Annotated in this window: 92 protein-coding genes, 3 tRNA genes, 2 pseudogenes and 1 riboswitch (2 of these 98 cut by a window edge); of the genes and pseudogenes, 44 read left to right on the top strand and 53 right to left on the bottom strand. The window is 63.9% G+C overall.

Annotated features, from left to right (window positions below; all coding sequences use genetic code 11):
• From J2Y68_RS16850 to J2Y68_RS16840, 3 genes are all read right to left on the bottom strand, one after another.
• On the bottom strand, nucleotides 1-733 hold the beginning of the coding sequence (locus J2Y68_RS16850; RefSeq protein ID WP_309994964.1) for an ABC transporter permease. The gene continues 869 nt to the left of window position 1, outside the view; only the first 733 of its 1602 coding nucleotides appear in the window; it begins with the start codon at nucleotides 731-733; the stop codon falls past the left edge of the window.
• A 4-nt stretch (nucleotides 734-737) separates the two neighbouring features.
• Complete coding sequence (locus J2Y68_RS16845; protein ID WP_211714146.1) at nucleotides 738-1787, bottom strand: iron ABC transporter substrate-binding protein; 1050 nt, start codon at nucleotides 1785-1787, stop codon at nucleotides 738-740.
• A gap of 179 nt (nucleotides 1788-1966) precedes the next feature.
• Nucleotides 1967-3115 (bottom strand): glycoside hydrolase family 76 protein, encoded by a 1149-nt coding sequence (locus tag J2Y68_RS16840; protein ID WP_309994961.1) that lies wholly within the window; start codon nucleotides 3113-3115, stop codon nucleotides 1967-1969.
• Between the two features lie 93 nt (nucleotides 3116-3208).
• On the opposite strand from J2Y68_RS16840, the gene J2Y68_RS16835 reads away from it, so the two are divergent.
• Complete coding sequence (locus J2Y68_RS16835; RefSeq protein ID WP_309994959.1) at nucleotides 3209-4000, top strand: SDR family NAD(P)-dependent oxidoreductase; 792 nt, start codon at nucleotides 3209-3211, stop codon at nucleotides 3998-4000.
• Nucleotides 3997-5292 carry an acyl-CoA dehydrogenase family protein gene (locus J2Y68_RS16830; RefSeq protein WP_309994956.1) on the top strand — a complete coding sequence of 432 codons (1296 nt, stop codon included), beginning with the start codon at nucleotides 3997-3999 and terminating at the stop codon, nucleotides 5290-5292. The genes J2Y68_RS16835 and J2Y68_RS16830 overlap by 4 nt, the downstream gene beginning before the upstream one ends.
• Before the next feature lie 3 nt (nucleotides 5293-5295).
• Here the strand turns inward: J2Y68_RS16830 and J2Y68_RS16825 are convergent, their stop codons facing one another.
• From J2Y68_RS16825 to J2Y68_RS16815, 3 genes are all read right to left on the bottom strand, one after another.
• Nucleotides 5296-6123 carry a DUF1684 domain-containing protein gene (locus tag J2Y68_RS16825; protein WP_309994954.1) on the bottom strand — a complete coding sequence of 276 codons (828 nt, stop codon included), beginning with the start codon at nucleotides 6121-6123 and terminating at the stop codon, nucleotides 5296-5298.
• 222 nt (nucleotides 6124-6345) lie between these two features.
• Nucleotides 6346-7686, bottom strand: a complete 1341-nt coding sequence (locus J2Y68_RS16820; protein ID WP_309994952.1) for an Ig-like domain-containing protein — start codon at nucleotides 7684-7686, stop codon at nucleotides 6346-6348.
• Nucleotides 7687-7745: 59 nt separating this feature from the next.
• A complete protein-coding gene (locus J2Y68_RS16815) occupies nucleotides 7746-8345 on the bottom strand; it encodes a hypothetical protein (RefSeq protein WP_309994950.1) in 600 nt (199 codons plus the stop codon).
• Between the two features lie 357 nt (nucleotides 8346-8702).
• On the opposite strand from J2Y68_RS16815, the gene J2Y68_RS16810 reads away from it, so the two are divergent.
• From J2Y68_RS16810 to J2Y68_RS16800, 3 genes are all read left to right on the top strand, one after another.
• Nucleotides 8703-10262: a sigma-70 family RNA polymerase sigma factor gene (locus J2Y68_RS16810; RefSeq protein WP_309994949.1), complete on the top strand. Its 1560-nt coding sequence runs from the start codon at nucleotides 8703-8705 to the stop codon at nucleotides 10260-10262.
• Between the two features lie 266 nt (nucleotides 10263-10528).
• Nucleotides 10529-13327: a phosphoenolpyruvate carboxylase gene (ppc, locus tag J2Y68_RS16805; RefSeq protein WP_309994947.1), complete on the top strand. Its 2799-nt coding sequence runs from the start codon at nucleotides 10529-10531 to the stop codon at nucleotides 13325-13327.
• A gap of 135 nt (nucleotides 13328-13462) precedes the next feature.
• Nucleotides 13463-13768: a hypothetical protein gene (locus J2Y68_RS16800; RefSeq protein ID WP_309994946.1), complete on the top strand. Its 306-nt coding sequence runs from the start codon at nucleotides 13463-13465 to the stop codon at nucleotides 13766-13768.
• A gap of 11 nt (nucleotides 13769-13779) precedes the next feature.
• Here J2Y68_RS16800 and J2Y68_RS16795 read toward each other — a convergent pair whose 3' ends face one another.
• Complete coding sequence (locus J2Y68_RS16795; protein WP_309994944.1) at nucleotides 13780-14412, bottom strand: DedA family protein; 633 nt, start codon at nucleotides 14410-14412, stop codon at nucleotides 13780-13782.
• 53 nt (nucleotides 14413-14465) lie between these two features.
• Between J2Y68_RS16795 and J2Y68_RS16790 the strand changes: the two genes are divergently transcribed.
• Nucleotides 14466-15017 carry an O-acetyl-ADP-ribose deacetylase gene (locus J2Y68_RS16790; RefSeq protein ID WP_309994942.1) on the top strand — a complete coding sequence of 184 codons (552 nt, stop codon included), beginning with the start codon at nucleotides 14466-14468 and terminating at the stop codon, nucleotides 15015-15017.
• Between the two features lie 98 nt (nucleotides 15018-15115).
• Here J2Y68_RS16790 and J2Y68_RS16785 read toward each other — a convergent pair.
• Nucleotides 15116-16306 (bottom strand): annotated as a pseudogene (locus tag J2Y68_RS16785) (amino acid permease); the annotation flags it as partial.
• Nucleotides 16307-16494: 188 nt separating this feature from the next.
• Between J2Y68_RS16785 and J2Y68_RS16780 the strand changes: the two are divergent.
• Nucleotides 16495-16974, top strand: coding sequence for an Lrp/AsnC family transcriptional regulator (locus J2Y68_RS16780; RefSeq protein WP_309994940.1), 480 nt, complete (start codon nucleotides 16495-16497; stop codon nucleotides 16972-16974).
• A 7-nt stretch (nucleotides 16975-16981) separates the two neighbouring features.
• Here J2Y68_RS16780 and J2Y68_RS16775 read toward each other — a convergent pair whose 3' ends face one another.
• Nucleotides 16982-17911 carry a pseudouridine synthase gene (locus J2Y68_RS16775; protein ID WP_309995060.1) on the bottom strand — a complete coding sequence of 310 codons (930 nt, stop codon included), beginning with the start codon at nucleotides 17909-17911 and terminating at the stop codon, nucleotides 16982-16984.
• Between the two features lie 141 nt (nucleotides 17912-18052).
• Between J2Y68_RS16775 and J2Y68_RS16770 the strand changes: the two genes are divergently transcribed.
• Complete coding sequence (locus tag J2Y68_RS16770; protein WP_309994939.1) at nucleotides 18053-18703, top strand: ArsR/SmtB family transcription factor; 651 nt, start codon at nucleotides 18053-18055, stop codon at nucleotides 18701-18703.
• Nucleotides 18696-19388 (top strand): SRPBCC family protein, encoded by a 693-nt coding sequence (locus tag J2Y68_RS16765; RefSeq protein WP_309994937.1) that lies wholly within the window; start codon nucleotides 18696-18698, stop codon nucleotides 19386-19388. Before J2Y68_RS16770 ends, J2Y68_RS16765 begins: the two co-directional genes overlap by 8 nt.
• Nucleotides 19389-19395: 7 nt before the next feature.
• Here J2Y68_RS16765 and J2Y68_RS16760 read toward each other — a convergent pair whose 3' ends face one another.
• Nucleotides 19396-19971: a TetR-like C-terminal domain-containing protein gene (locus tag J2Y68_RS16760; protein ID WP_309994935.1), complete on the bottom strand. Its 576-nt coding sequence runs from the start codon at nucleotides 19969-19971 to the stop codon at nucleotides 19396-19398.
• Between the two features lie 102 nt (nucleotides 19972-20073).
• Between J2Y68_RS16760 and J2Y68_RS16755 the strand changes: the two genes are divergently transcribed.
• Nucleotides 20074-20586 carry a DUF4188 domain-containing protein gene (locus J2Y68_RS16755; protein WP_309994933.1) on the top strand — a complete coding sequence of 171 codons (513 nt, stop codon included), beginning with the start codon at nucleotides 20074-20076 and terminating at the stop codon, nucleotides 20584-20586.
• On the opposite strand, the gene yczR is transcribed toward J2Y68_RS16755, so the two are convergent.
• Nucleotides 20583-22037: a MocR-like transcription factor YczR gene (gene yczR / locus J2Y68_RS16750; RefSeq protein WP_309994931.1), complete on the bottom strand. Its 1455-nt coding sequence runs from the start codon at nucleotides 22035-22037 to the stop codon at nucleotides 20583-20585. The genes J2Y68_RS16755 and yczR overlap by 4 nt on opposite strands.
• Nucleotides 22038-22098: 61 nt before the next feature.
• On the opposite strand from yczR, the gene yczE reads away from it, so the two are divergent.
• Nucleotides 22099-22743, top strand: coding sequence for a membrane protein YczE (gene yczE / locus J2Y68_RS16745; RefSeq protein ID WP_309994929.1), 645 nt, complete (start codon nucleotides 22099-22101; stop codon nucleotides 22741-22743).
• Here yczE and J2Y68_RS16740 read toward each other — a convergent pair.
• From J2Y68_RS16740 to J2Y68_RS16730, 3 genes are read right to left on the bottom strand one after another with little or no spacing between them, the layout of a single operon-like run.
• Nucleotides 22740-23999, bottom strand: a complete 1260-nt coding sequence (locus J2Y68_RS16740; RefSeq protein WP_309994926.1) for a glycoside hydrolase family 26 protein — start codon at nucleotides 23997-23999, stop codon at nucleotides 22740-22742. The two genes, yczE and J2Y68_RS16740, sit on opposite strands and share 4 nt — an antisense overlap.
• A 1-nt stretch (nucleotide 24000) precedes the next feature.
• Nucleotides 24001-24438, bottom strand: a complete 438-nt coding sequence (locus J2Y68_RS16735; protein ID WP_309994924.1) for an STAS domain-containing protein — start codon at nucleotides 24436-24438, stop codon at nucleotides 24001-24003.
• A gap of 52 nt (nucleotides 24439-24490) precedes the next feature.
• Nucleotides 24491-26386 carry a glycosyltransferase family 2 protein gene (locus J2Y68_RS16730; RefSeq protein WP_309994922.1) on the bottom strand — a complete coding sequence of 632 codons (1896 nt, stop codon included), beginning with the start codon at nucleotides 26384-26386 and terminating at the stop codon, nucleotides 24491-24493.
• A 334-nt stretch (nucleotides 26387-26720) separates the two neighbouring features.
• Between J2Y68_RS16730 and J2Y68_RS16725 the strand changes: the two genes are divergently transcribed.
• On the top strand, nucleotides 26721-27983 hold the full coding sequence (locus J2Y68_RS16725) for a ricin-type beta-trefoil lectin domain protein (RefSeq protein WP_309994920.1): 1263 nt from the start codon (nucleotides 26721-26723) through the stop codon (nucleotides 27981-27983).
• 205 nt (nucleotides 27984-28188) lie between these two features.
• On the opposite strand, the gene J2Y68_RS16720 is transcribed toward J2Y68_RS16725, so the two are convergent.
• The 10 genes from J2Y68_RS16720 to J2Y68_RS16675 all read right to left on the bottom strand — a co-directional run bounded on the left by J2Y68_RS16720 (nucleotide 28189) and on the right by J2Y68_RS16675 (nucleotide 47559).
• Nucleotides 28189-29019: a DNA-formamidopyrimidine glycosylase family protein gene (locus J2Y68_RS16720; RefSeq protein WP_309994918.1), complete on the bottom strand. Its 831-nt coding sequence runs from the start codon at nucleotides 29017-29019 to the stop codon at nucleotides 28189-28191.
• Entirely contained in the window at nucleotides 29012-33985 is a 4974-nt protein-coding gene (locus tag J2Y68_RS16715) for an Lhr family ATP-dependent helicase (RefSeq protein ID WP_309994917.1), read from the bottom strand. The genes J2Y68_RS16720 and J2Y68_RS16715 overlap by 8 nt, the downstream gene beginning before the upstream one ends.
• 56 nt (nucleotides 33986-34041) lie before the next feature.
• On the bottom strand, nucleotides 34042-34680 hold the full coding sequence (locus J2Y68_RS16710; protein WP_309994916.1) for a DUF4232 domain-containing protein: 639 nt from the start codon (nucleotides 34678-34680) through the stop codon (nucleotides 34042-34044).
• 105 nt (nucleotides 34681-34785) lie between these two features.
• Nucleotides 34786-35523, bottom strand: coding sequence for a YcnI family copper-binding membrane protein (locus J2Y68_RS16705; RefSeq protein WP_309994915.1), 738 nt, complete (start codon nucleotides 35521-35523; stop codon nucleotides 34786-34788).
• Nucleotides 35524-35620: 97 nt separating this feature from the next.
• Nucleotides 35621-36241, bottom strand: a complete 621-nt coding sequence (locus J2Y68_RS16700) for a hypothetical protein (RefSeq protein ID WP_309994914.1) — start codon at nucleotides 36239-36241, stop codon at nucleotides 35621-35623.
• A gap of 125 nt (nucleotides 36242-36366) precedes the next feature.
• Nucleotides 36367-36924 (bottom strand): SRPBCC family protein, encoded by a 558-nt coding sequence (locus J2Y68_RS16695; protein WP_309994913.1) that lies wholly within the window; start codon nucleotides 36922-36924, stop codon nucleotides 36367-36369.
• Between the two features lie 91 nt (nucleotides 36925-37015).
• Entirely contained in the window at nucleotides 37016-38998 is a 1983-nt protein-coding gene (locus J2Y68_RS16690; RefSeq protein ID WP_309994912.1) for a serine/threonine-protein kinase, read from the bottom strand.
• 11 nt (nucleotides 38999-39009) lie between these two features.
• A complete protein-coding gene (locus J2Y68_RS16685; protein ID WP_309994911.1) occupies nucleotides 39010-43299 on the bottom strand; it encodes an FtsK/SpoIIIE domain-containing protein in 4290 nt (1429 codons plus the stop codon).
• Between the two features lie 58 nt (nucleotides 43300-43357).
• A complete protein-coding gene (locus J2Y68_RS16680) occupies nucleotides 43358-44701 on the bottom strand; it encodes a hypothetical protein (protein WP_309994909.1) in 1344 nt (447 codons plus the stop codon).
• The gene (locus J2Y68_RS16675) at nucleotides 44698-47559 is read right to left on the bottom strand and encodes a hypothetical protein (RefSeq protein WP_309994908.1); all 2862 of its coding nucleotides are present in this window, start codon (nucleotides 47557-47559) and stop codon (nucleotides 44698-44700) included. The genes J2Y68_RS16680 and J2Y68_RS16675 overlap by 4 nt, the downstream gene beginning before the upstream one ends.
• A 237-nt stretch (nucleotides 47560-47796) precedes the next feature.
• Between J2Y68_RS16675 and J2Y68_RS16670 the strand changes: the two genes are divergently transcribed.
• The 9 genes and pseudogenes from J2Y68_RS16670 to J2Y68_RS16630 all read left to right on the top strand — a co-directional run.
• The gene (locus tag J2Y68_RS16670; protein ID WP_026547649.1) at nucleotides 47797-48078 is read left to right on the top strand and encodes a hypothetical protein; all 282 of its coding nucleotides are present in this window, start codon (nucleotides 47797-47799) and stop codon (nucleotides 48076-48078) included.
• Between the two features lie 162 nt (nucleotides 48079-48240).
• Entirely contained in the window at nucleotides 48241-53922 is a 5682-nt protein-coding gene (locus J2Y68_RS16665) for a DUF6531 domain-containing protein (RefSeq protein ID WP_309994907.1), read from the top strand.
• Nucleotides 53912-54697 carry a hypothetical protein gene (locus J2Y68_RS16660; RefSeq protein ID WP_309994906.1) on the top strand — a complete coding sequence of 262 codons (786 nt, stop codon included), beginning with the start codon at nucleotides 53912-53914 and terminating at the stop codon, nucleotides 54695-54697. Before J2Y68_RS16665 ends, J2Y68_RS16660 begins: the two co-directional genes overlap by 11 nt.
• Nucleotides 54698-54757: 60 nt before the next feature.
• Nucleotides 54758-55555 carry a hypothetical protein gene (locus tag J2Y68_RS16655; protein WP_309994905.1) on the top strand — a complete coding sequence of 266 codons (798 nt, stop codon included), beginning with the start codon at nucleotides 54758-54760 and terminating at the stop codon, nucleotides 55553-55555.
• Between the two features lie 144 nt (nucleotides 55556-55699).
• Nucleotides 55700-56293: an alpha/beta hydrolase gene (locus tag J2Y68_RS16650; RefSeq protein ID WP_309994904.1), complete on the top strand. Its 594-nt coding sequence runs from the start codon at nucleotides 55700-55702 to the stop codon at nucleotides 56291-56293.
• A 207-nt stretch (nucleotides 56294-56500) separates the two neighbouring features.
• Nucleotides 56501-56998 (top strand): hypothetical protein, encoded by a 498-nt coding sequence (locus tag J2Y68_RS16645; protein WP_309994903.1) that lies wholly within the window; start codon nucleotides 56501-56503, stop codon nucleotides 56996-56998.
• A gap of 72 nt (nucleotides 56999-57070) precedes the next feature.
• Nucleotides 57071-57217, top strand: coding sequence for a hypothetical protein (locus J2Y68_RS16640; protein WP_309994902.1), 147 nt, complete (start codon nucleotides 57071-57073; stop codon nucleotides 57215-57217).
• 128 nt (nucleotides 57218-57345) lie between these two features.
• Nucleotides 57346-57573: a site-specific integrase gene (locus tag J2Y68_RS16635; protein ID WP_309994901.1), complete on the top strand. Its 228-nt coding sequence runs from the start codon at nucleotides 57346-57348 to the stop codon at nucleotides 57571-57573.
• 26 nt (nucleotides 57574-57599) lie between these two features.
• Nucleotides 57600-57794 (top strand): annotated as a pseudogene (locus J2Y68_RS16630) (tyrosine-type recombinase/integrase); the annotation flags it as partial.
• 205 nt (nucleotides 57795-57999) lie between these two features.
• Here J2Y68_RS16630 and J2Y68_RS16625 read toward each other — a convergent pair.
• Nucleotides 58000-58089, bottom strand: a tRNA-Ser gene (locus J2Y68_RS16625).
• A 138-nt stretch (nucleotides 58090-58227) separates the two neighbouring features.
• On the opposite strand from J2Y68_RS16625, the gene J2Y68_RS16620 reads away from it, so the two are divergent.
• The 4 genes from J2Y68_RS16620 to J2Y68_RS16605 are packed head-to-tail and all read left to right on the top strand — an operon-like array spanning nucleotide 58228 to nucleotide 61875.
• Nucleotides 58228-59241, top strand: a complete 1014-nt coding sequence (locus J2Y68_RS16620; RefSeq protein WP_309994900.1) for a zinc-dependent alcohol dehydrogenase — start codon at nucleotides 58228-58230, stop codon at nucleotides 59239-59241.
• A 3-nt stretch (nucleotides 59242-59244) separates the two neighbouring features.
• On the top strand, nucleotides 59245-59643 hold the full coding sequence (locus J2Y68_RS16615) for a 6-pyruvoyl trahydropterin synthase family protein (protein ID WP_211711465.1): 399 nt from the start codon (nucleotides 59245-59247) through the stop codon (nucleotides 59641-59643).
• A complete protein-coding gene (locus J2Y68_RS16610; protein WP_309994899.1) occupies nucleotides 59644-60633 on the top strand; it encodes a glycosyltransferase family 4 protein in 990 nt (329 codons plus the stop codon). It begins immediately after the preceding gene.
• Nucleotides 60634-60660: 27 nt separating this feature from the next.
• Nucleotides 60661-61875 carry a DNA glycosylase AlkZ-like family protein gene (locus J2Y68_RS16605; protein WP_309994898.1) on the top strand — a complete coding sequence of 405 codons (1215 nt, stop codon included), beginning with the start codon at nucleotides 60661-60663 and terminating at the stop codon, nucleotides 61873-61875.
• Between the two features lie 18 nt (nucleotides 61876-61893).
• On the opposite strand, the gene J2Y68_RS16600 is transcribed toward J2Y68_RS16605, so the two are convergent.
• Together J2Y68_RS16600 and J2Y68_RS16595 are read right to left on the bottom strand one after the other, a co-directional pair.
• Nucleotides 61894-62274: a VOC family protein gene (locus J2Y68_RS16600; RefSeq protein ID WP_309994897.1), complete on the bottom strand. Its 381-nt coding sequence runs from the start codon at nucleotides 62272-62274 to the stop codon at nucleotides 61894-61896.
• 23 nt (nucleotides 62275-62297) lie between these two features.
• Nucleotides 62298-62831, bottom strand: a complete 534-nt coding sequence (locus J2Y68_RS16595) for a nucleoside deaminase (RefSeq protein WP_309994896.1) — start codon at nucleotides 62829-62831, stop codon at nucleotides 62298-62300.
• A 22-nt stretch (nucleotides 62832-62853) separates the two neighbouring features.
• Here J2Y68_RS16595 and upp point away from each other — a divergent pair, with 22 nt between their 5' ends.
• The 4 genes from upp to J2Y68_RS16575 are packed head-to-tail and all read left to right on the top strand — an operon-like array spanning nucleotide 62854 to nucleotide 66086.
• Nucleotides 62854-63489: a uracil phosphoribosyltransferase gene (gene upp, locus J2Y68_RS16590; protein ID WP_017198151.1), complete on the top strand. Its 636-nt coding sequence runs from the start codon at nucleotides 62854-62856 to the stop codon at nucleotides 63487-63489.
• Between the two features lie 60 nt (nucleotides 63490-63549).
• Nucleotides 63550-63927: a VOC family protein gene (locus J2Y68_RS16585; protein ID WP_309994895.1), complete on the top strand. Its 378-nt coding sequence runs from the start codon at nucleotides 63550-63552 to the stop codon at nucleotides 63925-63927.
• Nucleotides 63928-63972: 45 nt separating this feature from the next.
• Nucleotides 63973-64656 (top strand): HAD-IA family hydrolase, encoded by a 684-nt coding sequence (locus J2Y68_RS16580; protein ID WP_309994894.1) that lies wholly within the window; start codon nucleotides 63973-63975, stop codon nucleotides 64654-64656.
• Nucleotides 64657-64694: 38 nt separating this feature from the next.
• Entirely contained in the window at nucleotides 64695-66086 is a 1392-nt protein-coding gene (locus tag J2Y68_RS16575) for a pyridoxal phosphate-dependent decarboxylase family protein (RefSeq protein ID WP_309994893.1), read from the top strand.
• 139 nt (nucleotides 66087-66225) lie between these two features.
• Here the strand turns inward: J2Y68_RS16575 and J2Y68_RS16570 are convergent, their stop codons facing one another.
• The 5 genes from J2Y68_RS16570 to J2Y68_RS16550 form a co-directional block, all read right to left on the bottom strand.
• Entirely contained in the window at nucleotides 66226-66654 is a 429-nt protein-coding gene (locus tag J2Y68_RS16570) for a helix-turn-helix domain-containing protein (protein ID WP_309994892.1), read from the bottom strand.
• Between the two features lie 26 nt (nucleotides 66655-66680).
• Nucleotides 66681-67808, bottom strand: a complete 1128-nt coding sequence (locus tag J2Y68_RS16565) for a dolichyl-phosphate beta-glucosyltransferase (protein ID WP_309994891.1) — start codon at nucleotides 67806-67808, stop codon at nucleotides 66681-66683.
• Between the two features lie 213 nt (nucleotides 67809-68021).
• The gene (locus J2Y68_RS16560; RefSeq protein WP_309994890.1) at nucleotides 68022-68804 is read right to left on the bottom strand and encodes an aggregation-promoting factor C-terminal-like domain-containing protein; all 783 of its coding nucleotides are present in this window, start codon (nucleotides 68802-68804) and stop codon (nucleotides 68022-68024) included.
• 4 nt (nucleotides 68805-68808) lie between these two features.
• Nucleotides 68809-68967: riboswitch (cyclic di-AMP (ydaO/yuaA leader) on the bottom strand.
• Nucleotides 68968-69067: 100 nt separating this feature from the next.
• Nucleotides 69068-70600 carry a HAMP domain-containing sensor histidine kinase gene (locus J2Y68_RS16555; RefSeq protein WP_309994889.1) on the bottom strand — a complete coding sequence of 511 codons (1533 nt, stop codon included), beginning with the start codon at nucleotides 70598-70600 and terminating at the stop codon, nucleotides 69068-69070.
• Nucleotides 70601-70603: 3 nt separating this feature from the next.
• Entirely contained in the window at nucleotides 70604-71344 is a 741-nt protein-coding gene (locus J2Y68_RS16550; RefSeq protein ID WP_309994888.1) for a response regulator transcription factor, read from the bottom strand.
• A gap of 640 nt (nucleotides 71345-71984) precedes the next feature.
• Between J2Y68_RS16550 and J2Y68_RS16545 the strand changes: the two genes are divergently transcribed.
• Together J2Y68_RS16545 and J2Y68_RS16540 are read left to right on the top strand one after the other, a co-directional pair.
• Complete coding sequence (locus J2Y68_RS16545; RefSeq protein WP_309994887.1) at nucleotides 71985-72851, top strand: winged helix-turn-helix domain-containing protein; 867 nt, start codon at nucleotides 71985-71987, stop codon at nucleotides 72849-72851.
• A gap of 68 nt (nucleotides 72852-72919) precedes the next feature.
• Nucleotides 72920-73444: a SixA phosphatase family protein gene (locus tag J2Y68_RS16540; protein ID WP_309994886.1), complete on the top strand. Its 525-nt coding sequence runs from the start codon at nucleotides 72920-72922 to the stop codon at nucleotides 73442-73444.
• On the opposite strand, the gene J2Y68_RS16535 is transcribed toward J2Y68_RS16540, so the two are convergent.
• A complete protein-coding gene (locus J2Y68_RS16535) occupies nucleotides 73425-74348 on the bottom strand; it encodes a LysR family transcriptional regulator (protein ID WP_309994885.1) in 924 nt (307 codons plus the stop codon). The two genes, J2Y68_RS16540 and J2Y68_RS16535, sit on opposite strands and share 20 nt — an antisense overlap.
• Nucleotides 74349-74421: 73 nt before the next feature.
• Here J2Y68_RS16535 and J2Y68_RS16530 point away from each other — a divergent pair, with 73 nt between their 5' ends.
• Nucleotides 74422-75330, top strand: coding sequence for an EamA family transporter (locus tag J2Y68_RS16530; RefSeq protein WP_309994884.1), 909 nt, complete (start codon nucleotides 74422-74424; stop codon nucleotides 75328-75330).
• A 43-nt stretch (nucleotides 75331-75373) separates the two neighbouring features.
• Here J2Y68_RS16530 and J2Y68_RS16525 read toward each other — a convergent pair whose 3' ends face one another.
• Both J2Y68_RS16525 and J2Y68_RS16520 read right to left on the bottom strand, forming a co-directional pair.
• On the bottom strand, nucleotides 75374-76852 hold the full coding sequence (locus tag J2Y68_RS16525; RefSeq protein ID WP_309994883.1) for a gamma-aminobutyraldehyde dehydrogenase: 1479 nt from the start codon (nucleotides 76850-76852) through the stop codon (nucleotides 75374-75376).
• Between the two features lie 109 nt (nucleotides 76853-76961).
• The gene (locus tag J2Y68_RS16520; RefSeq protein WP_309994882.1) at nucleotides 76962-77639 is read right to left on the bottom strand and encodes a TetR/AcrR family transcriptional regulator; all 678 of its coding nucleotides are present in this window, start codon (nucleotides 77637-77639) and stop codon (nucleotides 76962-76964) included.
• A 176-nt stretch (nucleotides 77640-77815) separates the two neighbouring features.
• Between J2Y68_RS16520 and J2Y68_RS16515 the strand changes: the two genes are divergently transcribed.
• The 6 genes from J2Y68_RS16515 to J2Y68_RS16490 are packed head-to-tail and all read left to right on the top strand — an operon-like array spanning nucleotide 77816 to nucleotide 86152.
• Nucleotides 77816-79513, top strand: coding sequence for an amidohydrolase (locus tag J2Y68_RS16515; protein WP_309994881.1), 1698 nt, complete (start codon nucleotides 77816-77818; stop codon nucleotides 79511-79513).
• Nucleotides 79450-81195: an ABC transporter substrate-binding protein gene (locus J2Y68_RS16510; RefSeq protein ID WP_397335232.1), complete on the top strand. Its 1746-nt coding sequence runs from the start codon at nucleotides 79450-79452 to the stop codon at nucleotides 81193-81195. The genes J2Y68_RS16515 and J2Y68_RS16510 overlap by 64 nt, the downstream gene beginning before the upstream one ends.
• Nucleotide 81196: 1 nt before the next feature.
• Nucleotides 81197-82219, top strand: a complete 1023-nt coding sequence (locus J2Y68_RS16505) for an ABC transporter permease (protein WP_309994879.1) — start codon at nucleotides 81197-81199, stop codon at nucleotides 82217-82219.
• The gene (locus J2Y68_RS16500; protein ID WP_309994878.1) at nucleotides 82216-83073 is read left to right on the top strand and encodes an ABC transporter permease; all 858 of its coding nucleotides are present in this window, start codon (nucleotides 82216-82218) and stop codon (nucleotides 83071-83073) included. The genes J2Y68_RS16505 and J2Y68_RS16500 overlap by 4 nt, the downstream gene beginning before the upstream one ends.
• Entirely contained in the window at nucleotides 83070-84674 is a 1605-nt protein-coding gene (locus J2Y68_RS16495; RefSeq protein ID WP_309994877.1) for an ABC transporter ATP-binding protein, read from the top strand. The genes J2Y68_RS16500 and J2Y68_RS16495 overlap by 4 nt, the downstream gene beginning before the upstream one ends.
• A gap of 59 nt (nucleotides 84675-84733) precedes the next feature.
• Complete coding sequence (locus tag J2Y68_RS16490) at nucleotides 84734-86152, top strand: NAD(P)/FAD-dependent oxidoreductase (protein WP_309994876.1); 1419 nt, start codon at nucleotides 84734-84736, stop codon at nucleotides 86150-86152.
• 149 nt (nucleotides 86153-86301) lie between these two features.
• Here J2Y68_RS16490 and J2Y68_RS16485 read toward each other — a convergent pair whose 3' ends face one another.
• From J2Y68_RS16485 to J2Y68_RS16465, 5 genes are all read right to left on the bottom strand, one after another.
• The gene (locus J2Y68_RS16485) at nucleotides 86302-86946 is read right to left on the bottom strand and encodes a hypothetical protein (protein WP_309994875.1); all 645 of its coding nucleotides are present in this window, start codon (nucleotides 86944-86946) and stop codon (nucleotides 86302-86304) included.
• Nucleotides 86947-87087: 141 nt separating this feature from the next.
• Entirely contained in the window at nucleotides 87088-87729 is a 642-nt protein-coding gene (locus J2Y68_RS16480; protein WP_309994874.1) for a TetR/AcrR family transcriptional regulator, read from the bottom strand.
• Entirely contained in the window at nucleotides 87726-89762 is a 2037-nt protein-coding gene (locus tag J2Y68_RS16475) for a YhgE/Pip domain-containing protein (protein ID WP_309994873.1), read from the bottom strand. The genes J2Y68_RS16480 and J2Y68_RS16475 overlap by 4 nt, the downstream gene beginning before the upstream one ends.
• On the bottom strand, nucleotides 89759-90583 hold the full coding sequence (locus J2Y68_RS16470) for a P-loop NTPase family protein (protein WP_309994872.1): 825 nt from the start codon (nucleotides 90581-90583) through the stop codon (nucleotides 89759-89761). The genes J2Y68_RS16475 and J2Y68_RS16470 overlap by 4 nt, the downstream gene beginning before the upstream one ends.
• A gap of 70 nt (nucleotides 90584-90653) precedes the next feature.
• The gene (locus tag J2Y68_RS16465; protein WP_309994871.1) at nucleotides 90654-92111 is read right to left on the bottom strand and encodes a dihydrolipoyl dehydrogenase family protein; all 1458 of its coding nucleotides are present in this window, start codon (nucleotides 92109-92111) and stop codon (nucleotides 90654-90656) included.
• 217 nt (nucleotides 92112-92328) lie between these two features.
• On the opposite strand from J2Y68_RS16465, the gene J2Y68_RS16460 reads away from it, so the two are divergent.
• The gene (locus J2Y68_RS16460; RefSeq protein WP_309994870.1) at nucleotides 92329-93150 is read left to right on the top strand and encodes a sulfurtransferase; all 822 of its coding nucleotides are present in this window, start codon (nucleotides 92329-92331) and stop codon (nucleotides 93148-93150) included.
• A 78-nt stretch (nucleotides 93151-93228) separates the two neighbouring features.
• Here J2Y68_RS16460 and J2Y68_RS16455 read toward each other — a convergent pair whose 3' ends face one another.
• The 7 genes from J2Y68_RS16455 to J2Y68_RS16425 form a co-directional block, all read right to left on the bottom strand.
• Nucleotides 93229-93915, bottom strand: coding sequence for an N-acetylmannosamine-6-phosphate 2-epimerase (locus J2Y68_RS16455; protein WP_309994869.1), 687 nt, complete (start codon nucleotides 93913-93915; stop codon nucleotides 93229-93231).
• A gap of 11 nt (nucleotides 93916-93926) precedes the next feature.
• Nucleotides 93927-94892 carry an ROK family protein gene (locus tag J2Y68_RS16450; protein ID WP_309994868.1) on the bottom strand — a complete coding sequence of 322 codons (966 nt, stop codon included), beginning with the start codon at nucleotides 94890-94892 and terminating at the stop codon, nucleotides 93927-93929.
• Nucleotides 94893-94897: 5 nt separating this feature from the next.
• Nucleotides 94898-95815 (bottom strand): dihydrodipicolinate synthase family protein, encoded by a 918-nt coding sequence (locus J2Y68_RS16445; protein ID WP_309994867.1) that lies wholly within the window; start codon nucleotides 95813-95815, stop codon nucleotides 94898-94900.
• 37 nt (nucleotides 95816-95852) lie between these two features.
• Nucleotides 95853-96659, bottom strand: coding sequence for an ATP-binding cassette domain-containing protein (locus tag J2Y68_RS16440; protein WP_309994866.1), 807 nt, complete (start codon nucleotides 96657-96659; stop codon nucleotides 95853-95855).
• Nucleotides 96656-98767, bottom strand: a complete 2112-nt coding sequence (locus J2Y68_RS16435) for a dipeptide/oligopeptide/nickel ABC transporter permease/ATP-binding protein (RefSeq protein ID WP_309994865.1) — start codon at nucleotides 98765-98767, stop codon at nucleotides 96656-96658. The genes J2Y68_RS16440 and J2Y68_RS16435 overlap by 4 nt, the downstream gene beginning before the upstream one ends.
• 3 nt (nucleotides 98768-98770) lie before the next feature.
• Nucleotides 98771-99727 carry an ABC transporter permease gene (locus tag J2Y68_RS16430; RefSeq protein ID WP_283091460.1) on the bottom strand — a complete coding sequence of 319 codons (957 nt, stop codon included), beginning with the start codon at nucleotides 99725-99727 and terminating at the stop codon, nucleotides 98771-98773.
• A 103-nt stretch (nucleotides 99728-99830) separates the two neighbouring features.
• Nucleotides 99831-101453 carry an ABC transporter substrate-binding protein gene (locus J2Y68_RS16425; protein WP_397335228.1) on the bottom strand — a complete coding sequence of 541 codons (1623 nt, stop codon included), beginning with the start codon at nucleotides 101451-101453 and terminating at the stop codon, nucleotides 99831-99833.
• Between the two features lie 319 nt (nucleotides 101454-101772).
• On the opposite strand from J2Y68_RS16425, the gene J2Y68_RS16420 reads away from it, so the two are divergent.
• Complete coding sequence (locus J2Y68_RS16420; RefSeq protein WP_309994863.1) at nucleotides 101773-102501, top strand: FadR/GntR family transcriptional regulator; 729 nt, start codon at nucleotides 101773-101775, stop codon at nucleotides 102499-102501.
• 163 nt (nucleotides 102502-102664) lie between these two features.
• Here J2Y68_RS16420 and J2Y68_RS16415 read toward each other — a convergent pair.
• Nucleotides 102665-102738: transfer RNA gene (locus J2Y68_RS16415), tRNA-Arg, on the bottom strand.
• A 284-nt stretch (nucleotides 102739-103022) separates the two neighbouring features.
• Between J2Y68_RS16415 and J2Y68_RS16410 the strand changes: the two genes are divergently transcribed.
• Nucleotides 103023-104849, top strand: coding sequence for a phosphoenolpyruvate carboxykinase (GTP) (locus J2Y68_RS16410; RefSeq protein ID WP_309994862.1), 1827 nt, complete (start codon nucleotides 103023-103025; stop codon nucleotides 104847-104849).
• 119 nt (nucleotides 104850-104968) lie between these two features.
• Here the strand turns inward: J2Y68_RS16410 and J2Y68_RS16405 are convergent, their stop codons facing one another.
• The 3 genes from J2Y68_RS16405 to J2Y68_RS16395 are packed head-to-tail and all read right to left on the bottom strand — an operon-like array spanning nucleotide 104969 to nucleotide 107346.
• Nucleotides 104969-105439: an RrF2 family transcriptional regulator gene (locus J2Y68_RS16405; protein ID WP_309994861.1), complete on the bottom strand. Its 471-nt coding sequence runs from the start codon at nucleotides 105437-105439 to the stop codon at nucleotides 104969-104971.
• Between the two features lie 24 nt (nucleotides 105440-105463).
• Nucleotides 105464-105919, bottom strand: coding sequence for a hypothetical protein (locus J2Y68_RS16400; RefSeq protein WP_309994860.1), 456 nt, complete (start codon nucleotides 105917-105919; stop codon nucleotides 105464-105466).
• A gap of 8 nt (nucleotides 105920-105927) precedes the next feature.
• Nucleotides 105928-107346 (bottom strand): phosphomannomutase/phosphoglucomutase, encoded by a 1419-nt coding sequence (locus J2Y68_RS16395; protein WP_309994859.1) that lies wholly within the window; start codon nucleotides 107344-107346, stop codon nucleotides 105928-105930.
• 126 nt (nucleotides 107347-107472) lie between these two features.
• Here J2Y68_RS16395 and J2Y68_RS16390 point away from each other — a divergent pair, with 126 nt between their 5' ends.
• The gene (locus J2Y68_RS16390) at nucleotides 107473-109638 is read left to right on the top strand and encodes a RecQ family ATP-dependent DNA helicase (RefSeq protein ID WP_309994858.1); all 2166 of its coding nucleotides are present in this window, start codon (nucleotides 107473-107475) and stop codon (nucleotides 109636-109638) included.
• A 113-nt stretch (nucleotides 109639-109751) separates the two neighbouring features.
• Nucleotides 109752-111185, top strand: coding sequence for an MFS transporter (locus J2Y68_RS16385; protein WP_309994857.1), 1434 nt, complete (start codon nucleotides 109752-109754; stop codon nucleotides 111183-111185).
• A gap of 38 nt (nucleotides 111186-111223) precedes the next feature.
• Here J2Y68_RS16385 and J2Y68_RS16380 read toward each other — a convergent pair.
• Nucleotides 111224-111311, bottom strand: a tRNA-Ser gene (locus J2Y68_RS16380).
• A gap of 65 nt (nucleotides 111312-111376) precedes the next feature.
• Entirely contained in the window at nucleotides 111377-113608 is a 2232-nt protein-coding gene (locus J2Y68_RS16375) for a prolyl oligopeptidase family serine peptidase (RefSeq protein WP_309994856.1), read from the bottom strand.
• Between the two features lie 60 nt (nucleotides 113609-113668).
• Between J2Y68_RS16375 and J2Y68_RS16370 the strand changes: the two genes are divergently transcribed.
• On the top strand, nucleotides 113669-115343 hold the 5' portion of the coding sequence (locus tag J2Y68_RS16370) for an FAD/NAD(P)-binding protein (protein WP_309994855.1). It continues 290 nt past the right edge of the window; only the first 1675 of its 1965 coding nucleotides appear in the window; the start codon lies at nucleotides 113669-113671; the stop codon falls past the right edge of the window.

Genomic DNA, 115343 nt, shown 5'->3' with positions numbered 1-115343 from the left:
TGTTTCCCGCAGTGCCGTTGAACGTTGACTGGAACTGGACCATGATGGCGGTGGTAAACGTGTCAAAGCGGATCATGGCGAAGGCGCCGTATTCAGCCAGCAAATGCAAGGAAACCAGTAAAGCGCCGCCGGTCATTGCGATGCGCAGCTGCGGCAGCACCACCCGGAAAAAGACCGCCCACGAACCCAGCCCCAACGAGGCCGCGGACTGTTCAATGGCTGGATCCAAACGGCCCAAGGTGGCTGCTGAGGGGATGTAGACCAACGGGAAATAGGAGAGCGTGGCAATCAGGACACCCGACCCGAGGCCCGCCATCGACGGAACAGCGGACACCCAGGCATAGCTGTTCACGAAAGCCGGAATGGCCAGGGGCGCCGCCAACGCAACCGCCCACCAACGGTGCCCGCGCAGCTGGGTCCGTTCCACCAACCAGGCCCCACCCACGCCCAGGACCAAGCAGAGCGGCACCGTGAACACCGTGAGGAGGACGGTGTTCAGCAGCAGCTCGCCCACCCTGGGACGCACGATGAGGCTGACCGCCGTCTCCCATCCGGTGGTGGCCGTCATGTACACCACATAGCCCAGCGGAATCAGGGAAAACAGGGCTATGAGCACGGCCAACAGGGACACTGTTGAAACGCCGAAAGGCGGGCGGGGGCGCTTGCCCCTGCCCGCCGTCGTCGTGCTTCCCTGGGAACGTGGAACGTCGGGAGCCGATAGATCAGTGGTCACAGAACTAGAGGAGTCCTGCCTTGGTCATCAGGTCGGTGACCTTGGTGGAGTTCAGCTTGGCCGGGTCCACCGTCGGAGCCTGCAGTTCCTTGATGGGAACCAGCTTGGCGTTGGAATCAACCTGCGAGGCAATGGCGTATTCGAAGGACGTGCCATCCTTGAGGATTTCCTGGCCCTTTTTGCCGGTGATGAACTTCAGGAATGCCTGGGCGTCGGCGGCCTTCTTGGAGGACTTGAGGACGCCGCCGCCGGACACGGAAACGAACGCGCCCGGGTCCTGGTTCTTGAAGTAGTACGGCGTGACGTTCTTGGAGTTTTCGCCGGTCTTGGCCTGGTCGCCGTAGTAGTAGTAGTGGTAGATCAGCGCGGCATCCACTTCGCCGGCGTTGACGGCCTTCATGGCGGTGCTGTTGCCCTTGTAAGCCTTGAAGTTCTCCTTCATGCCCTTGAGCCATTCCTCAGTGGCGGCTTCGCCCTTGAGTTCCAGCAGGGCGGAGACGATCGCCTGGAAGTCGGCGCCGGAGGGCGACGCGGCCCACTTGCCCTTCCACTCAGGCTTGGCCAGGTCCAGCATGGACTTGGGCAGCTTGTCTTCGCTGATCTTGTTCTTGTCGTACACCAGCACGGTTGAACGGGCGGCGATGCCGGTCCACTTGCCCGTGGAGGGGCGGAATTCTGCGGGAACCTGGTCCAGGGTGGCCTTATCTACGTCGGCGAAGAGGCCCGCGTTCTCAACCTGCGCCATTGCAGGGGAGTTTTCAGTGAGGAACACGTCGGCCGGTGAGGCTGCGCCTTCCTGGACGATCTGGTTGGACATTTCGGTGTCGTCGCCCTGGCGGACGGTGACTTTGATGCCGGTTTCCTTGGTGAAAGCGTCGATCCATTCCTTGGTGAGGCTTTCGTGCTGGGCGTTGTAGACCGTGATCCCGTCGCCAGCAGCGGCTGGTTCGGAGGAGTTCGGAGCTGTGCTGGCGTTGGAGCCGCAGGCGCTGAGGCCAAGCGCGGCCGATGCGAGGAGCGCGATTCCCGCCAGGGCTTTCTTGGGAAAGTTCATGAGGGCTTCTTTCTGGGAACACGACACGGAGTCAATGGAGGTGGGTTTGGCCCGTGCTGGCGGGAAGGTTGGGGACCCGCTCTAAAAAGGGTAGGTTAGCCAACCCTTCTTAACACCATCCACACCGGCAAATGTGACAAGGGTCACCACAATTACGGAAGTATTGCGTGCCGTAATTGTCAGGGCAGTGTGGCTGCGGCCTCGAAAGCCATCCACGCCTGCAATTGCGTTGAAAGCTCGACGCCGGTACCTGGCGGATACGTTTCGCCCGCCGCCCGCAGGGGGTCGAAGGAGAACAGCAGGGAAGGGGAGTCGTTCCGGCGCTCGGCGCGGCCTGCCCAGAACGCCTCGGCCGTGTCCCGGACCAAGGATGCTGCGGCCCTCCTGGTAGGTTCCGGCAGCCGATCATCGCTGGCAGCCAACGCGAGGTACCGGAGCAGGATGCCGGTGAACAGGCCGCCGTCGCCGGTACCGTCGCCGCGGACCACGTTCGTGCCGGGGCGGGTCAATTCGCGGGCAACCGCTTCAACCAACCCGGCAGCCCGGCCAAGATTGCGCTCCCCACCGAGTTCCAGCAGTGCACCCAGGACCGGCCCCTGGTTGTAGGTGTAGACGGCATCATCGACGCGTAGTTGGCCGTTGCTGATCCTCACCCCGTCCAGGTAGACGCCGCGCTCGGGGTGGAGAAGCTTGCCATTGAGCCAGTCCACTAAGGACTGCGCTTTGGTGCGCTGGCCAGTCCGGGAGTAGTACAGGGCGACCGGTGCCGTGGCCGGGGTGTTCTTGAAATCCCGCTTGGTGCTCCAAAACGTTCCTCCGCCCATGTGGTCCGTGGATGCGGAATCGAACTGCAGGGTGAGTCTCCTGCGGATGTACGCGTTGCGGCGGCGGCCCGGATTCCTGGACTCCTCCGCTAGCTTTTCGAGCCGCAGTGTTGCAAGGGCAAGCCACGCCATGTCGTCGTAGTAATGGTTCTCGAAGCGCAGCAGATTCCTCAGCCGGATGGTGGTGACCAGCCGCGAAGCCAGCCTTCCCGCGCTCGGGCGGGAGTCGCCGTCGAACTTCACCTTGGTGGCCAGCTCGCGGCGACCGGCATCCACCAAGCAGTCGACATAGTGTGCCTGCCACCAGTAATGCCATGGTCCCAGGCGGCCCTTGAGGCCAGTGATGGGGAGGCTGACCGCAGCGATGTGGGTGCCGGGCAGGAAGAGCAGCCGACGGCCGAAACCGTGAGTGACCGATCGTGCCGCCTGATCTGCGCGCGCAGCCCATTCAGTTGCGTCCGTGGTGGACGCGGGAAGGCTGCCCGGGTGGTCGTGGGTTGGCATGCCACCAGCCTAGCGGGACGGCCCGAGGTGCGCTGGCTCACAATTCCAGTTAACATGCATTAACGGATTCAGGTTCTGCATCAAGGAGGATGGATGGACATCAAGGGCACGGTCGCGCTGGTCACCGGCGGGGCGTCAGGGTTGGGGGCCGCCACCGCGAAGCGCTTGTTCGACGCCGGAGCGTCCGTGGTGCTGGTGGACCTGCCACAGTCGGCCGGCGAGGACTACGCGGCGCAACTCAACTCGGGTGATACCGGAGCCCGGGCCGTCTTCGCTCCCGCTGACGTCACCAACGAAGCCCAGGTCCAAGCCGCCGTCGATGCTGCGGTGTCGTTGGGACCACTCCGCATCGTCGTCAACTGCGCGGGAATAGCCACGCCCGGGAAAGTCCTGGGCCGCGAGGGTGTGCTGCCCCTCGAGACCTTCAACAAAGTCATCCAGATCAACCTTGTCGGCACCTTCAATGTGATCCGGCTCGCCGCCGCAGCCATGGTGGAAACCGAACCAGTCACCACCGAACTGGGAGGCCCGGAACGCGGGGTCATCATCAACACCGCCTCCGTCGCCGCCTTCGAAGGACAGATCGGACAGCCAGCCTACGCAGCGTCCAAAGGCGCCGTAGCCGCCATGACCCTGCCCCTGGCCCGCGAGTTTGCCCGGTCGCTGATCCGGGTAGCGACCATTGCGCCCGGCATCTTCGAAACACCCATGATGGCTGGACTTCCCCAAGCCGCCCAGGAATCGCTTGGACAGCAGGTCCCGCATCCGTCCCGTCTGGGCCGCGCAGCAGAATACGCCAACCTGGCCGCCCACATCGTGGAGAACGCTATGCTCAACGGCGAAACCATCAGGCTGGACGGCGCCATCCGCATGGGACCCAAATGATGGGCGACTACAGCGGTCACGGCGCTGCCCCGTCCGCAGGAGCACGCCCTGCGACATCCACAGGCACCCTCCCACCCTCCATAGCGGGGCTGCCCACGGCGGACTTTTTCGACTTCGAATCGCTGTTGAGCGTCCAGGAACAGCGGAAACTCAACGAACTGCGGGCCTTCCTCGAGTCCGAAATAGCTCCCTATGCCGGGCAATGGTGGGAAAAAGCCGAATTTCCGGAACACATCCTGCCTAAACTCGCGGCATTGCGCCTCAGCGCCCCCGCGCAGCGCGGCTACACGCACCTCTTCGCCGGCCTGGTGATCGCAGAGATGACACGGGTTGACACCTCGATTGCGACCTTCTTCATGGTCCACCACGATCTGTTCGTCGAATCGCTGTACGACTTCGGCAGCGACGCGCAACAGGACCGCTACCTTGACGATGCGTCCAACCTCCGGACCACAGGCGCTTTCGCCCTCACCGAACCAGACCACGGCTCCGACGTCGCCGGCGGCATGCAGACAACCGCGCGGAAAGTTCAGCGTGCAGAGTCCGACGGCGGCAACTACTGGGTGATCAACGGCGCCAAGCGTTGGATCGGGAACGGGACGTTCTGCGATTACATGCTGCTGTGGGCCAAAGACGAAGCCGATGGCTCTGTGCTCGCCTTCATCGTGGACGCGACACTGCCCGGTATCACCCGCAGCCGCATAGAAAACAAGATTGCCCTGCGGACCGTTCAGAACGCAGACATCGTGCTCCGGGACGTCGAAGTGGCGGAGGCGGACCGCTTTGCCGGCATCAGCAGTTTCGCGGACACCAACCACTTGCTGCGCGGCTCCCGGATCATGGTCGCCTGGCAGGCAGTAGGCCAGCAGCTGGCGGCGTTCGACGTCGCCCGGCAGTACGCCGTCGAACGTCTCCAGTTCGGCAAACCCCTGGCCAAGTTCCAGCTGATCCAACAGCACCTGGTGGACATGCTCGGAAACGCGGTGGCCAGCATGGGCATGATGGTCCGCATAGCGCAGCTGCAGGAGGGCATCTCCACGGATGCGCACGGCGTTCGGCACGGAGGCGCAGACATGGCCCAAGTAGCACTCGCGAAAGCCTACTGCAGTGCCAGAATGCGCGAAACCGTGGCCCTGGGGCGATCCATCCTAGGTGGGAACGGCATCGTCACCGACTACCGGATGGCCAAGATCTTTGCTGACGCCGAAGCCATCTACACCTACGAGGGATCCTACGAAATCAACTCCCTCATCGTCGGCCGTGCTGTGACGGGCGTGTCTGCCATCGCCTGATGCTCAGTCCTGGGGAAGTTTTTCGCCTGCCTCCACGCGGACATCGATCGAATTGCCGCGGACGGGCATAGGGCACGTGCCATACGGTGAAAAAGCGCTGGGGTAGTTGATGGTGCGGTTGAAGTCGATAACAACCGACCCGTCCGGGCGCGGACGCGGAATGAAGACCTTCCGCCACTCATCCGTGGAATCCCCGTTGGTTTCATCATGGAAGGTCACGTTCAGGGCGCCCAGCTTCTCTTCCTCCGCATGGAGGCGAATCTCATGAGGTACGCCCGGCACCCGGAAGACCACCTCACCCACTGATCGGTGAACACCATCAACCAACGGGTTGGCAGTGCCGATGGGGACGTCTACGGGCTCCGGGTATGCCTCGAACCGGCCGTCAATGACCCAAGCCGGGTTGTAGTCGTAGGTAGGAACAGCCTTGAACTCAGTCAGCACCGGCGAGCTGTTGTCCCGGGTGCGGATCGCGTACTTGTCCGCTCGCATGGCAAGTTCCACCACGACCTGGCGGCCATCCTCCCCGCCGAACTGGACCCACATCAGTGATTCTTCATCCTGCAGCACCGCGCTGACCGTTCCGTCAACCGGTTCCCCGGATTCGACGAACGAGAGGCCGTCGGCCGCGCTCGCGGTAAGGAATGCTGTTGTGCCGTCTGTGGACCAAAGACCTGGCACCAGTTCCAGATCGGAAGGCTCTGGCTGCAGCCATTGGAATGACGTCAGTGTCAGCCAGCCATAGTCAGCGGCCAACGCCGCGTTTCGACCCGAACGAAACCGTTCCCAACGGGCGCGTTGGGCATCAGTGGCGGTGGTGGGCGAGCTCATTGTTCTCCTCGGCTGGATTCGCATCGGTTGCACTTCCCTCAACTATGCGCTGAGCGTCAGCATTCCCGGAATGAACCGCCTCTGGAACGGCTCGCGCTGGCCCCCAACCCATGCCAGCGCGAGCCGCGATCAAAGGACCACATCGGCGGGCAGCATCATGTGCCAGCCCACCGACGTCGTCTCGCCCCTAGGGGCGTTGCGTCCGTTCTCTGTGAACGTCGATTAGTTGGTCCGCCGCCCCTTCCATCGGGCACTGGCGAAGGCCAGCAAGGATCCCGCGGCCAGCAAGGCTGCGGCGAGGAAGACGAAGGCCGATCCCTGAGCGCCCGTGCTGGCCAACTGTTCCGAGCCGCCACTCTCGGCGGCCCTGGATGGCTGCTCCGTTGGCACTACGAGTACCGGGCTGGACGCGCTGGCCACGGGTTCCGTAGTCACCGGAGGTAACGGTGTAGCCGTCGTCGCCGTGGGCGTAGGCGTAGGCGTAGCAATGGTGGGTGTCGGGGTGGGTGTTGCGCTTGGCGTGGGTGTGGGTGTGGGTGTGGGGGTTGCGGTAGGCGTAGGTGTTGCCGTTGTGGGCGTGGGCGTGGGCGTGGGTACTGCGGTTCCGTCGCCGGTGCCACCTGCCTGGGTGCGCCGAAGCTGGGCGACCACCGGGCTTTCCGTCCCGGCAATTGTCACCGTGCCGGTGTTCTCGTAGACGTCCAAGGACGGGTCAGTTACCCGGGTCACGACGAAGAGCTCAACGTGCTCGTCCTCGGGAAGGCCCGTCCACGTTACGGTGACTTTCTCCGGGGTGCACTCGATGGTGGCCGGGTACTGATCGTCATCGTAGGGTTCCACGATGGAGCCATCGCTGCCCACCACTTGACCGACACGGGGCGTGACCCGGGAGCAGTCGATCTCCATTCCCGCTGCTGGGGTGTCGGTGACCAGAACATCACTGGAGTCGGCAGCCATGGCAGGCATGGTGAAAACCGACCTGAGTTCAGTCTGGGCAGGGTCGACCCAGCTCATGGATTTACCGGCAGTGGTAGGTGCTTCGGGGTCACAATTCGTCTGGCACGGTTCGACTGCTACAGGCACGCGGACGACGCTGGATCCTACGGTGAACGTCAGTTCCTTCGTTTCGCCAACCGTGGGTACTTGGGAGTACTGCGTGCTGAAAGAACACGTTCCGCCCACGTTGAGGGGATGGGTCTTCACGAAGTCGCTGAGCGTGAAGACCACCAAGCCTGCGTCATTTGCGACCGCCGTGGCCACGGTGTCCCCGTTTGCGTTATCCAGGTCAAAGGACGCCTTGCCAAACCATCGGAGCTGGGAGGGCAGTTGGACACTGAAGGTGTCCCCGGGCTGTGAGTGGTCCGGGACGGACCACTCACAGCTCAGATCCACCTGGTCCCATTGGCTGGACACGACTGATTCTGTTGTGAGGGTGATTTCCGCATCCGGCAGGGTTGCGGCATTGGCTGGCAACGCCGTCATACCCAGCCCGAGGACAGCCGTGGCGATGGCTATCAAGGCGGCCACCATCGACACGGTTCTTAGATGGATTTGATTGTTCATGTGCTGGATGGTCCTTAAATCCGTGGTGAAAATGTTCCGTCAGACAATGAGTGTTCGTGTCATGTGGTTCGTGACGCCTTCGGACCTGAGCCCGGCGTACCGTGCTTCTGGGACGTCCCGTACGGGGCAATTGGTGTGGATGCCGCGGTTGCTGCCAGTGCTGAGGACAGTGGAAAAACCTTCATGTGTGCAGGGCTGAGGGCGCCGTCTTCCAGGGCTGCAATCACCGTTTTGCATTCGACCAGCCTGGAGAGGTTGCTCTCGCTGAGTGGAAAAAGCACATGGATGGCCGAGTCCTGATACATGGCCACGGCCCCCGTTCCGTGCAGTTGCCCTTTGACGGCTTCTCCCAGCCTGGCCAGCACGGTCCAGCAATGTGTTCGGCTTTGGCTGGGCCTCGACACAGAAATTACTGCGACTGCGTGCTGCCCCGAGCTGTCGGCGCCGAAGGTTGAGACCTCATGCAATCGGCGCTGGAAGTGCGCATGTGTGGCCAGGCCGGTGTAGACATCAGTGCACGAGATGGCGGGGGCCAGTTCGGCGACCTCGGCCCATCCTTCCGCCAATGACTGAAGAGCGTCGACGTCGAGGGACTGTTCCGCGGCTTCAAAGAGGGCCCGGAAGTCGGTCATTGTCTCGCTGATGCTGACACCGTTCATGGCGCGAGCGGCACCCAACGATTTTGCTGCCGGCGGAGGGACAGTGGAGCTTGTGACCAGGTATCTGACAACTGATCGGACTTCGGGCAGGAACCAGTCTGCGTGGAAGCGCCAACCCGTCCGATAACTGGTCGTCTGCCATCTACGCAGCAAAAGGTGGCGCGAGAACGCGCATTCTGCGAATGATTTTGTCCGAAACGATGTCATATCCGAATAGTGCTGCGGAGCTGACTTTCATGACGAAGCGATAGCCGATTCTCTTTAGCTAAAGACCTTGGACAAATTGCGTCATGAGTTGGGGGCTGCCACCACTTCTTATATATGGGCACGATTTATGACGTTTTTGGGGGGCCGTAAGTGGGCGCCAGGACAAGCACGGACAATATTTCGCAGGAAGGGATCGAAAGTGACGGTCACCTGATCGAGTTGGTTCGCGGCGGGGACATGGCCGCGTTCGACGCGCTGTATGAGCGGCATATTTCCATTGCATCGACGGTTGCCAAACGCAACGTGGACAACCCGAGCGACGCCGAGGACGTGGTGGCGGAGGCATTCCAGTCGGTCCTGCAGAGCCTGGTGGCAGGGAAGGGGCCGGATAATTTCTTCCGGGCTTACCTGCTGTCCACTGTGACCAGGTTGTCCCATCAGCGGAATCGAAAGAGCGGAAAGGTCCTCCCCAGTGGAGACGATGCTGTTCTGGACCAGACGACGGGTGAAGCCGACTCCGCCATAAGTGCTTTCGAATCCCACACGGTATCCAAGGCCTTCCGCGCCCTGCCGGAACGCTGGCAGGCGGTGCTCTGGTATCTGGACGTGGAACGCATGAAACCGGCCGCTGTGGCGCCAATCCTTGGACTGTCTCCAAATGCCGTTTCCGCGCTCGCCCTTCGTGCGCGCGAGGGACTCAGGCGACACTACCTCCAGTTCCACATCGCCGAACAACCTGACAGCAGATGTGCCGAGTACGCCTCCAAATTGGGAAGTTATGTCCGGGGTGGACTGTCCGCTTCCGCCGAGAGGAAAGTCCGGGAGCATCTGCGTGGCTGTTCCAAATGCACGGCTGCCTTGGCGGAGCTGAAGGACGTGCAAGGCAGCATGAGGGCGATCCTCCTTCCCTTGGTGACAGGCGTGCCTTTGGCCATGTGGGCAGGCAAGGGGGCCGGATTGGGTGTACTGGGCGGCACCCTGCCTGTAAAAGCCACCCTTGCTGTTCCAGCACTGGCGCAGCCGGCGGTGATGGCCGTCATCGCAGCGGCCGGAGTCGGGCTGGTTTTGGGGGCCGTGGGAATCGTGGACCAGCTGACCCCGGATGCCTATATGGAGCAGCGGGCAGTGGAAGCCACTGGCGATCAAGACCAAGGTGGCGCGCCACCAGTTAGCCCTACGCCATCAGTCCCGAGTCCATCAGCCTCCGCAGTTCCATTGCCTGCTGATCCCGCCCCCGCTCCGGAGCTTGTTGTCCCGGAGCCCGAGCCAACCCAGGAACCTGTACCACCGGCCGTTCCTGCGCCGACGCCCGTTGTGAGTGCACCTCCGTCGCCATCGGCGGTTCCCACGCCGGCTTCGCCTGTCCAGGTCAGCGGGTCCGCGGAGCGGAGCCGGGATCGGGGTTCCAACGGCACTTCCCTGCACATAGATTTTGAGGCTTCCGGGTCCGGGGCCCTGGGTGAAGGGAAGGCTGTGTTTTCGGTAGGGCAGAACACGTGGATTGAGGAGGGCACCGTACGGGCACCCCAGGGATGGAAATGTGCCTTGGAGAGCAGGAGCGTCGTTAGTTGCACGGCAACATCAATGCGCCGCGACGCTCTCCACTTTGACGTCACCACTGTCTCCAAGCGGGATCGCGGCGACCGGATCCTGACGTACTCCCTTGAGGGGACGGGCATCGCCCCGAACCAGTTCTCGTACAACTACTGAGAGGGCTGCAACTGGTGGAAGTGACACTGGACGCCACGCCAGTACCGTTCCGGCCGTTACCCTCCGGGCACATGTGATGGCAAGCGATGAGTTGTCGGGCGCAAAAATGCTCCTCCGATAACACGCTGGAAGGTGACGCCGGATTGTGAGACGTATTCCTTTGCTGTTGTTCCATGCGGGTAAGATCCCGTAGGAAACACAAGTAATCCGGCTCACAGTATCCAGCGCAGTGTACGGGCCAAAACCAGATCCGAAGGTATGTATCCATGGTTCACACTGCCCATCACGACACCGACCTCGCCGCGGAATTGCGGGCCGATGTTCGCCGCGTCTCCACACTTCTGGGCGAGTCACTTGTCCGTCAGCACGGTCCGGAGCTGCTCGAATTGGTGGAACAGGTACGCCTGTTGACCAAGGAGTCCAAGGAAGCCGCCCGTGGTGGTGCCGATGCCACCGGTCCGTGGAGCGCGCACGATGTCGTTGCCCAGGTCCGCGAACTTCTCGCCTCCCTGCCACTGGATCAAGCGACAGACCTGGTCCGCGCCTTCGCGTTCTACTTCCACCTCAGCAACGCGGCAGAGCAGGTGCATCGCGTCCGTGGACTCCGTACCCGCAAGGAAAAGGACGGGTGGCTCGCCAAGGCGGTTTCAGAGATTGCCGGGCAAGCGGGGCCACAGGTTCTGCAGGATGTCATCAACGAACTGGACGTGAGGCCCATCTTCACGGCCCATCCCACTGAGGCTTCACGCCGTTCAGTGCTGGACAAGGTCCGCAAGCTTTCCGACGTCCTTGCCGAGCCGACGGCAGAGGGAACCTCCGCCCGACGTCGCCAGGACCGTCAGCTCGCTGAAATCATCGACCAGATGTGGCAGACAGACGAGCTTCGCCAGGTGCGTCCCACGCCGGTGGATGAGGCACGAAACGCCATTTACTACCTGAACAGCATCCTGACGGATGCCATGCCTGAGATGCTGACGGACCTTTCGGAGCTTTTGGCGGAGAATGGCGTCACGCTGCCTGCTGCTGCCGCGCCCTTGCGGTTTGGTTCCTGGATTGGCGGCGATCGTGACGGCAACCCGAACGTTACCGCAGCGGTCACCCGTGAAATTCTTCAACTGCAGAACCAGAACGCCGTCCGCATCAGCATTGCCTTGATCGACGAACTCATCTCTGTCCTGTCCAACTCCACGGCACTCTTCGGCGCAGACCAAGAGTTGCTGGACTCCATTGACGTTGACCTGAAGAACCTCCCGGGGCTGGACAAGCGCATCCTTGAGCTGAACGCACAGGAGCCGTACCGGCTGAAACTAACGTGTATCAAAGCCAAGCTCATCAACACCGGCCGTCGCATTTCCGCGTCTACACATCACGAGCCGGGCCGCGACTACGCCACCACGCCCGAGCTGCTGGCCGAGTTCGGCCTGCTGGAAAATTCGCTGCGCAACCATTCGGCGGCCCTGGTGGCAGATGGCGCTTTGGCGCGGGTCCGCCGGGCCCTCGCCGCCTTTGGCCTGCACCTGGCGACGCTGGATATCCGCGAGCACGCCGACTATCACCACGATGCTGTCGGCCAGCTTGTGGATCGTCTCGGCACGGGGAAACCATACGGCGACTTGAGCCGGCAGGGGCGCTTCGAGTTCCTGGGCGCCGAATTGGCTTCCCGCCGTCCGCTCTCGGGTCATCCCATCAAGCTTCAGGGCACTGCCGACGGAACCTATGACGTGTTCCGGAGTATCCGCCAGGCCCTGCATACGTATGGCCCGGACGTCGTGGAAACCTACATCATCTCCATGACCCGGGGCGCGGACGACGTTCTTGCTGCGGCCGTCCTGGCCCGTGAAGCTGGTTTGATCGACCTGTTCGGCGCAAAGCCGCGGGCCAAGATTGGCTTCGCTCCGCTGTTGGAAACAGTGGAGGAGCTCCGGGCTTCGGCTGAGATCGTGGACCAGTTGTTGTCCGATCCCTCCTACCGCGAACTGGTCCGTCTCCGGGGCGACATCCAGGAGATCATGCTGGGCTACTCGGATTCCAACAAGGAATCCGGCGTGATGACGAGCCAATGGGAAATCCACAAAACCCAGCGCAAGCTCCGCGATGTTGCGGCCAAGCATGGCGTCCGTGTCCGGCTGTTCCACGGCCGCGGCGGTTCTGTTGGTCGTGGCGGCGGACCCACCTACGACGCCATCATGGCCCAGCCCAACGGCGTGCTTGAAGGTGAAATCAAGTTCACCGAGCAGGGAGAGGTCATCTCGGACAAGTACTCCTTGCCTGAACTTGCCCGCGAAAACCTGGAGCTGTCCCTGGCCGCGGTGATGCAGGGTTCGGCCCTGCACCGGACTCCGCGCACCTCCGAAGACGAGCGCGAGCGCTACGCCAACGTCATGGAAACCATTTCCGACGCCGCGTTCGCCCGGTACCGCACATTGATCGATGACCCGGAGCTGCCGGCTTACTTCCTGGCCTCCACCCCGGTGGAGCAGCTGGGTTCGTTGAACATTGGATCCCGTCCCTCCAAGCGCCCGGATTCGGGCGCGGGCCTGGGCGGACTACGGGCCATCCCGTGGGTTTTCGGATGGACCCAGTCGCGTCAGATCGTCCCGGGTTGGTTCGGGGTCGGTTCAGGTCTTAAGGCTGCCAGGGAGGCCGGAAACACCGGGCAGCTCGTGGAGATGATGGACCGCTGGCACTTCTTCCGGTCCGTCATCTCCAATGTGGAAATGACGTTGGCGAAGACGGACATGGAGATCGCAGGCCACTACGTTTCGTCATTGGTCCCCGAAGAACTGCACCGCCTGTTCCATATGATCCGCGATGAGTATGAACTCACAGTTGCCGAGATCGAGCGGCTCACGGGCGAGACCGAGTTGCTGGATGCCCAGCCGACACTGAAGCGTTCGCTGGAAATCCGGGACCAGTACCTGGACCCCATCAGCTACCTCCAGGTGGAACTCCTGCGCCGGGTGCGTGAAGAGTCGTTGTCCGGAGCTGAGATTGACGAGCGGCTCCAGCGGGCCATGCTCATTACGGTCAATGGGGTGGCCGCCGGACTGCGCAACACCGGCTAGCAAACCGTCTCTCACCTCCTGCGGGTTTATGGGGATCCCTCTCTCAACCGGTGAGGGAGGGATCCTCCCAAGGGCGCGATAGGTGAGGGAGGATCGGGCTTCAGGGCCACACAGAACGGGCGCTAGGGTAGTTGGATGCCTTCGTTCCAGACCAAGCTGAAGATCACTGGCCTCAAGCCGGGCAACCCGCCGGAGTCAGTCATGGCCGCGGCTGTCGAGGCCCTGGAGACCAGGCACCACGTGGAGTCGAACCAGCTGGACATCGTGAGCGGCGTACCCCAGATCAGCTTGCGTTTCACTGTCGGCGACCGCGATTACGCTGGTGAGAACGACGAGGCCCGGACGTCGGCCGCCATGATGCGTGACGCCGTCGAACGCGTGGCGCTGACCGGTAGCCTTTACGTGTTGCGCCGTAACCGCGGCCGATGGTCGCCCATCTAGGGCCAGGGGCGCTACTCGGGCCTGGGCGCGTCGCCGTCGTATGGCTCATCTACCGGTGAACGGTTGCCGCGGCGCCTCGTGACGATCAGGCCAACCACCACTCCGATGACCAACCCAACGCCGACGCCGATCAAGGAGCTGGCCCAGAACGGCAGCTTGGTTGTGGAGCCGGTGAAGTAGCCCAGGCCCACCTGCCAGACGGCCCACAACATGGCGCCCATGGCGGCGCAAAGGCTGAAACCGCGGATTGAGACATTGGCGATGCCCGATGCGGCGGACGTGGCGAGCCTGCCACCGGGGATGAACCGTCCGCCGATGATGGCGCCGTACGTTGAAGAGCGGCCTGCCTTGGCGATGGCAGCATGGATTCCGCGATGGACGCGCCTGCCCCACGACCAGCGATCCAACACGTGGCTGATGCGCCGCTTGAACAGCATGAACACCGCCATGTCACCCAGCCAGGAAGCGAAGGCAGCAAGGAAGAGGATCAGCCAGAAGTTCGCGTGACCGTCCGCAGCGAGCGCTCCACCGGTGATGACGACCATCTCGGAGGGGATCGGCGGGAAGAAGGCATCGCCCACCACGATGGGTATGACCCACAGGTAGATCGCGGATCCCCACGTCTCCGGGGCGGTGATGTCCATGGCCACAAGGTACCGCACTTGCTGCCCACCCCGCTCTGGGCGAGACTGTCGCCATGCGCATCGACATCCTGCACGGCGACATCACCACCCGCCCCGTGGACGTAATCGTCAATGCTGCCAACTCGTCCCTGCTCGGTGGAGGGGGAGTGGACGGCGCCATTCATCGGGCAGCCGGCCCGGAACTCCTGGAAGCGTGCCGGGGGCTTAGGCGTTCGGAATTGCCCGGTGGGTTGCCTGTGGGAGCAGCTGTTGCAACAGCGGGTTTCCGCCTCCCGGCACGTTGGGTGGTCCACACTGTGGGGCCCAACCGGCATGCCGGGCAGACGGATCCGGCGCTGCTGGCATCGTGCTTTGGCAAAAGCCTGAAGGCGGCGACTGGACTTGGTGCCCGGTCGATTGCCTTCCCCGCGATCAGCGCCGGAATTTATGGTTGGGATGCCCGTCAGGTCGCGGAAGTGGCGTTCGACGCCGTGAGGTCCTTTTGGTCGTCACCGGGTGCCGGGTCAGGCAGCCCGCTGGAGTTGGTGGAGTTCGTGCTGTTCTCCGAAGATACGACGGCGGTCTTCCGGGCCGCGTTTGAAGCCTCGCCGGGTTCCGGGGCCTGACGTTTGCGTCGCTGCACCAGGAAGTACAGGACCGTCACGAGGGCCAAGGACGGCAGGCCAAAGACCAGGGTCATGTTGAATGCCTCTGTTCCCAAGGTGCTGACGGCGATTGCGAACATGAGGATCGCGCCCAGGATGGTTCCTGCCGGGTAGAAGCGTGTTTTGTAGGAGAGTGCTGTGCCAGTGCGTTTCATGCTCCTGCGGAAGAACCAGTGCGTCACAAAGATCATGAACCAGGTGAACATTGCGCCGAACATGGAGATTGCCATCATGAATGTGAAGGCAGTCTCGGGGAACATGGCGTAGACGACGGTGGCGATTGCGATACCAGCGGTTGAGAGGATCAGGGCATTCACTGGGGCGCCGTTGCGGCGCAGCTTGCCGAAAATGGCGGGTGCGTCGCCGCTGCGGGAGAGGCTGAAGATCATCCGGGTGGAGATGTACAGCTGGCTGTTCATGGCTGAGAGCGCAGCGATGATCACAACGAATGTGAGCAGGCTGTCGGCGAAAGGGATGCCAAGGTTCTGCATGACGGTCACGAAGGGGCTGCCGCCAGACAGGATTCGGCTGACAGGTGCGATGGCCAGGATCAGGGCCAGGGTGACGATGTAAAACAGCAGGAGACGGACGATGGTGGTGCGGAACGCCTTCTTCACGGCGGTGGCGGGGTCCTTGGCCTCACCGGCGGCGATGGCGATCATTTCGATGCTTAGGTAGCTGAAAATGGAGACGATCACGGCGAACCAGGTACCGGACAGGCCGTTGGGGAAGAATCCGCCTTCGGCCGAGTAGTTCTGGAAGCCGGTGCCGTCGGTTCGGGCTCCGAAGACGATGTATGCGCCGAGCACTATGAAGGCGATGATTGCAAAGACCTTGATGCTGGAGAACCAGTATTCCAAAGTGCCGAACACCTTCACGTTCATGGTGTTCACCCCGATGAGTGCCGCCGAGAAGAAGACCACCCACAGCAGTGACGGGACATCCGGGAACCAGAGCTTCATGTATTCGCCTACCGCTGTGACCTCGGTCCCCACAGCCAGCACGATGCAGGACCAGTACATGTACTTGACAAGGAATCCGGCCAGTGGGCTGACGTAATGCTCGGCGAAGGCGCCGAATGAACCCGACGTGGGGTGTGCCACTGTCATCTCGGACAGGCTGCCCATCAGGAGCAGGGCGATCAGCCCGCCTATGGCGTAACTGATGATCACGCTGGGACCCGCCAAACCTATGGCGAACTTGCTGCCTAAGAACAGCCCGGTGCCGATTGCGCCGCCCAGCGCAATCATTGTCATCTGGCGTGAAGTGAGCTGCTTTTTCAGCCCGCCTTCACGTTCCTGGATCTTGTCGAAACCGTCCATCACGACCTCCTCGTCGATTCTGCAAATCGATTCAAGATAGAATCCAGTCCAATGTCCTGCCAACGATTCTGAAGAATCACAAAAAGAACAGGTGGTGTTTCGTGTCCGATTCAGCTGTGAACCGAACACCAGCTGTGGTTCCGAATCCCGTTCGGCTGGATGGAACAGACCGCCTGATCCTCAGGGAACTGATGGCCGACGCCCGGATTCCCAACAATGTGCTGGCTTCCAAGGCCGGGATTGCGCCGTCAACCTGCCTTGGCCGGGTCCGGGCGCTCAAGGACGCCGGTGTTATCCGGGGTTTCCACGCCTCCGTTGATCTTGAGGCATTGGGTTTGCTGGTCTACGCGCTGATCTCCATCAGGGTGAACCCGCAGGCCCGCAACAAGATGCTGGCCATCGCGCAGCGGCTTAAGGCGCTGCCGAACGTGCAAAGTGTATTCCTGCTGGCTGGCGACCAGGACTTCCTGGTGCATGTGGCTTGCGGGACACCGACGGAATTGCGGGACTTCATTGCTGTCCACCTCGCATCGGATCCCGCCATCGCCAACACGCAAACCAACCTGGTGTTCGATCACCTGACGCCGGGGGAGTAGTGCCCCGTCAGTCGTGCGCTTCGCTGAGCTCCAACTGGCTCCGGTATTCCACGGACTTCCTGCTGATGGGGTCCACGAAGGTGATGCCGCGGGCCAGTAGCTGGAGGGGCTTGGCGTAGTTGTCCGGCGCTTTGTCCAGGAGGTCCGGGTAGAAGGCGTCGTTGACGATTCCTAGTCCGAGTGAGGCCATGTGCACGCGCAGTTGGTGGGTCTTTCCGGTGTGCGGTTCCAGCCGGTACAGCGCGCGTTGGTGGTTGCCGGCGTCGAACGTTCTTGTCTTTTCGATTCGCGTTTCGGCGTTTGGTTCGCCGTCGATGACTTCGGCGAGCAGGTAGCTGCGGGACTTGGTCATGCGGTTGCGGACTACTGCGGGGAAGTCGACGGCGGGAAAGCCGGGGGCAGGTGCCGCGGCGGACACGCACTCGTATTCCTTCTGGACCTGGCGCTTCTCGAAGAGCACCTGGTACTTGCCTCGCGTCTCCGGGTTGGTGGAGAGCAGCAGGAGGCCGGCGGTCATTCGGTCCAGGCGGTGCATGGGGATCAGGTCCGGGAGGTCAAGCAGGTTTCGGAGGCGGACCAGCGCGGACTCCTGGATGTAGGTGCCGCCCGGCGTGGTGGGGAGGAAGTGTGGTTTGTCGACCACGAGGATGTGCTCGTCCTGGTGGAGGATGTTGATTTCCACTGGGAGGCGGGTCTCCGGAGGGAGTGTGCGGTAGTACCAGATGAAGGTGTGGTCCTCGAGCCTGGTGTTGCGGTCCAGGGGGGTGCCGCCTTCGCCGACGATCTCGCCGGCGTCGAAGCGGTCCTCGATGCCCTGTGGGTCGATGTGTCCCCAGCGATGCATCATGTAGTCCATCGCAGTGCTCCAGGGGCCCTCGTCCGGGAGGCGGAGGCGGGTTGCGTTCACGCCGTCGCGCACGGGGAGGGGGGATTGCATCACGGGACAATTCTACCGGTGCTGCGTTGCGGGGCCCGCTCTGCGTGCCTGGGTGGCCCGAATGGGCGCAGAGCGGGCCTCACAACACCGAACAGAAAAAAGTTCTTGACAAGAAAAGTTGTCGGTGAACATACTTGAAGCATGTTGGACATCGAAGTGATCGAGGACCCGGCCGCGGCCGAAGCATCGCTGGACCCGATCCGCACTCGCATCCTCCAGGAGCTCGTTGAGCCCGCGTCCGCCACGCAGCTGGCCGGCAGGGTTGGACTGCCACGGCAGAAGGTGAACTACCACCTCAAAGCCCTCGAAAGGCATGGGTTGGTGGAGTTGGTGGAGGAGCGCCGCAAGGGCAACGTCACCGAACGGGTGTTGCGAGCCACCGCTGCCTCCTACGTCATCTCGCCCGCCGCACTGGCCTCCGTGGCGCCGGATCCACGGCGTTTCGCTGACCGGTTTTCGGCCTTCTGGCTGCTCTCGCTTGCCGCGCGCACAGTCCAGGAGATGGGCAAGCTCATCGCCGGGGCTGCCGTGGCCAGGAAGAAGCTGGCCAGCTTCGCTATCGACGGCGAGATCACCTTTCGCTCGGCCGCAGAACGCGCAGCGTTCGCAGAAGAGCTCGGGGTAGCGGTGACCCGGCTCGTGGATAAGTACCACGACGGCGGTGCTGCCGCAGTGGCGGGCGGGGCACGCAAGCACCGGCTCGTCGTCGTGCTCCACCCCGCACTCAAGACCCCCGCAACGGAACAATCAGCCTCCGGGCAAACAGCAGAAAAGGACCAAGGCAATGACTGACAACCGGAAATTCGAAATCGTGGCGGACGCCGAACTGCCGGGCACGCCGGAGCGGGTATGGAACGCCGTTACCGCAGACACCCCAGCCTGGATGTTTCCCACGGACCAGTGGCCGGCCGTGAAGACGGTGGAGGAGTACCCCAGCCACCTTGTTTCCCGGATGGATGGACCGGACGGCTGGTTCAACCAGTTGGAACACGTCCTTGAACCTCTCGAAGGCGGCCGCGCCAAGCTGCACTACGTCCATAGCGGCATCTTCGCGGACAACTGGGACGAACAGTATGACGGCGCCAGCAAGCACACTGAGTTCTACCTGCACACCCTGGGCCAGTACCTCCAGCACTTCGACGGCAGGCCCGTGGTGTTCACGGACATCCAGGGCCCGGCGACTTCCCAGGTTCCCGACGGCTTTGTGCAACTGAAGAAGGCACTCGGGATGGATGGCGTTGCTGCCGGTTCGCGTTTCGACGTGGACGTCGACGGCGTTGGCCGCTTGAGCGGCGAGGTGGACTTCGCCAACCAAAACTTCCTGGGCCTGCGGACCGCGGACACCATGTATCGCTTCTTCGGCCGAAATGCTTTTGGTGCTCCCGTCGGCATGACTGTGCACGACTTCAGCGGTTCCGGGGACTCCGAACTTACAGCCAAGACCTGGGGCGGATTCCTCGAAAAGGTCTACGCGTAAGGGCTGCTTAGGCGGCCCAGGCGCGCGCCACGGACGCGAGTGCGGTTTCGTAGATTCCGGGCCAGTCAGTGGCGGGGTCGTTCATCTGGGCCAGTTCCAGGCTGACCAGCCCATGGACCTGGCCCCAGATGGCCATCGCAACTACTGCGGGGTCTTCGGCGCGGAGCCTCCCCGCGGCCTGCGCCTCAGTGACCGCTTCCACCAGGGGGAGCATTGAATCCGAGGCGACGTCCGGCGTCGGCTTGCAATCCACATAGGCGGCCAGCGCACCACCGAACATGAGCCGGTAGAGGGCTGGGTGCTCAAGTGCCCAGGCGCGATAGGCCCTGCCGAGTCCCTGAAGACCGCCGTGGGCGGCTTCGCGTTGGGACTCGCCGAAGGTCCGGAAACCGTCGTCGACGGCGGCTGTCAGTAGTTGGGCTTTTCCGCCAAAGAGGGAGTAGATCGCGGTGGTTGAAGTGTCGGCTGCGGCGGCTACGTCCCGGAGGGTCACGCGGGCCGGACCTTCGCGGTCCACGAGTTCTGCGGTGACCGCCAGTAGCCGACGCCGGACCTGGAGATCATGAACAATGGGTCTTGCCATGCCTCCATGTTTCATAACATTGTTTCATAACGACGTTATGGAACTCGAAAAGTAATGAAACCAGGAATCTGACAGTGGGGTTCCTCAACCGAAGGAATTCACATGGCAAAGGAAATCTTCCCCGGCCGTTTCACCGCGGACATCGGGCGCGACACGGTCACTGTCTTCCTCATCGGGATGCGCGCCAACAGGTGGTGGAAGATGGGGCGTGTTGCCCAGGTGGCGTCGGCCATGACCACCATGCTTCGGCACTTGGCCACGAATCCAGAGGCCGGCCTGCTCAGTAGCGAGCAGTGGCTAGGGCGGACCACCATCCTGCTCACCTACTGGGAAAGCCCCGAACACCTGCGGCGTTTTGCCGCCGACAGGGAGTCGCCGCACCTGGCTCCCTGGCGGAAGTTCATGAAGGAAATGTCCGGCAACGGAGACGTGGGTGTGTGGCACGAGACCTACCAGGTTCCGGCGTCAGGCATTGAAGTGGTCTATAACGGCATGCCCCGGTTCGGCCTCGCAAAAGCCACGGCGCATGTACCCGTGGGTCCTGGCAGCAACACAGCCAAGCAGCGTATGGGCGCAGGGGTTGCCCGAACAGAAGCCGCCCGAATAGAAGGCTAGGCCACTGCCTCCGCCGCGGGACGTTCAGACTTGAGGGACCGTCGAAGGTGGGGCGAGGAGTCCAGCTTGTCCTGCGCTCCACGCAGGGCGAGGACTGCGAACTCCAACTGCTCAGGCGGCAAGGTGTAGGGGACGCGAAGGAAATGTTCAAAGGCTCCGCCCACGCCAAACCTGGGGCCGGCCGCCAATCGAAGCCCGAAGTCCGGCGCGAGGATGGTCAGCGCCGTGCTGCAGGGACTGGGCAGGCGGCACCATACGGTGAGTCCGCCCCGTGGCCGCTCCACTTCCCAGGCCGGCAGGTGTTCAGCCAGCAAGCCGAGGAGTGATTCCCGGTTGTGCCGCAGCTCCTCCAACCTGGCATCCAGGGGTTCGGCGAAGGATTGCACCAGCCGGGCTGCCGCCAGTTGCTCAACAACGGGACCGCCCAAATCCATGACGGTCCTCGTGGCCACAAAGCGGGAAATCAGGGCCTCATCGGCACGGATCCACCCTGTCCTGAGGCCCGCCCAATGGGATTTGCTCAGCGATCCTATGGACACCACGGCGGGACCGAAGGCCGACATCGGCGCGGTCCGGACGCCGTCGAGGTTTAATCCCCGGAGCGTTTCGTCCACCACCAGGACTGTGCCCGAGTCCCCGGCCGCGCGCACCAGGCGCCGACGTTGCAGATCGGACATGATGCGGCCTGTCGGATTGTGGAAATCCGGGACGAGGTAGGCCATCGCGGGTCGTTGCTGGTTCATGGTGGCCACCATGGCATCGATGTCCCAGGCTGGTGAGGCCCCCGCCGGCAAAGCGACGGGAAGGGGTTTGCAGCCCGCGGCCCGGATGGCGTCCAAGGCGTTGGGGTACGTGGGGTGCTCCACCAAAACCCGGTCCTGCTTGCCGGCCAGGGTGCGCAGCACAATGTTGAGGGCGTGTTGGGCGCCGGAAGTGACCAGGATCTGGCCCGGCCTGGTGGGTACTCCGTCTGCTGTGTACTTGTCCGCGATGGCTTCGCGGAGCGCCGGAACTCCTACGGCGTCGTAGCCAAAGCCGGGCAGGAGCGCGGGCAGTTCGGTCAGGGCGTCGGCGAAGGCACGATGCACTACTTCACCGGCAGCCGGCAGGGAGGCGTAGGCAAGATCGAGGAGGCCGTCGGGTACTGCCAGGCCGGGCGCACTCGCGGGGGCGGTGCGGTGGGGGATGCACGTCCGGCCCCGGCTTCCCTGGCCCGCGGTGAGGAACCCTTGCTCGCGGAGGTTCGCGTACGCGGCTGTGACGGTGGTCCGGCTCAGTCCAAGGGTCTGGGCCAGTGCCCGCTCGCTGGGCAGCGCGACGTCCAGTGGGATGCGCCCGTCCATCACCAGCAAACGCACGACGTCGGCCAGCTCGCGGTAGGCGGGCAGGGAGCCGGAGTTCCAGGAGCCGAGGAGCCGAACGAGGGCGGTGGGGTTCAGTGAGCCGGACATAAGACCAGTATTGCAAACTGGCTATGGAATACAAGGCCAGTTTTCCGTGACGATGGATTGCATGATGACCCGAAGAATCACTCAACTCCTGATCGGCCTCGCACTATATGGCATCTCCCTGGCCATTTTCATCCGGGCCGGCCTTGGCTTGGACCCTTGGGACGTTTTCCACCAAGGCGTGGCCACCAAGACCGGTTTCAGCATTGGCGTGGTGGTCATCGCAGTCAGCTTTATTGTTCTCCTCCTGTGGATCCCGCTGCGGCAGATGCCCGGGATAGGTACCGTTGCCAACGCCGTCTTGGTGGGCCTGTTCGCTGACCTGGGACTCTGGCTCATCCCGGCGGTCTCACACCTGGGCGGGCAGATCGCCATGCTGGCCGGAGCCGTGATCCTGAACGGCATCGCTTCTGCCTGCTACATCGGTGCACGTTTGGGGCCCGGCGCCCGTGACGGCCTGATGACCGGCCTGGTTCGTCGCACCGGCTGGTCGGTGCGCCTGGTCCGCACCGGCATCGAGGTTACTGTCCTGGCTGTGGGCCTCCTGCTGGGTGGCTCCGTGGGCGTGGGTACCGTTGTCTACGCCCTGGCCATCGGTCCGATCGTCCAAGTGTTGCTTCCCAGGTTCATGGTGCCCGAGCCCGTGCCCGCGCCGGGCTCGGATCCAGGCAGGGAAACAGCCACCACGGAAGCCGCTCCCGCCGCCTAGCGACACGCCTCCAAATCCTCCCCGTACCGCAACCAGTCCGGCAGGTCCTGGGTCAGCGCGTCACGGATGGCGGGCGATCCAGCGCTCCGCCAGTCGACGTCGTCGTTGATCTCAATCTCGTACTTCTTCCACTCGAACCAATTGATCATCTTCAACTGCGGATACTTTTGGTGCGTTTCGGCGGAAAAGACCTGGCGCCACCAAGCACGTTTGACGTCCAACTCGGAGGCCCCGCCGCGCGCAGGCGTGAAGATCGCGGCGGTCTCCGGGATGGCCACCGGCCGGTTGTGGTCCACGCCGTACACCTGGTAGAAATCCGGCACGGAACTGTCGTCGCCCGCCGTGCCGTTGTAGGTTCCGTTGAGCATGGCCAGGAACTTGCCCGGTTCAGCAATGTCGTTGTTTCCCCAAGGGCGCTGGTTGCCCCAGTGGTACAGCGACACTCCCACCCAGTCCACCGCGTCATCCCCCGGATAGTAGGGCGCATACGTGTCATCGGCCATGGTGAGGGTGCCGTCATGGTCAGTATCAAGCGCGGCGAAGTCCGGGGTGCCCGGACGGGCCGCGTACTGGCCACCGGTAAACGGATAGCCGCCCCCATAATTTGGCGCCCACATCATGGACGTGCCCGGCGCCTGGCTGTGCACGGCCGCCGCTACCTTACGGAAAACCTCCACATAGCGCGTCGGCTGCTGGCCCCAGGAATACCAGGAACCGTTCATCTCATGCGCAAAACGTACGACGACGGGCGTCCCCTGATCGTTGATGGCACGTAAGTCGGTGGCCAGCTTGGCGATCACCTCATCGCTCATGGTCGCCAAGCCGCCGTGCGGCTCCAGTGTCAGGAGCAGCACCCCGCCCGTCGCCCGGACCTGCGTGACGGCATTGGTGGTGTGCGCCCATGTTTCGTCGTCGTAGGGAATGTCGGAAAACTGCACCACGACTGCGGGGTCGTGCCCAAGATTGGCCTTGTGTTCGGCCAGGGTTTCGGTGTCCCAATCCAGGTTCACCCCGAGGAGCACGCCATCTTCAGGGATGATCGATGCCGCGTCGCCGGCCTTGCACAACGACAACGCCTGCACGATGGGAACCACCTCCTTGGAAGCGAAACCCAGCCCGGTAGCCGCCAGCGCTGTCACCAGCAGGGGAGCAACCAGGCTGGCTCGCCTCCGTTTGCGGTCCGGGTGCCCGGTGAAAGTGGGGGGAGTTGGCTTCTGCCGTGGCGGCCGCGGCACTACCGAGGTTGCGCGGGCCATGTCAGCCCCAACCCAAGCCACGACGCCGTCGGGCGAAGAGCGTGAGCCACCGGAATCCGGGCGCCTGGTGGCGTGCGCGCTCGAGTCTCTGGCCGCCGTCGACGGCTTCTTCGCGGGTGCCATAAATGCGGGCCACTTGCCCCAGATGGGCCTGGAGGCGGGTAGTTTCCAACGCTGCGGAGCTTCCGAAAAGGCGTAGGTCTCCACCGCGGGCGCGCAGGAGATGCAACACCTCAAGAAGGCCAACGACGCCGGAAGCGCCAACGCTTGTCACTGCCGCCACATCCAGCAGGACCAGGACGGGCCCGTCAGTAGCGGCCTTTGCAGACTCTTGACGAATGGCCAGGACGGTTGCTGCGTCCAAGGCGCCGGTGAGGGTCAGGTTGAAGGATGACAGGGACGTGGGCGTGGTGTTTGAAGCACGGGAAAGTGTGGACATGATGGTCGCTCCTGGCTGGGGGTTGGAACGGCGTTATGGGGGATGTGAGTGATCAGCGCCTGGCAGGCGGAGGGGTGAGCGTAGTTGCACCGAGGACGCTGGTGAGTTCATCGGGAGAAGGCATGGGATCCACCTGTTCCACTCCCGGGCCCCGGTACCTTGCGGCGCCGATGACCACGCTGAGCAAGGCAAGGTCCAAAGCCACCCAGGCGAGAGTGATGAGAGTCGGGTAAAGCGGTGCCTCGGCAGCGGTGACGCGGGCTATGCCGATGCCCGACGAGATAACCAGCACGGCCATCGCCACCAGCTGAAGCCGGACGTGATGGAAACCGCGTCCTGCCGCCTGCTTGCTCTTGGCCGTGACGGAAAACGTCAGATGCTTGCCCAGGAAGACCGCCGCAGCACCTGAACAGGTGGCCGCGATCCAGGTGGGGAAGAGCGCGAAGGACCACTGCTGGCCGCGCCACAAACCCTTGGACCCGTTGCCCGAAACCTGGAACAGGAGCTGGCATGAAAGGAAGAACGGCAGGAACAGGCAAAAGAACACCACCGGACTCGCCGTGAGGGGGTATGTGCCGGCCACCAGGAAAACCACCGGCGCCGCAATATAGCTCAGGGCGGCGAAACCGTTCAGGTAACTGGTCATGGTGCCCAAATACATGAGGCGCTGCGCCAGCGTGAGCCCACGCAGGAACAGCGGATTGTCATTGAAAAACACCTGCATGGTGCCGGCTGCCCAGCGGTGGCGCTGGGATAACATGGTGGACACATCCTCCGGGGCCAACCCGTGGACCAGGATTTCATGGTGGTAAATGCTGCCCCACCCCATGGCGTGAAGGTGCATGGCCGTGGCCATGTCCTCCGTAATGGTGGTGGTGTCCATCGGGTGGATGGCTAATGCCTGGTCGGTGTGGGCAACGTCCACCGACTCCAGGACAGCGTCGAGTTCCGGCACCACGTCCTCCGTGGCATCCGGGGCAGCCAACGCGGCCGCATGGAAGGAAACCCGGAGCTCGAACGTGATCTCCGCCAGTACATCGCCCCGGCGGAGCTGTTGTTCGGCCCGGGTAACCGCTGCCATGGCCTGTTCCACCACCGGCATGGCGGCCGGATGACGACGGCCCAGTTCCCCAAGGAGGTCCTGCAGCCGGGACCGGCCCCTGCGCAGGGCACTCCAGGTGTGCTCGGTGGCGGTCCGGGTGTAGCGCGTCAGGCCCAAGGCCATGAGGGCTTCCCTACGCAGGACCGCATTCGAACCGCAGAAGAACGCCGCGTCCCAACCGTCCTTGCCCTGCTGGATGGGTCCATAGAACAGTTCGGCCTGGCTGCCCAGAGGGTCCCGGTCCGGAACATTCCAGAAGTGCTGCGGGGTCTGGACGAAGGCCACTTCTTCGGCATCGAAGTAGCCGAGGACCCGGTCCAGGAACCGTGGTTCCGGGACTTGGTCCGCGTCCAGGATGGCCACGAATTCACCCGTGGTCATGGACAGTGCGTTGTTGACATTGCCCGCCTTGGCGAACCGCTGCCGGCCGTCCCACTCGGGACCACGGGTAATGTAGCCGACGCCGATCTGCCGGGCTGCGCTCGCGAACCCGCTGCGGTTCCCGTCGTCCAGGATCCATGTTTCGTGCGGATACTCCATGTCCCTGGCGGCGATCGCGGTCTTGAGGACAAGCTCAAGCGGCTCGTTGTAGGTGGCAATGAAAACGTCCACCGTCCGGCCCGGCAGGGCAGGCGGGGGCGGTGGCCGCCGTCGTGCGTTCCACATGGTGACGGCGTACAAGGTTGACTCGCCCAGGCTGTACGTTTCCGCGGCCACGAGTGGCAAGGAGATCCACCACGCGTCCCATGCGACGGTTCCTGACCAGCGCCAACTGATGTAAATCAATCCAAACGAAACCACGAGGACCGCAAGGATCCTTACCAATATCTGCTTGTGAATGCCCATGTTTAGCCTCCGGGTAACTGCTGGGGAAAAGGCAAAGGCGCGGCAGGCTGTCCCTACGCCCTGAAGGCGAAGTTGGGAGGACACGGCTGACGCGCCTGGAGCATGCATCGTTGATGCTCAGAGGAAGGAATTCAGTTGCGAACGGAATTTCCCTGAGCCACAGACTTGTTGGGCCAAGCCGATGGTTCCTCTTTCCACTTTCTCCCGCCTACATTTCGTCGCCGTTACGGGACTGATAAGTACTTTCGCGTTGATTATTTCCTCGCAGTGACATTTTGCGTGTCCTACCCAAAAGGCTTGCGCGCCGAATGACAAGGCAGTCAGAGTTGCCTTCATGAAGCGAAGACTCACGCCCTGGGTGATGGTCATCGTCGGATTTACCCTCATAGCGACACTCATCGCTCCTGAGCCTCCGGCGCTGGCAGCCGCCGGCATGCCGGCCCCTGGCCCGCTGGTGTGGAGCGATGAGTTCAACGGTCCCGCCGGAACCGCCCCGGACAACAGCAAATGGCTCCACGACACAGGAGGGTCGGGGTGGGGCAATGGCGAACTGCAGTACTACACCAGCAGTACGCGGAACGCTGCCATGGACGGCCACGGAAACATGGCCATCACGGCACGCCGCGAGAATCCCGACAACTACACCTGCCACTACGGAACATGCCAGTACACCTCCGCGCGGCTGTTGAGTGCGGGGAAGTTCAGCCGGAACCAAGGACGCTTCGAGGCACGACTCAAGCTGCCCAAAGGACAAGGAATGTGGCCCGCGTTCTGGATGCTGGGCGACAACGTCTTCACGGACGGCTGGCCCAACAGCGGCGAACTCGACGTGATGGAGAACGTCGGCAAGGAACCCGGAACCATTTGGGGAAGCATCCACGGCCCAGGCTATTCCGGCGCCAACTCGGTCAATGCCAGCTACACCCTGCCCAACGGCAAAGCCCTGGGGGACGCATTCCATACCTTCACCGTGGACTGGGGGCCGGAGTCCATCACCTGGTACATCGACGGCATTCCGTACTCGCATAAGACCAAAGCCAGCGTTCCAGGGCCCTGGGCTTTCGACCACAATTTCTTCCTTCTGCTCAACCTCGCCGTTGGCGGCAACTGGCCCGGAGCGCCGGACCCCGGGACGGCGTTACCCCAATCCCTGCTGGTGGACTACGTCCGGGTTTACGAACTCGCGGCCGCCCCATCGCCACCGGCCGCCGCAGCCAGCGTCCGGATCCAGGGTTACGCGGGCAAATGCATCGACGTCGCTGGCCGCCAGGCCATCGACGGTTCCCAACTCCAGTTGTGGGACTGCGATACCGCCGCCTCCGAACAATGGACTTTTGCGGGCAACGGGACCGTGCGGGCATTGGGCAAATGCATGGACGTGGCGTGGGGCTCCACGGCCAACGGTGCGCGGGTCCAGCTGACTACATGCAACGGAAGCGCGGCGCAGCAGTTCGTTCTTAACTCCGCCGGGGATTTAGTGAACCCACAGGCCAACAAATGCGTGGACGTCGCGGACTGGTCATCTGCGAATGGTGCACGCCTGCAACTATGGGATTGCGCCGGGTCCGCCAACCAAAAATGGTGGCGGACGGTGTAGAAAAACGTCCGACGGCGGCGCACACGTAGCGCGGGTCCGGCGACTATTGCTGGGGCGGCTGGGGAGCTTCCTGGAATAGTCGGCGGGACCTTTGCGCGAAGCGCGCCGCCGTCGCGGCGGTTACCGATGTGCCCGGCCGGGACGGTGCCCGGCCGGGTCACGGTTTCTGATGCTGGGCTGGCTACAGTGTTTGGTGCTGGGCCTGCTACGGCGCCGGCTGGCAGCGCGGACAGAAATAGATGTCCCGTTCCTCGGTTCCGTCAGGGCCGGCCAAGAGACCGCGCCGAACCGTGGTGCCGCAACGCCTGCACGGCTGGCGCTCCCTGCCATAGACCCAGTAGCCGGGCCGCAAGGCGCGGGGCCCCAAAGTAGTCCGGCGGCCAGGTCCAAGGTTTTCACCCAGGAGACGTTTGGCGTCGTTGACTGTCCTGGCCAGGTCAGGCACTTCACCGAGCGGCAGCGCCGGATGGATGCCGGAGAGGAAACATGCTTCACATCGGTAGATGTTGCCAATCCCTGCAAGCTTCCGCTGGTCCAACAGGGCGAAACCCACAGTAACGCCCGGTTCGGCCCGTAGCCTGCGTAGTGCTTCTTCTTCGTCCCAGTCCGGACCGAGGAGATCCGGGCCAAGATGTCCAACGATCTTTTCTTCCTCCGCCGTCGGCACAACTTCCAGGATGCCCAGCGAGAACCCCACCGCGTCAGCCGCGGCCGTGCGCAGGACGCACCGTGCCGTGTGGCCGGGCTTGGTCCAACGACCACCCGGTGGGTAGATCATCCAGTTGCCCTCCATCTTGAGGTGGGAATGGATGGTCAGTTCCCGGGGCTTCCTGCTGGCACCGGGATCTTCGTCAACCGGTCCGGCCGTGCGCATGAGCAGGTGCTTGCCCCGGGGGACCACTTCCTTCATGGTCCAGCCTGACAAGTTGAGGGTGGCGAAGCGTGGCACACGGAAATCCGACGCTGTGATGATTTGTCCGGCCAAAGCTTCGTTCAACCGTGACGCGGCCCGCCAAATGGAATCGCCTTCAGGCACGGATCCGCAGTCCCTTCGGAGTTGAGTACGCGCCTGCCGCCGCCAGGGCAACCGCGATGGGTGTTTCCAGGAGATCGTGGCCATTGACCTTCTCCATGAAGAGTTTGTCCACTGCTCCCCGCCGCACCACGTCCACCAACGCCTGGGCGGCGACCGTCAGCACAAGCTCATCCTGGCTGAAAGTGAGTAGCGTCTTACCGCCGCGTTCCACGTAAAGGACCAGCGCGCCGTCGACCATGACCACCAGCGCCCCGGCTTTTCGCCCCGGGCGGTGGCCGGACCCGGCGTCGACCGACAATGCCGGCCAGGGGAGCGCGGCACCGTAGGGGTTGGCTGGGTCCGTGGCGGCGAGTGCCAGCGCGGACGGTTCCGCCTTGGAGATGCGTGCATCCTCCGTGAACGACCGCAGGCGGTCCACGGTTGCGGGGACGGCGAACTGCGCAGCCCCCAAATGCTCGATGAAGTACCCGCGCCGGCATCGTCCGGCTTCCTCAAGCCGTGCAAGGACCTTATACATGAGCCCAAAACCGCCCAGGATGTTCTCAGCCATCACCGAACCGCGGGTTACGACGCCGTACCTGTCCAGCAGCAGCTCAGCTGTGCCCCGGGCATGGATGGTGGGGTCAAGCTCCGGCGCAGGCAATGCGGACCAGCGGCCGACGGCTGAAGGCGGCGCGGGTGCAACACCACCTGTTACTGAGCCATAGCGGCCACCGGCGAGTCCGGGTGATCCCAGCAGCCCTGTCCCGTGGGAACGGCCGAGCCTGCTCATGCGCGGTGCACGCGCCCTCGGCGCCTTGGCGACCTGGCGGTGGGCTGTTTTCCCGCCGGCAATCATGGCACGGACGGGGGCGAAAGTATCTCCAGTGACCCGCCCGGCCCAGACAAGGTCCCACAGCGCCGTCACCACGGCATCATCACTGAGCACCGTATCCATGCCACCAGCCACGTCCGTGAGTTGCCGGAAGAAGTAGCCGCCGCCCGCGCTGAAGTGCTCAAGGAGGCGCTGTTGGGCATCCCCCGGTTCGAAATCGGGAGAAGGATTGAGGGTCAGCTCCGCGGAGTCGGCAACGTGGAGGCTGATCCAGCCGTCGTTACCGGGCAGGGACCCGGCCCCGGACCAGAGGAGCTCTCCGGCGGCCATCAGTTCGTCAAGCATGGCGGGCTTGTAATCCGCCACCCGGCTCGCGAGTACCAACGGTTCCCATGCTGACGCCGGGATGGGCACGCCGGACAGTTGGTCCACGGCCGTGATGATTCCGTCCAGCCCGCGCAATGCCTGGCTCCGGGACTTGCCCGGTGTAGTCACGTTTTGCCACTCGGGAAGGAACCGACCATACGCGGCCGTGTCCACTGGTTCTACTTCGGCCCGCAGCGCAGCCAGCGAGCGACGCCGCAGCTTCCGCAGGACCTCGGCATCACACCATTCGCTGGCGGGAGGGGCGTCAACGGACATGAGCCCGGGGTCCGTTGCTTCGGCGGTTTGCTGTTCGGCCACTGCGTGCGGACGGAACTCGCCTTCTACCACGCGCCCATCGCCGGCCAGTCGCTTCAGCGCGCCATTGACGACAGCGACGCCCAGCCCCAGCCTGGTGGCAGCCTCGGCTGCAGTAAACGGTCCGTGGGTGCGGGCATACCGTGAAACGAGGTCGCCCAGGGGATCGTGGACCGGCTCAATGAACGCGAGGGGCACGCCCATGGGCAAGGGAACGCCAATAGCGTCGCGCAGCCTGGCCGCGTCCTCCACCGCAGCAAAGCGTTCGACTCCGCCGATTGTCACCTTCAGCGCGCGATTCGCTTTCTGGAGTGCGGCGAGGTGAAGGCTGGCGTCAGCAACGCTGCCGTGTGGTGCTGCCGCGGGGGTTTCCTCGATGTGGTCCGGATCCTCGGGGTCCGTTGGCTGGTCCAGAGCCGGTTGCAGGGAGGGTTCAGCCTGCTCCTGTCCTTGAAGCCGTTCCGCTACTTCCTCAACGCTGAGCGGGCCAAGCAGACGCAAAAGGTCCGCCACCCCCTCCATGGCACGAACCCGCCTGTCAGGCAGGAGCCGTTGCAACTCCAGCTCGGTCCGGTCAATGACGGACGCGTCCAGGAGTTCACGGAGTTCCACCCGCCCCAGGAGCTCATTGAGGAGTGTGGAGTCCAGTGCCAGGGCAGCGGCCCGCCGTTCGGCGAGCGGTGAATCGCCCTCGTAAAGGAACTGGGCCACGTAGCCAAACAGGAGGGACTTGGCGAACGGGGAAGGCTGCTGCGTGGTCGTTTCCACGATCCTGAGCTCGCGGCGCTCCACCGATGCCGCAATGTCTTTGAGCGCGGGCAGATCGTAAACATCCTGCAGGCACTCGCGGACTGCTTCGAGCACGATAGGGAAGGAAGGGTATTTCTTGGCGACGTCCAGCAACTGGGCAGAGCGCTGGCGCTGCTGCCAAAGTGGTTGCCGTTTGCCGGGGTTCTGGCGGGGCAACAGCAGTGCCCGGGCTGCGCATTCCCGGAACCGGGAAGCGAACAGGGCGCTGCCGCCCACTTCCGTCGTGACGATCTGCTCGAGTTCCTCGGGATCGAAAAGGAACAGGTCAGCGCCAGGCGGTTCGTCTTCCATCATGGGGACGCGCAGCACAATGCCGTCGTCCGCTGCCATGGCCGAACCATCCAGGCCGTAACGCTGCTGCAGGCGCTGGCCCACGGCTAGTGCCCACGGGGCATGAACGGGCATCCCGAACGGGCTGTGGAGGACAACGCGCCAGTCTCCAAGTTCGTCATGGAAGCGTTCCACCACCAACGTGCGGTCGCTGGGGACGATCTCCGTGGCTTCCTTCTGCTCCCTCAAGTACTGCAGCAGGTTGCTGGCAGCGAAGGCATCCAGCCCGCTGGCCTGGCAACGCTCCATGGCGGGTGCTTCGTCAGCGGCTGAAAGTTCCCGGATGAACGCCCCCAATGCGCGGCCCAGATCCACGGGACGGCCCAGCGAGTCACCCTTCCAAAAGGGCAGCTTGCCGGGTTGTCCGAAGGCGGGCGAGACCAGGACGCGATCGTGGGTGATGTCCTCGATCTTCCAACTGGTGGCGCCCAGGGCGAAGACGTCGCCCACCCGGGATTCATAAACCATTTCTTCGTCGAGTTCCCCGACGCGGCGTCCGCCCTTCGCAGCACGGGCCGAAGCAGTGGGCTCACTTCCGTCCGCGCTGCCGGGGGAGGAGGATCCCTCAACCTCGGTGCCGATGATGTACACACCGAACAGCCCACGGTCCGGGATGGTGCCACCTGAAGTAACGGCAAGGCGCTGGGCGCCAGGCCTACCCTCAATGGTCCCGGCGTGACGGTCCCAAATGATGCGCGGCCGGAGTTCGGCAAATTCGTCGGAGGGATAACGTCCAGCCAACAGGTCCAGCGTTGCTTCGAAAGCGGAGCGGGGAAGGCTCGCGAACGGCGCAGACCGACGCACTGTGCTGAACCAGTCCTCCACGTCGATGCTGCCCAGGGCGGTGGCGGCAACCGTCTGCTGGGCGAGGATGTCGAGCGGGTTGGCCGGAATGCTCAAGCGCTCGATCTGGCCGCTGAGCATACGTTCCACGGTGACGCTGGTATGCAGGAGGTCGGCGCGGTGCTTGGGGAAGAGTACGCCCTCGGAAATTTCGCCTACCTGGTGTCCGGCGCGGCCGACACGCTGGAGGCCACTGGCCACCGAGGGTGGTGACTCAACCTGGATGACCAGGTCCACGGCCCCCATGTCGATGCCAAGCTCCAGCGACGACGTGGCCACAACGCAGCGCAGCCTCCCGGATTTGAGGTCGTCCTCGATCATGGCCCGCTGGTCCTTGGACACCGAGCCGTGGTGTGCCCTGGCCAGGACCGGGTCCGCGCCGGTGGTACTGCCTGCCTGCGCCATCATGTGCGCTGGAGTCGCTGTGGATGCCGGCACTCCCGGGTTGTCATCCGGTGCCGCCCACGCTCCGCCTCCCACTGCCATGAGTTGGCGTTCGGCGTAGATCTCGTTAAGCCGGGCCGTTAGCCGCTCCGACAGCCTGCGGGAATTGGCAAACACAATGGTGGACTGCTTGGACAGGACCAGATCCACGATCTGTTCCTCCACATGCGGCCAGATGGAGGCCTGGGGTTGCAAACCCGAGGCCGGACCCGAGTCGAACGCCCCTGCCGCACCCTGGAGGTCCGACATGTCCTCAACAGGCACAGTAACTGTCAGGTTCCAGTTTTTCTTGGACGGAGGTGCGACGATCTCCACGGGCGCCTGGCCCGCCAGGAACTGCGCCACCAACTCACGGGGTTGGACCGTCGCAGAGAGGCCAATGCGCTGTGCGGGCTTCGGCAGGAGCGCATCCAGCCGTTCAAGCGATACCGCCAAGTGCGCACCGCGCTTGGTGCCGGCTACAGCGTGAACCTCATCAATGATGATGGTGTCCACTTCGCTGAGCGTTTCCCTGGCCCGGGACGTCAGCATGAGGAATAGGGATTCCGGAGTGGTGATAAGGATGTCCGGCGGGTTGGTCAGCAGCGTTCGGCGATCTGCCGCCGTCGTATCACCGGAGCGGACCCCGACAGTCACCAGCGGCGCCGGAAGCCCCAGCCTCTTGGCGGTCTGGGTGATGCCGATCAGCGGTGCGCGGAGGTTGCGCTCCACGTCCACGCCCAAGGCCTTGAGCGGTGAGATGTAGAGGACACGGGTCTTGGTTTTGGGGCGCTTGGCCCGGCCTTTGCCGTTGGCTGGAACCGTTTCGAGTCCGGGCAGCGTATCCGTTGGAGTGGCATGCAGCCGGTCCAAAGCCCAAAGGAACGCGGCGAGGGTCTTGCCGGAGCCCGTAGGCGCCACCACAAGGGCATGGGAGCCGGAGGAGATCGCATTCCAAGCGCCATCCTGCGCGGGCGTGGGCTCGGAAAAGGCGCCTAGGAACCATTCCCTGGTTGCCTGGCTGAAACGGCTGATGGCGCCCTCCGACGCCTGCGGCTCCTGCATTCCTCCATCATGCCCCACGGCTCCGACAGAATTAGCCGCAGCCGTGGGGGAGACAGCTAGACGGCCTGGAAGGCAGTGACGGTCAGGAGCTTGATCCCGGCATTGCTGCAAGCATCGTGGGGTTCGGCAACAAACAGCGAAGCCGTGTCATTTGGAGGGTAGATCCGGAATCCTGCTGCGGCAACGCGCGCGCAGTCGCCGTAGTTTCCGGCCTGCGTGTAGCGGATTTCAGCCCAGGCAGACTTACCCGGCGCCAGCTCGATCTTAGTAACCGGTGTGGTGGTTTCACGCGTTGCTGGCTCGCCGATCGGTTCACCGCTGGCGTCCGCGGTCAGCGAAACACCTGCAAATCCTTCAAGGACGCAGGTGGCCGTGCCGGAGTTCGTCAGGATCAGCTTTTCGTAGACACTGCCTGCTGCTCCGCCGCCGGTTGCATCGGTTGTTGCAGTGAGCGATGCTGCCTTGCACAGCGCGGGGGCTGCGGGTGCGGCGGACGTGGCTGTCGCGGAGGGCGACGGCGTCATCGTGGCCGTTTGGGACGGCATGGACGAAGCCGACGCCGACGGTGTCGTGCTCGCGGGCGGGGCGCTGCTGGATCCCGCGGGGCTGGGGCTGGGCCCACAGGCCGCAAGGAGCAGCAATGAGGCTGCTGCCGTCGTCGTCACAAGTCCGGTTTTGATGCGCTGAGTCCACATGGGCACCAGCCTTGCTTTGGCCGCGACATGAGTCAATTCAGCCACGGCCAAGTGCGCGGATTGGCGCCCGGATCGTGATATTCCGGACGCCAACCCGTGGGGGCGCTACTTGGTGTCGGCCTTGGCCACGGCAGGCTTCGCCGAACGGCTGCGGAAGAAGGCAGCCCCACCCAGGCCGAGTCCGGCAATGCCCGCGATCAGGCCCGCCCAGCTGCGGGCCTGCGAACCGTCCTCAGTCACCACTGATGCTTGCTCGGTGGAGACGGCGGTTGCAGCGTGGTGATCTCCTGCTGCGTCAGCGGCAGTGATGGTGACAGACGGGGCCGGTGCTTTGAGCTCGTGCTCATCCTGGCCCTCCTTGGCGATTTCGGACCAGTCAGTTTGACCCAGCTCACACGTCTGGAGCGTGGGGAAGTAGATCGTCTTGCCTGCTGCATCCGGCAATTTCACCGACAGAACCAAGGCGTCACGAAGGTGCGGGTCCAGCGGGGTCTTGGCCGTGTACACGATCTGGCTTGTGCGCTTGGTGATGGTGGTACCGTCGTCCAGCTTCTTGGGCTCGGCGAGGGTTTCGCTGACCTTTTCGACCGACCAGTTGGGGTTGACCGTCGGCTGGGCGTCGGTCAATTCCTGAGGCAGGTTGATGGTCACCTTTGTAGTGGGGGAGGTGTCACAACCGTGCGGAATGCCGAACGTCACCAGTGCATACGAGTTGGCTGCGGTCTTGTTCGGATCGGCCGAAACGTGGGCGGACGCCCCTGCCAGGCCAGCCATCATCAGGGCGGCGGTTCCACCGGCTACAGCGGTTGCGGACAGGGTACGACGGATCGAGGACGTCTTCATGGGATTGCCTTTCGGGTGCGCCGGCTGAGGCGGCGCGGGTACGGGTTTGGAGCCCGTCACCATGCAAGGCTTGTGCTGGCTTTGGTGCCGGGCGGAACTAGGAAGGTACGACGACGGCGGGCGGCCCGCGTCGGCTGTCTTGCCTGAGGTTCCGCCAGGGGCGGGGGATGTAGACGCCAGGTGCGCCAACTGCGATTGGTGACGCACCGGCGTCGGGCCTGAACACCAAGGTGGGCAGGGCGAGCAGCGGCCGCAACCAGACCGCCAGCTGCCAGAGCGCGTCCTCGCCCTTGGCCAGCAGAACAGCCGAGCCGATGATGGCGATGACGTGTGCCATCAGCATCAGGGCACCAAACGTTCCGCTGAGTTCATGGATATGGGCTGAAGCAATGTCCAAGCTTGGGGGCGGGGTTTCCGTGCCCAGGTGGTGGCTCGTTCCGTGTGCTGCAGCCACGATCGGCCCAAGGGCGGTGAACGCCTCGTGGAGTGCGATTTGGCCCGCACCCAACAGCGCGACCATGGTGACGATGTTGAGTTTGAAACGGGTGGCCAATGTGGTGGCCAACGAGGTCAGCGCGATAAGGGCGATCAGGACCGGTGCCGTGGGAAGCTCTCCGCCACCTACGACGTGTGCTCCAGCTGCCAGGAGAACAATGACCAGCGAGACGCTGGCAGACCGCAAAGCATGAAAGGGTGCCCGGGGCTGCGATATGCGCACGGGTCCACCCCTAACTCTTGTGTTGGCGTCTCTGGGTTGCTGGTTGGTCAGCGTCTTGATTCTATCGGGAGTTCGGAACCGGTCCGGCCTCGGATGGGTAGCTATGTGGACAACTGAGCCGGGAGCTAACCCCTCGCGCGCCGAACAAAAGTGGGTTTGGGAGGTTCAGGTATATTCCCCGCCATGCCGGAACGACGACGGCGGAGCTCCAGTTTCAGGCTCTCTTCGCCGCGCGCCATTGCCCAGTGGTGGTTGGCGGAGAATGCCGGTTTGAGGAGCCAACTGAGCCGGCGAAGAAGCGGCTTGGCTGTGCTGACCCTCCAGTCGTAAGTGATGACAACTTCCGGTCCGTCGGTCTCGAAGGTCCAACGGCCCATGCCGTTGAGGTCTCCCGTGGCGGTGAGGGCGAAGCCGTCGATCGTGACTGGCTCGGTAACAGTGAGCCGCCAACGCAGCGTGTAGGGGAGCCAGCCTTTGGTGTGGAGATCGAACGAGGCTCCAACGCCGTCCGGCCCACCTGGGTCCAACGGCGTCACGGTGAGGTACACAGCGGGCCACCATTGTTTGAGCGTCGCGGCGTTGCCGAGGACGTCAACTACTTCCTCGCGGGTTCCCGCCACCCGCCAGACTGTGACGAACTCGTAGTCAGTGCTTTTGCTTGTTCGTTGCGGTGACTTGGCCATGATTGCCTCCGCTTCCCATGGTACCGAGGGTGGGATCTCGTGGCTTTAAAGTGCTTGAAAGTCGCGAAAGCCAACCCCTCGGCGTCGCAAGCTAGTCCCCTGCGTTCTCCCGCGACGTGATGCCGAATGGCGCGGACTGGAGTTCAGTGAAGTTTCCAACGCTGGCCCGCACGGTGCACTGGGGAGTGATCTGCAGGGCCGTGACGGTGAGCCCCGAACTGTCTACAGCCAACGCCCCGCCGCAACCATCGGCGAATCGCAGACCCTTCTCGCCTCCGGTCACGGCGGCGAGCATTTGTGACGGTTTGCCCGACGAAGGGCTGACGTAGAGCGGGTTCAACTCGTCGGCACCGCCCGCCCACACAGGAACCAAAGTGATCTTCAGAGGGCTGGGCGTCACAACCCGGGCAGGCGTGCGCACCTCCACGCCCTTCAGGCGTTGTACGGGGTAGGCCGTTCCCTTGACTGCCGGGTCCTGGGTTGCAGCCTTGGTTGCCTCGGATCCTGAACGCAGCCAAGCATCCAGAGACTTCTGGTCCGTTGGTGCGACGGGCACTTTGGCGGTCGCCTGGATGGACCCGCCTGCGGGGATCTCCATTCCCGAGAGCTTCCAGCCGCACTCAACATCCAGGCCGGTGATGGAGACCTGGTTTCGGCTCGCGGTAGCACCATCCCATGTGACGGCTGGGCATGCATCATTCTCAGCCAAGCCGGGGATGACCTCAAGGAATTCACCGGACAGCGGTGCTTTCTGTGCCGAATAGGACACCGTCAAGCGGACCTGCCCGGAGGACGGCTCGTACGCGGCGCTCCGTGAAATGGTCAGGCCCGTGGGTGTGGCCGGGTCCTGCAACTGCGTTGACAACTGCTGTCCGGCGGGCGTCGGCGCTGCCTGCGGACTGGTGGGGGACAGGAGGATAAAGCCCACCACCATTGCCACGATGAGGAGAACCGCGCCCGCGGCCAGAAGCAGCGCCTTGCGTGTCCGCCAAAAGGGGGTGGTGTCCTTCTCCTCCGGACGATCGTCCATCCGGGATTGGACCTCACGGCGTGGCATGGGCCGGGCGATGGTGGCGCTGCCCGCCTGCCCAAGGTCCGGAACCACGGCATCGACGCCGGCAGCCGGGGCCGCCGCGAAGGCAGCGAGTTCGTCGTCAGTAAAGGCTCCGCGGACCACAGTGGCGTGACGTTCGACGTCGTCGAAGTCTTCCGGGGCTTCCACCCGGGCGATCGGGGCGGTACCGGCCAGTTTCGGTGCCAAACGCCGGAGCATCGAAACAGCCTCACCTGCCGTGGGGCGCTGGGCGGGATCCTTGGACAACAGTTGGTCGAGGATGCCCCACAGCGCTTCATCCACCGGAATGCGGGGCGGACGTGAAGAAACATGCCGGTAGGCAACACTGAAATCTGTTCCCGGTCCGGCGAACGGCGTACGGCCGGACAAAAGTTCGTAGAGCAGGACGCCCGTAGAGTAGACGTCGCCGAGAGGGCCGGACCGGCCTTGGCTGATGAGTTCAGGAGGCATGTACTGCGGAGTGCCGATCAGGCCAGTGGTCTGACGGATTTTTTCGCCCACAACATCGGAAATGCCGAAGTCGGAAACCCGGATGTCTCCGGTTTCACGCTCGGACCACGGACGAGCGAGGAGCACATTGTCCGGCTTGATATCCCGATGCGTTACGCCGCGCGAATGGGCGAATGCGAGGGCGTCGAAGATTTCAGCGGCCACGTTTACGGCATCTTCGGGTGCCAGCGGTCCGGCTTCCTTGACCACATCACGCAGCGAACCGCCCGCGATGAAGTCCATGACGATGGCAAGCCGTTCACCTTCCACCACCATGTCCCGCACGGTGACAATGTGGGAGTCCTGTAGGCCGAGCAACACCGATCGCTCGCGGACGAACCGCTCCACCAGGGACGGGTCATCGGCGTGCTCGGGGCGCAGCACTTTGGCTGCCAAGGTGCGGCCGTCCGTGGAGGTGACGGTCCAGACCTCGCCCACGGCGCCTGAGCCCACCCGCTCGCCGAAGCGGTAGGAGGCTCCCAGCGCCTGCCCAGTTTGTGCCATTTGCATGCGTACTCTCCCTAGCTGCCCGGGCTTATCGACTGGATCAGGGATATCTGCCCGCCCACCCCTAGATACCCGCGTCCGGCGGTCAAGGCTACAGGTGCCTTCCGCGGAAGAGTGGCACCCAGCAGTTCGCCGTCGTAATTGATGTCTGGCTGGAGCAGGACGCCCAGCCGTGACTTTCGGACCGTCTTGCTCCAGTGGCTGTACAGTCCACGGAGATCAGCGGCCCGTCCCGACGCAACGATGCAGAGCCCCGGGGGGCCGGAGGCCACGATCCCTGCGATGGACTGATCGGTGTCTTCAAAGCGTTCGGCGTCGTCGATCAACAAGAACACGGGGCCGCGTTCGATCCGCAGTGAGGCCAGCAACGCTGGAACCTCGTCCACGCCCACGGCTGTCCGGTCCAGATCAGCGGTGGCCAGCGGTGAGCGGCGGTCGCAGATGCCCCAGACCTGCGCGGGTCCCCGGGAGGTGGCCGTGCCCCGGACAGCATCGGCCAAGGCAAGGAGCAAGGTGGACTTTCCCGAACGGGCTGGTCCGGCGATCAGGGCATGCTCACCCTCGTAAATTTCCAGGAACGCAGGTGCGAGGTCCGTTTCGCGGATTCCCACGGGGATGTGCCAAGGCTCAGTTTCGAGTTGTGGCTTGACGCCCAAATCCGCCATGGTGACGTCGGTGGGCAGGCTCCGGATCGCAGTGGTCTTGGCGGGAGCATCTGCCCAGTCTTGCCGGACGCGGTCCACCGCAGCCTGCAGCCCGATCCCAGGCGTCGCAACGTGCATTTGCAGGGAAGTGCGGGGGTCCACGCAGCGCCCGGGGAGTGCCGCGGGGACATTCTTGGCCCGCACGCCCAGCGAAGAGTAATCGTAGTTATCAGCCAGCCGGAAGAGCCACTTCTGCAGCGTTACCTCGTTCATGACCGAGGGAACGGCTTTGGCGCGGGTGGTGGTCACGGCAAAGGACAGGCCAAGAGCGGGCCCGTCTGCGTAAGCCCGGTACAGCAGACCCAGCAGTTGCTGCCCCTCAAAGTCCTGGAATTCGTCGCGCAGGGATGCCAGGCCGTCCAGCAGAACCACGGTGCGACGGTGCGTGCCCGGTGCCGCGCGGCGGCTTTCCAACTCAGTGTTCAGGTGCCGCAGGAAACGAGCTTGTTGCTCCTTGGCGCCGGCACCGGTTCCCACATAGGCCACCGTGTGGGGCAGGCGTTTGAGCATCTCCAGGTCGCCGGAACCCATGTCCAGAATCATCAGGTCCATGTCGGCGGGATCTGTATTCTTCGCAAGGGTCAGCGCGATGGTCGCCAGGGTGGTGCTTGTACCGGAGCCCGCTACACCCATCAGCATCAGGTTGCCCATGGACATGTCCCATCCGGCCGCGGATTGGCGTTGCAGTTCAGGCTCGTCCAGCAGGGTCACCAGCACGTTGGACCCATGGACACGACCCACTGTCGGAAGGACCCGGGGGGAGTCATCCACAGAATCGGCTTCCATTGCGAAACCCTCAAGCTCTACCCGTTCGCCCAAGGCCTCGGGCCAAACCTGCCGCGGCGGGGTGTAGCCAGCCTCAGCGTTGGCTTCGACAACGGCGTCGATGAGGAGCTCCAGGTCGTTCTCGTCCGCAGCAGCGGACCGGGCAAGTGCCGGTGCGGGTGCGGGGACGCCGAACTGGCGGATGTCCCGGACATCGACGGCGGGACCGCCGTCGAGCTGTGCCTGTCCGGTGACCAGCGCGGTCTGGACTGGCGTGATGTCGTCCTGTCCGAGCTTCACGAAGGCACGGCCCATCTGTGCCCGGCCAATGGCCGACGCTGCGGGTACTCCGATGACGTTGTTGGAGTCATCGCGGCTCTGGACGCGCAACGCCACCCGGAGGTTGGTATTGGCGAGGATGTCATCGCTCACCACACCGGCCGGACGCTGCGTGGCCAGGATCATGTGGACTCCCAAGGTGCGGCCCACGGCGCCAATGCTGACAAGCGCAGTGAGCACATCCGGGTATTCCTTGGCCAGCATCGCGAACTCATCGACTACCAGCAGCAGGCGCGGCATCGGCTCGGCCGGGTTCGTTGCCAAGTAGGCACTCAGGTTGTCGATACCCTCGCCTGCCTCGGCGAAAACCCGCTGGCGGCGCTCCATCTCTGCTTCCAGGGCAATGAGTGCCCGGTCTGCAAGCTGCTCGTCCAGGTTGGAGATGGTTCCGATGGTGTGCGGAAGGCGCTCGCAGGCCTTGAAGGCGGCACCGCCTTTGAAGTCGACCAGAATGAAGTTGAGACGGGTCGGATCGTTGCGGGCGGCGAGGCCGGCTACGAGGGAGCGCAGGAATTCGGACTTTCCGGAACCGGTGGTACCGCCCACCAGCCCGTGCGGTCCGTCCTTGACGAGGTCCAGGGTCAATGGCCCGTTTTCCCCGGTGCCGATGGGTGTGGAGACTCCGGTGGGAGCCTGCCACATTCGGCGGATCGTGGCCGCGTCGGGTCGTTCGTAGCCGAGCAGGCTGGGCATCCGCACCAGGGAGGGCAAGGAGGCCCCGGGAACGCTGAGTTCCGGATCATCGAAGTGTGCCAAGCGTGTGGCGCAGCGCAAGGCTTCTTCCTGGTCGAGACCTGCCAGGATGACGTCCTCCACGCGGGTCAGATCCTCCGGCTGGTCCACGGTGGCTGCAGCGTCGGTCCCCACCTTGATGATGGTGGTGCAGGAGGCCGGCAGTTGCTCCTCGGACGTCGCTATGACGATTCCCGCCACACGGGGTGGGCGCTGCTGCGGGTTGACATGGCCGCCGGGCACGGAGCGGCCCATGCCGAGCAACGCGCGGGCCGGGGCGTCCCTGCCTTCCGTGAGAACGTCGGAATCGAGGACCACCATGAGAGCCGGGGTAGGCAATTCCTCCACGGCGTCCTTGAGTGAGCGCAGCATGGCCAGGCTTGTTTCGCGGTGCGCGGACATCCAGCGCTCGCCCAAGCTGCTGCCGGTTTGGCGTGTATGCGGCAGCCACGAGGCCCATTCCCATTCATCGGCCCGGCCGGCGTCGCAGAAAACGCCGATCGTCAGATCGGCCGGACCAACGTGCACTGCGGCCTGGGCTACAAGGGAGCGGGCCAACGCCAAAGCGCCGTCCCGCGAACCAACGATGCCCACCACGCCGGCGTCGGTCAGATCGACCAGCACGGGGGCTGCCAGGAGACGGGCTGCCGTAAGGGTTTCCTTGACCTTTTCGTCCGGACGCGAGCCTGCAGCCCGGTCAACCTCGGGCTTCCATGGCACATCACCGGTGCCGGCATGCAAGGCCAGGAAGTCCTCCGAGTCCGCGCGGCGCTGCCACAGTGAAGTGGCCGGAAGGGCTGGACGCCGAACCACTGTTGCGGGATCGGGAACCATCCGGTGGCGTCGGGCAGTTTCCACTTCGGCGGCCTTGCGGATCTGCTGCTCGAACTCCTTGAGCGCTCCATCGAAGCGCTCTGCCTCTTCCTTGAGGCCACGGGCATGGCGGCGCTTCTGCTCGAACCACATGCCCACCGCCATCACCGGACTAAGCATGGCGAACATGGCGAAACGCATGTCCCTCAAGATCATCACCATCGCGACCGCCATGACCAGCGGCGCCAGCACCGTGATATAGCTGAATTTGTTGGCTGGCGGAACGTCTTTTCGACTGGGTGGGACCAGCGGATCGCCAGCCGGGGCGCGGCCGGGTCGCGGAGGTCTGTTAAAGGGAGCCGTCGCTGCCGGCGTCAGGTTGTGCAGACTGCCGGGGGCCGGGGCAGGAGTCTCGTCCAGGGCCGGACGGAGCAGGAGCACTGTGCCGCCCGCAGTGATGGTGGCTGTCCGAGTGACCAGGACTCCGTCCTCGCCCACAGGCTCACCGTTGACCAAGGTGCCGTTGGTGGAGCCTCCATCCACCACCCGCAGCCCGTCCTCCTCGCTGCGAAGGCGGAAGTGATCCCACGAGGCACTTTCGGTGGGGAGACTGAGATCGGCATGGGGCGACCTGCCGACCAGCATGTCCCGCCCCTCCGGAACATCCACCACACCACCCGTACGCTGGCCGCCGGCCAGCGTCAGGCTCCAACCACGGACGCGGTGCGGGGCCGGCCACGGTGCGCGTGAGATGCGGCTGCCTTCCAGCAGGATCAGCTCGGATAACGGCGTGGCACCACGGACCTCTGTCTCATTGACAAACACCGGCTCGTCAGGGGCAACACGGGGTCCGCCTGCGGCTTCCACTAAGTCGGACACCGTGGTGGCGGGCGCAGCATGGGCAACCTCGCACTCAAAACGACGATCGTCCAAGTCGATCAGCACACGCACCGGGGCGCTCCTCCTGTAGTGGATCTGTTCCCTTAAGACGCGGGGACAGAAAGGTTGGTTACGGGCTGGCTGGCGCCGGTACCCAGACAAGCCGCGGGGCGTTTTCATCCGCCGGACGGAGACCGAGGTCCTGGGAGGATGCGTAGACCGGGGTTGGTTGAGCAGTGAGCGCTTGGGATTGCGAGAAGTCCAGCGCCGGCCCGGCGAGGCCCTCCCCGGGTCCGAAGGACAGGGTGCGCAGCGACGCTCCGACCTTCGATGGGTCGTTGCTCCCGGCCAGGGCAGCTGCGCGGACCAAGGCCACCACTGCGTCATGGCTGCGTGCGTCCGCGGCCCAGGCGTCCGCCGAGAACGGGGTATCGTCCGTCAGGTTCTTGATCTCCGGATTCCCGGTAGCCAGCCTGATGCCGGCGAGGAATGCAGACATACCCCGCCCCTGGGCGTCCTGCTGGAGCGCGACAGCGTCGCCGGTTGCCGGCGCAATGCTGACCAGCTGTCCTGAAGCAGTGCCGTCCAACTCCGAAAGCGAGGACGCGAACGCGGGGGTGGTGGCGCCGTCGGGAAGTATCAGCGGAACTGACACGTCCCGTGACTGGAGGGCTCGGACAAGCTGCGCCAGGCGCTGCGGCGTTGCCGCTGACACCACAACAGCGTCTGCGGGGTTGGCTGTCCGGGTGCCTTCGGCGTCCGCTGGCGCATCCTTGGACGGCGGACGGAGCTGGTCGCCTGTACGGATGGCGGCTTCCTGGGCCAAGCCGGACACGTCGGAGAAGCCCTCCAGCGTCAGTGTGTCAGCGGGAGTGACGGATGCCGGGACCTGGCCGCCGTCGCTGACCAGCAGCACCCGGCTCTTGCCGGCAAGTGCGGTCCCCAGGGCGGCTTGGACAGAGGCTGCCGTTGGTCCAGTGGTCCACGTCGTTTGGGTCGGTTCCGACGCCTCGCTGTAGGGCAAGATGACCGGGAGGCCCCGCTCCTCAGCGGCCTTCGCTGCTGCACGGGCTTGCGGCCCTGTGCTGGCAACGAGAACGCCGGACACACCCTGCTCGGCGAGTGTTGCGACGGCAGCACGGGCGCCGTCTTCGGTGCCTTGGTCGTTCTGGGTCGGCAGGGTGACTCTTGCGCCACTTTGGCCGAAACGCTGGGCTGCAACTACCGCACCCTGTGCTGCCCGGTTGTATTCGGTGCCGGGCTCACCGGACTGGCCGAATGTCATGACGACGCCGATCGAAAAGTCTGCCGGCAGGCCGTCAGCTTTCAGGGCAACGGGAACTGTGGCGGCCACAGGATCGGGCCGGGGAGCCTCCGTGGGGCGGTTCAATGTCATGGTCAGAACCACAGCAGCAGCAATCACGACGGCGGCTCCCGCAGCGATCAGGACGAAGAGACGGTTGCGGGGGTTCACGCGTTGCCGCCGATCTTCAGTGTGTACAGCGTCTGTGACGTCGCACCTGCAGGGACCTCGAGTTGGAACGGTGGCAGTTCATCCACTGCAGTGAGCGATGCCTTGAACTGGGCCTGGCGCAGGAGAAGTCCTGCAACGTCGCGGGAGCGTATGTTGGCGTAGCCTTCAGCGTTCTGCGTGGCTAACGCCAGTTGGAAGTCCGCTGTGTCCGCTTTCGCCGCGCTGGTGGCCATGGAGCCGAGCAGACCCGAGCCGTTGACCGTGCGGTCACCGAGATCCAGCATCACTTTATTGAGGCTGGAGGCGAGAAGGGCGCTGGCACCCTCGACGTCGCGGGTGGAGCCGGACGTGCTGGACGCGATGTTGTCCAGCGAAGACTGGGTGCTCTTGGACAGGGCTGCCGTGAGGTCGCCGCTTTGTCCGAGGAGTTCGTCGCGCTGTTTGTTGACCGTGCCCTCGGCGTCCTTCACAACGTCGTCCGAGGTGGACTTCAGCCCGGAAATGGACCGGTTGAAGGCTGTGGTCACGGCCTCAGAGCTGGCGTCGCCGATGTCGGCAACCTGGCGTACTTGTTCGCCGACGGTCTTGTAGACCTCGGCGGCGGTTTCAGCCGAAACGTCGCGGAGTGACTCTTTGATCTTGTCGCCGAGCATGTCCTGTTGCTCTTTCAACTTCGCGAGTGCGGTCGTCACTGTACCGGAGGAGTCAATCGCATCGGCAAGTGCAGCATCCAGCGCCTCAAGTCCCCGTTTGGTGCCATTGACGTTTCCTGTTGCGGCGCCGTCGAGCGTCTTGACGGCCGTCTTGATCGCTTCGAGCTTGGTGTCGGCGTCGTCGAACGTCGCTTCCAAAGCGGTGAACGCCTGGCCAATTGCCTGGTCGGCGGCAGTCGTGTCAGTGGCTGCAAGAACCTCGTCCCAAGCGGCTGACTGACCTTCCAGCCGCACGTCCAGTGGCTCCTTGAAGCCGGGGGGCGCATTCAGCGCGGGTGTGGGGTTCCCATTCGCATCCGTCGGTTCGCAAGGAACCGAAGTCAGGTAGGAACGCAGCCGCTCAACCTCCTTTGCGGACAGCTTGCCCTTGCCGGGGATGAGGCTGTCATCGGACAGCTTGCACAGCTCGTCCGCCACCTTCTGGTTCTGCTGCAGCATGGAGCCGTTCAGCCATGTTCCTTGACCGAGTTCGCCCTTGGACGCCTTGGCATTGGTGGCGACGGCGAGCAGTTTCTGCCGGAGGGCGTCAACGCTGGTCTGGGCTGCCGTGGCTGCTTTCCGCGTCGCGGCTGCAGAGTCGGCGGCGGACTTGATGGCCGTATCCAGTGCAGCCAGTGCCTTGCTGTAATCCTCGGACGTTCCAGAGCCGTCAAGCATCGCACCGAGGTCGGTGCGCACTTTTTCAAGTGCGACGGCGGAAGTTGCCTGGTCTTTGATCGCGCCTTCGATGACCTGCGGCTGGAGACCGGAGACGAGCTCGTCGCCCTTTTGCACCAGGCCCAGAAGCGCTCCGGTAACTGTCACAGCCGAACCATAAAGGGAGCAGGTCATGGAACCCTGCTCAGCGCATTCCGCTGGCGTGGGGTTTTCCGGTCCCATGGTGGCTTTGAGGGCGCCGGCAACGGTGTCCCGGCAACTCGCGCTGACTTTCGCGTAGGCATCCAGCTGTGAGGACATGGTGAGAACGCTGGAGTAAACGGTGGCTGCCGGCGCGGCCTTGGCCACCTCGGCGGTGCATCCGTCACCGGTGATGGGAGCTACGGGGGGTGTGGCGGAAGTGTCGCCCAGCATCGCGTCCACGGCGGAAACCGTTAGCTTCAACTGGGACATGGTGGTGGACTGGGTGGCAGTGGTTGAAGACTCCAAATCAGAGCCGAGAACCTGCAGCTGCTGCTTCAGGTCCGACATCGTTGCGGCAAGGGCCTGGGAGTTGTCCCGCAGTTCACCTGCTGTCTTGGCGCCGAGGGTCTGCGACGTTGCCTGCAGGTTCCGGCGAACCTCGGTGATGGTGGATCCGGCCTTGGCCAGGACCGTGTTGACGTCCGATACCACGGAGATGGTGCGGCGCTGCAGCTCCATCTCCGAGCCGGTTCCGGAGGAGAAGGCGCTGGCGAGCACTCCGTTGGCACTGAGGTCCGTGTTAAGGCCCGGCTGCACGGCCACATCGATTTCGGGAACCTGGAAGTCCTTCACGTCTGCGGCTAGACGCAGCGTCGTGCTCGCACCCGAACGTGGGGGAGCCAGGACCGTGGCCCACTGGACAACTGTGGCGCCGTCTTCGGTGCTGCTCAGGACCCCATTAGTACCTGTGGCGCCATCGGCGGAGCCCGGAGTTACGTCGTCCGCCCGGAGGCCCGGCAGTTTCGTCGATGCGGCGACGGTCAGGGGCGCGCCCACCAGGGCGGTGTCGGAACGGGCCTGGCCTGCGGCGTCGTACTGGATAGTCTGTGGCTTGACGGTGAGGTTCTCGAGCGTCAGGTTGATCTCCACCGGACCGGTGTGGCCTTTAAGGTCGGCGAGGTCGGAGCCGGACTTTTCCCCGGCGCGGTATTGCAGGCTCACACGCACCGGCAGTTCGCCCACTACTTGGGCGGCGTCGTAAGTGGTGTTCTCCGCGGAGGATTGGCCCGCCGCAGACACCGAGATGGTGGTGCCTTCTACCGTGTGCACTCCGGCGGCCGAGGTCAGGCCTACGCGGACGCTCTGCAGGAGCTTGACGGGGTTCTCTACCGGCTCAGGCTTGGGGGTCGAGGTGCATGACGTCGTCGCGATCATTCCCAGGGCAACCACTGCGATGCCTAGAGCCCGGCCCGGGGAGATGCGACGCCCCGGGTCGTACTGCTTAAAACTAGCCTGCCTGGGCATGGATCGTCCCCCTTATTCCGTTCACGGTGCCTTGAGTATCATAAGGGGTTGCGCTCCCGAATGGAGTAATCCGGTTGCGCGGGTATCGCTGCAGGTCGAAGTCATCTCGCGTCTATGGGGATTTGTTTCTCTGTTTGTTGGATTTATTAGGTGCTGTTGGTAGTTTAGGCATCGTCTGGTCGCCTGGGCTGGTTTTGGCTTGGGTGTTGCGATTGTTCTTATTGGGAGGAAAGTTCTATGTCGCGTGTGTTGTCTACTGAGCAAGCCAAGGCTGCTATTGGTCAGGTGCAGTCGATTATTACTGGTGGGTTTACGGATCAGATTTCGGCGTTGGATGCGCAGGGTCGTGTGTTGTCGGATCCGAATGTGTGGGATGGGCCGTTGGCTGCTGAGTTCCGTGGTTCGACGTGGCCGGAGACGAAGGCTGCGTTGGATAAGGCCAAGGAAGAGCTGGAGCAGTTGCGCGGTCAGTTGCAGAAGATTTCGCAGGATATTTTCTCTGCCGGTGGCGGGGCCTGATTTTGTAGTGGGTTTGGTGTGAGGGCCGGGTGATCGTGCCGCGCTGATGCGTGGTGTGGTTGCCCGGCCGTTGCGCTGTGGTGGTTGTGCGCTCTGTTGTGGTGCGGGTTTTGAGGGTTTGTTGGTTTTGTTCGCGTTCTTGTTCTGTGGGGGGCTGTGGTTGTGACCGAGTTCGTTGAGATGCCGTTGTTGCCGGATTCCGATGCTGGCCATGGTGGCCGGTTTGTGTATGGGGTTGCTGAGTCGGTGAAGGGTGCTTTTGAGTCCGCAGCGTCGCGGGTTTTGGAGCATTCGGGTTCGCGTGGGCCGTTGGTGACGGGGGCTGGGGAGGATTTCCGGGGGCATTTTTCGGAGGTGTTCGCGGCGAACGCGGCTACGGCGTCCCGGGACGCGGAGTCCCTGGCCGCGGCGTTGCGGACGGTGGCCGGGTATGTGGGGACGATGATTTCGGAGGCGCGGGACGAGGATGACCGGCGACGGCAGAACAATGAGTGGGTGCGCCGGCATAACAACCGGAACTGGCTTGAGCAGGTTGGTGACTGGTGGGGTGGTGAGGAGGCGCGGCCGAATATGGAGCCGGGCAGTGCGCCGTCGTTCCCGTCTGCGTCTGCTCCGTCGGGGCCGCGGGAGACCCCGGGCCCGGGTGGCGGGTATGGGGGCGGGGTGTCCTCGGCCCGTCCGGAGTCGTTGCGGAGTTTCGCTGCGGGTTCGCGTGGTCTGGATGAGGGTGTTTCGTCGGTGCCGGGGTCGCTGGAGGGGGAGTTGTCGTCGTTCGCGGACCGGTGCGGGTGGGGCCGGATCGAGGCTGCTGGTGTGGTGACAGCGTTCCGGGAGTATTTGCGGTTGAACGAAGCTGACGCGGCGTGGGCGGTGGTGGTGGCGGACGCGTTCGCTGCCGCCGGCAGCGAGGGCGCGGTCTCGACCCTGTCGGACGCGGCGGTGAACGAGGCACTGGCCGCGGCCGGGGTCTCGGCGAACCGGACCGGGTTGGTCATTGACCCGCCCACGGCGGCCGGGGCGATGCCCACCTCCGGGTATGCGAACGATCCGGTGAACACGGCCACGGGTAACTTCATTGAACCCGAAACGGATCTGGGGTTCGCCGGGGCCTGCTCGGACCTGGTTCTCACCCGGATGTATAACTCCCTCGGTTCTGCCTTGGACACTGTTGGGGTGTTTGGTCCTGGGTGGGCTTCGGTGTTGGACCAGCACCTGGTCTTGTCGGATGAGGGGTGCCGTTGGGTGATGGCTGACGGCCGGGCGGTGGATTTCCCCCGCGAAGGGGCCGGCTGGGCCCGCGCGGTCGGGGAGAATTACTGGCTCACCCGCCACCCCGCCACGACACCGTTCCTCGGGGAATTGACCTCCTTGCCGGAGGGCACCGTTGAGGTGTTGGTCGTGGCCGATAACCAGGGCGCCTGGTGGGCTTACACCACCGCGGGGGTGTGGCTTGGGACTGGGGCAGGGCCCGGCCGGACCGTCTCCGCCCACCGCGAAGCAGCGGCTTCGCCGGATGCGGAGGCAGCGGTCGACGGCGGCGGGCCGGGGGTGGTGTGCCGGTTGGTGCATGTGCGGGGCCGGTTCGTGGAGATCGATTATGTTGATGGTGTTGTCGGTGTGGTTCGTTCCTCGGATGGGCGCCGGGTCCAGTACGGGTACGACGCCGAGGGCCGGCTGACCAGTGTGGGTACGGAGACCGGGACCCGCATTTATCGGTGGAACGAGCAGGGCTTCATCGGTTCGGTGGTTTCTGCTGCGGGGGTGGTGGAGGCCGAGAACACGTATGACGAGGCCGGCCGGGTGGTTTTGCAGGTCACACAGCATGGGCGGCGGACGCGGTTCGCGTATTTACCGGGCCGGGTCACGGTGGTCTCCGATGAGGACGGGTCCCGGTCCAATTCCTGGGTTGCTGATGGCAAGGGCCGTCTGGTGGGGGTGCTGGACGCGGAGGACCGGCGCCAGTCCATGTCCTATGACGCGCACTCGAATCTGGTGTCGTTGACCGAGCGTGACGGTGCGGTCACTGTCCACGGCTACGACACCCGCGGACGGAAAATCCGCACCGTCACCCCCGAGGGCGCGGACCTGACGTATGGGTGGGACGAGCAGGACCGCATCACCACCCTGGTCACCGCGTCCGGCGCGACCGTGATGTATGAGTACGCCGATGACCTCTCCCGGGACCCCTCGGTGGTCGTGGACCCGTTGGGTGGCCGGACCGAGCTGCAGTGGCGGGACGGGCTCCTGACCCAGGTCACTGACCCGGTCGGGGTCAGCATTGGTTTTGAGTACGACACGTTCGGGGACCTCATCGGAACCCGCAACGCTGCCGGGGAGACCGCGAGGATCGTGCGGGACCAGGCGGGTCGTCCGGTGACGGCGTTGACCCCGTCGGGGGCCGTGACCCGGTTCAGTTATGACGATGCCGGGGTGTTGGTGCGCCGGGTGGATCCGGACGGGGCGGTGTGGGCGTTCGAGCACGACACCGCGGGCCGGACCACCGCAATGGTTGCCCCTGACGGGGGAAGGACGCTGTTCGAGTACGCCCCCAACGGGGAACTGTCCCGCACCACCGACCCGCTCGGCCGCAGTATCGAACGGGTAGTTGATGAGCTCGGGAACCTCACCGCCGCGGTGCTGCCGGACGGGGCGAAGTGGGGCTTCACCCACGACAACCTCTCCCGGCTCGTCGGGATCACGGACCCGGGCGGGCATGACTGGGTGCGGGAGTACGACACAGTCGGCGCCCTCACCGCCGTCGTGGATCCGACCGGTGTCCGCACCGGCGCGGTCACCGACAGGACCAGCGGCACCGCGACCCTGACCGACGCCTTCACCACGAATATTTACAGTTTTGATGAGTACGGCCGCCCCACAAAAGTCGAATCTGTCGACGGGTCCGCGGAGCTGGTGAGCTATGACGCGGCGGGGAACCCTGTCGAGTTGGTCGATGGTGAGGGCGGGTTGACGGTCCTGGGCCGCGACATTGCCGGGAAGATCACCTCGATCACCTCCCCGACCGGGGCGGTGACCCGGTTCGAATACGACCACTGCGGCCGCCCCTTCCGCAGTATTGACCCGGTCGGGGCGGTCACGGAACTGTCCTACGACCCCGACCAGCGCCTCACCGCCCGGACGCTGCCGACCGGGGAGGTCGAAACCTTCGCCTACGACGCCTGCGGGCGGTTGATCGCACGGCACACTCCGGGGGAGGGGACGGCCCGGTACGGGTACGACAAGGTCGGGCGGCTGAGTTTCGCCCAGGATTCCTGGTACGGGACCCGCCGCTTTGAATACAACCTTGCCGGGGAACTGATCGGGACCATCAACGGGGTCGGTGGCAGGACCCGGTTCGAGTACGACACCCGCGGCCGCCTCACCCGCATCACCGACCCCACCGGCGGGGTCACCACCCGGACCTACACGGCCACGGACCAGGTCGATAGTGTCACCGACCCGCTCGGGAGGGTCACGACTGCGACGTATGACCCGGCGGGGAGGCAGCTGTCGCAAACGGACCCGGACGGGCACACCACCACCTGGACCTACGACACCGCAGGACGGGAAGCGTCCACCTCGGTGGACGGGACACTGATCGCCGCCATCACCCGTGACCTTGCCGGTCGCAGGGTGGTCATCACCGACCACACAGCCGGGGCGGGGTACGCGGTGGAGCACGAACTGTGCTTTGACCGCCGCGGCCTCCTCACCCGAAAGTCCAACGGCAACGGCAACGGGAACGGGACCCAAGCGCTGTCGTGGGAGTACGACGGTGACGGGAACCGGACCGCGTTCACCGACCCCACCGGCACCACCACCCGCTACACCCGCGACCCCGCCGGCCGGGTCGTGAAGGTCTCCAACCCGTTGCTGGGGGACGCCGCCTTCACCCACGACCCCTCCGGCCGGATCACGTCCGCGACCACCGGGGACCTGGCCCAGGAATGGGTATACCGGGACGGGAACCTTGCAGAGCACACCCGCACCCACACCGCTAACCCAGGCGCAGCTGACGTGACCCTGATCGGCCGCGAGCCCGGGAGCGGGCGGATCACCGCCCTGACCCGGAACGGTGCCGTGACCCGGTACGGGTACGACACCGCCGGGCAAATGACCTCCGCCACCACCAGCACCGTGACTGACTCGGAGGCCTCGCCTTCGGTGTTGGGGTGGGAGTACGACGCCGGTGGGCGGCTTCTCCGCGAAACCACCCCGGCCGGGGCGCGCACCTTCGCCTATGACGCCGCAGGGCAGCTTCTTACTCTCACGGAACCTGATGGTGCCCGGACCGAGTTTGTGTATGACGGGTTGGGGCGTCGGGTGAGGGTGATCGGGGCGGAGGGGTCCTGGACCGAATACGCCTGGGGCCCCACCGGGTACCTTGCCGGGACCATCGAGAAGGATCGGGACGGGGCCGAGGTATCCCGGCACCGGCTCCACGTTGACGCGCTCGGTGAACTCGCCACCGTGGACGGGACACCGTTGTGGTGGGACACCGCCGCACCCGTGCCGACCCTGGCCGGTGCCAACACCACGCAGGTGTTGTCCCTGCCCGGCGGTGTCACCGGCATCGGCGAAGCGTGGACCGCGCCCGGGTGGCGTGCCGCCCGCCCCACCGACCAACACGACCCCTGGGCCGTCCTCGGCACCCCCACCACCCCCGCCCCGGGCGCCACCACAACAAACGGTGCAGGAGCTGGTGCCGGTGCTGGTGCGGGTTTGGGTGCCGGTGGTGTGTTGCCAGCCGGTATCGCCCTGACCGCCGGCGGCGGGATCGACATCGCCGGACTCGAATGGCTCGGCAAACGCGCCTACGACCCGGCTACCCGGGGCTTCCTTTCCACCGACCCTCTCGCCCCTGTCCTCGGCGCGGGCTGGGACGGGAACCCCTACGCCTACGCCGGGAACAACCCCCTCAACACTTCTGACCCCACCGGCCTGCGACCCCTGACCGACGCCGACCTGAAAGCCTACGACCAGTCGGCAGGTAGCCATTGGGAATACGTCGTGGCAGGACTGGCCGTGGCCGGTGGTATCGCTGCGATGTTCGTTCCAGGACTCAACATCATTGCGGCAGGAGCCATCGCCGGTGCGCTTACGTCCGGGGGTCTAACCGTTTTTTCGCAAAAGGCGCAGACCGGTGCTGTGGACTGGTGGTCGGTCCTCGGCAACACGGCAGTAGGAGCGGTCACTGGTGCTGCGGGGGGTGGTGCTGCCATGTGGACCAAGAGTATCCTCGCCGCCGCACCTGCTGGCCAAGCTGCCGCGGCGCTGGGAGCCAGTGCCGGTGCCAACGGTGTCATTGGTGCCGGCGCAAGCGGGGCTTCATATCTTGCTCAAAATGGCTGGCAAATCAAAAACGGGTGGGACTTCGCCGGGAAAGTCGCTGGTGGTGGCCTAGGCGGGGCCGTCGGCGGCTTGGCTGGGCCAGCTGGCGGAACGATTGCAAGGAGCATGACTCTTTCGGCTAGCGGCCTTGGTGCCAAGGTTGGAACAGCGGCCATCAGCGGTGTTGGTGCGGGTGCGGGCTCCATGCTCGAGAACGTGGTCTCCGGCGACCCGATTGACCCTACAAAGGCTGGCGTAACGGGTCTATTTGGGGCTGGCGCCTCAGGCCTATCGAGCACAATTGGCGCAGGCGCCTCTGCGCTGCCGGGGCGGCTTCCGAACCTCACCCAGAATGGTGTGGACACATTGCAGCAGATGCCCTATTTTGCGCCTCGAACCTTGAATGGCATGTTCAATCCCAACCAGACGAATACTGTAGGGCTGTGGAATGGTGGCGCCGTGGGTGGCGCCGTTGGATTCGGTGGGGATCTCTTGCAAGGCCGTCTTGGCTGGTGACAAAGGGGATTCAAGAAAGTTGGTAGTTGTGACAAAGAATCGGCGGAGCCCTTGGAAAGGCTTCCTGATCTTCAGTGGGGTGGTCTTGCTGGCCACGCTCTCTGTGATGGTGTTTGTGCCGAACGACAGAGTTCTGCTGGAGGTCGGGTCGTTACTTGTCGGTCTGGCTGCGGGTGCCTTGTTTCTTCGATTTGGCGTACCCCGGCAGTGGATGGGTTCCGTTGTTCTGGTTTTGTTCGTCGTGGTGTGGTTCGTCTTGGGCGTGTCTGGGTATGCCTGGTTTGGCGGCTTCCTCGCGGGAGCGTTTGCAGGTTTGGCATGGGGACGTGCTGCCAGGAGCCAAACGAGGGTCCCGGCGGCTCCTTGGACGGTGGATAAGCGTGGATTTGGTTCAGCGACGGAGGCCTGGCGGGTGGCGGATGAGGCCCTGCATTCCCTGGATGGGGCAAAGCGCGGGCGTTTGACGGTCGAGTACGGCTCAGCGCGTTTTGAAGTGGCTGGTGGTGTTGAAACAGGAATGGTGTGTCACCGGAATGCTGTTGCTGCTGATGACGGTTCGTGGGCAGTGTTGGTGCATCCCGCTGGACGGACGGACCAGTCCGTGGAGGTTCCCATGGGTGGTTTGGAGGGTTTAATGCCGATGTATCTGGTTAATAACTTGGACTCGGTTGAACGGGCCTTGGCTGATTTCTTCAGGAACCCCACGATGTCATCCTTTGGTCCGGAATGGCGGACGGGCGACGTGGCCGAGGCGACGCGGCTGACAGGCCGTTAGGACCATGTTCCGGGCCGGATGGGGTTCCTGGTTTGAGGAAATTTGGTATCAGGGAAATTAGTGGATAACCAAGAATCGCCTCGGCTCAAGGCCGCCAGCGGTCCCCGTGAGTTCTGGCTGCGAATGCTTATTCCGGCGGTCCTTATCATCGTCCTATTGATGGTTCTTGTCGGATCAAGGCCAGGCGACGACATGGTTCCGGCCATGTTGATCGTTGGAGTAGGACTTTTGGCGAGTGTCGCTGTGGGGCTTAGGACAGGTGCTACGGGACCAACTTGGGTGATCTATCTTCTGATATCGATCGAAGTGGCTGTGCTGCTCGTGCTTCCGGCCCCTTGGCGTGGGTTCGCCCTGGTATGCGTCCCGGTGTCGGCCATCGGGTTCCTGATGGGCAGAGAGATTGCTTTCCTTCGCGCTGACAGGCGTCATGAATTTTCGCCTACTTCGTGGATTGTGGCAGGGGAGCCGATCGCGGATGTTACAGCGGCCAAGCAGCAGGCGCTGTCCCGGCTGCGGAGTTGGGAGAGCCCACGGGACGGGCGTTTTATTGTTGTTCTCGGTCATCGACGGTTCGAGGCTTGGGGTGGTCATGGGGAAGGATTTGTGGTGCATGTCGCTAATAATGATCGGGATCTCTCCACAATGCATGTCCTTAACCGGGTGCCTCATCAGGATGGGGAAGTCTCAGTGGCGCTGGATGGGCACGGTTTGGTTGGCTGGGTGCCCAGCAGCGTCAAAGTCCCCACATCGGTGGCGGAACAAGCTCTCGATGGATTTTTTGAGACCCAAGGGGCAAAACCTCTAGCCGGATGGGATTGGGAAGGCGGCGCACAAGCTCAGGAGTTGCGCTTTCTCTAGAAGGCGGTCAACGAACTCGGAGTCTGCGCCACCTCTTGGGAGCCGTCGAGGAACGTGGCCAGAGGTGTAGTGAGCTGGGAGGGGCCGTGGTGCAGGGGCAATCCACGGAATCCCCAACCAACGTGGCATGTGCAACAGGGAGTGATGGACATCGAGGGAAACACATATCTGCGCTTGATCGCTGTGCCAGTTCGCAAAGGTCTGGGTACGAGACCCCCGCCCGCGCCCGCACTGGATAACAACCTTAACCTCGGCGTTCTTGACGTGAATCGAGCAGTAGCGGGTGGGCATAAGCTCGCCGGGGCGCTCGGTGGCCTGTCTGCAGTCCGCGGTGAGAGTGCGCCGCAACTCAATATTGTGGCTCACTCGTACGGGAGTACCACTGCCGCGGTGGCCCTGACTCAGCCGGGTATCAAGGTGGATAACTTCGTCACTCTCGGCTCGGCAGGGCTGCCCGATAACGTCCATACCGCCGCTGACCTCAACGCAGGACACGTATACTCCGGTCATGCGCGCGCCAAGATACCTGGCGAAACCGAAAGCGGTGACCAGTGGGCCTGGACCGGCCGGGAAAACAGCCGTGACCACCACGTGAACCCGATCAAACCGGAGTTTGGTTCCCACGCCTTCGGCACTGATACCGGCGGCGACGCCGGACGGCCCGTCACCGACCACAACGGTCTCATGTCTGATGGTGGCGAACAGGCCGGTATTTTGACGAGCAAACAGAGTCTCTAAGAAATGTAGCCTGGGCAATCAGGGGAGAAACCGAGAAGATCACCCCGTATGTCCCGCTGGGGCCGACTGATCTGCAAAAGGCCCTACTGGAAGGAATGTCGAATGCCAGCGGTTAAGACGCATATTAGGATCCTCACGGCCGTGACGGCCGTGCTAATGATGGGAATGACAATAACCGCATGCGCTGAGAAGGAGCCAAACGCGACAATGTCAGACAAAGCGACACCGGAAAAGACAACGAGTGCCAGAGAAGGACGGGACCGGGCGGTCGAACTCGTCATCAACACCACCAAGCAGCTCGACGTCACCGGCTGGTGGCCCCGTAACGGCGTCGCCGGAGCACAGGAGTGCTCCCTAGGGTCGGGCGAGAAGGGAGCCAGCTATCGTTACGACCATTGGGCACCCCAAGGAACGAACCATGTTGAAGACGCCAAACGCGTAGCCGAGTCTTGGAAATCCCTGGGCATGACCGTACGCACCGTGAACCCAACGACACACCCGACCGTCTTCGCAGAGGGTGGTCCTGTTCTTCGCGCTGAGTTCGATACTGATGCATCTGACAAGTCGTACAGCGTTGGTGCCACTGCTCCCTGCTCGCCGGGAGACGCTTGGGAGCTCAACGTTGAGGATCAGACCGAGCGGGATCAGGGCAAAGTACTCCCCGGGGACGAAGGCGTTGTCGTTCGGAAAGACCCGCCAAAATAACTTCACGAGTCAACCGCCTCGGACTCTGGCTGCCGGTCCCTAGCCGTTCCCACTGTTGATAGCGTTCTCCTTATGTCTGAAGACGATAAGCCGAGTCCGCGTTTCCTGACGATTGAGCAGGTGGCGGAGGAATTGGCGACCAGCGAGGTGCAAATCCGCGCGATGCTGAAGGACAAGGACGCAAAGACTCCGCGCAAGCCAAGGGGGCCACTCTCGTAATCCGGGCATGCGGGGTCCTCGCGGCAATACTGGATGATGCGGTAGCGGACCGCAGGACGATCAGCAATCCCGCCCGTGGCGTTACTCTGCCGCGCAAGGTCAAGAAACCTCACGTCTACCTCACTCACGTGCAGGTGCATGCCCTGGCTGCTGCCAGTAAGTATCCGGCGCTCGTGCTCACGTTGGCTTACTGCGGCCTGCGGTGGGGTGAGGCCACTGGGCTTAGGGTCAAACACCTGGACATGCTGCGGCGGCGCTTCATGGTGGAAGAGAACGCCGTCCAAGTAGGATCCGTGATTGAGGTGGTTACGCCTAAGAATCACAAGAAACGGACCGTTCCGTTCCGCGGTTCCTGAGTGAGCAGTTGGCGGCTCAATGCGAAGTGAAGGGGCGCGATGATCTGGTATTCCCAGGCGAGGATGGTCACCACCTGAGACTGGCGCAGGTCCACGAGGACAATATGAGTTGGTTCGCCAGTGCTGTGAAGCGTTCCGGGATCCCGCGCATTACACCTCATGACCTTCGGCACTCCGCAGCGAGCTTCGCGGTCTCTGCCGGTGCCAACGTGAAGGCAGTCCAAAAGATGCTGGGCCACAGTTCGGCAGCGATGACCTTGGATGTTTACGCAGACTTGTTTGATGGCGACCTGGACTCAGTTTCAGACGCTCTAGATCATGCAGTTACACAGTCGAGTGTGGGCAAAATGTGGGCAGACGCTCAGCCTAGACATGAAGAAAGGCCCCGCTTCCCTCATAAACAAAGGGAAGCAGGGCCTTTCTCATTGGCGGTGACGGTGGGATTTGAACCCACGTTGGCTTTTACACCAAACAACATTTCGAGTGTTGCACCTTCGGCCGCTCGGACACGTCACCAACTGAAATAGGCTACCCGAGATTGGCCCGGTTCCCCAAAACGAGCCCCTCTGAACCCTCCCCAAAAGGCACGTGGCGTGCCCTTCACTCCACGCCAACTTCCGTCCAAAGCCCCACACCGATAGATTCGTAAGCATCATGACGATTTCGCAGGAACACGAACGGAAACCAGAGCACGAAGCCCACGCCTACTGGGTCACTGAGACGGGCGATGGTGAGCTGCGCCCGGAAGGCCTGCCAGCAAGGAAAGAAGGCGAAGCCCTCGTCAGGACCCTGTACTCAGGCGTAAGCCGGGGCACCGAGCGCGTGGTCCACGAAGGCCGCGTCCCGGAACGGGTGGCTGACCTGATGCAGGCACCGCACCAGGAAGGCGAGTTCCCCGGTCCCGTGAAGTACGGCTACCTGAGCGTCGGCACGGTAGAGCAAGGCCCGGAGGAATGGATCGGCAAAACAGTCTTCAGCCTCCACCCGCACCAAGACCTCTACGTTGTTCCCACCAGCAACCTCACCGCCATTCCTGAGGATGTTCCGGCCAAGCGCGCCGTTCTCACCGGCATCGTCGAAGTCGCCATCAACGCCCTCTGGGAAGCGGGGCCGCGCCTGGGTGACCGTGTCGCCGTCGTCGGTGGCGGTTTGGTGGGCGGCGTCTTGGCGACGCTCCTGCGAAAGTACCCGCTCGGTCGCCTGCAGCTGGTGGATGCGGACCCGGAGAAGCGCAACCTCGCCGAAAAGCTCAGCATCGAATTCGCCGAGCCTGAAGACGCCAAAAACGATAACGACATCGTCTTCCACTGCTCCGCCTCCAACGAGGGCCTCAAGCTGAGCCTCCAACTGGCCGGCGACGACTCGGACGTCATCGAGCTCTCTTGGTTCGCGGACAAGGAAGTCACCCTCCCGCTCGGCGAGGACTTCCACGCCCGCAGGCTCAACATCCGCTCCAGCCAGGTCGGCGCCGTGGCCCTCCCGAGAAGGCACCGGCGAACCAACGCACAGCGCTTGCAAGAAGCGGCGAACCAGTTGAAAGATCCGCTGTTCGACACGTTCCTGACCAGCGAATGCCAGTTCCGGAACCTGCCCGCCACTCTCGCCAAACTATTCGAACAGCCCGGCGGCTTCTGCCATGTGGTCGCATACCCCAACCCGGAGGATTAATACATGTTCAGCCTGACCGTCCGACGCCACTTCATGGTCGCCCACAGCCTTCCCCGCGAAGCCTTCGGTCCCGCGCAAGGTCTCCACGGGGCCACGTTCGTTGCCGAAGTCAGCTTCCGCCGCCCGGACCTCAACGACGACGCGATCGTTCTGGACATCGGTGCCGCCGGCGGCATCCTGGAAGAAATCCTGGCGGACCTGAACTACAAGAACCTCGACGAGCACCCGGCTTTCAAGGGCAAGCTCTCCACCACCGAGGCACTCGCCAAGCACATCGCCGACGCCATGGCCGCCCGCATCCAGGACACAGAAGACGGCCCCGCGCTCAGCGGGATCGACGTCGTCCTCCGCGAAAACCCGGACGCTTGGGCCGGCTATTCGCTGGAGCTCCCGGCCAAGTAGATGCACGTCCGCTTCCTGGTCCCGGGGAACGTCCGCCACGGCTCCGGCGGCAACAAATACAACGCCAAACTCGCGGAGCGCCTGACCGCCTTAGGCGCGGACATCGAGACGGTAGTGGTCGACGGCGATTGGCCGGTTGGCAGCCCAGCGGACAGGCAGCGGTTCGCGGAAGCGCTCGACGGCGGTACAACAGTGATTGCCGACGGCCTTGTGGCGAGTGGGGCCCCGGATGAGGTTGCACGCGCAGTGGGTGATGGAACCAGGGTCTGGATCCTGTCCCACATGGCGTTGGCGGACCACGATGACCTTGAGGCCAAGGCGCTGGCTGCCGCCACGGGGATCATCTGCCCGAGCGCCCACGCCGCAGCGGAGCTTGAGACGAAGCACGGGACGCAGGATATAGTCATCGCCACGCCCGGGGCCGACAAAGCAGACCCCGCCAAAGGATCGCAGCCGCGGCACATCGTAGCCGTGGCCGCACTGCTGCCGAACAAGAGCCAAACACTCTTGGTAGAGGCCCTCAGCCATATAGCGGATCTGCCGTGGACGGCCGCCCTCATAGGCTCGGAGGACGCAGACCCGAGGTACGCAGCGGAGGTGAGGGCCGCCGTCGAAAGTCACGAACTCCAAAGACGCATCAGTATCACCGGCGAGTTGACGGGTGAGGCGTTCGAAGAGGAGTGGCACAAAGCTGACCTCAGCATCCTCCTGTCCCGCTCGGAGAGCTTTGGCATGGTGGTCACTGAATCGCTGGCGCATGGCGTCCCGGTGATTGTCCGGCGGGGGACCGGGGCAGTTGAAGCGCTCGGTGACACAGGAGCGGGCGCGGCGCTGGACCTCAGCGACCCCCACAACCTGACAATGACTCTCCGGAACTGGCTGACCGACCCCGCCCTTCAGCAGCGCTGGCGCGGAGCAGCCATCTCAGCCCGTGACAGCCTGCGGAGCTGGGACGCCACTGCCGCGACGGTCCTGAAAGCCATCACGTAGCAGCGGCTGAGGGTGCAGAATGGGGCCATGACCGCCACCGCGCCCGCCGCAGCCACCCTCACTCCCGAGCGCCTTCGGGCGTGGGCTTGGCACAAACAAGGCCTCGACGGCTCACTGATCGGCAAGACCTCCGAGGAAGTTCTTGACCACGCCGGATGGGCGCGTTCGGTGGGTGGGGCCAACCCGTACCTCACGCTCTTCGCGCGGGCGGGGATCAGCCGCGATCAGGCAGACCAGGACGTCAAAGCCCTGAAAATCCATGAACTCCCTACAGCCCGCGGATGCACCTACGTCCTGGGGCAGGCCGACTACGCGTGGGCCCTCCAGATCGGCCGCGACGCCGCGATTGCCCCGTTCAAAGTGCTGGCGAGGCTGGGCGTAGAGCGCGGCGAAGTCACCCTCCTTGAGGACGAAGTGGAGCATGCCCTCAAGGAATCCAGCAGCCCCATGGACCCCAAACAGCTCAGGGACGTACTGGGCGATTCGGTCCGCAGCCTGGGAGAGGAAGGCAAGAAGAGGGGTGCCTCCACCACACTGCCAACTGCTCTCGGGCTGCTGCAGGCGGACGGCCGTATCCGCCGCGTCCCCGTCAACGGCCGCCTCGATCAGCAGCGCTATGCCTACACCGGTTGGGGCCTGCAGCCCAGCGGGATGGACGACGACGGCGCCCGCCGCCTCCTGCTCGAACGGTACCTGCGCTGGACTGGCGGAGCGACCTTCAAGCAGACCCAGTGGTTCACCGCGTTTACCGTGGCGCAGAGCAAAGTGGCGCTCGCTGGCATCGGGGCTGTGGAGGTGCCAACAGCGAACGAGGACGTGCTCTGGATGCTGCCCGCAGACGTCGATCGTTTGGCGGACTTCGACGTGCCGGGCGACGAACAAATCCAGCTGCTGGCAGGCACCGATTCACTGGTCCTCCACAGGAGGAACTCTGCGGACATGTTCGACGACGAGGACAAAGGCAAGAAAGTCCTGGACACCACGCTTGCGCTTCAAGCCGACCTCCCGGATCACCCCATCCTGGACCGGGGGAGGATCATCGGGCTGTGGCAGTACGATCCCGGCAAGGAACGGATCGCCGCCTGGACCTTCGATCAGCCGACGGAGGCGGTCCGCGAGAGGATCACGCAGGTGGAAACGTGGATCCGGGAAGAACTCGGCGATTTCCGCTCGTTCAGCCTTGACTCGCCAGCATCACGCCAAGTGCGGATCGACGCCCTGGATGAGGCCGCCGAAAGCTGACGCCTTCAATGAACCAGCTCAGCCCGAACCGTACGGACGGGTGATCGCCTCAAGGAAGTGCCCGTCCGGATCGGAAAAGTAGATGCCGCGGCCGCCGTCGTTGTGGTTGATCTGTTGCGCGCGGGACCGGGCAGGGTCCGCCCAATAAGGAATGTGCTCGGCAGTGATCCGGAGGAAGATCTGGTCGAACTCCTCTTCGCTGACCAGAAAGGCGTAGTGCTGGGGCGCTATCTCCCCGGACGCCTCAAGGAAGTCCAACGCGACGCCGTTCTCCAAGGAAACAGTGACAAAGGACCACATGGGCTGCGGCTTGGGAAGTCCGAGAATGCGTGCCAGGAACTCGGCAGACGCGTGCTTGTCGGTTGCGTAAACGATGGTGTGGTTGAAGGAAACTGACATTGCTACTCCCACAAAGAAGAGGATCAGGCCGGGCGATTACCCCCGCCGGGCACGCGATGAGAGGCGAAGAACTCCTTGAGCAGGGCCGCGCATTCCTCCTCCCGCACGCCCGCGTAGACCTCCACCCAGTGATTGAGACGGCGCTCGCGGAGGATGTCGAACACGGATCCCACCGCTCCCGCCTTCTCGTCCCACGCGCCAAAAACGACGCGCGGAATCCGGGCCAGGACAATGGCCCCGGCGCACATGGCACATGGCTCCAAGGTGACCACCAGCGTGCAGTCCTCAAGCCGCCAGCCGTCACCGTCCGAGCCCGCCTCCGCCGCGCGCTGGCGCAGCGAAGCAGCCGCTTGGCGGATTGCAACCACCTCCGCGTGGGCGGTCGGGTCCCCATGCGCTTCCCGTTCGTTGCGACCGGAACCCAGCACGCCGCCGTCGGGCCCCAAGACGACCGCACCGATCGGTACGTCGTCCGTTTTCAGTGCCAGCCGGGCCTCGTCCAGGGCAAGGCCCATCCAGGCCGTGTGGTCTGCGTGATACGGCTCGGTGGCGTTCATGTCTCAATGATAGTTTTGGGGGATGCGCACACTCGTCGTGGACCACCCGCTGGTCGCTCACAAGCTCACCGTACTGCGGGATAAGAACACCCCTTCACCGGTCTTCCGGCAACTCACTGAAGAACTCGTCACCCTCCTGGCTTATGAAGCCACCCGCGAGGTCAAGACGCAACCAGTCGAGATCGAGACCCCCGTCACCACCACCATCGGCACGGCTTTCACCAAGCCCACTCCGCTGGTTGTCCCCATCCTGCGTGCAGGCCTTGGCATGCTTGAGGGCATGACCAAGCTGGTCCCCACGGCCGAGGTCGGCTTCCTGGGCATGGCCCGAGATGAAGAAACCCTGGACATCATCACCTACGCCGAGCGCCTCCCCGAAGACCTTACCGGTCGCCAAATCTTCGTCCTGGACCCCATGCTTGCAACCGGCGGCACCCTGCGCGAGGCCATCAAGTTCCTTTTCAAGCGCGGCGCCTCGGACGTCACCTGCATCTGCCTGCTGGCCGCTCCTGAGGGGTTGTCCAAGCTTGAGGAAGAGCTCTCCGACGCCAACGTGAAAATCGTCCTGGCCTCGATTGACGAGAAGCTCAACGAGAAGTCGTACATCGTGCCGGGCCTGGGCGACGCCGGCGACCGTCTTTACGGCGTGGCCGGCTGATCTCCACAGGGAACGATTGACCCCTACCGGTTTCCGGCGCGCCCCGTTAGCCTGTGGCGCATGGACTGGAAACTTGAACTGGTGTTTGTCCCTGTGTCCGACGTCGATCGCGCGAAGGACTTCTACGTCAATAAAGTTGGTTTCAACGCGGATTTCGATGAGCGTCCCTCGGACAGCATCCGCTTCGTGCAGCTGACTCCGCCGGGTTCGGCGTGTTCCATCGCCATAGGCGAGGGCCTGAGCGACGCCCCTCCCGGAACAGCCCCGAGCCTGCAAATCGTGGTCAGCGACATCAACAAAGCGCACCAGCAGCTCAAGGACAACGGAGTGGACGTCAGCGATGTCGACATCCAGGACTGGGGCCACTTCGTCTACTTTGCGGACCCAGACGGCAACAAATGGGCGTTGCAGTACCTTCCGCAGCGGCCCAACGGCTGAGTCACACTTCAACACCACACCCTGAGTGTGCGGCAGGATGGAACCATGAGCCATCCTGCCGCACCCGTGTTGACTGTTCGTGCCGTCCTCTTCGACATGGACGGCACGCTGGTTGATTCCACGGCGATCGTCGAGCAAGTGTGGCTGGAATTCGCTGAGCGATACGGCTTGGACTTCAACGAAATCCTGCGCACCTCCCATGGCGTCCAGGCCGGCGACACCGTGCGTCGGTACGCGCCGGCCGGTGCTGATTTCGAAGCACTGACAGCAGAGCTCGGCGAGATGGAGCGTTCACGCACGGACGGCGTGATCGCGCTTCCCGGTGCCGAGGCGCTTTTGAAGGCCCTTCCCGACGAAGCAATCGCGTTGGTTACCTCTGCTGACAGCATCCTCGCCGACATCCGTATGCGGGCAGCCGGGCTCACCATGCCGTCCACCACCGTGACCGCCGAGTCAGTTACCCGCGGCAAGCCCCACCCGGAGGGTTACCTCAAGGCTTCTGCGCTGCTGGGAGCCGACCCGGCCGACGTCGTGGTCTTCGAAGACGCACCCGCGGGCATTGCGGCAGCCCGCGCTGCCGGGATGCGAACCGTGGTGGTGGGCAACGCCGCTGCCAGGCACAATGCGGAACTGGAGCCGGGTATGTGGCGGATAGCGGATTATTCGGCCGTGACGGTCACCTCGGTAAAGGATGACGACGGCGGTCATCTCCTCACGCTGACCCTCTAGCACTGTTCGGCCCGGCTTGCCGGGAGTAGGCTGTGCGCATGTCTGCGATGCCGGAGGCGTACGGTAATGCATTGGGGCGGGCCATGGTGCACGCCGGAGATTGGCTCGCATCGGTGCCCACCCGCCCTGTCCGCCCGTCCTCCGATGCCGACCAAGTAGCGAAGAGCATTATCCCGCGACTGCCTGATGAAGCCACCGATGCCGCGGAAGTAGTGGATGAACTCGCCGCCTTGGCCGAACCCGGGCTGATGGCCATCCAGTCCGGCAGGTTCTTCGGTTGGGTCATGGGCGGAACCCTCCCCGCTGCCATGGCCGCAGATTGGCTTGTCTCCGCCTGGGATCAAAATACCGGGCTCCGCTTCGCCACTCCCGCCGCCGCCGCGATCGAGGAATCAGCTGCGGCTTGGCTTTTGGACCTTTTGCACCTGCCCGCAACCGCCGACGTTGGGTTCACCACGGGTGCCACCACCGCGAACTTTGTTGGGCTGGCGGCTGGTCGTCAGTATCTGATGGACGAGGCCGGCTGGGACCTCGAGGCGCTGGGACTCAACGGCGGCCCCCGGATCACCACGTTCGCAGGGCGGGAACGCCACGCCGCTGTGGACCTGGCGTTGCGGTACCTGGGTTTGGGGGCGTGCGTTCCCGTGGACGCTGATCGCGAGGGGCGGATCATTCCGGAAGCATTGGCCGAAGCCATGGATGAGCAACCGGGGCCAACACTGGTGTGCTTGCAAGCGGGCAACCTGCATTCGGGCGCTTTTGATCCCATGGCCGAAGCCATCGCCGTGGCGCACGACCGCGGAGCGTGGGTCCATGTGGACGGCGCGTTCGGCTTATGGGCAGCCATCAGCCCGACGCTGCGTGAACGGCTTGCCGGACTGGAGGAAGCCGACTCCTGGGCCACGGATGCCCACAAGACGCTGAACGTTCCGTACGACTGCGGGCTTGCCATAGTTTCCCGGCCCGAGTCCTTGAGGAGGGCCTTCAGCGTCCACACCAGTTACCTGATCGCCACCGAAACAGGGCTGGGCGACCCTCTGGAGAAGGTGCCGGAGATGTCCCGGCGCGCCCGCGGCATCCCGGTGTGGGCGGCCTTACGCCAACTGGGCCGCAACGGAGTGATCGCCATGGTGGAGCGGCTGGCAGCGAACGCCCGGGCACTGGCCGAAGGGCTGGCCGACATTCCTGGCGTCGAAGTCCTCAACGATGTCGTGTTCACGCAGGTCTCTGTGAGCTTCGGCAGCGACGACCGGACCCACCGCATCACCCGGCGACTGATGGCTGAGGGGGCGGTGTGGATGTCCGGGTCGTCCTGGCGCGGCCGGGAAATCCTCCGGATCTCGGTGAGCAATTGGTCCACCGACGCCGGAGACGTGGCCGCGTCCATAGCGGCAGTGCGGGGCGCAGTGGCGGCCGAGCCGGAAGCGTAGACCCAGCGGAACTCCTTTCACCTGACGAGCCATGGGGGCGTTGCCTTCCCACGGCTTTAGAGTGTCAGCATGGACAGTTTGCTGGTTGGCTTAGCCGTAGTTGTGGCCGTGATCCTCGCATTGGTCATCAGGGCAGCCCTTAGGCCAAGTAGGCCTGGCCGTCACAAAGGTGCCTATATTCCGGCCAAGGATCGCCCGACATGTCCAGAGGCAACCAACCACAGCGCCACCACAGATGCCACTGGACCTCGCTCCAAGAGATTCCCTGACCTGGAGCGGCGGTAGAACCCATCGCCATGTGCTGGGCCCTGGGCATGGCGGGTCCATCCATGCGGGACAGCAACTGCGCCAAGTGGTTTTTCAGTGCCTTGAGTTGCCGCACCTGCTGCTGAACCTGAAGGAGCTGCTGCCGGAGGAGGGCCCGGAAGGCGGTGATATCGTCTTCCGGTTTTTCCAATGCCTGAGCCACCGCGGCCAGGGGGAGCCCCAATGCCTGGAGTGCCCGGATCCGATAAAGTCGTCGAACGTCACTCTCCGTGTACTTTCGATGACCGGATGCAAGCCACAACGCTAAATCCCCACGTTACGTAAGGTTCAAGTCCTGCGGGCAATAATTCCGACCACCGCGGCGGTGAGGGCAGCGCCCACTATGGCTCCCCCTTCAAGCCAGCGGTCCGGCGTCGTGATGAGGGGCAACAGCAGGAGTGCACCGGAGCTGACCGCAAGCCCCGTCACGAAGCCGGGCAACCCCAGATGCGGGCGTACTGCCCAAGAGGCGAGGGCCAGGCCGAGGACGTTCGCCACAACCACATTGAGATAGCCGTTGCAGGCCAGGAAGATTCCGAGGTAAGCCAAGCTCCACGCCACAACAGGGACTACGCGTCCCAGAATGCTGCCCCGAGGAGAAGGGGCGGGTCCGGCAGACAGAGCAGCGCGAAGCTCGCGGACAGGAATGCGCCCGCGCCTCAGGTCCCGGGTCAGCCGCCCGATGCCGCGCAGGTCCGCAATGGCGGTTCGTACGACGTCGACACTTGAGTTTGGGTCTTGGGTCCAGTCGACGGGGACTTCATGAATGCGCAGACCGGAGCGCTCGGCGATGATCAGCAGCTCAGTGTCGAAAAACCAGGCCTCGTCTTTGACATGGGGGAGTAGCTGGTGGGCCACGTCCGCACGGATAGCTTTGAAGCCGCACTGGGCATCGGAGAATTCGGCCCCCAGGACGGTGCGCAACAGTGAGTTGTAGCTGCGGGCTACGAACTGGTGCCGGGGGCTGCGCGTAACGCGGGATGCCGGCACCAGTCGGGTGCCTATAGCGAGGTCGGAGTGGCCGGAGATCAGCGGGGCCAGCAGGGGAGCAACAGCGGACAGGTCCGTGGACAAGTCCGCTTCCATGTAGGCAAGCACAGGCGACGGCGACGCTAGCCAAACCTGCCGGAGTGCGTTTCCGCGTCCCCTTTGCTCAAACCGAACAACAAACACTTCAGGAAGTTCGCGGGCCAGTCGCTCGGCAATCCGCAAGGTGTTGTCCGTGCTGGCGTTGTCCGCAACGGTGATCCGGAAAGTATGAGGAAAGCTTTCTTTGAGATACCCGTGGAGCCTGCGCAGATTCTCTTCCAGACTGGCTTCATCATTGAAGGCAGGAATGGTGACGTCCAGGACCGGGGAGGGCGTACGGGTTTCAATAGGGGACCGCCGGGACCGCTGGGCGGGCTCTGGCGGCATCGCTAAATTCATGCCGTTATTTGCATGACGGGATGCGCAGGTCGAAGGATCAGTGAGCGTCATGCATCCAGCATGCGGCCGCCGATTATGAGTGTTTTAGGCGGAAGCTGTGACGTCACTGTGAAACGGCAAAGCCGCGCCCGATACCGCTTTTCGCTCCAGTGGGTACTGGTGCGAACGGCGGCATCGGGCGCGGCAGTCAAGCAGTCTGGCTTAGTACCAGTTGTTGGCCAAGTGGAAGGCCAGGGCAGCTGACGGGGATCCGTAGCGTTCCTTGATGTAGTTCAGGCCCCACTTGATCTGGGTCTGGTAGTTGGTCTGCCAGTCAGCACCTGCGGAGGCCATCTTGCCGGCCGGGAGGGACTGAACGATTCCGTAGGCCCCGCTGGATGCGTTGGTGGCTGTGGTCCTCCAGCCGGATTCCTTCTCCCATAGCGTGTTCAGCGCGGTCATTTCGCCCGCGCTCCAGCCGTAGCTGCCAAGGATGCTGGCGGCGTAGGCCTTTGCGGCGGCGGGATCGTCCACTGCCTTGGGGGCGGCGGCTGCAGCTGCAGCTTCCGCAGCGGCGGCGGCCTGGTCAGCAGCAGCCTTCTCTGCGGCAGCCTGCGCGGCAGCGGCCTGATCGGCGGCGAGCTTGTCGGCTGCGGCCTTGTCGGCGGCTGCCTTGTCAGCAGCAGCCCGGTCGGCTGCACCCTTGGCTGCGGCGGCGTCCATCGAAGCGGAAATTTCAGCGGACTTGTTGGTGCTGACCTGGGCGGCGGCCTGGGTGTCGGCTACGCGGCTTGCCTCGGGGAGGTTCAAAGCTGCGTTGGCGGCGGTTCCAAGCGATGCAACGCCCAGTGCTGCGGCCACAACGCCGGCTACAACCGACATGCGGTGGCCGGACTTACCCTGGCGGGCTGCGTTCTTAAGGATGGCCTGCGACTTGTTCAGCGGTGCGTTGTGTTCGTCGCGGTGACGCGCGGAAGGGCGCGTCTGATCGTTAAATTCAGACATAGTGATTACCTCTCAGCGCCTGCGGAGTTAGCTGTCGGGTTCGGATGAGGTCATCCGGCCGCGCATCACGCTGCGGCTTCACCCCAAGGGCCGGCAAAATGCCTGGCCCGGAGACTCTGGGTCCCCCGTCTCTGCCTCGGAGAAAGATCGGACTCCGGGAAGTGGCAGAGCTCGGCGCATCCCGGATGTGGGTCGGTTAGGGGCAACCCACCCTTTCGACGGTACAGGAGGTTTCCGCAGAAGTCACATTTAGGTAACAGAGATCACGAAAGCGGTGAGTCGTCTTGCCGGATTCGTTGCATGCGTTCGTTGTTGGTGGTTGGGAGTCGCAGGGCAAACTCGGTGCGCCCTGGCCGTGAGGTCACTTCAACACTGCCACCGTGCGCCGCAACGATGGAATCGACAATGGAGAGACCCAGCCCCGAGGTGCCCTCCGACCCCGATCTTGCGGCGTCAGCACGGGCAAATCGGGAGAAGATGCGGCTCTGGAAGTCCTGCGGAATGCCTGGACCGTTGTCCGTCACGGTCACCACTGCGCTGCCATCCGCTGAGAGCATGACTCCGGTGACCACCGTCGTTCCCGGGTCGGTGTGCTTGCGGGCGTTCGAGAGCAGGTTCGCCAGCACCTGATGCAATTGCGTGGCATCACCCCGGACGGTGATGGGCTCCCCAGGAAGTTGGAGTTGCCAGATGTGGTCCGGTGCCATGACTTTTTCGTCGCTGACGGTTTCGATCACCAGTTGGGTGAGGTCCACGTCTGTGACCTTCACGGGTTGACCCTCGTCCAGCCTTGCCAGCAACAGGAGATCTTCCACCAAGGTGGTCATGCGTTCTGACTGGCTTTGGACGCGGGCCAACGACTTCCTGCCGTCCTCGGTGAAATTCTCGGTCATCCGCAGCAGCTCCGTGTAGCCGCGGATGGCAGTCAGCGGGGTCCGCAGTTCGTGCGAAGCATCCGCCACAAACTGACGTACCTTGGTTTCGCTTTCCTGACGGGCCTCCAAGGCGCTGGAGACGTTGTTCAGCATTTGGTTCAGCGCATGGCCGACGCTGCCAACTTCCGTTCCAGGATGGGAGGCCGACGGCGGGACCCGCACCGCAAGGGCCACCTCGCCGGCGTCGAGAGGCAGTCGCGAAACCTTCGTGGCCACCTCGGAGAGCTGCTCCAGCGGCCGCATGGTCCGGCGGATGATGACCGTGCCCACGAGCCCAATCACCACGAGGCCGCCGAGCGACACCAGCACCATGGTCCAGACCAGCGAAGCCTCGGCGGTCTGCTTGTCCGCCAATGGCAGGCCTGTCACGATCACGTCGTCATACGTGGTTTTGACTGCCACCAGCCTGTAGTCGCCATTGGACAGGGAACGGTCCACGGGCCTGTTGTCCGTAGGGAGCGAGAGCAGGACCTGCTCATCGTCGTCCGAGAGGGACACGCGGTTTCCCTGGGCGTCGATCAGCCCCGAGCTCCGCACCGTTGATCCGTCGATCCGGGCGTTGAGCGTTCCCGCCGCCTGGCCGCGCGCCTCCAGCGGATCCGGCCTTCCGGACGGGGAAGAGGGAAAGTTCGACGGCGGCCTGCCGAAGTCACTCGCGCGGCTGGACGCCTGCTCCAACTGCCTGTCGAGCTGCTTGTTGAAGACCATGTCCATGGAGGCGTAGCTGACGATGCCTACCGCACCGCAGATCGCCACCAACAGGACCATGGCCACCAGAACCAAGCGGGTACGCAGGTGCCAGGTGGACGGGTTGAGCCAACTCCGCCGGGACGTTTTGGCCACTCCGGAAAGTGTGCTCAACGCCTAGTCCGCTGGCTTGATGACGTACCCGGCACCGCGAACGGTATGGATCATGGGCGGGTGGTCCGCTTCGATCTTCTTGCGCAGGTAGGAGATGTAGAGCTCAACTATGTTGGCCTGTCCGCCGAAATCGTAGTCCCATACACGGTCGAGGATCTGGGCTTTGCTGACAACCCGTTTGGGGTTCTCCATGAGGTAGCGGAGGAGTTCGAACTGTGTTGCAGTCAGCGCAATGTCCTGCCCGGCACGTGTCACCTCGCGGGTATCGACGTTAAGGGTCAGGTCTCCGACCACCAGCTCGGCCGTGTCCATGGCCGCTACCCCGGAGCGCTGGACCAGCCGGTGCAGTCGCAGGAGGACTTCCTCCATGCTGAACGGCTTGGTCACATAGTCGTCGCCACCGGCAGCCAAGCCGACGATCCTGTCCTGCACGGCGTCCTTGGCGGTGAGGAACAGGGCGGGAACTTCAGGAGCGAAAGCGCGGACCCGGTTGAGCACTTCGACACCATCGAATCCGGGCAGCATGACATCAAGCACCAGCACGTCGGGACGGAAATCCTTGGCCATCTTCACTGCCGCTGGTCCATCGCCTGCTACGGCGACAGACCAGCCTGCCATGCGCAGGCCCATACTCATGAGCTCGGCGAGGCTGGGTTCGTCATCCACCACCAACGCGCGGATGGGGGAGCCGTCCGGGTGGGAAAGCTGGGGAAGGTTGTTGGTCATGGAGTGCGAGGGGGCCATGGGACAACTCTCCGTTCTGCTGGTTAGCGGGCGCTTTGCCCGTCCTGTGAGGACGCTGTGAAGTCAACACTAGCGAGGTGGGAGTCGGCTGCAACCACGCGTTTCTACGGCTTGTAGCAGATTTGGGGCAAAAAATTATCGAGGGAGGCAACCGTCGATTGGACAGCAAGTGTTTCAGATCGTGAGATTCCGCGCGGAGTGGGTTGGCGGGAAGCGGGATCCACATCATGCCTGATCTGCCGAAGAAAATTCACTAAATGTCCTATATTTCTCCCCGGTGCCGAATGAAATGCCGTTCATTTCCAGCACCCCGTGAATTGTGATTTACGGCACAATAGACCTCAACGTCTCAAAATGTGGACGGTTCGGCGCTTTGTTACTTGCGTGTTGCCATTGTTACGTTGCACACTTCCAATGTGAACAAGAACTCAACAGCACCTGCAGCCGCAGCAACCTGGCCCAGCACACCCGCTGGCCATGATGACCGCTGTTGTCGAATGCAAGCCTAACTTTCCACCCCAAGAAGTTTCAGGCATTCGCCCCCTAGCCCAGCGTTGGGCGCCCCTCCCCAAACTCATTGCGGGGACAACCAGCATTCGAAGCCGCGATGACGGCTATTCACTTTTGAGGTAAGCACTCCATGTCAGTTGCATCTGGATACGTCCACATCTCCGTCCGTAACGCCAACAAGGCCGCGTCGAACGCAGGGCTTCGCCCCGGGTTCGGCAACCGTCCGGGCTATTCTCCGGCCCCACAGGGTGCTGCCCAGCAGGCTCCCGGTTATGTGCCGCAGGGTTACAACCCCAACTCCTATGGCCAGCTGCGGGCCGTGCCCACCACGGAGCCGGCACCCATGACGGCTCCCACGCCGGTGATTGCCCAGTCCGACCGGCTGCGCCCCGTTGCCAACGACAACGTAGCCCGCGGGTTCGTGCTTTACATGGGCATCGACGAAGAAACGGCAGCCGCCGCTGGAACGTCCATTGCCAAGCTTGCCCAGGAGATCCGCGCCTATGCGCAGTCCCTGGTGACCGGCGCCGAGAGCTACGCCGCCGTCGCAGTTGCCCCTGCCGGGGCACCCGGGTCCGCACTCGACGTCGTGCGTTCCACCTTCGGTGACCCCACGGTTGCCTCTCGGCAGCGCGCCGAAGCTGCCCGCCCGGCGCCGCAACAGGAATCCCGTCCCTCTGGCGTGCTGATCGACCTCGCTCGCCGTGAAGTTCACTTGGACGGCGAATCGCTGAACCTGACATTCAAGGAATTCGAGCTCCTCAACTACCTCGTTGAGAACGGCACCCGCACCGTGGGTCGCGACGAACTGCTCGAAGGCCTCTGGCGTAACGCCGAGGAAGTGCCGAACGAGCGCACCATCGACGTTCACATCCGCCGGCTGCGCTCCAAGCTGGGCCGCCTTGCCAACACCGTCCGCACGGTTCGCGGCCAAGGCTACCGCTTCTATGAGCACCCCGAAGTTATCGTGTGGGCCGCTCCGGAATACTCCATCTAACCTGCGGTTTCAGCTGAAAGCGTCCGCCCCCTTGGGGCGGGCGCTTTTGCTTTCGATAGGGTTGGGTCATGAGCGACCATCACCTTAAGCGCCTTGTGATCATGCGGCATGCCAAGGCGGACTGGCCGGTGGGCGTGCCCGATCATGAGCGCCCCTTGGAGGAGCGCGGCCACCGTGAGGCGCCGTTGGCTGGTCAGTGGCTGCTCAAGCACGGGGTTGTTCCGGATTTCATCCTGTGCTCTTCCGCCCTCAGGACCCGTCAGACATGCACCTGGGTGTGCAACGAACTGGGCGAGAAAGCTCCGACGCCGAAGCTCGAGGATGGCTTGTATGCTGCCTCAGCCAACCGCATGTTGACGGTGATCAACCATGTTCCGGACACCGTGACCACGCTGATGGTCATTTCGCACATGCCCGGCGTCCAGGACCTTGCCATGCATTTGGCGTCCCGCGATTCGGATCACGACGCCTACATGGATGCGGCCACGCGTTATCCCACCAGTGCGTTGACGGTGTTGGAGACGGAAAAATCGTGGGCTGAGCTGGACGGGCAGGACGCCCGGTTGACGAAGTTTAAGGTGCCCCGCCACTAGGAAGCTGGTCCGCAGCGACTTCCCGCAGCATGCGTACGGCCAGGCGGATGTTGGGGCTGGCTGTCATGGTCTTGCGGTACACCACTCCAACGGAGCGCTGCTGGGTGGGGTTCATCACCGGAATGGCAACCACGCCGGATGGGAGCGGAGGCCTGCCGAGGCGCGGAACAAGTGCCACGGCCACCCCCTGCTCCACCATGGCGATGTGCGTGGAAAAGTCGGGGTCGTACACGCGGATGTCAGGCACCCGCCCCAGTCCTGCGAAAATCTGCAGGAGCGCCTCGTTGCAGATTGCGCCCGCCGGGGTGCTGATCCAGGTCTCGTCCAGCAGGTCTTCACGCTCGACGGCGGCCCTCGCCGCGAGTGCGTGGGTGCTGTTGACGAGCACATCGGCTTGGTCCACGCACAGGTCCTCGTGTACCAGGTTCTCGGGGATGACCAAAGGCACCGAGTTCCAGTTGTGGACCACTGCGAGCTCAGCTTCTCCGGAGGCCACCCTTTGCACGGCCTCGCGGGGATCCTCTGCCAGCACAGTGATGTCCAGGGTGGGGTGGGAGGCGGCGAGTCGCCCGAGCATGGGTCCCACCAGTCCGCGGCAGGCGGTAGAGAATGCCACCATCCTCAGCATCCCCGTGGGTTTGGCGGGATCGGCCAGCAGAGTGGCCTGCAATTCCTCGAGCTCGCCCATGATGCGGCGGCCGTAGCCTGCCAGCGCCAGCCCCCGCTCCGTCAGGAGCACGCCGCGGCCGTTGCGTTCCAGGACGGCGACGCCCGTCTGCTTCTCCAGCTTCTTGATCTGCTGGGACACCGCTGACGGGCTGTAGCCCATCACGTCGGAGGCGGCCACTACCGATCCATGCTGTTCCACGGCAACGAGGGCCCTCAGGGCTGAGATATCGATCATGAAGCAAATCTACGTGGTTCCATGCATAAATCAATGCTGGTGCTTCAAGGTCAAGGGGGTCCAGAGTGTACTTGTGAACCTTCGCCACTCTGCCCTCGCCGTCCTGGTCGCCGTCCTCTGGGGCATCAACTTCGTTGCCATTGACCTCGGCCTGCACGCGAACGGCCGCGACGTGCCGCCGCTGCTCTTTGTCGCCATGCGCTTCCTGCTGGTCGTGTTCCCCTTCATCCTGTTCATCCGCAAACCCGACGTCGGCTGGAAGGCGATTGTCGGCGTCGGGCTCTTCATGAGCGCCGGCCAGTTCGGGCTCCTGTACCTCGGTATGGCACTTGGCATGCCAGCTGGCTTGGCCTCGCTGGTCCTCCAGGCACAGGTGCTGTTCACCATCCTGCTTGCCTCAAGATTCCTGGGCGAAAGGCCCAGTCGCCGCCAACTGGCCGGGGTGGTGCTTGGCATCGCAGGGTTGGGGGTGGTGGCGTTGGGCCGCAGTGCAGTGGCCCCGGTGCTGCCGCTCATGATTGTGCTGGCCGCAGCGTTGTCCTGGGCGGTGGGCAACGTGGTGGCGCGGCACTCGAAAGCTGCCTCCGGGCTTGGCCTGGTGGTATGGTCCGGCGCGGTGGTGCCCGTTCCCTTGGCGGGCTTGTCGCTGGTGGTGGACGGCCCGGACACTGTTTGGGCAACACTTTCCGACCTTCAACCCGCCACCATCCTGAGCGCGATCTACACCGCGGTGTTCGCCTCGCTGGTGGGCTACGGCATCTGGAACCGTCTGTTGTCGCTGTACCCGAGCTCCGACGTCGTGCCCTTCACGCTGTTGGTCCCGGTGGTGGGCATGACGGCGGCTTGGCTGGTCCTGAACGAGATTCCCACGCCAGCCGAAATCCTGGGCGGGCTGATCCTGCTGCTGGGCGTGGCGACCGCAGTGCTCGGCGTCACGCGGAAACCGGACATCCCCGTTGCGGGGCCCGCTTTGCGCGTTTAGCTCCCGCGATAGCGCGCAGAGCAGGCCCCGCAACGGGAGGGGATCAGCGCAAGGTGAAGATCGTGCGGTGCCAGTCCTTCTCCGCCAGGCCATCGAGCTCGAACATTACGTGCTTCACCTGGGTGTATTCCTCGAACGAGTAGGCGGACATGTCCTTCCCGAAACCCGACTGCTTAAACCCACCGTGGGGCATCTCGGAGATGATCGGGACGTGGTCGTTGACCCAGACGCAGCCTGCCTTGATCTCGCGGGTGGCACGCAGCGCCCGCTGAAGGTTGTTGGTCCAGGCTGATGCCGCCAGGCCGTAAACAGTGTCGTTGGCCAAGCGGATGCCTTCGTCATCCGTGTCGAACGGGATGACGGCCAAGACGGGACCGAAAACCTCGTCCTTCACGATTTCCGAGTCTGGAGCGGCGTCGACAACCAGCGTCGGCCGGTAAAACGCGCCCCTGCCAAGGCTGCCATCGCTTGGGGCGAAGCCGCCCGCCATGATCTTGCTGTAGCCGCGGGCGCGTTCCACCATCCCGGCCACGTGATCCCGCTGCTTGAAGGAAACCAGGGGGCCGAGGTCCGCCGCGGTGTCGTCCGGGGCGCCGAGGGTGATCGAATCGAAGCGCGCCGCGACCTTGGCCACGAACTCGTCGTACACGCTTCGGTGGACTATGGCCCGCGTGGCGGCCGTGCAATCCTGGCCCGTGTTGATGAGCGAACCTGCCACGGCGCCGTGCACCGCAGCGTCCACGTTGGCGTCGTCGAACACCACAAAAGGTGCCTTACCGCCCAACTCCAGGTGCACGCGTTTGGCGTTGACTGCGGCCGCTTCCAGCACTGTCCGGCCAACAGCGGTAGACCCCGTGAAGGAGACCATGTCCACATCGGGGTGGCGCATGAGTGCCGCCCCAACCGTGTGGCCGTCGCCCACCACCACGTTCACCACGCCGTCGGGCAGTCCCGCGTCCGTGAGCGCCTGCGCGAACATCAGCGATGTGAGGGGTGTGATTTCGGCAGGCTTAAGGACAATGGTGTTGCCCGCGGCGATGGCCGGCAGGATCTTCCACGCCGCCATCTGCAAGGGGTAGTTCCACGGCGCGATGGCCCCGACGACGCCGATGGCCTCGCGCCGGATGGAGGAGGTGTGCTGCGGGGAGTATTCCGCAGTGGCTTTGCCTTCGAGGTGCCGTGCAGCGCCTGCGAAGAAGTCGATGTTATCGATGGTGCCGGGAATGTCGAACTCCCGGGTCAGGCGCAATGGCTTGCCCGTCTGGGAACTCTCTACGCGGGAGAATTCGTCCGCGCGTTCCTCCACGATCCTGGCGAACTTCTGCAGGATTCCGGCTCGCTCGCCGGGCGCAGTCCGGGACCACGACGGGAAGGCGGAGCGGGCCGCGGCCACGGCCAGCTCGAGGTCCGCGAGCGAAGCGAGGCCTACACTCGCCACCACCTCGGAGGTGGCCGGATTGATGACGTCGATGCTCTTCCCTGACGTACCGGAGAACGAGTGCCCGGTGATGAACTGGTGCATGGTGCCGTGCTTTCCCTGCCGGACGGCGGTGTCCGGGCAGTACTGAAGGAACGACGCCGGAGGGTGTCGTTGTGCGGTTGGGTTCCAGTTGCGCTGGGCTGTGGGCCCGTTAGGCCTGCTTGCTTTCGCGCTCGGCGCTGTCCAGGATCGCCATAAGACCTGCCTGGAACGCCTTGAGTGAATCGAGGTTCTGCAACGCTGCGTGGTGTTTCTCAAGGAGCGGATGTCCGGTAATGCGGGTGAAGACCCGGGGGTTGATCCAGGGATCGTGGCCTTCGGAATCGGGAAGTCGCTGGATTTCCACTGCGATCCCCGCACCCAAGGCCAGGGTGTAGCTTTCGAGTGCTGCGTAGTAGTGCACCACGCGATCCTCTTCCAGCCCTGCGTCGGTGAGGCATTGCAGGACGAACTCGATGGCCTTCAACTCGCCCGGGCCGTAGGTGTCCGTGGCGAACGACTCGCTGCCAAGCGATGGGTGCTGCATGAAGACCCTGAGGAGTTCGTCGAGGTAGGCCTCAAGCCGGGCACGCCAGTTGTGGTCGCGTGCGGAGGCCAGGGTGCGCTCCACCGACATCATGAACAACTGGTCCAGTGCTGCCCTGACGATCGCGTCCCGGTTCCGGAAATGCCGGTAGACAGCAGTGGCGTCAACCTCAAGTTCCTGGCCCAGCCTCCGGACGGTCAGCCGCTCGCCGGGTTCCTCGCTGGAAATCCGCAGGACTGCGTCAATGATGGTGCCGGGGTCCAGGCGCGCTCGGCGGTCCGTCGACTGTGCTGGCTGCACCATCAGTTGTCCGCCTTCCACGCGATCCGGGTTGATATTCAACCTACATGATTCATGGCTGCCTCCTTCCACAGACAAGTCAAAGTCTTTGTCAGCACTGATGTCAACACTGTTGACTTTAGTGTGATCCGGCTCATAGTGTGTGCCGAAGAGTTGAATTTCCATGAAAGGACTCGACAGTGCACGCAGAGATTTTGTTTGAGAACGGATGGGTTTACACCGGCAACGACGCCGGACCCGTTCGTGCGGACCTGACCGTGGCCGCCGGCCGGATCATCGCCGTCGGAAGGCCCGAGGACCTCAACGGGACAGTCACCCCGGAGACCCGGAGGGTGGACTTGGACGGGCAGCTGGTGGTCCCCGGCTTCCAGGATGCGCACATCCACCCCATATTCGCCGGGATCGAAATGCTTCAGTGCGACCTCACCGAGGCTGCCAACGCACAAGAAGCTGTGGCGCTGGTTGCCCGCTACGCCGCCGGGAACCCCGATACTCCGTGGATCGTAGGCGCCGGTTGGTCCATGGACTTCTTCCCGGGTGGGACCCCGACGCGGGACCTGCTGGACGCCGTGGTGCCGGACCGGCCGGTGTATCTGGTGAACAGGGACCACCACGGAGCCTGGGCCAACACTGCTGCGTTCACAGCGGCTGGGATCACCCGGGAAACCCCGGATCCAGCGGGCGGGCGCCTGGAACGCGAGCCCGACGGCACCCCTGCCGGCACCATCCACGAGGGCGCCATGGACCTGTTCAACGACGTCAAGCCTGCGGTGCCCTACGAGCTGGCGTACCAGGGCCTGCTCGCCTCCCAGCAGCTTTTGCTGTCGCAGGGAATCACGGCCTGGCAGGATGCCTGGGTTCCCATCCCTGAGGGCGGACATGCCGACCACCTGGACGTCTACGTGGACGCGGCCAAGGCTGGAGACCTCAAAGTCCGGGTCACTGCGTGCCAGTGGTGGGACCGGACAGCCGGCATGTCGCAACTGGACCAGATCGTGAAGAGGCGGCAGCGCGTCGCTGAATCGAGTGACCCGCTCCTGCTCAATGCCAACACGGTCAAGGTCATGGTGGACGGTGTGGCGGAGAACTTCACCGCTGCCATGCACCACGTCTACCTGGATCATCACGGCCACCACACGGAGAACCGGGGCATCGAGTTCTTCGAAACAGGTGAGCTGCAGGAATTCGTCACAGCGATCGACGCCGCCGGCATGCAACTCCACTTCCATGCCCTGGGTGACCGTGCGGTGACCGACGCCCTGGACGCACTCCAGGCAGCACGCGACGCCAACGGCTCCAACGATCAGCGCCACCACCTCGCCCACCTCCAAGTGGTCCGCAGCGAGGACATTCCCCGTTTCGCGGAACTCGGAGCCGCGGCCAATGTGCAGGCACTCTGGGCCTGCCACGAGGAACAGCTGGACACCTTGACCCTGCCGTTCCTGGAACCCGGCGCAGAGGACAGGCACTACCCCTTCGGCGAACTCGCAGCAGCAGGTGCCCGCGTGGTTGCCGGCAGCGACTGGCCCGTCTCCACGGCAGACCCCATCGCCGCCATTCACGTAGCCGTTAACCGCACGGCACCGGGGGAGGACCTGCCGGCGCTCGGCCCCGAATCGCAAAAACTCAGCCTCAAGCAGATCATGGACGCCTACACCCACGGCACAGCCTGGATCAACCACTTGGACACGGACACCGGCACGTTGGAACCCGGCAAACTCGCCGACCTCGCTGTGCTTGACCACAACATTTTCGACGTCCCCGCCGAGGAACTGCACCGGGCGGTGGTGACGCAGACGTGGATTGGGGGCGAATGCGTCTACAACCGTTCAACCGACGCCACGGACCAGGACCGGAAGACCCGGGTACTGCAGTGAGGCCGCAACCAGCGCGGGGCGCGGTGCGAACCAAACAGCGGACGACGCCGTCGCGCATCACAGCGATCATTGCCGCCGCCGTCGTGGCCGGCTTGGTCCTGGCTGGCTGTGGTGCCCGGCCGGCCAGCGTGACCGAAGCCGGCGGAGGTCCCAAGTTCGCGCTGTCCGACTCAACGCCGGCACCGGCCAAGGACATCGACAACTTCACCTGGGCCATGTACGCGGAGCCGTTCTCGTTGGACTATGCCTACGCCTTCGACTACCCGGACAACACTGTCCTGTCCAACGTCTGCGAATCGCTTTTCCGCTGGAACGCGGACCTGTCCACATCGCCCGGACTGGCAACCGGCGTGGAGAATCCGGACCCCTTGACGTGGGTCTACACCATCCGGCAAGGCGTGAAATTCCACGACGGCAGCGAGATGACAGCAGACGATGTGGTGGCCTCCCTCAGCCGACACCTGAACCCCGCGGTGGGCTCCTTCTGGGCCTCCTCCTACCAGAATGTGGAGTCGATCGAAAAGACCGGCGAGTACCAGGTAACGGTCACCACCACGCGGCCCGACTACGTGTTCAATGCCTCGTTGGTGGGCGCGCCGGGTGTGGTGGAATCCGCTAAAACACTGGAAGCCGCAGGCAAGGACTATGGCAACTCCAGCACCGGCGTGAACTGCACAGGGCCGTTCAGTTTCGACGCTTGGGAGCCCGGCGAAAGCATCACCCTTAAGCGCTTCGACGAGTACTGGGATCCGGACCTCAAAGCCAAGTCCCGGCAGGTCACGTTCACCATGCTCCCGGACGCAACGTCCCGCATTAACGCCTTCCAGACCGGCGAGATCGACGGCGGTTTCGCGATTCCCTCCAACGCCATGGACATCCTGAAAGCCAACAAGGACGCAGGATCTGTCTACTTCGGCAAAGACACGTCAGTGCAGAGCATGGTCTTCACCAACCTCGGCGGCACCTTTAAGGACGTCAAGGTTCGGAAGGCACTCATGATGGCCATCAACCGGGAAGCCCTGATCAAGGCCGCGGAACAAGGCTACGCAAGCAAGACGGACGCATTGACCACCCGCAACGTGTGGAAGGACGCCTCCCACGAGACCACAGACGAAGCTTTCAACGGGTTGCTCGCCACACCTTATGACGTGGCGGAAGCCAAGAAACTGGTCAAGGAAGCAGGGGCCGAGGGAAGCAAGTTTGTCTTCGCCACCGCGTCGTTGAACGCAGCCTTCGACATCACAGCCCGGGCCATCGCCTCCGCGGCCAAGGAAATCGGCCTGGACCCGGAAATCCAGACCATGTCCAACGACAAATACACCACCCTCTTCTCCGACCCCGAAGCCCGCAAGAACGTAGACCTGCTGGTGACTTCCTGGTACCTGTCCAGCACCGAACCCCTGGAAATGTACAGCGTGCTGCGAACGGGCGACTTCAGCAACTACGGCGGCTGGAGCAACCCGGAATTCGACGACCTGGTCAACAGCGCCTACGGAGTGCAGGATCCTGATGCCCGCGGCAAGCTCACCGGGCAGGCGGCCAGGATCGCCAGCGAAGACGTCGTGTGGGGTCCGCTCTACGAAACTGTCACCACCATGTGGCTTGGCAAGCGAATCACCGGCGCCGACCCGTCCATCAACTACATGTACTTCCCGTGGGCAGCCAAGATCGGAGGTCTCTGACATGACCGTTGTGGATCAAGCAATGGCACCCGCGCCACCCCGCAAACCGGTAGCCAAAGGGAGCAAAGCAGCCCGTCCGGTGGTCTTCATCGCGAAGAAGGTGCTGGCGTTGCTGGCTACCCTGTTCGTGGCCTCACTGGCGGTGTTCTTCTCGCGCTTCCTGGTTCCGGGTGACCCGGCACGCTTCCTCCTCAGGGGCCGCAGCCCCAAACCCGAAGCATTGGAAGAAATCACCCGGCAGTTCGGCCTCGACAAGCCGGCCTGGGAACAGTACCTGAACTGGCTCGGCGGCATCCTCCACGGCGACTGGGGCCGTTCGCTGACCTACCGGCAGGACGTCTCGGACGTGTTGCTTGGACGGTTGCCCACCACCCTTCAACTCGTGGCTCTCGCCGCGGTGTTCATCACCATCCTGGGCCTGTTCGCCGGCATCGTGGCAAGCCTGAACAAAGGCTTCGGCGACCGTTTCATCCTTGTCACCCTCACCGCGGTCGGAGCCGTGCCGCCCTTCGTGGCGGCCATCGCCCTGGTGGCCCTCTTCTCCGTGGGATTAGGCTGGTTCCCCTCCTTTGGAAGCGGCGACGGCGGATGGGACCGGATCTGGCACCTCACCCTCCCGGCGCTCGCCTTGGGTATCACCTACATCGCCATGGTTGCCCGGGTAACCCGCTCCTCCATGAATGAGCAGCTGCTCCGCGAACACGTGGAAGTGGCAACCAGCCGGGGCCTCACCCGCGGCTCGGTGGTGGCACGCCACGTGCTCCGCAACGCGCTGGGGCCAATCCTGACGGTGAGCGGTGTCCTGGTGGCAGGGTTGCTGGTTTCAAGCGCCATCATCGAACGGACTTTCGGCCTGTCAGGAATCGGCCAGCTCCTGGTGCAGTCCATCGACAGGCTGGACTTCGCCGTGGTCCAGGCAATCGTCATGGTGGTTGTCACCGCCTTCGTCCTTGTGAACACCGTGGTGGACCTGGTCCAGCCCCTCATTGATCCGCGTATCGCGGCCGGAACGGAGTCCAGATGACCTTGGCGATGCAACTGCCACAGGCGGGTCTACGCCGTTACGGCAGCCTCCTGTCACCGATGGCGTGGGCGGCGCTCGCCGTTGCCGCCGCCGTCGTTCTTCTCTCGGTCTTTGCCCCGGTCCTGGCGCCGTACGACCCCGACTATGTGGACCTCAACAACGTCCTGGCCGGTCCCGGCGCACAACACCTGCTCGGTACGGACGCGCTGGGCCGGGACCTCCTTAGCCGACTGATGCACGGCGGCCGGACTTCACTGCTGGGACCCACCATTGTGGTGATCGGATCAACGGTGCTGGGCTTGCTGCTGGGCTTGGTTGCCGGCTGGTCCGAGGGTTGGCTGGGCAAGGTCCTGGGGCGGCTTTTCGACCTTCTCTTCGCTTTCCCTGCGCTCCTGATGGCCATGCTGGCAATTGCCCTCTTCGGCAAGGGACTGCTGGCCCCTATCCTCGCCATGACCATCGCCTACGTGCCCTACGTTGCCAGGCTGGCCCAGTCCCTGGTGGTGGCCGAGCGTGGCCGCCCTTACGTCCAGGCGTACCGGGTCCTCGGATTCCGGACACCTTGGGTGGTGCTGGGGCGGGTCCTGCCCAACCTCATTCCCACGGTGGGTGCGCAATCGACGTTGAACTTCGGCTACGTACTGGCCGACCTCGCCGCGCTCTCCTTCATCGGACTCGGAGTCCAGCCGCCCACCAGCGACTGGGGCGCCATGATCGAGGAATCCCGGGGCGCGCTGCTGGGCGGCTACGTGCTGCCCGCGTTCTGGCCCGCACTGGTGGTGGTCCTGGTGGTGGTGGCCGTCAACATCATCGGCGAAGAACTTTCAGACCGTATTGGAGGAAAACTGTCATGAGCCAGCTCCTGAAGATTCAAGACTTCACCCTCGGCTTCCCGGACAGGCCACCCCTCCTGGACGGCGTCACCCTGCACGTGGACGACGGCGAAGCCGTCGCCTTGGTGGGGGAGTCAGGCTCAGGGAAGTCCCTGACAACCCGGGCCGCCCTGGGGTTGTTCCCCGGAGGCACGCGGTACTCAGGAACCGTGTCCGTTAAGGGTCTCGATACCCTTACGGCCAGCAAACAACGCCTTATGGAGCTGCGGCGAGGCCACGCGTCCATGATCTTCCAGGACCCCAGGGCAGGCATCAACCCCGTCCGGACGGTGGGTGACTTCCTGACCGAGACGCTGCTGCGGTTCGACCGGCTGTCCCGTGCCGAAGCTACCGAACGGGCCGTGAAGCAACTCGAGCAGGTTGGACTGCGCCGGGCCAAGGAGCTCATGGACCAGCACCCGCACCAGCTGTCGGGCGGGATGCTCCAGCGCGTGATGATTGCCGCGGCGCTGCTCAATTCCCCCGACCTCCTGCTGTGCGACGAGCCCACCACTGCCCTGGATGTCACGACCCAGGCCGGAATAGTGCGGCTCCTCCGCGAAGAGCAGCAGTCACGGGGAATGGGCATGTTGTTCATTACCCACGACCTGAATCTCGCGGCCAGCCTCTGCGAACGCGTCTACGTGCTCCGTCGCGGCAAGGTGGTGGAGCAGGGTCCTACCCGGACGGTGTTCCAGATGCCGCAGCAGGAATACACCCGGGAACTGGTGGAGGCGACGCCCGTCATTGAGTTGGGCGACATCCCCGAACCACGTGCCGGGGCAAAGGCTTTGCTTGAAGTCTCCGGGCTGACCAAGAGCTACGAATTGCCCGGTGGCGAAGTCATTACCGCTTTGGACAACGCACGCTTCAGCCTCCCTGAAGGCGGTTCCCTGGGCGTGGTGGGGGAGTCGGGCTCCGGCAAATCCACCCTGGCCCGCCTAGTGGTGGCACTCGAAACCGCCACCGACGGCGAGCTCACACTGGGCGGTGTCCACAGGCCTCAGCGGGCACTGAAAGCCTCCGAGCGCAAGATTTTGGCCAAGGATGTCCAGATTGTCTTCCAGGACCCTTACCTGTCCCTGGATCCGCGAATACCGGTGGGCAACGCTGTGGCCGATGTGTACCGCCTCCACCACAGGCAAGGACGCAAGCAAGCCAGGGCCAGCGCCGCGGAACTCCTGGGCAGGGTGGGAATCGGACCTGAGCGGTTGGATGCGCGGCCGCGGGCGCTTTCGGGTGGCCAGCGGCAGCGCGTCGCCCTGGCCAAGGCGCTCGCAGCACGTCCCCGGCTCCTGGTTCTGGACGAAGCCACAAGTGCCCTGGATGTCTCCGTCCAAGCGCAGGTCCTGGAACTCGTGGAGGAACTGCGGGACCAGTTCGGGCTGACCATCCTGTTCGTGACCCATGACCTGGCAGTGGTCTCGCGCCTGTGCTCCCAGCTGCTTGTTATGCATCAGGGACGGATCGTAGAGCAAGGGCCCACGGTACGGATCCTGGAAGACCCTGGCGACGACTACACCAAGAACCTCATCGCCTCGCGTCCCCGGCCATTGTGGGACGCCGAGCCGGTCACTGCCTGAGCAGGGTATCGCCTGAGCAGGCCGGCCAAGAACCTACCCCAGAAGCAGGAGAGTTTCCCGTGAATACCACCGTTTTCGAACGGAATGTCCCGCAGGCCGATGTCGTAGCCAAAGCGCTGCAGGGTGCCGCCCACCGGCCTTTTTGGATCGACGACATGCAGGACCAATCAACGCAGTACCCACAGCTCGACGGCGATGCTGCCGCCGACCTGGTGATTGTTGGCGGCGGTTACACCGGGCTGTGGACAGCCCTGCGAGCCAAGGAACGAGACCCTGGCCGAACCGTGATCCTGCTCGAAGCCGAGCGGGTGGCGTGGGCGGCGTCGGGCCGCAACGGCGGTTTCTGCGAGGCCAGCCTGACCCACGGCCATGAGAACGGCAGGAACCGGTGGCCGGACGAATTGGACACCTTGGACCGGCTGGGCATGGAGAACCTGGACCGCATGCAGGAGGCCGTGGAGAAGTACGCCATGGACTGCGAGTGGGAGCGCACGGGCGAACTCAACGTGGCCGTTGAACCGCACCAGGTTGCCTGGCTCCGCGAGGACGACAGTCCCGGGAGCGTCTTCCTGGACCGGGACGCCATCCGGGCCGAGGTCAACTCACCCACCTACCTCGCGGGCCGTTGGCACCAGGACTCCGTGGCCATGGTCCACCCGTACAAACTCGGAGTCGAGTTGGCGCGCGTGGTCACGGACTTGGGCGTCCAGATCCATGAGGGTACCCGCGTCAGGGAGCTCAACGACCACGATCACGGCGTCACCGTCGTCACGGAGCGCGGCAACGTCGAAGCCGGTCAGGTGGTCCTGGGCACCAACGTGTTTCCGTCGTTGCTCAAGCGCAACCAGCTGATGACCGTGCCCGTGTACGACTATGCGCTCATGACCGAGCCCCTCAGCGCCGAACAGTTGGCATCCATCGGCTGGACCAAGCGCCAGGGCATTGGGGACGTCGCCAACCAGTTCCACTACTACCGGATCACCAAGGACCACAGGATCCTTTTCGGTGGCTACGATGCCCTCTACTTCTGGGGTCGGCGCGTGGACCAGCGGCACGAGCACCAACCCGCCACGTGGGAGAAGATCGCATCCCACTTCTTCACCACGTTCCCCCAACTCGAAGGCCTGAAGTTCACGCACAAGTGGGCCGGACCCATCGATTCGAGCACGCAGTTCTGCGCCTTCTTCGGCACCGCCCGCAAGAACAGGGTGGCTTACGCGGCCGGCTTCACAGGGCTCGGAGTTGGTGCAACGGCGTTCGCGGCCGACGTCCTCCTTGACCTGTTGACGGGCTTGGACACTGAGCGCACGCGCGTGGAAATGGTCAGGAAACGGCCACTGCCCTTCCCGCCCGAACCGTTGGCTTCCTTGGGCATCAACCTGACCCGATGGTCGATGGACAGGGCGGACCACAATCAGGGCAAACGGAACCTCATCCTCAAAGCGCTCGACGCCGTGGGGTTGGGTTTCGACTCCTGACCCACCCGTTGTGGGGCCCGCTTTGCGTGTTTAGCTCTCGCGTCAGCGCGCAGAGTGGGCCTCACAACGTGGCGTGGTTCCGTTGTGGGGCCTGCTTTGCGTGTTTAGCTCTCGCGTCAGCGCGCAGAGCGGGCCTCACAACGCAGGGCTTAGCGTTTGGGTGCCGGCCTGCGTTGGGAAGAAGAGCTCGACGCCGGTCGCTTGGCTGCCGCTGCAGGGGTCCGGGGTGCCGTGGGTCGCTTGGCGGCAGTGGGGTTGGCGGTTCCGGCGCCTCGGGGAGTCGTCGTAGCCGGGCGTTTGGCAGGTGTACCAGAACGAGCAACAGTCGTAGCTGGGCGCGGGGTGGGCTTGCGTGGAGCGGGACTTCGCTTGGCTCCGGATGCCGGCCGCTTGGCGGGAGCCACGGTCCGCGATCCGAAGGACGGCACCACGGCTCCGAGGAACATCACCGCCAAGGTGCCAGCACCGGCCACGGCGGCAAGGTAGAAGTAGATGTCTGAGTCTTCGGTGCTGACGGCACTTCCCATGGCGTTGGCGTCCTGGTTGAACGCCAGCCCCCACATCCGCAGGAAGGCGATGCTGAAGCCAATGAACAGGCTGGTCCCCACCGCCCCGAGAAGGACCACCAGGTACCTGCGTCGGTTGAAGAGCTGGACTATGCAGGCCAGATAACAAACCAGCACGGCGCCAAGGAAGAGGTATAGAACCAGTTCCTCGAGGACGACGGCGGCGAGAACCAACAGCCCGAGGGATACGAAGGCGGCAATAACCGCTAGCTTTCCGCTGTTCCCCATGTGACGCATGAGGTTAATCATCTCCGACCAAGTTGCCGCGCCACGCCGTCGTACATTGCAGTTGGATACCGTTGTGTGGCCCGCTCTGCAGGCTTAGGGCGCGCTATACCCCTCAAAGCGGGCCTCGCAACGTGTGTGAGGCTACTTGATGACGTACCCGTGCATGATGGTCATCACAGCGGCGACGCTCTGCTCGCGGGTGCGCTCGGGGTTGTAGGTTTGCCGGTCGAGGCCCACTACGAAGATCGCACCGAAGATGGCCGCTTCGAGGCTTCCGCGGGCGATCGACTCATCCACTGTGTACCCCTCCGCGACACGTGCCACCGCTGAGCCAATGACAGCCAGGAGTTCTGCGCGGAGTTCCGCGAACACCGCACTCCATTCGCCGGGCGTCCGCCAGTTTTCACTGACCCACAGCCGGGCGAACGACGGGTAGTCGTCCATGAACTCCATCGCCTGGCCCACCATGTTCTTCATGGATTCAAGCGGATCGCTGCTTTGTCCTTGGACATCCTGGAGCCGGACAAGCATGATGTCCACGCCATGCCGCAACAGCTGGGCGATGAGGTCCGACTTGCTGCCGAAGTTGTAATAGACGGTTCCCTTGGATACCCCGGCCGCCGCTGCGATTTCGTCCACTGTCACTCCGGCAGCGCCGCGTTCGCCGATCAGCTCCATGGATGCTTCGAACAACCGTTGCTTGGTGGCGTTGGTTCGTTCGGGGCGAAGCTTCTTGCCGCCGCCGACCACGGAATCGGAAGCGAGCGGCTCGGTGGTGCTCATACTGCGATCTCCGGCTTCAGGGTTTTCAGGGTCCACATCTTGTGCTTGCGGACGGCGAGGGTGGACAGTGCCGATCCCAGCAAAGTGTACCCAAGCAGGCCCAATACTGTGGGCCAGATCATGCTGAGCTCACCGCCGTAAATCAGGTGCCGCATGCCGGTAACGACGTAGCCCATCGGCAGGATTTCATGCACCACGTGCAACGGCATCGGGGTGGTCTGCCACGGGAACGTGCCACCGGAAGACACCAGCTGCAGGACCAGCAGGACCAGCACCACGAACTTGCCGGGCGTTCCCATCAGCGCCACGATCCCCTGGATGATCGCGCTGAACGCCATCACCGCGGCCAGCATGAACAGCCACATCCCGATCGGGTGGGCAGGGTTCAAGCCGAGCCCCAAATCCACCACCAGTGTCAGGATGGTCGCCTGCAGCACGGAGACCACGAAGAACGGCAGCCAGCCTCCGACGGCGATTTTCCAGGCGGGGGCGTTCGACGCCAGGGCCCGCTGGGTGATGGGCCGCATGGCCTGGACCAGCATGAACACACCGATCCAGAGCGCCAACGTCAGGAAGAACGGAGCCAGTCCTGCGCCGTAGGAGCCCGCCTTGGCCTGCGAGACGTTCTCCACTGCGACCGGATCAGCGATCACCTTGGACACGCTGCTCTTTTGCTCGTCGTTCGGGTTGGGGATATCGCCCGCGCCCTTGGCCAGTTCGGAGGCCAGGGTGTGCGAACCATCGGAGGCGGTCACTGCACCGCTTGCGAGCTGCCCGGCGCCGTCGTCCAGTTGGCGGGCGCCGTCGTCGAGCTTTACCGCCCCGTCAAGCGCCGACTGTTGGCCGGCGGCGAGGGTGGCTGCGCCGGTTTGGAGCTGGCCGGCGCCTGCGGCTGCCTTTGAGATGGCGTCCGTGAGCGTCGGTGTGGCGGCTGCAAGCTTGGAAGCTCCGGCGCTCACTGCGGCCGAGCCGTCAGAGAGTTGCTGGATCTTGGCAGCATCGCCGGAGATCTTCGCCTTGGCGTCCGTGACCGGGCTTGATGCAGCGGCGGCATCGAAATCGGCCAAGACCTTGTCAGCCTGCTCCTGCGTCAGCACACCTGCCGTGACGAGCCGGGCGTTGGACTCCACAACCCGGGTGCGCAGGCCCTTGTCTGCCGCTTCCAGCTGACCCACGACGTCCTGGACTTTCGCGTTCAGCTGGGCGTTTCCGGCAGCAACCTGCGCGGCGCCATCGGCCAGTTTTTGGGAGTCTGCGGGCAGCGTGGAGGTCTTGTTCTTGAGCTCTGTCAGGCCGGAACTCAGCTGGCTGGCCCCGGTGTTGAGCTGTACCGCGCCGTCGCGCAGTTTGGTTTGGCCGGCAACCAGCTGGTCTGCGCCCGTGACCAGCTGGGTGGTGCCGTCATGGAGCGTCGCGGCACCGTCGCTGAGTTTGCCGACACCGTCAGCGAGTTGTCCTGCGCCGTCCGCTGCTTTGACGATCGAAGCATGGATGGTGCCGAAACCGGTGAGCAGCTGGTTGGCTGTTTCTTCGCCAACCTCTTTGGCGACCGTGGAGTGCACCGCGGTGGTGAGTTTGTCCACGATGGTGCTCAGCAGGTAGTTGTTGGCGTCGTTGGTGGTGACGTGGAGCATGGCCTGGTTGGCGGCGTCGAAGCTGCCGGGGGAGACCAGGTTGGCGGAGAAGTCCTTGGGGATGCGCAGCGCGAAGGCGTATTCGCCCGTTTTGACGCCGGCGTCCGCATCTTCGGCACTGGCCACCTGCTTCCAGTTGAAGACGTGGCCTTCCACCAGGCTGTCGGCCACCTTCTTGCCGGCCTGTAGTTCGCTGCCGTCCTTGGAGGTGGCACCCGTGTCCTCCACCACCAGGGCGGCGTCGATTTGGTTCAGGTTGCCGTACGGATCCCAGTTCGCGTAGAGGTACACGGCGCCGTACAGCAACGGAACCATGGTCAGGGCGAGGATGGTCAGCTTGGGCAGGAGCCCGCCGGTCATGCGCTTGAGTTCGGAGCGGGCAAGCCGCAGAACAGTCACTTTGCAGTCCTTTGGAGGTTTTGGGTATCAGGTTCGGCGGCGGGTTCGGCCGCTTCGGGTGCTTCGGGTTCCGCTTCGGCTGCGTGCTTGGCGTGGGGCTCGGCGGCCGGCTGGGGCTCGACGGCTGCGTCCGGCTCGGGGGCCGAGTCCAGCTCAGGGGCTGAGGGGGTGGGTTCCAGTTCCGGTTCGGGCGGGTGCGAAACTGAGTTGCCGATCACCGCAGCGGCGCCGGTCCAGTTGTCCGGGAGGGCGCCGACGACGGCCACCACGGCAAGCGGCCGCCCGGCGTCGGACGCCAAAGCCTGCAAGCGGGGCAGCCACGCGGCAGGGTCGGCACTGTGCCGATCGGGGGAGTCGACCACCAGGAGGTCGGTGGCAGGATCCGCCAGGGCGAGCGCGGACAGGAGTTCGAGGCGTCGGCCCGCAGGTAGTTGTTCGATCCAGAGGCCGGCGATGTCTTCAAAGCTGTTGACCTTCAGCCAGGGCTTGCTCAGGAGAGCGCCCCGGTAGCGGCGTGGGATGAGCGAGAGGTCCTCGGTGACGAGGTCGCGCACGCTGAGGTGTTGCTCCGGCTCGTTGACTCCGGGGGAATCTACCAAGGCGCTCGCCAAGCGGATCTTCTTGGTCTTGGTGGTGTTGTCCCAGCTCAGGACGCCATTGCTGGGCTTCATGCGGCCGCTCAGGGCCAACGCCAAAGCTGTGCGCTGGTCTTGGCCCTCGCCAGCGACCAACAGGAGTTCACCACGGCCTACGGTGAGGGATGTTGCCGGAAGGAGATCGCCCCGGCGGCCTTTGATCTGGAGTTGCTGTACGGACAGCACAATGAAGCCTTTCGCAGAAATGGTGTCTACGAAAAGTCTAACTGAACTGACTGGTCAGTTCAAATAGATTCTAGAGCCCGTACTTCTCGAGCAGGCGCAACCAGATCTCGCTGATGGTCGGATACGACGGAACCGCGTGCCACAGCCTGTCCAAGGGGACTTCACCCACGATCGCGATGGTGGCGGAGTGGAGCAGCTCAGCCACGCCCGGCCCGACGAACGTTGCCCCAAGGATGACCTTCCGGTCCTCGTCTACCACCATCTGCGCCCAGCCCTTGTAGTCGGGGGAGTGCAACTGGGAACCGGATACATTGATGGGCAACTCGACGCCAGTGACGTTCTTTCCCTGCAAGAGGGCCTGCTCGAGGCTAAGCCCCACGGAAGCAACTTCGGGATCAGTGAACACGACGCTGGGTACGGCGTGGTCGTTGGCCGTGTGGGCCCAAGGACTCCATGGCTGCGGGGCGCCCTTGAGCTTGCCGTTGGCCCTGGCGACGATTGCATCCCCTGTAGCGCGCGCCTCATACTTGCCCTGGTGGGTCAAGAGCACCTTGCCGGCGGCATCCCCGGCAGCGTAAAGCCAAAGCCCACTGGTGCCATCGCTGGCGGGGCCCTCGACGAGACCACTCGCGTCCGTGGTGAGCTTGAGCGGTTTGCCGTTCGGTGCCTCGACGCCCACGCTTTCCAAGCCCAGGTTGGCCAAGGACGGGTGCCTTCCGGAGGCGACCAGGAGTTGATCGGCTTGGAGTGTCCCGCCGTCGAGCGTTACAGTCACCGAGCCGTCGTCGTTCTTCTCCACTTTCTCCACGTCGGTGTGGACGCGCACATCGATCCCGTCAGCGCGCAGGCCCGCCAGCACAAGATTGGCCGCTTCCTCCGGATAGCTGCTCAAGAGACGACCCCGGGCGACGACCGCCACATCGGATCCAAGCCGTGCAAACGCCTGCGCCATTTCCACGCCAGCCACCCCACCGCCCAGGACGACGAGGCGTTTGGGGACCTCTTTGGCTGCCGTGGCGCCGCGCGTCGTCCAGAACGGTACGTCCTCCAGGCCAGCAATTCCCGGGATGGTCGGCGTGGAACCCGTTGCTACCACCACGGCATGGTGTGCCTTCAAGGCGTAGCTGTTTCCGTCCAGGCCGTCTACCTGCACCTCCCGCGGTCCCGTGATTCTGCCGCGCCCACGGATGAGGTCGATGCCGGCGCTGTCCAGCCATTCGACCTGGCTGCTGTCTTCCCAGTTGTTGGTGAACCAGTCCCGGTGCTTCAATGCGGCCTCGGCGTCCACCACTCCGGTGATGGCCTCGGACGCGCCGGGGATGACCTGGGCCGCGTGCAGCACACTCCCCGGGCGGAGGAGCGCTTTGGAGGGAATACAGGCCCAGTAGGAGCACTCGCCGCCCACCAACTCGTTTTCCACGATCACCGCCGACAGGCCGCCCCGGACCACTCGGTCCGCCACGTTTTCCCCAACGGCGCCTGCGCCGATCACTATTACGTCGTACTCGCGGGAGCTCTCGGCAGTCATGGGGAAAGCCTACGCCGGGAGCCTCGCGTTGTGGGGCCTGGTGTGCGGGGTTGGTGTGGGTTTTGGGCCTCGCATGTGTGGGTGGTGCGTTGTGGGGCCTGGTGTGCGGGGTTGGTGTGGGTTTTGGGGCGCAGAGTGGGCCTCGCAACGCCTATGCTGCGACCAAATAGTGGGATTACGATCTCAAAGTATGGAACCGAGGGCTAGGCTGCTGTGCATGGAAGAAGAACTGAAGCCTTTCGTCGACTGGAGTTGGTGCGCGAATAACCTCGGGAAATTCGTTCTTGTGGACACACGCTGGTACCTGGACGGCTCCTCAGGGAAGGACGTTTACGACGCCGGACATCTCCCCGAAGCAGTTTTCATGGACATGGACCGATGGCTTTCCGGGCCGGCATCACCTGAGAAGGGACGGAATCCGCTACCAGACCCGGAAGTGTTTGCCCAAGGTATGCGGGAAGCAGGCATCAGCGACTCGGATACTGTCATCGCCTACGACGACGCAGGGGGAGTTATCGCGGCCCGGCTGGTGTGGATGCTCCGTTCGACGGGGCATCATGCGGCCATCCTCAATGGGGGTATCGAAGGTTACCCAGGGGACCTCAGTATCGAGGTGCCGCTACCGGCGAGGGGGAGCTTCGCAGCCCCAACCTGGCCCGCACGCCTGCTGGCGGATATTTCCGAAGCTTCTTCCGATGCCTTCGTAAGAGTAGATGCAAGGAATCGTGACCGTTTCGAAGGCTGCCAAGACCCTATCGATCCCCGTCCCGGACACATACCAGGGGCCACGAACGTCCCCTGCCGCGGCAACCTCGATTCCACGGGCAATTTGCTCCCGGAGCCGCGAATTCGCGCGAACTTCGAGCATGCCGGAGTGCTGACCGCGAAGAACACCATTTCCTATTGCGGTTCAGGAGTGACCGCATGCCACAACCTGTTGGTGATGGAGCACCTTGGCATGGGCATAGGCAAGCTATTTGTCGGAGGATGGTCCCAATATGGCCACGCACTGGACAGGCCCGTGGAGACGAAAATCTAGCCTGACACCGCGTTGTGGGGCCCGCTCTGCGGGCTTGTAGGGGGTTTTAGGGTGCAGAGCGGGCCTCACAACGCAGGCTTAAGCGTGCATCGCTCCCTTGAACCAGCCCGTGATGCTGGCCGGGTGGGTGATGGCCGTGCCAACAACTACGGCGAACGCGCCGGCGTCGAGGGCCTGACGGGCATGGGCGGGAGTATGGATACGGCCTTCCGCGATCAAAGGTTTCCCCAGGTCAGCGGCTGCAATCTTCTCAAGAAGCTCCAGATCCGGGCCATCAGTCTTGGCGCGCTCGCCGGAGTATCCCGCCAGGGTCGTGCCGATCAGGTCGGCTCCGGCTTCGACGGCGGCAACGGCGTCATCGAACGAGCCACAATCGGCCATGACCAGAGCATGAGATTCTGCGTGGATACCGGCAACGGTGGCGGACAAGGACAGCCCATCCGGCCGGGAACGCCGCGTGCCGTCGATCGCCACAACATGCGCTCCGGCATTCGCCACGGCAAGGGCGTGCCGGAGGGTTGGCGTGATGAAGACGCCGTCATGGCCGTCCTTCCACAGTCCGATGACAGGAACCTCGACGGCGGCACGCGTGAACTGCACGTCGGCCAACCCTTGGACGCGGATCGCCGCAGCCCCGCCGATGACGGCCGAAGCCGCCACTTGGCCGGTGGTCCGGGGATCACGCATGGGCTCACCCGGGTAGGCCTGGCAGGAAACAACCAGCTGGGACCGGAGGGCTTCAAGGTTTTCGGGGGTGAGGATCATGACTGTCTCCCTTAAAGAAGGACGAGTTTAGCGGCGCCAATAATGGCAGCGGAGTTGCCCAGGGACGCCTTGAGGACGGGTACGGCAGCCAAGGGTGCCAGGAGTTCCCGGCGCAGGGCAGCTTCCATGGGTTTCCACCAGAGCCCGCCGGCATCGGCCAGTCCTCCGGAGATCACCACGGTTTCAGGGTCCAGGATGTTGATGAGGCCGCCCACGGCTTGGCCGGCCGCAGCAGCACCTGCGTCGACGGCGCGCACAGCGGCGTCGCGGCTGGCCGCAAAGGAGGCACCGCCGTCGTGATTTTCAGCGGCGGCCAGCGCGAACACGCCACGAGTGTCCAACGCCTCGCTGGACGAGCCGCCAAACCGCAGGAAGGCCTCATAAATCGCAGGTCCTGAGGCGATCGCCTCAACGTGCCCGGTCGAACCACAAACACACGGCAACGGAACGCCGTCGGAAACCGCCAACGGCGACGCAAAATGCCCCACATGCCCGCCCACAAACCGGTGCCCAAGGACAGGGGCCCCGTCCAGCACGAAGCTTCCGCCCACCCCGGTTCCGAACGCGATCATCAATGAGCTGGCCGAACCGGCTGAAGCTCCAAACCACGCCTCGCCGAGGGCATGCGCGTGGACATCATTGACGGCCCGAACAGTGAGGCCGAGGCGTGAAGAAAGCCCGTCAACAAGCGCAGTCCCCGCCCACCCCGAAATCGCGTCGGTCGCGGACACCACAACCCCGGAAGAAGCGTCGATGACCCCAGCGGAGCCGACGCCGACACCGGACACTGAATGCCCGGCGTCGGCAGCGCGCTCCACCAGACCCGCGATCAGCGCTGCGGTGGCGTCGAGGATCGCTTCGCCGCCGGCCCGGTTCAACGTCGGAATGGTCTCCGTCATCAAAACTTCGCCAGAAGGGGAAACAACCCCGGCGGCAGTCTTGGTGCCGCCGAGGTCAACGCCGATCACGTGGGTCATGGAGGTCAGACCAGCCCGTTGCGTTCCAGGATCGAACGGATCGCAGCGGTCTCGGAATCATTCAGGGAGAGCATGGGCGAGCTCATGGTGTTCGACTCAATGACGCCCATGACCTGGAGTGCGGTCTTGAACGCACCCAGGCCGGCTGCGCCTCCGGAGACGCGTCCGTTGGGGGCGTAGACGATCTCGAAGACGTCGGCCAGACGGTCCTGTTCACGGGCCGCCGCAGCCCAGTCGCCAGCCTGCGCTGCGTCGAACAGGCGGCGGTAGCCGGCCGGGTCAACGTTGCCGAGGCCCGGAACAACGCCCTGGGCGCCGCCCAGGAGGGCGCCGTCCACCACTACTTCGTGACCGGTGAAGATGTCGAAATTGGGGATGTCCTTGGCAGCCAGGAGCAGCTGTCGGAAGGAGACGTCGTCGCCGGAGGAGTCCTTGACGCCGGCAATCACACCGTCGCGTCCCAGACGAACCAAGAGGTCCGTGGGCAGCTTGAAGTGGGTGCGGACGGGGACGTCGTAGGCGAAGATCGGCTTCTCGATGGCGGCGTGGATGCTGCGGAAGTGCGTTTCGGTCTCCGCGGCGTTGCCGATGGCGTAGTACATGGAGGTGACCACGATAGCGTCGGCACCCAGATCAACCACCTTGCGCGCTTCTTCTATGACGCGGGTGGTGGTTTGCTCGTTGGCGCCCACGATCAGTGGAACCGCCCCGGCGTTGGCGTCGGCGATGGTGGAGACCACCAGTTCACGCTCGTCGTTGGTCAGGTAGGGGACTTCGCCGGAGGAGCCCAGGACGAAAAGGCCGGACACACCGCCGTCGATCAAGTGCTTGGTGACGTTCTTCAGCGACGCCGTGTCGATGCTGCCGTCGGCGTGGCGGGGGGTGATGACCGGGGGAATGACGCCCTGGAATTGAGTGGACACAGAAATCTCCGTTGTTTGTAACTTGTGAAGGGAAAAACTAGATGTGAAGCAGGCTCGGCGCGGCGCCCAGCAGTTTCTTGGTGTAGTCGTTGCTCGGGTTATCAAAGACCTGCGCGGCGGATCCTTGCTCGACGATCTTGCCGAAGTACATGACGCAAATCCGGTCCGAGACGTAGCGGACGGTCTGGATGTCGTGCGAGATGAACACCATGCCGAGGTTCAGTTGGGTCTTCAGGTCGGAGAGCAGGTTCAGGACCTGCGCGCGGACCGAAACGTCCAGGGCCGACGTCGGTTCGTCCGCCACGATGATGTCCGGGTCCAGGGCCAACGCGCGGGCAATCGCCACGCGCTGGCGCTGGCCACCGGAAACCTGCGACGGCGTTACTTCGGCCGCCGATTGGGGCAGGCCTACCAGTGCCAACAGTTCCTTGACCTTGGCAGCGCGTGATGACGCGTTGCCGATGCCGTGGATTTGCAGCGGATCCGTGAGGATGTCCTGGATGGTCATGCGCGGGTTCAGCGCCGTGGCCGGGTCCTGGAAGACCACGGAGACGGAGCGTCCAAACTGCTTGCGCATGGCCGCGTTCCGCTTGATGGCGGGCTTTCCGTGGAACAAAACCTTGCCCGACGTCGGCGGCTGGAGTCCCACAAGCACTGACGCAAGCGTGGACTTGCCGCAGCCGGACTCACCGACGATGCCCACGGTTTCGCCGCGGCTGATGGTGAAGTCGACGCCGTCCACGGCTTTGACGATGTTCGGACGGAACAGGCCGCCGGTCCGTGCATGGTGGTAGACCTTGACGTCTTGGAGTTCGATGACCGGTTTCCCGGTGGAGTCACTCATTTCGCGTCCTCCTTCAGGTGGCTAGCCCAGTAGTGGTCGGCATCGTCGCCATTGGTACCGGCAACCGCGGTGAGGACCAGTTTCTGGTGGGGGTCGGCGTCGGCACGCAGTGAACGGGCCGCGAAGCGGTCGCCCGTGGCGAAGTCGCGCGGTGACGGGACCGTGCCGGGGATCTGGTGCAGGCGGACGGCGTCGGCTTCGATGGAAAGAACTGCGCCGAGCAGGCCACGGGTGTACTCGTGTTTGGGGTTCTGCAGGAGTTCGGATGCCTGTGCGGATTCCACCACCTGGCCGGCGTACATGACCGTGATCCGGTGGGCCAGGGACGCAACCAGGGCGAGATCGTGGCTGACGAAGACCATGGCGAAGCCGAGCTGTTCGCGAAGCTCGTTGAGCAGATCCACAACCTGCTTCTGGACGGTGACATCCAAGGCAGTGGTGGGTTCGTCCGCCACCACGATCTTCGGCGAACGGGACAACGCCATGGCTATCAGCACGCGTTGGCGCTGGCCACCGGAAAGCTCGTGCGGGTAGCTGGCCAAGGTCCGGACGGGATCAAGCTTGACCATTTCCAGCAGCTCGGCGGGAGTCTTGCGGCCGCCTCGCTTGGTGAGCTGCTCCAGCTGGTCCTTGATTTTCATGGACGGGTTAAGGGAGCTCAGTGCGTCCTGGTAGACCATGGCGATCTGTTCGCCGCGCAAGCCCACGTAGGCCTTGGGGTTGCTGTGCTTGGTGGTGGAATCCAGCAGTTCCTTGCCGTCGAACTTGATGGAGCCGGTGACTTGGGCGGTCTTGGGCAGCAGCCCCATGACAGCCAGCGAGGTGATCGACTTGCCGCAACCGGACTCGCCCACCAGGCCCATCGTTTCGCCTTCGCGGACGGTGAAGGACACGTTGTCCACGATCGCGATGTCGCCGAAGCGCCCGGGGAACCGGATGGACAGGTTCTTCACTTCAAGGACGTTGCGTGCGCCTGCCGGTACCTGGGGGAGGCGGTCGGTCCGGGTCGATTCGATCCGGGCCAGGAGTTCCAGTTCGCGGTCCAGCAGGAGGTGCGGGTTGGCGGCTGCGAGCTTCACATCGGTGAGGACGGCTGAGGCGCCAGCCTCGGAAGTGACGGCGTCAGCGGAAGCCGCCCGGACGCCGTCGAGCTCGTGTTCCTCAACCACCGAGGGATGGGCCACGGACGTACCAACTTCGGTGTCCACGGCAATGACTGCCGCCGAACCGTCGTCGTCCTTTACTACGGGCGCACGGCGGAGCTTCGGGTTCACCATGGCGTCGGTGAGGCCCTCAGCAAGGATGTTGAGGGAAAGCACCGTCAGGAGGATCGTTACACCGGCGAAGGTGGTGGCCCACCAGCCGCCGGACAGGACCAGGTTGCGGCCGTAGGAAATCACGTTGCCCCATGACGGCGCGGGGTCCTGGACGCCGGCGCCAAGGAAGGACAGCGAGGCTTCGAGGATGATGGCGTCGGCCACCATGACCGTGGCGAACACCAGCACCGGAGCGGCAGTGTTGCGGACGATGTGCTTGACCAGGATGTAGAAACGGCCTGCCCCGATCACGCGTTCGGCACGGACGTAGTCTTCGCCGTATTGTGCGAGCACGTTGGCGCGCACCACGCGGGCCAGTTGCGGCGTGTAGATGATGGCGATCGCGATGATGATGGTCGGCACCGAGTTACCGAAAGCAGCCAGCAGCACAGCGGCCAGGGCGATGCCCGGGAACGCCATCAGGATGTCCATGAGCCGCATGATGATCTCGTTCACGGATTTGCTGGACGTGGCCGCGAAAGAACCAAGGAGCGCACCGGCAAGGATGGCCAGGGCAACCGCGCCAAGGCCGATCATCAGCGACGACTGAGCACCGAACAGGAGGCGCGAGAAGATGTCGCGGCCAAGGCGGTCAGTGCCGAAGAAGTGCTCGGCGCCCGGCGGGGTGGCCGGAATGAAGGTTTCCAGCGGATCGTGCGGGGCAATGACCGGCGCGAAAATCGCGGCCAGGACAATCACGATGAGGAAAAGCAGGGCGATACGGGAGCCCCAGGGCAGGGCCTTGAAACGAATGCCCGGGGCACTTAGCCGTTCTGCGAGCTTGCTGCGCATGAGCTATACCGTCCTGATTCGGGGGTTGATGAGCAGGTAGAGAAGGTCCACCACGATGTTCACCAGAACAAAGGTGACCGAGATGGTGAGCACCACGCCCTGGACCAGGTTGACGTCCAGGTTGGTGATGCCGTTGAGGATCAGTTGGCCCATGCCGGGCAGGGCGAAAATCATTTCAATCACGACGGCGCCACCCAGCAGGTAGCCGACGCGGAGTCCCAGCACGGTGACCGGGGTGACGAGCGCGTTGCGGAGGACATTCTTGGAGACGACTTCGCGGTAGGGCACACCGTTGCCGATGGCGGTCCGGACGTAGTCGCGGTCCAGTTCTTCAACCATCGAGGTACGGACCACCCGGATCAGCGACGCCGAGACAGGGATGCCGAGCGCCAGGGCCGGGAGGGCCATCGAGTTGAGCCAACCGCCAAAGCCGGACTCCGGCGTCGCAATTCCACCCGAGGGGAACATCGGGTTCTCACCCAGGGCGAACCACTGGATCAGCAGGATGCCGAGCCAGAACGACGGGGTGGCGATCGCGGCGATCGAGAAGACGCGGACCAACTGGTCCTGCCACTTGTCGCGGTAGAGGGCGCCGAGGATGCCGAACGCCAGCGACAGCACAATGGCGATGAGTACGCCCAGGAAAGTGAGCTGCAGCGTCAGGGGGAACGCTGAGGCAATCATGGAAGCCACCGACTTGGCCGGCGGGGTGGTGGTGCCGAGGTCGAACTGCAGGAGCTTGCCGAGGAATCGGAAGTACTGCAGGACCAAGGGGTCGTTCAGGCCATTGTCCTGGCGGTATTGCTGCTTGGCTTCTTCGCTGGCGCCGTCACCGAGGGCGGAGCTTGCCTGATCGCCGGGAGCGGCCTGCAGGACGAGGAAGACGAGCAACGTGATGCCCAGGATCATCAATGGCAATGCTGCTAGCCTGCGGCCAAGCAGACGCAATATCGTGACCAATTTGTTCTCCGGTTGGTTGGGGGTGCTGCTGGTTGTGGGGCCCACTCTGCGGGGTATTTAGGGGTTCAACCCTGCATAGCGGGCCCCGCAACTTGAAGGGTGCTTAGGCAGTTCGTCCGACGCCGACGAATGACAGGCCGGTGGTGGGAAGGGGCTGGAAGCCGTTGAGCTTCTTTTCGTCCCAAGCGCTGGGAAGCTGGCGGTGGAAGACAGGATAGAGCGGCACTTCATCAGAAACCATGTCCACGATTTCGCCCACGATCTTCTTCGCGTCCTCGCCCGAGGCCTGCGAGCCCTTGTTCATGAGCTCCTGCAGTTTGGTGCGTTCCGGGGTGGTCCAGAAAGCACGCTTGTCCATCCAGGTGGCGCCCGAGTAGAACCAGCTCAGGAGAAGGTCTGCATCGTTACCGAAGACCGAGGGATCGCCCGGGGCTGCGACTACGGAGTAGTCACCCTTGCCAACACGGTCGCTGTACAAGGCGCCGGACTGGAGGCTCTTCACGGTGACCTTGACGCCGGGGATCTTGTTCCAGGATTCGAGGATCAGCGGGGCGACGTCCTTGACCCAGGCGGTGTCCGTGGTGAGGAGTTCGAACTCAAGGGTGGTGACACCCGCCTGCTTCAGCAGATCCTCGGCCTTTGAGGTATCGAAGCCGTAGACGTTCTTGGCCTTGACGTAGTCCGGGTGGCCTTCCTGGAAGTAGGAGGTGGCGGCCTTGGCGTTGCCGAACAGTGCCTTCTTGATGATGGCTTCTTTGTCCAGGCCGTAGTGCAGTGCCTGGCGGACCAGCTTGTTGTCGAACGGGGCCTTGGCGCAGTTGAACATGAGGAACAGCAGGCCGAAGGACTGGACGGATTCAACCTTCACCTTGGACTTCAGCCCATCGACGTCCAGGTAGGGAACGTCTTCGATGGCCTGGACGCGGCCGGACTGGACTGCGGTGACGCGGGCTGCAGCATCAGAGAGCAGCAGCCAGGTCATGCCCTTGGCCAGTGCAGGCTTGGGGCCGTTGTAGTCTGCGAATGCCTCGAAGACGATCTTGTCGTCCTTGACTGCGGAGATGAGTTTGTACGGTCCGGAGCCGACTGGCTTGGCGTCGAACGCCTTCAGGTCGGTAGCGAGTGCCTTGGGGACGATCTTGACCACGGAGATGCGGGGTCCGAAGCCGGGGAAGGCGTACTTAAGGGTGAATTCCACCGTCTTGGCATCGACGGGCTTGACGTCCTGGATGAAGGGGATGAACTGCGAGAAGAGCGACTTGTTCGCCGGGTCCATCACGCGGGTGAAGGAGAAAGCGACGTCCTCGGTGGTGACGGGGGAGCCGTCGTGGAATTTCGCACCCTCGCGGATGGTCACCTGGTAGGTGGTGTCGTTGACCTTTTTGGGATCCGCTGCGGCGAGGGCGTTGTACGGCTCGCGGGTGGCCGGGTGCAGTTCGATGAGGCCTTCGAAGATGTGCAGGTTGGCGGCCATCGGCGTTGCGCCCGAGGAGCTCAGCGGGTCGAAGCCTGTGGAGAGCGCGTAGGAAATACCTGCCTCGATGGTGAGGTCCTTGTTGACGGCGGCCGTGTTGGTGCCGGTACCGGTAGTGGTGCTGGCAGCGCCGCCGCACGCGGAGAGTGTTGCCGTGAAGGCGGCTGCTGCACCAACTGCGCCGCTTAGCTTCAGGAAGTTCCGGCGGCTGGCGTCATTGACCAGCGGCAGGCTGTGGATCGTCTTGCTCATAGGGTGCCTCACCATTCGCGTTTCGTGGGTTATCGGATGTAGGACGTCCGATGCTCGTATGGAAACTGTAAGGGCGGTCACAACGGAACGTCAAGTGAGAATTGGCGCCTTGGCCTGGTCCGCGCGCCTTGCGGTTCGCCGGCTGCGGCCGGTCCTGGGGGAAATCTCAGCGAAATCCCTGAACATACTTATCAAGGAGATGGGACATCCGATATTGTATGTTGCGAGTCACTCAATCTGCGGTGGGCACTAAGCTCGCCTCAATATTAACACCGCATCGCCCAGGCTTCCCGGGTGGTGCAGCGGCAAGGAGAAAGCCATGACAACTTCCGGTGTAGTTCCGCAGGCGCGGTTCAGTGCACAGGCCCGGCTGCGTGCTTTGCAGTCGGACATTATGGAATTGATCCTCGAGCGCGAGCTTGAGGCGGGCGATCCGTTGCCGACAGAGAGCGAGCTGTCCGTGGCGCTCGGAGTGGGGCGCAATACGCTGCGCGAATCACTCAAGGTCCTGCAGGCCCTGGGTGTCATCGAGATCCGGCATGGCTTCGGCATGTTCGTGGCCCCAAGCAATTTTGACGCCCTCGCCGACGGCCTCACCTTCAGGGGGCGGTTGTCGCTGCGGCATCAGGGACTTGAGGCATTGCAGCTCGTCGATGTTCGCCAGGCCTTGGAATCGGGCCTCATCGGCTCTTCCATGGACGTCATGACGCCCGAGCAGCTGGCCTCGATCGAAGAAGCGGTGAAGCAGATGGAGGAACTCGCCGCCGCCGGCGAAAACTTCGTGGCCGCGGATGCCGAATTCCACCGCAGGCTTTTCGAGCCGCTCAACAACGAGCTCCTGATCAACCTCATGGGTGTTTTCTGGAAGGTGTACCGGAAGATCCACGTAGAGATTGGTCCGGGCAACGAGGACCTCAAGAAGACCGCCGCCATGCACCGCAGCATCTACGCCGCTGTCGCTGCCGGCGACAAGGTATCGGCCTCCGAGCTGCTCAACCGGCACTTCGACGGAATCCGCCGCCGGATCGGCGAGGCCGTGGGCGACTGAACCTCCACGCGCAACGTGAACGGGCCGCCGTCGTACTTTCACCTGAAGTACGACGGCGGCCCTTTCCGTTTCTGCGTGCGGGTCACCCTACGCTGTGCGAACCGAACTAATGCTGGGCAAAACAAAAGACCCGCACCGGCGAACCGGTGCGGGTCTTCATTTGTGCGCCCAAAGGGATTCGAACCCCTGACCTTCTGTTCCGTAGACAGACGCTCTATCCAGCTGAGCTATGGGCGCATTTCGTGTGATTCTCGGCGGTCTGTTTCTCTGACCCCCTCGAACCTCAATAAACTTTACAGAAGTTCATGTGAAGTTCCAAATCGAAAAGCTGTAATCTAGGCAACTAGACCGGTCTACGTGACCTTAGTCACTTAAATCGCCTTCCTGAAACCCTTTCCCCTTGATTTCTAGGCGTTTTTGCTTTTCGGAGCCAGAGTTGTCCGATGTCTGACAGCGGATTGGTCTGGTCCGCGGCCCCTATCGTTTAGGACACACCACTGAACCCGAGGAAGGGAACCGCAATGGGCGATCTGGCGCGACTGCCGCTGCTTGAGAAGGCACCTACTACGCATGCACGCCTGCTGGCTTGGGTAGAGGAAGTTGCCGAGCTGACCCAGCCGGACCGCATCCACTGGGTCGATGGCAGCGAAGCAGAAAACAAGAAACTCACCGATGAACTGGTCGAGGCCGGCACGCTGAAGCGGCTGAACCCGGAAACATTCCCGAACTCCTTCGCGGCGTTCTCGGACCCCGCTGACGTTGCCCGTGTGGAAGAGCAGACCTTCATCTGCTCCGAAAAAGAGCGCGACGCAGGCTTTACCAATAACTGGATGGCCCCGGCCGAGATGAAGCAGAAGCTGCGCGGACTGTTCGCCGGCTCCATGCGCGGCCGCACCATGTACGTCATTCCGTTCGTCATGGGCCACCTGGATGCTGAAGACCCCAAGTTTGGCGTCGAGATCACCGACTCCGCCTACGTTGTTGCCTCCATGCGCATCATGGCCCGCATCGGTACGGACGTCTTGGACCGCATCACCGAAACCGATGCCTTCTTCGTCCCGGCCCTGCACTCACTCGGTGCCCCGCTGGAAGCCGGCCAGGCCGACGTCGCATGGCCCTGCAACCCGGACAAGTGGATTGTCCACTTCCCCGAAGAGCGCTCCATCTGGTCCTTCGGATCCGGTTACGGCGGAAACGCCCTCCTCGGCAAGAAGTGCTACGCACTCCGCATCGCTTCCGTCATGGCACGCGACGAAGGCTGGCTGGCTGAGCACATGCTCATCCTCAAGCTGACCTCCCCGGAGCAGAAGACCTACTACATCTCTGCTGCCTTCCCGTCCGCGTGCGGCAAGACCAACCTCGCGTTGCTCGACCCCACCATCAAGGGCTGGAAGGTGGAGACCCTCGGCGACGACATCACCTGGATGCGCTTCGGTAAAGAAGGCGAGCTCCGCGCCGTCAACCCCGAAGCCGGCCTGTTCGGCGTCGCTCCCGGCACCGGTTGGGGCACCAACCCCAACGCCATGCGTGCCATCGCCAAGGGCAACAGCATCTTCACCAACGTTGCACTGACCGATGACGGTGGCGTCTGGTGGGAAGGTATGACCGAGGAAACCCCGGCACACCTCACCGACTGGCGCGGCGAGTCCTGGACACCGGACTCCGACGCCCCGGCCGCGCACCCGAACTCCCGCTTCTGCACGCCGATCGACCAGATCGACATGCTGGCCGAAGAGTACTTCAGCCCGGAAGGCGTGGAACTGTCCGCCATCCTGTTCGGTGGTCGCCGCAAGACCACCATTCCGCTGGTTACCGAAGCCCGCAACTGGTCCAACGGCATCTTCATGGGTTCCACGCTGTCCTCGGAAACCACGGCTGCTGCCGCCGGTGCCGTCGGCGTTGTTCGCCGCGACCCCATGGCCATGCTGCCGTTCATCGGCTACGACGCAGGCGACTACCTGAACCACTGGGTTAACCTGTCCGCCAAGGCCAACCCGGAGCGCCTGCCCAAGATCTTCCTGGTCAACTGGTTCCGTCGCACGGATGAGGGTGGCTTCGCATGGCCTGGCTTCGGTGACAACGCCCGCGTCCTGAAGTGGGCCATCGAACGCCTCGAAGGCAAGGCTGACGCTGTGGAGACTCCGATCGGTTTCGTACCGACCGGCGAATCCATCGACCTTGAAGGGCTGGACATGACCCCGGCCGAGGTCGAGGCGGCAGTGCGCGTCGATCCTGCCGAGTGGGCAACCGAGCTGGCGTCCATCGAGGAATGGTTCGCCAACTTCGGCGAATCCCTCCCGGCGGCACTCCAGTCCGAGCTGGACGGTCTCAAGACCCGTCTGGGCTAGACCCCTTAGGAACAACGGCGTTCTTAAGTGAACGACGACGGCCCGTCACCTTTCGTTTGAAAGGTGGCGGGCCGCCGTCGTTCTTCGCGCGGGACGTGAAAGGTTCGTTCGGCGCGCGGTTAGGGCTGTTGGACAGGTGTCCTAAACTCCGGACGGAGCCCGATGGATTGAAACACCGGGTTCATCTGGCGCGGATGGGGAAGGGCGGAAATGACCACGGAATCGAGCTCGCGATAAAAGGCTTCCCTGGCGCGGGTCATGGCGTGGCGCAGTTCGCACTCGGTGATGAGCGGGCAATTCTTGGTGGGGGACTGGCATTCGGCCGGATCCTGCCGGCTGTCCAGGTGGCGCAGGACCTCGCCGACAGTGGCCCGCCGACCGTGTTCGCTGAGCCGCGAACCGCCCAGCCGGCCACGTTCGACATCGATGAAACCCAAAGCACGGAGCCGGACCATTGCCTTGCTGACGTGGTTGTACGGCGTCCCCACGGCGTCGGCCACCGCCTGCGTGGTCAACAACATGCCCTCGGGAGCCGCGGCCAACACCATGATGGCGCGGAGGCTAACGTCTGCGAACGCGTTGATTTTCATGGGATCAGCTCATATGAGTAGGGTCTAGTCCACCCAGATGGATGGCTCGTGGGTATCGGGCTCCATAGGACGGAAGGCAAAACCCTCCGTGGTGGGGGAGTACGGGATGATTGCTGCCCGGACTTCGCCATTCCTGTGTTCGGCGGCACCATGGATGCCGTCCGAACCATGGTCCGGCAACGTGACGTCACTGACAAGGGCCACCGCTTTGAAATCGTCGCGGCCTTGGCGCAGGAGGTGGTGGATATCGGTCAGCATCTGCCCGGCATCGACGTCACCATTTGCGTCCGGTTCGCCGGGAGCGATCATCACGATCCGGAATTCGCCATCGTTCGAAAGCGTAACGCCGAACGGAAAGAAACCGCCGTTCTGCTGGATGTGCTCTTGCGCGGTCCCCAACGCAGTGCCCAGTGTCTCCCGGAGCTCACGGTCCTGGGTGGATTCTTCTGGCAATGTTTCGCCAGTGGACTGGTCGGTCATGGCTGGGCCTAGGCCCGGACCAGCGCGAGGACGCGGTCGCGGATCTTTTCCATGGTGGGCTGGTCCTTGGCTTCTGCGTTCAGGCGCAGGAACGGTTCAGTGTTGGAAGGCCGCAAGTTGAACCACCAGCTGCCGTCCTTTGCCGTGAACGTGGAGCCGTCCATGTGGTCGATGTCCACGTCTTCGGATTCGAAGTCCACGCGGACGCGCTCGACGGCCCCGGCTTTGTCTTCGATTTCGGAGTTGATTTCGCCGGAAGAGACGTAGGGCTCGTATTGGCGCCCGAGCTCGGAGAGCGGGCCATCCTGCTCTCCAAGGGCAGCGAGGACGTGCATTGCTGCGAGCATGCCTGTGTCAGCGTTCCAGAAGTCCCGGAAGTAGAAGTGCGCGGAGTGCTCCCCGCCGAACACGGCGCCTTCTTCGGCCATGACCGCCTTGATGAAGGAGTGGCCCACACGGGTGCGTACGGCACGGCCGCCGTCCTTGGCCACCAGTTCCGGTACGGCCTTGGAGGTGAGGAGGTTGTGGATGATCACGGGGGTTTCCTCGCCTGCTGCCTGCGCACGGGCGATTTCACGCCGGGCAACCATGCCGGTGATGGCGGACGGGGAGACGGGCTTGCCCTTCTCGTCGATCACGAAGCAACGGTCAGCGTCACCATCGAATGCCAGGCCGATGTCGGCGCCGTGCTTGACCACGGCGGCCTGCAGGTCGCGGAGGTTTTCCGGCTCAAGGGGGTTGGCCGGGTGGTTCGGGAACGAACCATCGAGTTCGAAATAGAGCGGAACGATGTCGAAAGGCAAGGCAGGGAGCAGTTTGTCGCCGAGAACTGCCGGGGTAGTCAGGCCGGCCATGCCATTGCCTGCGTCCACCACGATCTTCAGGGGTCGCGAGCCGGAGAGGTCCACGAGCTGACGCAAGTATTCGGAGTAGTCCTTCAGGACGTCATGGACACTGATCTCACCGCGGGTTTCCGCAGCAGGAATGACGCCGGTGTTGAGGTATTCCTCGGCCAGGGCCTGGATTTCCTTCAGGCCCGACTCGGATGAGATGGGCTGCGCGCCGGCTTTGGCCATCTTGATGCCGTTGTATTCGGCTGGGTTGTGACTGGCCGTGAACGTGGCGCCGGCTGCGTTCAGGGCCCCGCAAGCGTAGTAGAGCTCGTCGGTGGAGATCAGGTCCAGCAATCGGACGTTGGCGCCGCGGGTGGCTGCCCCGTTGGCAAAGGCCTGGCTGAACTCAGGGGACGAAGGGCGCATGTCGCCGCCCACCAGCACGGTCCCGCCTTCAAGGCCCAGGACGTCGATGAACGCAGCGCCTACGGCCTCGACGATTTCAGCCGTGATGGATTCACCCACGATTCCCCGGACGTCATACGCCTTGAAGGATGCCGAGAGGTCGAATGTCTTGTTCTGCTCGCTAGTCACGCGCTCAATCCTACTGTGGCTGGGCAATTGGGCATGAACCGGGCGGAGGGCTATGTGGATAAATCACTATCCACAACTCCCGGTCCGCGGGTGATGAGCGTCGGGGGTGGCTGGAATACTGGGTTCATGGCCAACACTTCCCCGAACGCTGCCGTTTCCGTGCAATCACCTACCGAACAGCAAGCCCTGGCGTGCCTGCGGGAGTTGGTGGGACACCCTGAAGCCCAGTTCCATGACGGCCAGTACGAGGCCATTGAAGCGTTGGTGGATGCCGGCCGCAGGGCATTGGTGGTCCAGAGGACAGGCTGGGGTAAATCCGCCGTCTACTTCGTGGCGTCCTTGCTCCTACGCCGCCGTGGAGCCGGCCCGACGCTGATTGTTTCCCCGCTGCTGGCGCTCATGCGGGACCAGGTGGCCGCAGCGGCCCGTGCAGGGGTGCGCGCCGTGGCCATCAACTCTGCCAACGCCCTTGAATGGGATACCGTCCTGGCGCAGCTGGCCGCCGACGAAGTTGATGTACTCCTCGTTTCACCGGAGCGCCTCACCAACCCTTCTTTCCGGGAAAACCAGCTTCCGGAGCTCATTCGCAGGACCGGCCTCCTGGTCATTGACGAAGCCCACTGTATTTCGGATTGGGGTCACGACTTCCGGCCCGACTACCGGCGCATCGCGGACCTTATTGCCCAACTGCCGGAGTCGGTTCCGGTGCTGGCCACAACGGCAACGGCCAACTCCCGCGTGGTCCACGACATCGAGGAACAACTTGGTGCCGGAGTCCTGACCATCCGTGGGGCCTTGGGCCGGGAGTCCCTGCGGCTGGGTGTCCTGACCTTGCCTGACTCCCGGGACCGGTTGGGATGGCTGCTGACGCATCTTAAGGACATGCCCGGCAGCGGCATCATTTACACGCTCACCGTTTCGGCTGCCGAGGACACAGCCCGGCTCCTCGCTGAGGCCGGACACAACGTCCTGTCCTACACAGGCCGGACGGACCCTGCAGACCGGGAGCGCGCAGAACAACTGCTCAAGGACAACGAGGTGAAGGCACTTGTGGCCACATCTGCCCTGGGCATGGGTTTCGACAAGCCGGACCTGGGTTTTGTCATCCACCTTGGCGCGCCGTCATCGCCTGTTGCCTACTACCAGCAGGTCGGCCGCGCAGGCCGTGGAGCGGCCAACGCAGATGTCCTGCTGCTTCCGGGCTCCGAGGACCGCGAGATCTGGCAGTATTTTGCGACGGCTTCCATGCCGTCCGCTGAAAAGGCCGATGCCGTGCTTGGTGCCCTCGGGGAAGCAGGCTCAGCTTTGTCCACCGTCGCTCTGGAGGCCCGCGTGGACCTCCGCCGCACGCCTTTGGAACTCCTCCTCAAGGTCCTTGCCGTGGACGGGGCAGTTGAACGCGTAGGCGGCGGCTGGAGAGCAACCGGGAGCCCCTGGCATTACGACGCCGAGCGGTACGCACGCATCGCAGAGGCGCGGGTGGACGAGCAGGACTCCATGGTGATCTACCAGGACACGGCCGGCTGCCGCATGGAGTACATCACCTCCGTGCTCGACGACGAAACGGCAGCAGCCTGCGGTCGCTGCGACAATTGCGCCGGCCGATGGTTCCCTGTGGACGTGGCAGCCTCGGCAGCCGATGCCGCTGGCCAGACCCTGCGACGCGCCGGTATTGCCGTGGAGCCGCGACTCCAATGGCCCAGCGGCATGGATCGGCTGGGGGTGGCGGTCAAGGGGAAGATCAGGCCCGACCAAAGCGTCTCAGAAGGCCGGGTCCTGGCCAGGCTGACGGACCTGGGCTGGGGTGGTGCGCTGCGCGAATTGTTTGCCGCTGGTTCCCCGGACCGCGCCGTGGATCCCGCCATGCTGCAGGCCTGTGTCCAAGTGCTGCGCGAATGGTCGGGAGCCGAAGGCGGAACTCCGTGGAGCGGAGTGGGCCGCCCGGCGGCAGTGGTCAGCATCCCATCAAGGAGTAAGCCGCAGCTGGTGGAATCCCTGGCGCAGGGAATAGCCGGCATCGGGAGGATGCCGTACCTGGGCCAGCTGCAGCCCCAGCACGGTGGACCAACGGGAGCTCGTGGTGGCAACAGCGCTTACAGGCTTGCTGGCGTCTGGGACCGGCTTGTTGTGGGCCCGGACCTTGCCCAAGCCCTCGCTGGTACCGGCGGTCAGCCCGTGCTGCTGGTGGACGACCTCATCGATAGCCGCTGGACCATGACGGTTTCGGCCTTGGCCTTGCGCCAAGCCGGTGTGGGAGCAGTTCTACCCCTGGCCTTGGCGCAAGCGGGATAGGAGGGCGGGGTAAAGAACGTCATGTTGTGATCGCTCCCACTGTGCCTCTATAGGATCGAGCCAACACGCCAGCGGCCTCTCACGGGCCGCCAGCCAGATCCTGGACCGGAGCCATGAGCACAAACCCCAGCAACACAGAAGTCGACACCACCAGCGAAACCAGCTGGCGGCCGCGCCTGGCCCTGTTGGTGGCTGCAACGTTCTTCATGGAGTTCCTCGACGGCACCATCCTCACCACAGCAATTCCCAGCATCGCCTCCGATTTCCGCGTGGCACCGGCCGACATCAACATCACCATGACCGCGTACCTGGTGACAGTGGCAATGGGTATCCCGCTCAGCAGTTGGTTGGCTGAACGCTTCGGCGCTCGCCGGATCTTCTGCCTCGCCATATCGGTGTTCACCATCGCCTCCCTGCTCTGCGCCGTGAGCACTGACCTGTCCATGCTCACCCTCAGCAGGGTGGCACAGGGCATGGGCGGGGCCATGATGGTTCCCGTCGGCACTCTGGTGGTGTTACGCGGGACGCCGAAATCCGAGCTCCTCCGGGCCACCGCGTACCTGGTGTGGCCTGGCCTTCTTGCCCCGGTCCTGGCTCCGATGGTCGGTGGCGCGCTCACTACCTTCTTGTCCTGGCACTGGATCTTCATCATCAATGTGCCCCTTGGCCTCGTTGCCTTCATTGCCGCGCTCAGGCTGGTGCCGCGGACCCAGTTCGATTCCCAACGCCGCCTTGACTGGTTTGGGCTCATGCTGACCACCCTGGGTGTGGGTGCCCTGGTGGTGGGGTTGGAAACCTTGGGCGGCCACTCGTCCAACGTGCTTGCCATTGTGGTGGTCGCTGCGGGGGTGTTGTCGCTCGCGGGCGCTGTCTGGTGGATGCGGAATGCCAGCGTTCCCCTGTTCAACCTCAGCGTTTTCGGGACCAGGACGTTCAGGGCGACGTCGACGGGCGGCTTCATTTACCGGCTGACCATCAGTTCGGTGCCTTTCCTGTTGCCGCTGATGTTCCAGGACGGCTTTGGCTGGGATCCCCTCAAAGCCGGTGTCATGGTCGCCGCAGTATTCGTCGGCAATATTGGGATCAAGCCGGCCACGACGCCTCTGATCCGGCGTTTCGGTTTCAAGCCGGTGCTCGTTTTCGCATCGTTCGCCTCCGCCGTGACGTTTGCCCTGTGCGCGTTCCTGGATGCCCAAACTCCTGAGCCCGTGATTCTCGCTTTGCTGCTTTTCAGCGGAGCTTTCCGTTCCATCGGCTTCTCCGCGTACGCCTCGGTGCAGTACGCGGACATCGTTCCGGAACAGCTGCCCTCGGCTAACGCAATCTCTGCCACGCTGGTCCAGTTGGCGGCTGCGGCCGGGATCGCGGTGGGGGCTTTGTTCCTGCGCCTGCTCGAAACGACGCACCTTCTGGGCGGTGACCAGGTGGCGGCCTACAAGGGGGCGTTCCTTGCGATGGCCGTCCTGATGCTGATCAGCACCGTGGACAGCCTGACCCTCCACCGGCACGCGGGCGCGGAAGTGAGCGGCGGAGCGAAGCGCCGTTAAACGCAAAAGGTCCCGGTTCGAAAACCGGGACCTATTCGCGGAGACGGGGGGATTTGAACCCCCGGTGGAGTTGTGCCCCACACTTCATTAGCAGTGAAGCCCATTCGGCCGCTCTGGCACGTCTCCCTTTGCTATTGCTAGCCCACCAAGGATACGCAGAACGTGCCGTCGAGCGCAAAACAGGGGAAGTGTTAGTTGCTTCCGGCCAGCGAACGCCACAGGAAGTGGTTGCTCCGGGCCTGCAGTGCGGCAGCCTGCCGGTTGTCCGATGCTCCTGCGTGGCCGCCCTCCAAGGCCTCGTGGAACCAGACATTCGGGATGCCCATGGCTTGCATGCGGGCGGCCATCTTTCGGGCTTGGACGGGGCCTACCCGATCATCGGACGTGGCAGTCCAAATGAAGGTTTCCGGGTATTCCACGCCGTCATGCAGGAGGTGGTACGGCGAGAATGTGCGGATGAACTCCCACTGTCCAGGCACGTCCGGGTCGCCGTACTCGGCGATCCAGGAGTACCCGGCGGACAGCTTGGTGTAGCGGCGCATGTCCAGGAGCGGCACCCCGCACGACACAGCCCCGAACAGCTCCGGGTACTGGGTCAGCATGTTGCCTACCAGCAGCCCGCCGTTGGAACCACCGACGCAGCCCAGGCGGCGTCTGCTGGTGACGCCGCGGGAGATGAGGTCCTTCGCGACGGCGGCGAAGTCCTCGTAGGCGCGGTGGCGGTTTTCCTGGAGTGCGGCGCGGTGCCAGGACGGTCCGTATTCGCCGCCTCCACGGATGTTGGCCACCACGTACACGCCGCCACGCGAGTGCGCGGCAGCTCCGTCGTCGGACGCTACACCGGAGGTGCGCCGTTCAAGCCACGCCCGCCCGATCGTGCCGCTATACGCGGGCGTCCGGGAAATCTCGAAACCGCCGTAGCCGGAGAGCTGGGTGGGGTTCTGGCCGTCCAGGACCAGGTCCTTGGACGCGACCTGGAAGTAGGGGACCTTGGTTCCGTCCGCCGATTTGGCGAAGTGTTGCTGGACTTCATAGTCCGCTTCGTTGAAGAACGACGGCGATCGCTTCACCACTGCGTGTTGGCTCACCACGCCGCCGTCCGCACCCGAGGGCGATGCGGAGTCGAGTGTTCCGCGGGTCAGGGTGGTGGGCGTGGTGAAGCCGGTGGCCACGAGCCAGAAGTCGTTGCCGGCGGCTCCGGGGTCTTCATCGTCCACCGCGTAGGCGTTCACGTCGTGCAGGGGAGGGCAGGCGTCCAGGGCGGTTGAAGCCCACACTCCATCGGAGTCGACAACTGACGGATCCAAAACCCGGATTTCGGAGGAGACATCGCGGAGGAGGTTCAGCAGGAGGTAGTCCCTGGTCCAGCTCCAGGACTGCAAGGATGTGTGCTCATCGGGCGAAAACAGCACCACCAAAGAACGTGAGCCCGACAGGTAGTCCTCGAAGTTGGCCCCGAGCAAAGACCCTGCAGGGTAGACAACGCCGGCAACGTCCCAGTCCTTCTGCGGCCGGAACAGCAGCCAGTCGCGGTGGGCGCTGATGTTCACGTCGGTGGGTACATCAATGGCCACCCAGGACCCGTCCCGCAGCACCCACGTGCTTCGGTTGTAGAAGTCGATGTAGTCAACGGCGAAGGTGCGCTCAAAGCCTGGGGTGGAGTCGTGGGCCACCATGGCCAGCATGTGGTCCTCGGGGATTTCGAAGAGCTGTTCAGCATCGGCCAGGGCCTGGCCGCGTCGAAGCTTGACACCGGTCCGGGCGTAAGAGGAGGTCGTGGCAGGGAGCCCGTCGGCGGTGCTGGACACCAGCAGGGTGTCGGCATCGAGCCAGCTGACGTTGCCCTTGGCGGTGGGGAGGTCGAAGCCGCCCTCAACGAAGGTGCGCGATTCGACGTCGAACTCGCGGTGACGGTCCGCGTCGCCGCCGTCGGGGGACAGCGACACCATGGCCAGTCGGTACTCGCTCCCGTCCGCAGGACGGAGGAAACCGGCTCCATGGAATACCCATTCGACGCCCTCCGCAGCGGCAAGCGCATCAACGTCCAGGAGGACGTCCCATTCAGGTGCGTCGGTGAGGTAGCTCTCCCACGTGGTGCGGCGCCAGAGACCCTTGGGGTGTTCCTGGTCTTTCCAGAAGTTGTAATAGTGCTCCCCGCGCTTGGAGACCATGGCGATGCGGTCCGTGGAATCGAGGACCTCAAGGATTCCGGCTTCGACGGCGGTGTATTCGGCGTCCTCAAGCAGTTCTTCGGTGCGCGCGTTTTGTTCCCGGACCCAAGCCAACTGCTCTTCGCCATGGATGTCTTCGAGCCAGACGTTTTCATCCGTGGGTTCAGGCGCAACCTCTGCGGCGTGGCGCGGACGGGCCGGCGCAGTGTCATTTTCGGGAAGTGGCGTCTGATCAGCTTCTGTGGTGGTCATCGCCCCATCCAAGCAACACTGTTCAACAGTAAGCAAGTAACGCAGAAGTTAGGCTTGAGCGTGGCTAAATCCCAAACCAACCGTGTCGCCCTGCTGGGGGCGGGCCCTCGGGGCACCAGCGTCCTTGAGCGGCTGCTCGCGAATTGGGCAGCTGGGGGCACCCCCGCGGAGCGCGCAGAGGGGACCAGCTTGCACATTGATGTGGTGGATCCCTTCCCCGCGGGTTCGGGCCACGTTTGGCAGCCGGGGCAGTCCCGGCTCTACCTGATGAACACCCAGTCGTTTTATCCGACGCTCATCCCTGAAGATCCCATGCTCGCTCCGCCGCTGGCAGGTGGTTCGTTCGACCAGTGGCGCGAGGCCCGGCGTCGTGATGGCTTGGGACTGGACGACGCCGAAAAGGCGGAGCTTGCCACCCTCGAATCACATGACTTCCCCAGCCGTGCCCTGTATGGGCGGTACTTGCGCCAGACCCTCGACGGCTTGCTCGAACGGCTGCCCGACGGCGTCGAGGTCACGTTCCATGAGACCTCAGCTGTGGCGGCGCGACCGGTGAAGGACGGAACCAAAGACGCGTTCGACGTCGAACTCGCCAACGGTGCGATCCTCACCGTCGGTTCCGTGGTCCTCGCGCTGGGTCATGTCGAGTCCCGGCTAAATCCCGAGCAGAGGTCTTTCAAGAGCGCCGCGGAGGAGCAAGGGCTGCTCTATTTCCCGCCAGCACCGCCGGCGGACGTCGACTGGGAGGCAGTGCCGGATAACGAGCCGGTGCTGATCCGCGGAATGGGTTTGAACTTCTTCGACGTCATGGGTCAGCTGACTGAGGGCCGTGGCGGCAAGTTCGTCGAGGCCGGTTCTCCCGGGGCAGGCGTGCTGGAGTATCGGGCATCGGGCAGGGAACCCAGGATCATTGCTGCCTCCCGGCGTGGCACTCCTTACCGTGCCAAGGCGGGGCTGGCTGGCTACTACCCCAGCAGCATCACCATGCGCTATCTGACCGAAGACGCCGTCGACCGGTTCCGTGCGGCCGGAATCCAGCCCGGTTTCGACCACGACCTTTGGCCGCTGCTCCACCGTGATGCACTGTGGGCGTATTACTCAACGCTGGCCCGTTCACAACCCACTGCGATCAAGGATCCTGCGCAATTCCTGGCGGACCTTGAGGACGCGCTCCAACCGCACGCGCACACCACCGCGAAATGGGAAATCGACGTGGGCGATCTCGTGGAAAAGCACGTCGTGGCTTCCCGCCGGCTGAACCTTCGCGGACTCGCCGCGCCGCTGGCTGGACGTACCTTTGCCTCAAGGCGGGAGCTGGACGCGGCTGTCACGGCGTACCTGGATGACGATGCGCGGCGATCGGCCCTGGGCGAATCGGACCCCGTGAAGATGGCCATCGGTGCACTCCACACCGGCCGCGCGATCCTGAAATCCGTGGTGGCTGATGGTGGCATCACGGACGAATCCTGGTTGGCTGGGCTTCGGGGCTGGTTCGAATCCTTCGTCGAAGGGCTGGCCAGTGGGGCGCCCGCGCTGCGTTCGGAGCAGCTGGCCGCCCTGGCGCGTGCCGGCGTCGTAAGTTTTGTTGGACCGGACCCAAAGTTCAGCGTGGACCGGAGCGCGAAACTGTTCCGGGCGGTTTCGCCGTGGGTACACGACGCTCCGGTGGAAGCGCGAACCCTGATCGAGGCGATGTCGCCCGCCAACAGGGTGGGCATCAACCTCTCTCCGCTCC

It is taken from the genome of Paenarthrobacter nitroguajacolicus, assembly GCF_031455195.1.
GTDB lineage: Bacteria > Actinomycetota > Actinomycetes > Actinomycetales > Micrococcaceae > Arthrobacter > Arthrobacter nitroguajacolicus_D.
Note: the sequence above shows the minus strand (reverse complement) of the source record. Positions and strands in the feature narration are given on the sequence as shown.

Coding starts and splice junctions, on each gene's coding strand:
- J2Y68_RS16375 (WP_309994856.1), bottom strand. CDS start 113,608: ATGACCACCACAGAAGCTGATCAGACGCCACTTCCCGAAAATGACACT.
- J2Y68_RS16600 (WP_309994897.1), bottom strand. CDS start 62,274: ATGTCAGTTTCCTTCAACCACACCATCGTTTACGCAACCGACAAGCAC.
- J2Y68_RS16650 (WP_309994904.1), top strand. CDS start 55,700: ATGGACATCGAGGGAAACACATATCTGCGCTTGATCGCTGTGCCAGTT.
- J2Y68_RS16705 (WP_309994915.1), bottom strand. CDS start 35,523: ATGAAGACGTCCTCGATCCGTCGTACCCTGTCCGCAACCGCTGTAGCC.
- J2Y68_RS16585 (WP_309994895.1), top strand. CDS start 63,550: ATGGACTGGAAACTTGAACTGGTGTTTGTCCCTGTGTCCGACGTCGAT.
- J2Y68_RS16715 (WP_309994917.1), bottom strand. CDS start 33,985: ATGCAGGAGCCGCAGGCGTCGGAGGGCGCCATCAGCCGTTTCAGCCAG.
- J2Y68_RS16615 (WP_211711465.1), top strand. CDS start 59,245: ATGTTCAGCCTGACCGTCCGACGCCACTTCATGGTCGCCCACAGCCTT.
- J2Y68_RS16840 (WP_309994961.1), bottom strand. CDS start 3,115: ATGCCAACCCACGACCACCCGGGCAGCCTTCCCGCGTCCACCACGGAC.
- J2Y68_RS16645 (WP_309994903.1), top strand. CDS start 56,501: ATGTCAGACAAAGCGACACCGGAAAAGACAACGAGTGCCAGAGAAGGA.
- J2Y68_RS16540 (WP_309994886.1), top strand. CDS start 72,920: ATGAGCGACCATCACCTTAAGCGCCTTGTGATCATGCGGCATGCCAAG.
- J2Y68_RS16820 (WP_309994952.1), bottom strand. CDS start 7,686: ATGAACAATCAAATCCATCTAAGAACCGTGTCGATGGTGGCCGCCTTG.
- upp (WP_017198151.1), top strand. CDS start 62,854: ATGCGCACACTCGTCGTGGACCACCCGCTGGTCGCTCACAAGCTCACC.
- J2Y68_RS16580 (WP_309994894.1), top strand. CDS start 63,973: ATGAGCCATCCTGCCGCACCCGTGTTGACTGTTCGTGCCGTCCTCTTC.
- J2Y68_RS16440 (WP_309994866.1), bottom strand. CDS start 96,659: ATGAGTGACTCCACCGGGAAACCGGTCATCGAACTCCAAGACGTCAAG.
- ppc (WP_309994947.1), top strand. CDS start 10,529: ATGGTTCACACTGCCCATCACGACACCGACCTCGCCGCGGAATTGCGG.
- J2Y68_RS16695 (WP_309994913.1), bottom strand. CDS start 36,924: ATGGCCAAGTCACCGCAACGAACAAGCAAAAGCACTGACTACGAGTTC.
- J2Y68_RS16790 (WP_309994942.1), top strand. CDS start 14,466: ATGCGCATCGACATCCTGCACGGCGACATCACCACCCGCCCCGTGGAC.
- J2Y68_RS16535 (WP_309994885.1), bottom strand. CDS start 74,348: ATGATCGATATCTCAGCCCTGAGGGCCCTCGTTGCCGTGGAACAGCAT.
- J2Y68_RS16455 (WP_309994869.1), bottom strand. CDS start 93,915: ATGATCCTCACCCCCGAAAACCTTGAAGCCCTCCGGTCCCAGCTGGTT.
- J2Y68_RS16710 (WP_309994916.1), bottom strand. CDS start 34,680: ATGTGGACTCAGCGCATCAAAACCGGACTTGTGACGACGACGGCAGCA.
- J2Y68_RS16620 (WP_309994900.1), top strand. CDS start 58,228: ATGACGATTTCGCAGGAACACGAACGGAAACCAGAGCACGAAGCCCAC.
- J2Y68_RS16595 (WP_309994896.1), bottom strand. CDS start 62,831: ATGAACGCCACCGAGCCGTATCACGCAGACCACACGGCCTGGATGGGC.
- J2Y68_RS16480 (WP_309994874.1), bottom strand. CDS start 87,729: ATGAGCACCACCGAGCCGCTCGCTTCCGATTCCGTGGTCGGCGGCGGC.
- J2Y68_RS16730 (WP_309994922.1), bottom strand. CDS start 26,386: ATGGGCATTCACAAGCAGATATTGGTAAGGATCCTTGCGGTCCTCGTG.
- J2Y68_RS16510 (WP_397335232.1), top strand. CDS start 79,450: ATGCGTCTACAACCGTTCAACCGACGCCACGGACCAGGACCGGAAGAC.
- J2Y68_RS16740 (WP_309994926.1), bottom strand. CDS start 23,999: ATGGCCCGCGCAACCTCGGTAGTGCCGCGGCCGCCACGGCAGAAGCCA.
- J2Y68_RS16520 (WP_309994882.1), bottom strand. CDS start 77,639: ATGGTGCAGCCAGCACAGTCGACGGACCGCCGAGCGCGCCTGGACCCC.
- yczE (WP_309994929.1), top strand. CDS start 22,099: ATGATGACCCGAAGAATCACTCAACTCCTGATCGGCCTCGCACTATAT.
- J2Y68_RS16435 (WP_309994865.1), bottom strand. CDS start 98,767: ATGCGCAGCAAGCTCGCAGAACGGCTAAGTGCCCCGGGCATTCGTTTC.
- J2Y68_RS16725 (WP_309994920.1), top strand. CDS start 26,721: ATGAAGCGAAGACTCACGCCCTGGGTGATGGTCATCGTCGGATTTACC.
- J2Y68_RS16605 (WP_309994898.1), top strand. CDS start 60,661: ATGACCGCCACCGCGCCCGCCGCAGCCACCCTCACTCCCGAGCGCCTT.
- J2Y68_RS16575 (WP_309994893.1), top strand. CDS start 64,695: ATGTCTGCGATGCCGGAGGCGTACGGTAATGCATTGGGGCGGGCCATG.
- J2Y68_RS16670 (WP_026547649.1), top strand. CDS start 47,797: ATGTCGCGTGTGTTGTCTACTGAGCAAGCCAAGGCTGCTATTGGTCAG.
- J2Y68_RS16795 (WP_309994944.1), bottom strand. CDS start 14,412: ATGGACATCACCGCCCCGGAGACGTGGGGATCCGCGATCTACCTGTGG.
- J2Y68_RS16500 (WP_309994878.1), top strand. CDS start 82,216: ATGACCTTGGCGATGCAACTGCCACAGGCGGGTCTACGCCGTTACGGC.
- J2Y68_RS16825 (WP_309994954.1), bottom strand. CDS start 6,123: ATGAGCTCGCCCACCACCGCCACTGATGCCCAACGCGCCCGTTGGGAA.
- J2Y68_RS16815 (WP_309994950.1), bottom strand. CDS start 8,345: ATGAACGGTGTCAGCATCAGCGAGACAATGACCGACTTCCGGGCCCTC.
- J2Y68_RS16690 (WP_309994912.1), bottom strand. CDS start 38,998: ATGCAAATGGCACAAACTGGGCAGGCGCTGGGAGCCTCCTACCGCTTC.
- J2Y68_RS16800 (WP_309994946.1), top strand. CDS start 13,463: ATGCCTTCGTTCCAGACCAAGCTGAAGATCACTGGCCTCAAGCCGGGC.
- J2Y68_RS16505 (WP_309994879.1), top strand. CDS start 81,197: ATGACCGTTGTGGATCAAGCAATGGCACCCGCGCCACCCCGCAAACCG.
- J2Y68_RS16550 (WP_309994888.1), bottom strand. CDS start 71,344: ATGGCCCCCTCGCACTCCATGACCAACAACCTTCCCCAGCTTTCCCAC.
- J2Y68_RS16425 (WP_397335228.1), bottom strand. CDS start 101,453: ATGAGCAAGACGATCCACAGCCTGCCGCTGGTCAATGACGCCAGCCGC.
- J2Y68_RS16610 (WP_309994899.1), top strand. CDS start 59,644: ATGCACGTCCGCTTCCTGGTCCCGGGGAACGTCCGCCACGGCTCCGGC.
- J2Y68_RS16765 (WP_309994937.1), top strand. CDS start 18,696: ATGACTGACAACCGGAAATTCGAAATCGTGGCGGACGCCGAACTGCCG.
- J2Y68_RS16835 (WP_309994959.1), top strand. CDS start 3,209: ATGGACATCAAGGGCACGGTCGCGCTGGTCACCGGCGGGGCGTCAGGG.
- J2Y68_RS16460 (WP_309994870.1), top strand. CDS start 92,329: ATGGAAGAAGAACTGAAGCCTTTCGTCGACTGGAGTTGGTGCGCGAAT.
- J2Y68_RS16735 (WP_309994924.1), bottom strand. CDS start 24,438: ATGTCCACACTTTCCCGTGCTTCAAACACCACGCCCACGTCCCTGTCA.
- J2Y68_RS16525 (WP_309994883.1), bottom strand. CDS start 76,852: ATGCACCAGTTCATCACCGGGCACTCGTTCTCCGGTACGTCAGGGAAG.
- J2Y68_RS16420 (WP_309994863.1), top strand. CDS start 101,773: ATGACAACTTCCGGTGTAGTTCCGCAGGCGCGGTTCAGTGCACAGGCC.
- J2Y68_RS16560 (WP_309994890.1), bottom strand. CDS start 68,804: ATGTCTGAATTTAACGATCAGACGCGCCCTTCCGCGCGTCACCGCGAC.
- J2Y68_RS16565 (WP_309994891.1), bottom strand. CDS start 67,808: ATGCCGCCAGAGCCCGCCCAGCGGTCCCGGCGGTCCCCTATTGAAACC.
- J2Y68_RS16775 (WP_309995060.1), bottom strand. CDS start 17,911: ATGCAATCCCCCCTCCCCGTGCGCGACGGCGTGAACGCAACCCGCCTC.
- J2Y68_RS16760 (WP_309994935.1), bottom strand. CDS start 19,971: ATGGCAAGACCCATTGTTCATGATCTCCAGGTCCGGCGTCGGCTACTG.
- J2Y68_RS16400 (WP_309994860.1), bottom strand. CDS start 105,919: ATGACCGACCAGTCCACTGGCGAAACATTGCCAGAAGAATCCACCCAG.
- J2Y68_RS16390 (WP_309994858.1), top strand. CDS start 107,473: ATGGCCAACACTTCCCCGAACGCTGCCGTTTCCGTGCAATCACCTACC.
- J2Y68_RS16640 (WP_309994902.1), top strand. CDS start 57,071: ATGTCTGAAGACGATAAGCCGAGTCCGCGTTTCCTGACGATTGAGCAG.
- J2Y68_RS16755 (WP_309994933.1), top strand. CDS start 20,074: ATGGCAAAGGAAATCTTCCCCGGCCGTTTCACCGCGGACATCGGGCGC.
- J2Y68_RS16675 (WP_309994908.1), bottom strand. CDS start 47,559: ATGCCCAGGCAGGCTAGTTTTAAGCAGTACGACCCGGGGCGTCGCATC.
- J2Y68_RS16485 (WP_309994875.1), bottom strand. CDS start 86,946: ATGGGGAACAGCGGAAAGCTAGCGGTTATTGCCGCCTTCGTATCCCTC.
- J2Y68_RS16845 (WP_211714146.1), bottom strand. CDS start 1,787: ATGAACTTTCCCAAGAAAGCCCTGGCGGGAATCGCGCTCCTCGCATCG.
- J2Y68_RS16770 (WP_309994939.1), top strand. CDS start 18,053: ATGTTGGACATCGAAGTGATCGAGGACCCGGCCGCGGCCGAAGCATCG.
- J2Y68_RS16545 (WP_309994887.1), top strand. CDS start 71,985: ATGTCAGTTGCATCTGGATACGTCCACATCTCCGTCCGTAACGCCAAC.
- J2Y68_RS16385 (WP_309994857.1), top strand. CDS start 109,752: ATGAGCACAAACCCCAGCAACACAGAAGTCGACACCACCAGCGAAACC.
- J2Y68_RS16830 (WP_309994956.1), top strand. CDS start 3,997: ATGATGGGCGACTACAGCGGTCACGGCGCTGCCCCGTCCGCAGGAGCA.
- J2Y68_RS16495 (WP_309994877.1), top strand. CDS start 83,070: ATGAGCCAGCTCCTGAAGATTCAAGACTTCACCCTCGGCTTCCCGGAC.
- J2Y68_RS16465 (WP_309994871.1), bottom strand. CDS start 92,111: ATGACTGCCGAGAGCTCCCGCGAGTACGACGTAATAGTGATCGGCGCA.
- yczR (WP_309994931.1), bottom strand. CDS start 22,037: ATGTCCGGCTCACTGAACCCCACCGCCCTCGTTCGGCTCCTCGGCTCC.
- J2Y68_RS16405 (WP_309994861.1), bottom strand. CDS start 105,439: ATGAAAATCAACGCGTTCGCAGACGTTAGCCTCCGCGCCATCATGGTG.
- J2Y68_RS16450 (WP_309994868.1), bottom strand. CDS start 94,892: ATGACCCACGTGATCGGCGTTGACCTCGGCGGCACCAAGACTGCCGCC.
- J2Y68_RS16410 (WP_309994862.1), top strand. CDS start 103,023: ATGGGCGATCTGGCGCGACTGCCGCTGCTTGAGAAGGCACCTACTACG.